Genomic DNA, 111,448 nt, shown 5'->3' on the forward strand with positions numbered 1-111,448 from the left:
GACGAACGCGCCTCCGCCTGCGCAGGCCGGCGCCCCGCCGCCTGCTCAGCCGAGTGCCCCGCAGGTGCCTGCCAGTGCCGGCGTTGTGGCGCAGGTGTGGCCGCAGGTGTTGGAGGCGGTCAAGAACCGGCAGCGGGTCGCGTGGATGATCATCAACGCCCAAGGTCGCCTGCTGGGCGCCGAGGGGAACGTGGTGACGGTCGGCTTCGAGAAGCCGGGAGACGTGCAGGGGTTCCTCAAGGGCAAGCGCGACGAGGTCGTCGCCGCCGCCCTGGGGGACGTGCTCGGTGGTCACTGGCGGGTCGACGTCGTCACGGGCGGCACGGGCGGTGGGCAGTCGACCCGTCCTTCGCAGCCCACGCCGCCACCGGCGCCTCCGCCGCCTCCGGTTCAGCCGTCTGCGCCGGTCCAGTCAGCCCCGGCGGCTCAGCAGACCCAGTCCGCCCAGGCGGCGCCCGCTCGGGAGTCCGCTCCGGCGCGGAGACAGCCGGAGAAGGCGTCCACCGACGAGTCGTGGCCTGACGCGCCGACCGACGAGTTCGAACGCCCCGCCCCGCAGTCGGCCTACGAGGCCCCGCCGCCCAGGGCGTCCCAACCGGCGACGCCGGCACCCCGCCAGGCGACCTCCGCGCCCGCCCGGCAGGCCTGGCCTGATGCGGTGCCCGCGCGGGCGAAGAAGTCCGACGAAGACGACGTCGACCCCGACAACGACGCCGACGTCGACTCCGACGGCCTCTCAGGCCTGGCCTTGCTGCAGAAGGAACTGGGCGGCCGGGTCATCCAGGAGATCGACCACTCCTGAACAGCAGGTCCGTTGCCCGTGTAGCGCAACCAAGAGCGGTGGCGCTCGGCCAGGCACAGGCCGGCTGGCCGCGAAGGCCCCACGGGCGAGCACTTCGGCCCGGCCGCAGGGCCTAGGGGCGTTTTCGCTTCCGGGAGGTTCAGACCTCGGGCCGGCCCTGAACTGGTTGCTATTCGCTTCTGATTCCCTGGACCACGGCCATCAGGTCGTCGGGGGTCAGGGGGTTCTCGGTGATTCTCACGGTCAGGGCTACGCCCGGGGAGTCGAGCCAGAACGCCTCGGTTCCGGTGGCCAGCCCGGGGGTCCCGTCCTTCGAGAACTCCTGTAGGTCCCAGGTCTCGCGTTCGTCGTATTCCGTCAGGAACTCCTTCAGGGACGGCAGATCGGTCAGGGCGTCGCCTCTGAGGACCGCCACGCGGAGGTCGGCCTGGTGGCCGTCGGGGGTTTCGCGTTCCCACACGCGGGTCTCGAAGGTCACGTCTTCCCACTCGGACTGGAAGTCGCTCACCGACTCTCCGGTGACCGCCGGGACGTGGGTGATCGCGAAGCCGCTGACGGTGCCGCCGTCGCGGGAGGGCGAGCCGGCGGCGGGGGCGGACATCGCCAGGACGCCGGCCATGAGGAGCGTGCCGATCATGTGGTGCTCTCCTTAGAAGGAGTGAGTGAGGCGGACCGACGCAGCCGCGTGGCGGTGGTCCTCCGCCGGGACGACCGACATGATGCGCTCCAGGATCGCGACGTCGTCGTGGCCTCCGCTGGTCTGTGCATAACTCCAGAGGTGGGTGGCGGTGCCCTTGCCCAGTATCTCGGACCTCACTCGGGCTTCCAGTTCGTTCCGTTCGCGGCGGATCGCGGGGGACTCCGAGCGGGAGAGCAGCGGGCCCTGGTAGCGGGCCACGACGGTGTCGAGGTCTCCGGTGGTCAGCGCCCTGCGGACGGCCAGGAGGTCGGCGGTGACCTCGCCGACCAGGCGATAGGGCTTGGCGGCCACGGCGCCGGGGAGCTGCGCGCGGAGGCGGTGGATCTCGGCGCGGATGGTCACGGGGTTGCCGTCGTCGCCGTACAGGAGGAAGGAGAGCTGTTCGGCGGTCAGGCCGCGGGGGTGGGTGGCCAGGAGGGTCAGGATCTCGGCGTGGCGGAGGGAAAGGGTGATGCGGCTGCCGCCGTATTCGGCGGACGGGGTTCCGCCGAGGACGGTCAACGACAGGCGGGGGACGGTTCCGCGACGGGGATTGACCAGGTAGGAGTCGCCGAGGAACTCCACGTCGCCCACGCGGCCGTCGGGGAGGACGAGGCGGTCGCCCTCGGACGGGAGTGAAACACGTTCCCCCCGGAACCGGTCTCCGGTGATCACCCGGCCGCTGCACGACACCAGCACCCCCGAGCGGGCGGCGTGGCGGCTGCGGACGCGTTCGTCGTTCTCGTTCATGCGCAGCGCCAGGTGGCTCTCGGCCAGTTGGGCGGCGGCGCCGATCAGGGCGACCGTGGCGGGGGGCAGGGAGCGGGCGATGCCGCTGATGTCGACGCAGCCCAGGACGTCGCCGGTGTCGGGGTCGACGATCGGGGCGCCGACGCACGACCAGCCGTGGAGGGCCTCGACGAGGTGTTCGTCGGCGTAGACGCTCGTGGGGGCCCCGGCGGCCAGCGCGGTGCCGATGCCGTTGGTGCCGACGGCGGACTCCGACCAGGCGAAACCGTCGGCCAGGCCGATGCGGTCGCCGTGGCGGAGGACCTCGCGGTGGCCGTCGCGCCAGAGGATGTTCCCGTCGGCGTCGGTGACCACCATGATGTGGGCCGCCTCGTCGGCGATCTGCAGCAGGGTGTGATGGAGCAGGGGCAGCAGCTCGCGCAGCGGATGGGCGGCTCGCGCCGCGGTGACGTCGCTGGTGTCGTACACGAAAGGAGCTGTTCTGGCCCCCGGATCGACCCCGGCGGCGAGTGATCGGCGCCAGGACGCCGAGATGATCGTGTCGCGAGATCTCACAGGCCACAATCTCCAGGAGTAACCGATTGATCGCAACCTGTATGCAACGTTCCGGTGGCTACGTTTGGTCTGCCACCCCGGGCCGCGGCCGACCCAGGGTGGAAAAGGCCGGGTCTCGGACGCTTGGAGGGGGGCCGGGACCCGGCCAGGGCAGCACCAATGAACACGCTCCGTGCTCCGGTGTCAGATGAGCGGCAAACACCGTAGGCTCGTCGGGACGAACAACGTCTCCGGTCGCTGAGGAGCGCACGATTGTGAACCCAGAAGTCAACCTGCAGCAGTTGCTGGAGCAGGCTCAGCTCATGCAGCAGCAGCTCGTCTCGGCGCAGCAGGAGCTCAACGACGCCGAGGTTCAGGGAAGCGCGGGCGGGGGCCTGGTTGTGGCGACCGTCAACGGCAGTGGCGAGCTGCTCGAACTGAAGATCAACCCGAAGGTCGTCGACTCCGGCGACGCCGCCGAGACGGTCGAGACGATCGCCGATCTGGTCATCGCGGCCGTGCGTGACGCCGTCCGCGCCGCCGGCGAGCTCCAGCAGGAGAAGCTCGGTCCGCTGTCGCAAGGCCTCGGCCAGCTTCCAGGTTTCTAAGTCATGTACGAAGGCGTCGTCCAGAACCTGATCGACGAGCTGGGCCTGCTGCCCGGCGTCGGTCCCAAGAGCGCGCAGCGCATCGCCTTCCATCTGCTGTCGGCCGATCCCGCCGACGTGAAAAGGCTGGCCCACGCACTTCTCGAAGTGAAGGAGAAGGTGCGTTTCTGCCGCGTCTGTGGCAACGTGGCCGCCGAGGAAGAGTGCCGGATCTGTCGTGATCAGCGCCGCGACCCCCATGTCATCTGTGTGGTCGAGGAGTCGAAAGACGTCGTGGCCATCGAGAAGACGCGCGAGTTCCGGGGGCGCTACCACGTGCTCGGGGGCGCGATCAGCCCGATCGACGGGGTCGGCCCCGACGACCTGCGGGTCCGCGAACTGATGGCCCGGCTCGCCGACGGCGAGGTGACGGAGCTCATCCTCGCCACCGATCCGAACCTTGAGGGCGAGGCCACGGCCACCTATTTGGCCCGGCTCGTCAAACCGATGGGTTTAAAGGTCACTCGGCTGGCCAGCGGTCTGCCCGTCGGCGGCGATCTGGAATACGCCGACGAGGTCACCTTGGGCCGCGCTTTCGAAGGACGGAGACTGCTGGATGTTTGACGAAGAGTGGAAGGACCTGGCCGACCGGGTCGGCGGGCACGCCCAGAACTACATCGACGGCCTGACCAGGCTGGCGGGCGGCGAGGGCGGCGACGCGATCCTGCCGCTGCTGCTGGTGGAGGTCGCCCAGGTCAGCCTGGCGGGTTCCCAGCTCGCCGCGGTCCACGACGTGATCCTCCAGGGCAACGTCGAGCCCGCCCTGAGCGAAGACCCCGACATCGACCCGCTGCGGGTGGCGCTGGCGGCCCGGCTGGGCCCGGTCGACGACTACGCCGAGGTGTTCGACCCCTACAAGGACACCTCGGTCACCCCCTACCGGCTGTCCGACGACCTGACGGCGGTGGCCGCCGACCTGATCCACGGGCTGCGCCACTACAAGGCCGGCCGGCCTCTTGAGGCGATCTGGTGGTGGCAGTACTCCTACTTCAACACTTGGGGCAACCACGCCGGGGCGGCACTGCGGGCACTGCAGGCACTGGTGGCGCACACGAGGCTCGATGTGGCCGAAGAGGTGACAGTGGTCTGAGCACTGTCCACATGCTGGGCTAACTCAGTTGGCCCTCTGAGACCCACAGATAGAATGTGAGCTCCACGTCCTGATTCGTTCGGAGATACCCAGTGGCGCTCGTTGTCCAGAAGTATGGTGGTTCGTCCGTCGCCGATGCCACGAGCATCAAGCGTGTCGCGCAGCGGATCGTCGCCACGAAAAAAGCGGGCAACGAGGTCGTGGTCGTCGTCTCCGCGATGGGCGACACGACCGACGAGCTCCTCGACCTCGCCCAGCAGGTGTCGCCACTGCCGCCAGGCCGTGAGCTCGACATGCTGCTGACCTCCGGCGAGCGGATCTCGATGGCGCTGCTCGCGATGGCGATCGCCAACCTGGGCCAGGAGGCGCGCAGCTTCACCGGGTCGCAGGCCGGTGTGATCACCGACTCGACCCACGGCAAGGCGCGGATCATCGACGTGTCGCCCGGCCGCCTGCGCGACGCCCTCGACAAGGGCCACATCGCGATCGTGGCCGGGTTCCAGGGTGTCTCGCAGGACACGAAGGACATCACGACGCTCGGGCGCGGCGGTTCCGACACGACCGCCGTCGCCCTCGCCGCGGCCCTCGGGGCCGACGTGTGCGAGATCTACACCGACGTCGACGGCATCTTCACCGCAGACCCCCGGATCGCCGCGAAGGCCCGGAAGATTCCGAAGATCTCCTACGAGGAGACTCTCGAGATGGCCGCGTGCGGCGCGAAGATCCTGCACCTGCGCTGCGTGGAATACGCGCGGAGGTTCAACCTCCCCATCCACGTCAGGAGCTCGTTCAGCACCAAGGAAGGCACCTGGGTCACCTCCGACCCCGCGACCGAAGGAACCGAAGTGGAGCAGCCCATCATCTCCGGCGTGGCACACGACCGGAGCGAGGCGAAGATCACCGTTGTCGGCGTGCCCGACAAGGTCGGAGAGGCTGCCGCCATCTTCCGCACGCTCGCCGACGCCGAGATCAACATCGACATGATCGTGCAGAACGTGTCGGCGGCGGCGACGGGCCGGACCGACATCTCCTTCACGCTGCCGACGAGCGACGCCTCCACGGCGCTGACGGCGCTGAAGAAGATGCAGGCCCAGGTGGTCTTCGAGACGCTGCTGTTCGACGACCAGATCGGCAAGGTCTCGCTGATCGGCGCGGGCATGCGGTCCCACCCCGGTGTGACCGCCAAGTTCTTCGGGGCGCTCGCCGACGCGGGTGTCAACATCGGGATGATCTCCACCTCGGAGATCCGCATCTCGGTCATCGTCGACCAGGACCAGGTCGACGCGGCGGTCAACGCCGCCCACTCGGCGTTCAATCTCGACGCCGACCAGGTTGAAGCTGTGGTTTACGGAGGAACCGGCCGATGAGCACCAAGCCCACCCTCGCCCTCGTCGGCGCGACCGGTGCCGTCGGCACCGTCATGCGGGAGATCATCTCCGGCCGGGAGGACATCTACGGCGAGATCCGCCTGGTCGCCTCGGCCCGTTCGGCCGGCAAGCTGCTGTCGGTCCGTGGTGAGGACGTCGCCGTCCAGGCCCTCGCGCCCGAGGTGTTCGACGGCGTCGACATCGCCATCTTCGACGTGCCCGACGAGGTGTCGGCCACCTGGGTGCCGATCGCGGCCGAGCGCGGCGCGATCGTCATCGACAAGTCGGGCACCTTCCGGATGAACCCGGAGGTGCCGCTGGTGGTCCCCGAGGTCAACCCGGGCGACGCCGCCAACCGCCCGCTGGGCATCGTCTCGACCCCCAACTGCACCACGCTGTCGATGATGGCGGCCATGGGCGCGCTCCACGAGGAGTTCGGGCTCACCGAGCTCGTCGTCTCCTCCTACCAGGCCGTCTCGGGCGCCGGCGTCGCCGGTTCCGCTCGTCTCTACGACGAGGTCGAGGCCCTGGCCGGCGACCGCACCGTCGGCACCACCGCCGGTGACGTGCGCAAGGTGCTGCAGAACAAGCTCGGTGACGGCGACGACACCTTCCCGGCGCCGGTCGCGTTCAACGTCGTGCCGTGGGCGGGCTCGCTCAAGGAAGACGGCTGGGCGTCCGAGGAGCTGAAGCTGCGCAACGAGTCGCGCAAGATCCTCGGCATCCCGTCGCTGAAGGTCTCGGCCACCTGTGTCCGCGTCCCGGTGATCACCACCCACTCGCTCGCGGTCCACGCGACCTTCGAGCGTGAGATCACCGTGGCCGACGCCCACCGCATTCTTGAGGCGGCGCCGACCGTCGTGCTGGTCGACGACCCGGCCAACGGCGTCTACCCGATGCCGATCGACGTCGTGGGCACCGACCCGACCTATGTCGGCCGGGTGCGGCAGGCCCTCGACTTCCCCAACACGCTCGACCTGTTCGTCTGCGGCGACAACCTGCGCAAGGGCGCGGCCCTCAACGCGGCCGAGATCGCCGAGCTGATCGTCGCCACCGAGTTCACCGACTAGCACCACGGGCTAACGGAACAGGATGTCCCAGTGATTGCTCTCCCGGGCGAACAGGTCCTGCTCGGGAGAGATATACAGCGCTGAGCCGTCGCCACGCTTGCCGTGCGGCGTCAGCTTGCGCGTGATGTAGCGGTCGAGGCAGCGGTTCGGCGCCAGGTCGATCTTGTAGCCGTTGCCGTGGCTGTAGGTGCCCGCGGCGTGGCCGGTCTCGGTTCCACCGGTCACGACCAGCCGGCAGCCCGACATGCGCCTCAGCTCGATCGTCTTCAGCAGCGTGCCGAGCCTGACGGTGTGCAGCGACGTGCAGGTCGATCGGTTCTTGTCGACGCAGTTGCCGGTGGAACTCCAGCCGAGGCCCGCTTCACGTATTCGGTTCATCGCGTAGTTGTGGTGGAGGCGGGTGTTCATCGCGCGGCGCCAGGTCCAGTAACGGACCTTCAGGACCCCTGTACGGAATGCGGTGCGCACCCCATGGGGAGCCTCGGCCGGGCGGAAGGTCAGCATCCGGTGTGGCTTGACGCGCTGGGTGTCGGCGTTGGCCACCGGGCCGGGAAGCGTGACCAGGGCGAGAACGGTCAAGCCGGCGACACCCCAGCCGGTCGTGCGTTGGGTCATACTACTTCCCCCATTACTCTGCGTAGCGCGGTGGGGGAGCTTGATCACAGGCTTAACTCCCACACCGAGCCGGGAGCCACCCCCGGAGAGGCCGACTGTTTGGGGTAACTCGGCCATCATCTGGTGGGTTCATGACCTGACGGGGGCTGGAGACGTACAGTGACCGATGTGCCCAGGTCGAGCAGGGAGCTCATCGTGGAGACCGCGCTGCGGCTGTTCCGCGAGCGGGGGTACGACGCGACGACGATGCGCGCGATCGCGGCTGAGGCGGGTGTTTCCGTCGGCAGCGCTTATTACTATTTCTCGTCCAAAGAGCAGCTGATTCAGGCCTATTACGATAGGGCGCAATCGGCTCACGAGGCGGCCAGCCGCGATATTCTCGCGCGCGAAAGGGCGTTCGCGCCCAGGTTGCATGGGGTGCTCTCCGCGTGGGTACGGGTTTCCGAGCCCTATCACGCGTTCGCGGTGAAATTCTTCAAGCACGCGGCCGAGCCGGACAATCCGCTGAGTCCGTTCAGCTCGGAATCGGCGCCGGCCCGGGATTCCTCGGTCGCGCTTTATCGCGAGGTCGTCGAGGGGTGCGCCGATCGGATGGACTCCGAATTGCGGAGCGAACTGCCGGAGCTTCTCTGGCTGCTGTCGATGGGGATCGTGCTGTTCTGGGTGCACGACACCTCGCCCGGATGCGAACGCACCTATCGGCTCATCGACCGCAGCGTGCCGTTGGTCGATCGTTTGGTCGCGCTTTCCTACCTGCCGGGTTTGCGTGGGGTGACACGAGATTTCATCGAGGTGGTCCGCGAATTGCGGGAATGATCTGATTACTCTCTGTCACATGGCATGGGTCTTCTGGTTTGTGGCGATTGTCGTGGTGGCCCTGTTCGCGGTGCTGACGTGGCTGCGGCGGAGCGGACGGGCCGACGAAGAAGGCGGCGCGGGGCCGATCGACTTCGCGGTCAACCTCGCCCTGGCGGTGTTCCTCGTCGTCGTCGCCTATGCCGTGGTGCTGTGCCGGGATGCCATTTCGGCGTCCGACGCCGACGTGAGGGCTGAGTCGGAGAGCCTGGTCGAGCTCTATTGGGCGGTGGCTCCCCTGCCCAGGTCGTCTGAGGTGCGGAATCTGGTGCGGTCGTACACGGCCCAGACGGTCGAGCTCGATTGGCCGCGCATGCGCGAGCAGTCGCTCGACGGGCGGACCGGGGTGACGCTCGACTCGCTGCGGACCGCGATGCTCCGGCTGCCCTCGACCGACACCGAACTCCGCGCCGAGGCCCTCGCGCGGGCGGCCGAGGTGTCGCACGCGCGGGCGGCTCGGGCGGACAACGCCACTTCCGGCCTCGAACCGCTGTTCATGGGGTCGATGATCATCTCGGGGTTGCTGGTGATCGCCCTGCCATGGGCGCTGCGACGGCGGCCCACGGTGCCGTCGGTGATCGCCGACGTGGTCCGGGTGGCGACGGTGGTGACCGGGATCGTGGTGATCCAGCTCATCTCGCACCCCTACGGGATCGAGGGCGCGGTGGACCCTGGGCCCCTCAAGGAGGCCCAGGTGCGGTTCGACCAGATCGACCGCTTGATCCCTAGCGACGGCGCCGCCTGAGCACCGCCCCCGCCGCCACGGCGATCACCGCCGTGAACATCACGACGACGACCGACTGCCGGTCGGTGGGGCGATGCGCGTCGTTGTCGGCCATCCGCTTCCTGGCCCGGACGATCGCCCCATCCGCCACAGGCGCCGTGTCGATCCGAACCGGGGGCGGAGCGGGCGCGTCGGCAGGCGGTGCCACGGCAGTGGGCGCGGGCGCATCTGCCGCAGGACCGGCGGGTGCGGGCGCAGTCTGAGCGGGAGCATCCGCGGCCGGGGTGTTCGCGGGTGGCGCAGCGGGTCCAGCAGGTGGTTCGGGAGCGGCTTGGGCGGCGGGCGGCTGAGCCTGGCCGGGCTGGTTCACGGGCTGGGCCGGGCTGTCCGGCTGCTCTCCAGAGGCCGGCCTTTCCGTCGTCGCCGGGTTCCTTTCCTGTACGGGCTGAGCACGCACCTTGGTGTCGATGGGTTGCCCGGCGTTCCGCGGTGACGCGGGGTCGGGGCCTTGCGGAGAGGCTCCTCGCGCCGGCGGCGCGGCACTGGGCCCGTTCACGGACGGCGCATCGACTACAGGTGCGGCCTGAGGCGGCGTATCCACAGCGGGGATGTCCACAACAGGTCTATCCACAGGCTGTGGTTCCACAGTGGGCTTGTGCGCAGTAGGCGTTTCCGCAGCGGGCGTTTCCACAGCCGGGGTTTCCACAGCCGGGGTTTCCACAGCCGGGGTTTCCACAGCGGGGGGATCTACGGGGCGGCTGTCCACGGGGCGGCTGTCCACGGGGCGGCTGTCCACGGGGACTGGGTTCGCCGGGCGGCTTTCCACAGGCGGTTCTGGGAGCTGAGCGGCGGCCGGTGGCTCCACGGTCGCGGGCGGAAGGGCGGCGGCGCGTGGCGGAAGCGGGGAGATGGTCAAGTCCAGCCACGTTTCCAGCGGTGCGTTCACTGCGACTGGTGGCGACGCCGGCAAGGGTCCGGGCGTGATGAGGGTGGTTGCCGGGGATTCCGCCGTCGGGGCGGTCACCACGGCCAGGGGGATCCAGCGGGATTCCACGGTCGGGGTCGGTCGGAATGCCCAAGGCTGGAATGCCCACGGCCGGAGGGCCCATGGCAGGAGGGCTCGGGGGAGGCGGGTCGTGTGGTTCCGTTCGCAGGTCACCTGGACCCACGGGCCGTGGACTTCCGCGTGACAGGACGTTCTTACTTCCACCGGGATATCTGCCATTTCTTCGTTGTAGCAGGTCAGAGGGCATTTACTTGACGTACCGAACGGTTGGTATGCTCGTGGCCTCAATCGAAGAGCCGGGAGGCACTGTGGCGCGCTGGGGAATCACCGTCCCGTTCGCGGGGAGCGGGCTCGATCGGGATCTGATCGCCGAGCTGCCGTCTCTCGGTTACACCGACGCGTGGTCGGCCGAGGTCAACGGCAACGACGGGTTCACGCCGCTCACGCTGGCCGCCGAGTGGGCTCCCGAACTCCGGCTCGGCACGGCGATCGTGCCGGTCTCGACGCGGGGGCCCGGCCTGCTGGCCATGACGGCGGCGACGGTCGCCGATCGGGCGCCGGGGCGGTTCCTGCTCGGCATCGGCGCCTCCTCCCCCGCGATCGTCGAACGGTGGAACGCCGGCGAGTTCGTGAAGCCCTTCGCCCGCACCCGCGACACGCTGCGGTTCCTGCGCAGGGCGCTGAACGGGGAGAAGGTCAGCGAGACCTATGAGACCTTCTCGATCCAGGGCTTCAAGCTGGAGAAGGCTCCGACGACGCCGCCGAAGATCGTCTTGGCCGCGCTCCGGCCGCGCATGCTGCGTCTCGCCGCCGAGGAGGCCGACGGAGCGATCACGAACTGGCTGTCGCCGGGTGACGTGCGGAAGGTCAGGGGCGAGATCCACGACGACACCGAGCTGATCGCGCGGCTGTTCGTCATCGTCAGCGAGGACGCCGACCGGGTGAGGGCCATCGGGCGGCGGATGATCGCCGGTTATCTGACGGTGCCGGTGTACGCCGCTTTCCACGACTGGCTGGGGCGCGCGGAAGTGCTGCGGCCGATGCACGAGGCCTGGGCGGCGGGAGACCGGCAGGCGGCGCTGAAGGCCATCCCCGACGAGGTGGTCGACGATCTGATCATCCATGGGACGGCGGAGCAGTGCCGGGCGCGGGTGAACGAATACGTGGAGAACGGGCTCACGACCCCTGTTCTGGCCCCGCTCGACCTGGGTGACCTGCCGATGGACCAAACGGTGAGAAATCTGGCCCCGCAGTAACGGAACCAACGCCGCAAAGTCCTCCGTTATCGGGGCAAAGGGCCGGGCAGGGAGGCAATCATGGTGAAGGCACGGCGGGCGGCGCAGGCGTACAAGGCCTACCAGGATCTTTCACGGCCCGGCAGCCCCGGGTTGGGCGCCCGCATTCGCGCCCTGCCCCGCATGCTGTCCGGGGCGATGCGCGGTGACTACCGCGAGCTGGGCAAGGGCAAGCTGGCCCTCATGGGCATGGCGATCCTCTACATCGTCAGCCCGGTCGACGTCGTCCCGGAGGCGCTGTTCCTGGCGCTCGGCGTGGTCGACGACTTCGGGGTGTTCCTCTGGCTGGCGTCCTCGCTCCTCGGCGAGAGCGGCCGCTACGTCGACTGGGAGCGCAAGCGGATGGCCATCTCCCCCGAGGTGGACCTCAACCGCCGCCACGCCTGAGCGCGGCGGTGAATTCCGCTCCGGATCTCGGCCGGCCACTCCGGAGGCGTAACGGAGAATGAGGCTTTTCTAGATCTCCTCCTGGCGGAGCCAGGCTCTCGACGGGAGCGGGTGGCCGAAGAGGCGGGCGGCGTTGCCGTAGGCCACCCGGGCGATGTCGGCCGGCGGGAGGCTGCCCAGTCGCTGCGCGACCGAGCGCTGGGTGTCGGGCCACGACGACTCCGCGCGGGGGTAGCCGCTCTCCAGGAGCACGTGTTCCATCCCCACGGCCATGCGCACGCCGCTCAGCGCCGTGTCGTCGAGCGTCCCGAAGAAGAAGTTGCGGCGCAGGACCTCGCTGGGGCGTAAACCGCCGTCCCAGGCGGACTCGCTCGACACCGGGTGGTCGAGCGCGTAGTCGGCGCGTTCGGCCAGCATCGGGAGCCAGCCGACGCCGCCTTCGACGATCAGGATGCGGAGGCCGGGGAAGCGCAGCGGGACGCCCGACCACAGCCAGTCGGCGCAGGCGAACATGGCGGTCGAGGGCATCAGGGTCGTGATGGCCTCGATGGGGGTGTCGGGGGAGGGCACGGGGGCCCACGACGAGGCGCCGGTGTGGAGGCAGACGACGGTGCCGGTCTCCTCGCAGGCGGCGAGGAACGGGTCCCAGTGGCCGCTGTGGATCGACGGCAGGCGCAGGCGGGTCGGGAACTCGGGGAAGACGACGGCCTTGAAGCCGCGGGCCGCGTTGGCCTTGATCTCCTTGGCGGCGACCTCGGGGTCGGGGAGCCAGGGGAGCTGGAGGGCGATCACGCGCTCGGGGTAGGTGCCGGCCCACACGTCGACGTGCCAGTCGTTCCAGGCCTTCACCAGGGCCAGGCCGAGGTCCTGGTCGCGGGTGCGGGCGAAGGCCACACCCGCCTGGGTGGCGAGCATGCCGGGGAAGTTGAGGGCCGCCCAGATCCCGGCACGGTCCATATCCTCGATGCGCGCGTCGACGTCGTAGCAGCCGGGGCGCATGTCGTCGAAGCGGACCGGGTCGAGGGTCCACTGGTCACGCGGGCGGCCCGCGCCGACGTCGATGCCCGCCGCGGGGTAGGTCGCGCCGCCGTATCGCCACACCTGATGGCCCGCGTCGGTGTCGACGACCTTGGGGGCCGCGTCGCGGTATTTGGCGGCGAGGCGGTTCTCGAAGACGTCGGGCGGCTCGATCACATGATCGTCGACTGAGATGATGACAAAATCCCGCCGCCTCGGCTCAGGGTCGGGAAGCAGCGGGGTACTCACAGCAGTCAACGGTAGGGCCAAGGAATAACGCCAAACAAGCTGGCAGGTCTCCGGTTGGTATCCGTTGGTTCACGTCACGGCGTGGCTGGTCGCCTCATCCGCCCCACCATTATCAGTGGTTTGCCGCCGATCGTGAAGCTCTCGGCGGATGAGAAGGATCCAGCCGCCGATCGCCACCCCGATGAACAGCCACCACTGCACTCCGTAGGCCAGATTGAGCCCTCCGCCACCACCCGCTTCGGGGGCGGGCACGGGTTCGGGGGCGTTCTCGGAAATCGGCTGCTGTTCGATGAGATCGACATAGCCGCCGTAGAGGGGAGATCCGACGACGCCGCCGAGGGAGCGGTCGTCGATGAGGAGGATCTGGCCCTCCGGTAGCCCCTCGCGGTGGATGATGCCGGTCGTCTCGGTGGTCTCGGCGGGGCGCAGGCGGCCCGTCAGGGTCACCTGGCCGCCGGGGGGCGGCGGGACGTCGGGGCGCGAGTCGGCGGTCGCGCCGGCCTTGACCCAGCCCCGGTTGACCAGGACGGCGCCGCCGGGCGTCTTCAGGGGTGTGAGGACGTAGAAGCCGACCTGGGTGTTCTGGGTGCGGCGGCGGACCAGGAGCTCGTGGGCCGCGTCGTAGGTGCCGGTCGCGGTGACCCTGCGGTATTTGTCCTTCTCCGGTACGGCTCCGCCCACGCTCGTCAGCGTCTCGAACGGCACCGGCGGCGCCGACAGGTTGGTGGAGTTGCGGTCTTCGGCGGCCGAGCGGGATTCGTACCGCCCGAACTGCCACCGGCCGAGGAAGACGAAGGCCGGGATCACCAGCAGCACCACGACATGCAGCGCCAGCCAGCGAGGGGTCAGCAGGAACCGGTACACGCCCTACAGACTAGGGACCCTAGGCGGTGCCCCTGACGCGGGCTCCCGGGCCGGGCACCGGGGTGATCTCGCGCGGTCCCGCCAGGGTGTGGCCCTCGGCGCACCGCAGCTCCAGCGTGACGGGGGCGCCGCAGCCGCGGTGGGTGACCAGCAGGGGCGGGCCCTCAGGGTCGGACTCGTAGCGGTCGCCCCAGTGCATCAGCGCGATCAGGATCGGATAGAGGTCGCGGCCCTTGTCGGTGAGGCGGTATTCGTCGCGCTGGCGCTGGCCGGGCTCCTGGTAGGGGACCTTGCGCAGCATGCCCTCGTCGACGAGGCGGGTGAGCCGGGCGCTCAGGACCTGGCGGGGCGCGCCGGTGCCGGCCTGGAGGTCGGCGAAGCGGCGGACGCCGTTGAAGACCTCCCGCAGCACCAGAAAGGTCCACTTCTCGCCGACGACGGACAGTGTGCGTTCGATGGAGCAGTTGTCCAGGTGGAACGCACTTCGCGGCAGGACGTCCATGGCAGGCATCGTAAAACATCACCTTCCCTGTCAGCTGAGTCTACTTGACAGACCCAGATGGGCAAGAAACGCTGAGTTCATGCAGAGAACTCAGGTGGAGATCCGGCCGACCGGGCCGGACGACGCGGACGGGGTGCGCAAGTTCCTGCTCGACCTCTCGCTGCACACGCAGACCCGCCGCTTCTTCGCCGGGCTCACCCGGCCCAGTGCCACGCTGGTCGGGTCGATGCTGGCCAGGGACGACCGCCGCGACGCCCTCCTCGCCCTGGCCGACGACCGGGTCATCGGCCATGCGATGGCCTACCGGAAGGACGACGAGGCCGAGATCGCCGTGGTGGTCGCGGACGAGTGGCAGAACCAGGGGATCGGTTCGCGGCTGATCAGGGAGTTGCTGGACCGGGCGGCCGGGACCCGGTGGCTGACCATGGACGTCATGGGCGAGAACCGGAGGGTTCTGTCCATGATCAACCGAGCCTGGCCGGACGCCGTGATGGCCGTCGAACACGGCTCGGTTCAGGTCAGAACAGGTCTCGCATTTGCAGAACAAAGCTCTGTTAGGCCACCATTGGTGGTGTGAAGAGCGCGAAGATCGGTCGAGACGGGCGAACCCGGATCATGGACGGCGCCCTGCGCCGTTTCAGCCAGGACGGCGTCTCCGCCACCACGCTGGCCAGCCTCCGCGAGGAAAGCGGCGTCAGCGTAGGTAGTTTCTATCACCATTTCGCCAGCAAAGAGCACGTGTTCGGGGTGCTCTACGCCGAAACCCTGGCGATGTACCAGGAAGCGTTCATCACCCGACTTCTCGCCAACGAAGAGGCCCGCGGCGGCATCGAGGCGGTCGTCGCCTTCCACATGGAGTGGTGCGGCGAACACCCCGAGCGGGCCCGGCTGCTGATCAGCGAACGGCCGCCCCGCCGCGAGGAGCCCGGCGGCGCCGAGGTCGCCGAGTCGCGGCGGACCTTCTTCCGCCAGGTCGCCGACTGGTGGCGGCCCCACATGAAAGACGGTCGGCTCCAGAACGTCCAGTCGACGATGTGTTACGTACTGTGGCTCGGCCCGGCCCAGGAGATGTGCCGCCTGTGGTTCGCCGGGGCCCACCAGCCGACCGACGAGGAGATCAGGGCGCTCGCCGAGGCGGCCTGGGCGAGCCTGCGCGGCTGACGATCCAGGCCAGCTTGTTGAGGGAGATCTCCAGCCGCAGGTCGTGGCGCTGACGCCGCATCCCGGGCACCGCGATCGTCCGCTGCACGGCGTAACGACCTCGCGCCGGGTAGCCGAACCCCAGCTCACCCGGCAGGACCCGGAGATCGTCGCGGTTCCCGCACGACGGGCAGGTCCACGAGACCAGGTCACGGCCCCGGTTGTAGTCGTGGCACGCGCGGAAGTAGTCGTCGGGCCGGAATCGCGAGCCGCAGGCCAGGCACGGTAATAGCACGGCAAACTCCCCGATGAGGTTGTCCGGGTCATACGCCCGCCTGCTTGACCGCCACTTGCAAAGCGCTTACGGCGCTAGATTGCTCTGTGTGGACGCACCATCTGACCTGCTCGTTCGGCTCCGCGACCGGTTCCTGGAAGCCGGCTACACGATCGACGGCGTACGCGAACGGCTCGGCGACACCGCCGCCTCGGCGCTGGCTCGGGAGGAGCTGGTCCCGGCGCTGCGCGCCACCCGTGACGGCGACTCGCTGGGGACCCTGATCCGCTTGTGGTGGCTGGGGGTGCCGGTCAGCACGGCCGCCGCCGACCTGCCGCTCCACGAGCTGCTGCGCAGCGGGCTGCTGATCAAGGTGGGTGACACCGTCCAGGCCAACGTGCACATCCAGCCGTGGGAGACCGGCGGCTATGTGGTGTCCGACCGGAAGGTCCGGCCCGGTGACCCGGCGCTGCGGCGTGACCACGTCGTGGGGGCGGGCGGGGCGTCGGCCAACCTCGCGCAGCTTGTTTCACGTGAATCCGTCGACCGGGCGCTCGACCTGGGCACCGGCTGCGGGGTGCAGGTGCTCCATCTCGCCGGCCGGGCGAGCGAGATCACCGCGACCGACGTCAACGCGCGGGCGCTGCAACTGGCCCGGCTGAGCTGGGGGCTCTCCGGGGTCGCCGAGGTCGAGACGCGCAAGGGATCGATGTTCGACCCGGTCGGCGGGGAGCGCTACGACCTGATCGTCTCCAACCCGCCCTTCGTGATCTCCCCCGCCGGGCGGCTCACCTACCGAGAGACGGGTTACCGGGGCGACGAGTTCTGCCGCGACCTCGTCCGGCAGGCGCCGGCCCATCTGACCGCCGGGGGCACCTGCCACCTGCTGGCCAACTGGCTCCACGTGCGCGGGGAAGACTGGCGCGACCGCGTCGGCGGCTGGCTTTCCGGCACCGGCTGCGACGGCTGGGTGGTGCAGAGAGACGTACAGGATCCGGCCGAATACGTGGAACTGTGGCTGCGCGACGCCGCCGAGCAGGGCACCCCGGCCTATCGCGACCGCTACGACGAATGGCTGGAGTGGTTCGCGGAGCAGGAGGTGGAGGGCGTCGGGTTCGGCTGGATCACCCTCAACGACTCGGGCTCCCTCGATCCGGTCGTACGGATAGAGCAGCTCACCCACCAGGTCGAGCTCCCCGTGGGGGGCTACGTCGACCGGGTCCTCGACGCGATCACCACCGCCCACCGGCTGAGCGACGACGACCTCCTCCAGGCGGCGCTGACCCTCGCCGACGGCGTGCTCGAAGAGCGGGTCGGGCAGCCGGGCGCCGACGACCCGTCGGTGATCCGGCTGCGGCAGACCCGGGGGCTGCGCAGGACCGCCGACGTCGGCACGGTTGAGGCCGCGCTGGCCGGGGTCGTCGACGGCGAGCTCACCACCGGCGCGCTGCTGGGCGCCATCGGCGAGCTCATCGGGAAACCCGGGCTGACCGAGACCGAGAGCGTGCGCCGGCTGATCGCCGAGGGGTTCTTCGCAATCGGGCGTTGATCGATCGTCAAGCGCCGTGGGAGATGGTGATCTCGGGCGGAGAACCCGGGGGTAGGGACTCCGCCCAGCCCGGCCGGTCGTTTCAGAGAGGCGGCTGGCGATCACCAAGGCGCAGGCGTGGACGGCTATCGGGCCCCCCAGCGCGCCGGGTGAGAGCAGCGACCGGCCGGGCTCACCTGCTTTTCGAGGCAGATTCACAGCGCGAGCCACGGCCGGCCTTCGGCCGTCCGCGTCTCACTCTCCACGCCGAAGGGAACCCAAGTGATCAATCACGTCCGGATGACCAGGCTCGACGACGACCTAGGTCTCGACGCGATCGCTGAGCAGCTTTCTTACGTCATCCGCCTCAGCGGACCCGAGCCGGATGAACAGGTCGAGGGCCTTCTCTAACGCGTCGCGGCTGCGCGTGCGGCTGCCGAGCCCGCGCAGCGCCTTGCCCAGCGCCGTCAGCGACTGCGCCTCCCCGTAGGGGTGGGTGATCTCCCGGCTGACCTGGAGGGCCTGCTCGGCGTGCCGGGCGGCCTCCTGGAAGCGTTCGGCGGTGATCAGGGTGTTGGCCAGGCGGACGCAGACGCGCTGCTCCCAGACCCGCTGGTTGCTGGCGCGGAAGAAGTCGAGACATTCGGCGTGGTGCACGACGGCCTCGTTCAGGCGGCCGACGTAGGACAGCACGACGCCCAGGTGGTAGCGGGCCCTGGCCACGCCGGGGCCGCTGCCGATCTCGCCGAAGATCTGCAGGCCCTGCTCCGACACGGAGACCGCGTCGGCGGCCCGGCCGAGGAGCAGCAGGTCGCGGGCTGAGTAGCTGAGCACCAGCGCCTCCCCCGCCAGGTTGCCGCTCTCGCGGTAGACCCGGGTGGCCCGGCTGAACCAGTCGAGCGCCTCCGGGTGCTTCCCGAGGCGTCCGGTCACCACGCCGAGGGCGTTGTAGATCTCGCCGAGGACCACGTGGTCACCGGTGCGTTCGGCGACGTCGAGCGCGCCGCGGAACTCCTGGTCGGCCTCGGCCAGCCGGTTCACCCCGAACAGCATCCGGCCGCGCACGTAGCGGGCGCGCAGCTTGGTCGGGTCGCCGCCGGCGTCGATCAGGGCGCGGGTGCGCAGGTCGAACTCGCGGGCGAACGCGCCCGCCTCCAGCAGCGGCTCCATCGCGACCAGCAGGTCACCGGCGGCGGTGAGATCGGCACCTTCCTCCGCCACCTGCCCGAGCATGGCGAACAGGTCGTCGGCCTCGGCGGCGAGCCACGCCACCGACTCGTCGGCGGAGGCGAAGGTGTGGCCGCGCGTGCCGATGACGGTCAGGCTGTCGGCGACCTTGCTGCCCTCGTAGGCCAGGCGGTGCGCCGCGCGCGCCGAACCCAGGTAGAAGCCGAGCAGGCGGCGCAGCGCCTGGTGGCGGTCCTCCGGGGTGTCGGTCTCCTCCGACTGGCGGCGGGCGAACAGGCGCAGCAGGTCGTGGAAGCGGTAGCGGCCCGGCGCGGGCGCCTCCAGCAGGCTGACGTCGACCATCGACTCCAGCAGGTCCTCGGTCTCGACCAGGCTCAGGTCCAGCACCGCCGACGCGGCCGGGGTGGAGATGTCGGAGCCGTTGGGCAGCGACAGCAGCCGGAACGCGCGGGCCTGGCGGGGGTCGAGCTGGCCGTACCCGAGGGCGAAGGTGGCGGAGACGGCCAGGTTGCCGATCTTCATCTCGTCGAGGCGGCGGCGCTCGTCGGCCAGCCGGGGGACGAGCGAGGCGACCGTCCACGCCGGGCGGGAGGCCAGCCGGGCGGCCACGATCCGGACGGCCAGCGGGAGGAAACCGCAGGCGGCGACCACGTCCATGGCGGCGGCGCGTTCGGCCGCGACGCGTTCGGGACCGGCCACGGCCGAGAACAGGGCGAGCGCCTCGTCGGGCTCCATCACGTCGAGGTCGACCAGGCGGGCCGCCGGGAGGTCGGCGAGCTTGCCCCGGCTGGTGATGAGCGCGGCGCAGCCCGGGGCGCCGGGAAGCAGGTGTTCGACCTGGTCGGCGTCGCGCGCGTTGTCGAGCAGCACGAGCATGCGCCGGTCGCCCAGCAGTGAGCGGAACAGCGCGGCCCGGTCGGCCAGGCCGTCGGGGATGACGTCGACGGGGATGCCGAGCGCGCGCAGGAACGCGGCCAGCGCGGTCTCCGGCGGGGTCGGTTCGCGGCCGTATCCGCGCAGGTCGGCGTAGAGCTGGCCGTCGGGGAAGGTGTCGTGCAGCAGGTGGGCGACGTGCACGGCCAGGGTGGTCTTGCCGACGCCGCCGATGCCGCAGATGGCCGCGACGGGGACGCCGTCGGTGGCTGACAGCAGGTTGAGCAGCCGGTTCACGAGCGTCTTGCGGCCGGTGAAGTCGGTCACGGCGGCCGGGAGCTGCGCGGGCTTGGGCATCTCCACGACGGGCTGGGGCTCGGCGGGTTCGTCCACGGGCTTGGCCGTGGGCCGGACGAACGCCAGCGCCGGGTCGGCGGCCAGGATGCGGCGGTGCAGTTCGGTGAGCTCGGAGCCGGGGTCGATGCCGAGCTCCTCGACGAGGGCGTTGCGGGTGTCGGTGAAGACGGCGAGCGCCTCGGCCTGCCGGCCGCAGCGGTAGTAGGCGAGCATGAGCTGGGCGCGCAGGCGTTCGCGCAGCGGGTGGTCGTCGGTCAGCACCATCAGCTCGGAGATGACCTCGGCGTGCCGGCCGAGCTCCAGGTCGAGGTCCATCAGCGTCTCGACGGCGGCGATGCGGCGCTCCATCAGGCGCTCGCGCTGCGATTCGGCGTAGGGGCCGACCGCGCCGGCCAGCGGCTCGCCGCTCCACAGCGACAGCGCCTCGCGTAAGGTCCCGGCGGCCCGGTCGAGCTGCCCCGCCTTGCGGGCGGACTCGCAGGCGTGCGCGGCCTTCTCGAATCTGCCCAGGTCGAAGGCGTCGTCGGGGAGCCGCAGCGCGTAGCCCTTGCCGACCGAGGTGAGCAACTGCGGTGGTGTACGGGGAGAGCGGTCAGGCTCCAGCGCCGTGCGCAACCGGGAGACGTAGGTGCGCAGCGCGCCCAGCGCCCGGGGCGGCGCGTCCTCGCCCCAGACGGCGTCGATGAGTTCGGTCGGGGTGACCGCGCGGCCCTCGCGGAGCAGCAGCATCGCCAGGATGGACCGCTGCAGCGGGGTGCCGAGGTCGAGCTCGGCGTCGTCTCGCCAGGCTCTGACGGGTCCGAGTACCGCGAAGCGGAGCTGACCAGACATCAGACGCCCTCTTTGTACCTATCGGAAAGATTTCGATCGAAATGAGACAAGGGCGCCTTACGGCCACGTACCCTATCTTCTTGGCGCAACCCTGTCAACCTAGCCTTCAAGATCATCCGCCCTAGCTCTCTCGGATACCAGAGGAAAGTTATGGGTCTGTGATGTTTAGATAGTTGTGATCATGGAGACATTACTATCTAACTACTTATGTATTAGATAACTAAGGGCAGCCTTACGGGCTGCCCTATGGATAGATGAATAGCAATAGATAAGGCCAACGGCACTGAGCCGTTGGCCTCTCTTTGTATCTATCGCTAGGACCGCTCCAAACAGCGGGAAGGGCCAGCGATTAACGCCGGCCCCCCAGCTCCCAGCGCTGTGTGTGAGCACCACACTAGATCGTTTTAGCCTTCCAATCCAGCAAATTCGGACGACAAGTTTATGTCTGCACCAAACTCTCAGCTTCGACTACCCATAGTGACAGTAAGTGCACTTAGAGAAGTTATAACTTCCGTCCGAAACTGTGTCTCTGTCAACTTGACCTAAGCCGAAACACGGGCATAGCCTTGCATCACTCGCTCCCCAGACCAGGGGCAACACCTCTCGACCGGTGCGCGCGTACAGCCCGCCCCTGTATCGGGGGCCTGGGGGGCGAGACATAGACTTTGATACTTCTGCATGGTTGCGTGTTTGACTTCAAGCTATGGGGGCATGAAGGAATACATAACTATGCTTACGGGGGCTTGACCATATGCCGGCAACTGCCGGGGCACTTTTGGTGCCCCACCTCTCCCACTCCACTTTGGGCTGTCATTCGAGTTGCCCGAAGAGCTTCTACCTAAAGAAGGTCGCGAAGCTTCCTCAGGTTCCGTCGATGGCCGCCGTTGGCGGCAAGGCCGCTCATAGCCTGATCGAGTTCTGGGATCTCGAAGGCGGGCCCTCATGGTCCATTGAGGACTGGGAAGACGAAGCAAGTGCCGTGCTGGACGCTGAGGTTTCTCGGACGGAGACCGAGAGCGGAATCCCCATGGATGAGTGGCGGGTTTCAGGTCGAGCCACCAAGGCGCGGCCCAACAAGGAAGACATCGAGTGGTGGCGTGCCGAGCTACCCAAGATGGGCCAGATGTACGCCGAATGGCGCGAGAAGACCGCATGGGAGATCTGGATCACACCCGATGGCGAACTGGCCGTCGAGCTTGAGATCAAAGTTCCGCTCCCTGATGTGGAAGTGCCGTTTCTCGGCTACATCGATCGCGTCTTTGTCGAGCCCGACACGGGCGCCCTGGTGGTCTGGGATGCCAAGTTCGGCTCACAGTCGCCTGAGGATCTGGTGCAGCTCTCGCGATACCGGATGGGCCTGGAGCTTCGCTACGGCGTTCAGGCGCAGTATGGGGCGATCTACAAGGGTCGCACGGGCGACCTGATACCGATCTTCAAGGACGGCAAGACGCTGATGCCCCTCAGCCACCTGTCGTCCAGCATCGTGGCCGGCGACATCGAAGCCCAGTGGCGACTCATACAGACCGGCGCATACCCGGCATCCCCCGGCCGGCATTGTTCATGGTGCGACGTGCGAAACAGTTGCACTCACGCCAAGGGGCGCGACGCATGGAAGCACGATCCGAGCCATCCCGGCTACAAGCCGTCGGCTCTGACTCTGGCGGCATAGCCCGCCTGGCAATCCTTCGGCGGAGCTCTCGGCTCCGCCTTGAAGCCGATAAGGCTTTTCGTCTACTTGCCCGCGATGATTCGCGGGATTCTCGCCGTTTCGGCATCTCTTAAACACCAAAGAGCCACCCCATCCGCCCGCTAGCGCTTTAAGGGTGGCTCTTTGGCTTCGACCTCGGAACGCTTTCAGGTGTTCCGCTGTTTCCCCCTAAGGATAGCATTATGGATTACGGTATCCAAGCTTCTCTGCGTAAGGGCGAAGATCCCCTGATCAACGTTCGCGGCGCGAACGCGGCAGAGTTCGAAGAGAACCTTGACTTCGTCGCCGGGAAGCTGGAGAAGATCAAGGCGGTTGCCGCAGACCTGAACACGGTTCCGACTGGCGTTGGTCTGATCGAGCAGGAACTTGGTGGCCAGACGATTGCCGAGATTCCCACGCCCGGGTATCCGCCTGCGCAGCCTCAGCAGTGGCCCCAGCCTCAGCCTGTGTGGAATACGCCTGTTCCGCCTGTCGCTCAGCCGGCACCGATGATGAGCACCTATTGCAGCCGATGCATGACTGCTCCGGTGTGTAGCACCTGCGGTCAGGGTGCCAACCCTTCTCCGAAGAGTGTAAAGAACGGTCAGTATCACATCCACGAATGCCCGACCGGCAACAGGGACCACAAGGGCCAGTGGTGCAACCCGCCTAAGGGTTAAAGGTGCTGGCTCTTCATCGCAGCCTTGATGGAGAGCAAAGCCGGGGTGAGGCGCTTCCTCCCGTGTGGCCATCCATGGAAGCCGCACAAGTACGTTTCTACCGGTCGGCTCTTCATATGTCGGTCGGCCGCCCGGGAGGCGGCAAATCCATCTTTGGTCTGAATCACGCTATCAAGGTGCGCGTTCCCACGCTCTATGTCTCATGCGACATGAGCCGTTTCACATTTGCCGCCCGCGCGGCGGCACTTCTCACAGGCGATTCCACGACTTCTATCAAGGAGATCGTGAAGTCTGCCCACGGCAAGGAGAAATACCGTGCTGCGCTTAGGTCGCTAGACCATTTGTTTCTGGCGTTTGAGAAACGCCCTTCTGCGGAAGAACTGGAAGACATCATTGATGCTTTCCGGGAGCGATGGGGAATTCCGCCAGAGCTCATCGTGATCGACAACATGATGAATCTCTTGCCCAATGCGGCCGACGAATGGTCGGGGCTGCGGGAGATGGCGCATGTTCTCGACTACTTCTCCGATGAACTCGGAGCCGCAGTTCATATGTTGCACCATACGAACATCGGTGGCCAGAAGCTTGACCGGCCCTCACCCATGGATGCGGTCAAGGGAAAGATCGTCGAACTGCCGAGCCTGATTCTCAGTATCGGCAAGACCGATGATCGCCTCTGGTGGGCTGCCGTCAAGAACCGTGAAGGCCGGGAAGATCCCGGCGCCAACAACCCGCATCACTTCCTCTTGAATCCTCAAACGCTCGCCATCAGCGAGCCCCTACCGCAATACCCGTTCGTTCCCTATCAGGCCTCTCCGGCGCTCTCAGCGCCATACAGGGGCAATTCTGCGATGGATCTCATGGTGATGGATTGATGAAGTGTTATTCATGCCGCACGGGTCGATGCCGCGGTTGCGCCGGACTCCGATCGTGCGAGTGTCGTCACAGCAAGCCCCCAACGCTCGTCATTCGGCCGGACGGTATTCCGTCGAGCCTGGCCTTTGGCTTTGATGTGCCGGCCGTTGAGACTCCAGTTTTCAGCAGCCCGGTAGAGACAAGCACTACCGACTACAGCTCTTCGTCGTCGAGTGGTTGCGATGTCAGCTAAGCCCACGCAAAAGGGCATCGCTATTGCTGCTCTAGCTGGAGTGGCATTGGCGGTTGCTGCGCTGCCCCAAAACCCGAAGCCCGTCAGCTCAGAAATCGTTGAAGAAAATGACGGATGCAAGGGTTAGCCGGGGCCGAAAGAGTGAAGACTATGTGGCAGAGGATCTCACGGACATTTATCCGGACGCGATCCCACCAGAAAGCGGACACGTCGGCGTTGACGTTCTCAATACTCCTGGCCTCGCCATTGAGGTCAAAGCCAGACGTAATTTCCGTCCCCTTGAATGGTCCCGCCAGGCAGCACGTAATAGTGGTCCTGGTGACATTCCTCTGAACGTCGTCAGGATGACCGGCCAAGGGCCGGCAGCCCTGGACGAATGGCTGACCTTCACCCCTTGGCGTTTCGCCAAACTTCTCATCAAGAAGGCTGGCTATGGAACGGCAACTCCTTCCCTGGGAACAGGAAGTGCCTCCGCGAATTCTCAAGCTGATTCATTTTGGACTGGAGACCGGCTGGCACGATACGACGAGCTTAGTCGCGCGCTTCAAACACCCGACGGAGCAACCATTCTTCGCGAAATGGATGCTCTCGCCAGACGGTAAGTACCGTTTCGACCAGGCTCGCGTACTGAGGAAAGCGGGGGGCCTAGCCCCCCTCAACTTCCGAGACATCCCCATCTACATGCAAGACCCATCAGTGATTGAGGAGACAGATCCTAATGCTTGCCAAGACTGAGACCCGTGATGTCCAGAAGACCGTGACGGAGACCGAGAAGGTTTATGTCCTGGAGCTGAGCAAGGAAGAGGCCGCGATCCTCGCGGAAATCGCCGGCACTGTGGGCGGTTCAAACAAGACCGTTCGAAAGTTCGTCGACCCGCTTTACAACAGGCTTTACGACTTCGGGCTGGTCAACCTGGGTTTCAAGCGCAAGTACGTTGAAGGCCACCTGAAGACCATCGGCAACTAATCCGCACTGCCCTTAAGGAGACAAGGCAATGAAGGTTGAAGTCAAAGAGCGCCAGATTGAGAAGGTCCAGACCGCGACTGAAGAGGTGGTGATTCTGGAGATGAACCGGACGGAAGCCACCACCCTTCGATCCCTCCTGGGATATGTGTCCGGCTCCGAGACGTCCAGTTGGCGTCGTGACACCGCAAACATCGGCTTCGCCCTGGACGGCGCGGGTATCGAATTCACCTATCGGTTCACGGGTGGCATCACCGGCAAGAGACTGTCCTGAGATGAGTACTCGGGTTGAGCGCCTCACGAAGGCGCTCGCCTTTCTTGAGGCGAATGAGTGGACTCAGGGTGGCTTTACGGCGACCCTGGCTGATGGCGCCACGGCCTATTGCGCCGAAGGCGCATACCGGACGGCCAACGGCTTCCCCGTCACCGGATTCTCCTTCGAAGCGTCACCGGATCTCTCCTTCTTCCGTGAGGTGACTCCGATCGGTGAAGCCCTCTGGGAATTCAACGACGACGAGACCAGGACCAAGGATGACGTCGTGGCCCTCTTTGAGAAGGCTATTCAGAAGGCCAAGGAGGAAGCCGATGGATGAGATTATTGCTCTTCTCAAGACGGGCCGTCGGCGGCTTACCGAGGGGGGTTGGATTCAGGGCGCCTTTGAGGCCGGCGGCAAGTATTGCTCGCTCGGATCTATCCGCGCGGTCCCTCACGTCTTCCTGAATGCGCGCACGGGCGAGTTCGCCGTGTACTGGGCAGCCCGGAACGCTCTTCACGCGACCCTTGAGAAGCGCGATCAGCTCCCCGCCCACGATGATCTCGGGTTCGGCGGAAGCGTCGCCTGGTGGAATGACCGGCCTGAGCGCACCAAGGAAGAAGTCATCCAGCTTTTCGACGAGACGATTGAAAGGCTTGAGCGTGGAAGCGCAGACTAAGAAGACTTTCAATCTGGGCCGAGGTGGGCTAGCCGAGATCCGCGGTGGGGTTCCGTGCTTCTGTGCGCTGGGAATCGTGGCCCACGAGAGAACCGGAAAGTCCTTCGAAGAGATCAAGGCGAAGCCGGATTACGGCAGCCTGATCAACAGCACCGACGTGATCAAAATGGCAGAGGCCATTTGGGGTTCTGCCGAGGCTGCCAAACGGTATGGCTCCAGCGCTGCCGAGTTGGTAGAAGAAGCGAACTTCTCATACTCCGACGTCTACGGCCCCAACGACAGTTGGGCATCGGTCCATCTGATTCAGGCCGCGCTCAAGGCTGTTGGCATCGACGTCGATCTGATCGACATGAGGAGATATCCGAGTGGAAACAACTACTGATCCGGCTCTAGCTCAAGGCGTCGCTCAGTACGTCGCCTATCGCCGGCACGTCGGCAAGCTTGCCGATCGGATCAACGATCAGCTTTCACTCCTCACCCCGGGCAATCCCGGGGACTGGGAGATTCTCCGCACCGTTCGTGCGCTCTTGGACGAAATCCCCATCCTCCCCGAAGGAGCAAAGTAATGACTGACTATGTTTCTCGCACTCCCGTGAAGGCTCACCTGGTGTCCGACGCCACCACCAAGGCAGAGCTTGCCGCGGTCGTCGGCCTTGAGCACGTCAAGGGTTGCTGTGGCGTGACCGATCACGGCTACCAGGTCCGCTCGTCGCAGGGCGCGACGTGGCGCTATGCGGGCACCGGGATGTACGTCGTGAAGGATGGCGGCAAGGTTGACATTATCGGTGTCAACACGTTCGAGCGGATGTACAAGCCGGCCGCGTCGGCCGCCAAGAGCGAGACCGCGAAGAGGGACCTCAAGGTCTGGCGTGATCTTCAGGATGACATTGCCAGCGTCCGGCAGGACCTTCAGACCGCCACCGATGACCGGCGAATTGCCGCGAATCGTCTTCGGGATTCGGCCGGCAGGCCGCAGGGATGGAACGAGACTCCGGAGCAGGTCACTGCCCGCATGGCTGAGGCTCACGCCAACACCCTGGATTTCCTTCTCGATGACCTGAGGAGCGTGGAGAAGGGCCTTGGAAAGGCTATTTCTGCACTACGGGATTGACGCCCCGAATAGGTCAGGGGAGGCGACCATGTGTTGTCCCTTCCCTGACCATCCGGAACGCAGAGCAAGTTTCTCTGTGAATTCCGACAAGGGTGTATGGGTGTGCTACTCCTGCCCCGGGGAACCCCGGGGTGGGGGGGCCATCCAATTCATCATGCGGATGGAAGAAATCCCCTATGAAGCAGCTAAGCAAAGGGCTACTGAGATCCTTGGAAGAGGCTTCCAGGCGCCACGAAATGACGCTGATGGAGAGTCCGGAAGCTCTCTCCTACCTGCATGGGCGAGGGCTAAGCACGGCCTCAATCGACCGGTTCCGGCTCGGAGTCGTCGGCCCGGAAGCCGACGCTGAATATCAGCAATACGTTGGCCGGCTGACAATCCCCATCATCAAGGCTGCCGGGATTGTCGCCTTCAAGTACAAGTGCATCCGTGATCAGTGCATGGCCGACAAGACCGTCAGCCCGTGGGATGAGCACCACGAAGGCCACGCGAAGTACCTTTCCGGGGATTCCCAGGCTCTCTACAACGTGGCCGCGTTGGACAATGAGCTTGGATTCCTCGCCATGGTTGAAGGCGAATTTGACACGATGATCATGGAGCAGTGCGGAATTCCCACGGTTGGATTGCCGGGCACCTCCGGATGGTCCAAGGGTAAGACCGCGTGGAAGCTGCTCTTGAAGGATTTCAGGAAGATCTACATCGTGCCCGACAACGATTCCCACATGGAGGCGAATGTGGGGATGGAACTGGCGGAGCGCGTGAAGGCCGATCTTCCTCAAGCCGAAATCGTAGAGCTTCCCATTCTGACGCCGGGCAAGAAGTCCGATCCGAACCTGGTGTATTGCGCGAAGGGGGCTGAGTTTATTCGTGGGCTCTGTGGTCTTTGAAGAGACGATCAAAAGAGTTTGGGAGGACTACATCAATGAAGTGTGCAAGTCGAAGGTCCCATGGTCGATAAGAACCGCATCACCACGGTCTACCGAGTCACAGCCGAGCTATCCCCGGGACGGCTCTATTCGCTTCGCTACTTTGCCGAGCGACGTCACCGAAAGCTATCCGCAGCCGGCAAGCAAAACGTCAAATTCGAATACCTCACCGGAGAGTGGAGAAAAGCGGATGACTGAGAACCTGGTTTACGAGCGCAACGGTTACTGGAAGTGGAAGCTCCAGGGTTTCGCATCGAAGGACATGCAGGGCAATGACCTGCCTGAGCGATACACCGTTTCCCTCGGGTCGGGGTTCGCGACCACCACCATTGCCGATGAAGTGTCGTGGACCGAGGCCCACCTTGCGTTGACGCGCTTCATTGACGAAGCGAATGAGGCGATGGACAACCTCATGAATCTTGCGGTCTTCGGTCGCGATGACGTGGAACCGCCGAAGAAGAAGGCGAAGAAGTGAGCAAGTATGTAGACCGCGCGGCGGTCGCCTCAAAGATTGACCACGAAGGAGGCATCTATAGCTGGCTCCAATATGGAGCCGAAGACTACGAGATGCCTGACGATGAAACTTCGGGCGCCCTGCGCGTACTGAAGGAGTGGTGGGGCCGAGTGGAAACCGAGGCCGCCGGCTTCATGGCATTGCTGCCTGAACATTGGAGTGAGGACTAATGAGTGACATCGTTGTTCTTGACACCGAGACGAACAGCCTTCGGCCCGATCGGGTGCCGTGGGACGTGGCGATGGTCACTGTCGATGCAACCGGCACCGTCAAGGAGTATGCCGCCTTTGTCGAGATGACTCATTGGGACAAGGCCAACGCTGACCCGATGGCACTCCAGGTTGGCGGGTACTTCTCTCGCTATCCCGACTTCGTGCCTGGCGGATACGTCGGTCGCGCCTCGGGGGTTGCCCGTGATGTGGAGCGCTGGACGCGAGGCAAGACGATCGTCGGAGCGGTGCCGAACTTTGACACTGAGTGTCTCGCCGCGATGATGCGGCGTGAAGGCGTCGTGCCCAGTTGGCACTATCACCTCCTGGACATTGAGATCCTTGTCGCCGGCTACCTGATCGCCAAGGGCGAGAAGCTCAAGCTCCCGTGGAAGTCTGACGAGCTGAGCAAGGCCATCGGTGTGGACCCTGGCGACTATGACCGGCACACAGCTTTGGGCGACTGCCGTTGGACCCTGGCACAGCTCCAGGTCGTTGCCCCTCACCTCCTGGCGCCCACTCCTGCAACGCAGGATGGGCTGAGCCTCGCGGCCTAGCCATGGAAGAGATTCCTTGGCACAACGGCACGGTTCTCAGGGTCCACGAAGGATGGATGTGTGCCGGTAGGCACTGCTCGATCCACAACCCATCCGATCACCACATGGTGTCGTGGCGTCAGGGGTGGCGCTCGGATCGCGGACTGATGGAGCGGCTTTGCCGGCACGGTGTAGGCCATCCGGACCCTGACGACATTGACCGCAAGCGCCGTGCGCGCGGCGATGACTTCGCCTGGGCGGAGGCTGTTCACGGGTGCGATGGGTGTTGTCGACTCGTCCGCGGTGAGGTCATCAAGGATCAGACGAGCACGACCGAACACAAGATGCCTGCGAGCGTCTATCGGGTTTACCCCGAAGCGGCCAATGGGCGAAACCTCTATGGGGATATCGGCGCAGCACGGAGTGTGGTCGCTGAACGCAAGCGGCACTCAGGATGGAAGCCCGTTCTGCGTGTTTATCGGGCGAAGACCGTATGGGAAGACGTCACTCACGAATTCGTGAAGCAATGAGAGTCGGCTCGGTTTGCACGGGCTACGGCGGCCTTGAGATCGCCCTAGAGGCCCTCTTTGAGAACGTCGAACTGATGTGGGTGGCAGACACATCTAAGGCCGCGAGCCAGCTTCTAGGGGCGCGCTACGGCGTGCCAAATCTGGGCGACATTCGCGCCGTTGATTGGTCCGCAGTCTCACCGGTTGAGGTCTTGGTGGGCGGCATCCCATGCCAGCCCTACTCAATAGCTGGCACGCAGAAGGGAGAACAAGATGAGCGTGACCTTATCCCCGCCTTCATTGAAGCCGTTCGCGTCCTTCGACCTAAGCTCATCGTCGTGGAAAATGTGCCCGGATTCCGCAAAGGCGGTCTTCCGCGGCTCGTCGGAGCGCTGGCCGAGATGGGGTATGACGCGCAATGGACGAGCGTACGCGCTGACGAAGCCGGAGCACCCCACATCAGAGAGCGGACATTCGTCGCTGCTACTTACGCCAACGGCCAACCTTGGCAGCAATGGCGGCGCAAGGCCACCAGAGACCAGGAGAGCCGGGGGGCATGGTCCGACACTGGCGGATCAAGTGGTGTTCACGCTCTCCCCACACCCACCGTCGCCCTAGCGACGGGAGGCCAGCGCTCAAGGAGTGGCACACGCAAGGGCGAGAAACTTCTCTCGGGTATCGCGATTGAGCTTCTCCCCACCCCGAACACCGGCCAAAGCCCTAACGGTCATGGGATGCGTGGTGGCGCATGGGGAAACGGAAGGCAGTCCGGGAAAGACCTTACGGCGCTGGCCGGCTCCGGCCATTGGGGAAAGTACACAGCAGCAATCGAGCAATGGGAAGGCGTTCTAGGGCGCACGGCGCCCGCGCCTACCGAGATTGGCCCGAAGGGTAATCCCCGCCTAGCCGCGCCGTTCGTGGAATGGATGATGGGCTTGGGCCGTGGATGGATAACTGATTTCGCATTCCATCGCGGGGAAATTTTCACCTTGCTCGGTAACGGCGTAGTGCCACAGCAGGCAGCAAGAGCAATCGGAGAGTTGATCGATGGCTGGGAAGAAGATTGTCGAGTCGCCGCCTAACCACTTCAGCTTTGGCCAGGGCGAAGACGGGCGAGTTTATATCGGGTGGAACACCGTTACCTATTCGCCTGAACAGGTCGTGGCCGGCGGAACATTGGCGGATGGACTCGCCGCAGTGCGAGAACTGTCCGCAGACCTGATGGAAATCACCGCACAGATTGTGCGCGCTCAGGCGCGCGAAGCTAAGGAGACCGCAAGTGTTTAACTGGTTCAAGCGTGACAAGAAGGCTGAGCCCGCTCCCGAGCTTGAGGGGCTGGGTACCGACTCGGGCGTGTCTAGTGAGCGCTGGGCCGCGATGGCGGCCGGTGTCGGCGCTCGTGGCTATGAGGTGACCACCCCTGCGAGCGCTCCCGTGGATGAGGTGTACGACCAGGAGAAGGACGAGCCGGCCGAAGAGCCGGTGCCTGTGGTCGACGACGGAAAGACGGTCATTGAGGTTCCGGCAGGTCTGGACCGTGAACTGTTCGGCCTGGTCGATCCCGAGACGGGGGATGTCCGCACGTACTACGCCCTGTCTCACCTGAAGAGCGCGGCGACCCACCTCGGTGGGATTGCCAACTTCGAAGTCTGGGAGGGAGTGACGATCTGGACCCGAGTCGAAGTGCCGGGCGCCATCAATCCCCCTGACGGGGCTGTGTACATTGCCGAGCTGTACTCGACGGAGCCCGTGAATGCCTGAGTTCATCGCGTGGCCGAAGACTCCACGCCTCCTGAAGCCCGTCATTGTTACCGAGAAGATCGACGGCACCAACGGATGCGTGATCGTCGATGACGATGGAACCGTTCACGCCCAATCGCGTAAGCGCCTTCTACTCGAAGGCGAACAGGACAACCACGGTTTCGGGGCTTGGGTGCGAGAGCACTCCGAGGTGCTGGCCGAGACTCTGGGCCCTGGTCGCCATTTCGGGGAATGGTGGGGTCATCGAATCGGCAGAGGCTACAACTGCAAACCTGGCGAGCGCTATTTCTCCCTCTTCAACACGAGCAAATGGGGAGAGGATGAGGGCGTTTATAGGGCTGCGGAGATCGGCCTTGATGTGGTGCCCGTTTTGTGGACTGGAATCCTGGACACAAACGAGCTTCTTCGTATCTCGGCGGCCCTGATCAAGGACGGCAGCGTGATCGCCTCCGGATTCGCTCAGCCCGAAGGAATCTGTATCTTCCACACGGCTTCGAATCGCGTCTACAAGATGACCTTCGACAAAAACTCGCAAGACGAACTGACTCAGGCGGGATTGGTGCTCGCTGCGTGAGAATGCTCGGCAAGGTTCGGGATTATCAAGACTGTTGCCCAGGTCACAGTTCGCTCACCCTGGGAAATCACAAAGGCAAACGTCAATGGGTGCGGATTGTGAGACGTCGCGAGGCGAACAGGTGGCGGAAAGAAGAGGGAAATGACACAGACCTTGGTCGGGACTCCCGACCCTGATGAACAGCAAGCGCTCTTCGAAGTGAGACCGCGAATCAGTGACGTCCTTCGGGCGTTTCAGGAACGCATCACCTGGGCGCACGCCAGTCTCATTGACATCGAGAAGAGTGTTTCTGACGCGGTGCTTGATCTCGACAAGGCCACAAACGATTGCTTTGACTGATTCCGGGTAATTAATCAGCATGTATGCTGATCTCCTGGAAAACAAGAAAGAGGGGGCCAAGGCCCCCTCTTCTGCTATTGACGACCTTTACCCGTTCGCTCAGCAAGTGGCATTCGGATTGGCTCGCAGGTATGTGTCATGCCCCATTGACGACATTATCCAAGAAATCGTGCTGTACTTCCTGGCAACCCCGAAGGTACTCCTTGAGTGGGAAGACTTCTGGGCCGGAGACTTCGAAGATGAGGGCGAAGCCCAGCACATGGGCAACCGTATGAGGCTGATCGCCCGCCGTGCGGGAGAGAGGTATTGCAGGGCGGAGCTGGCCGCGCAGGTGGGCTACAAGCCCGAGGATGAGGCGTTCTACAGCGTCGGCCTACTGCGGGTACTTGTGGAGTGGTACTACAAGGAAGGCTTGACGCAGCCCACCAGGACGCAGGGCGAGAAGGTCTCAAGCTCGGGAGATCCCGCCGCAGGCGGCAACTGGCTCGTCTCGCTACTGGACGTGCAGCGCGGCTTGGAGCGCACACAACGGAAGTACCGGAACAGGTTGAAGTTCCGGTTCGCAGACATGGGCGCGTACAGCGATGCGGAGCTAGCTGCCATGGTCGCCAACCTGGCCACAGCCAAGGGCAAGCGTGAGCGCATCGAACGCATCTTGGGCACCACAGAGAAGGGCATCGGTAGCCGAGTGTCGTACGCCCTGGTCAAGCTCCAGAAGGCATTGGGTGGGTCAAGCCCGTACCGCAAGGACCCCATGGGGGACTAGCTTGTGTCAAGCCATGATCAACTTGTATACTATGAATTGTTCGGCTCTGACCGGTTGAACAACGCCGACGGGCCTCCCGCCCGACGAGGGGATGAACCGCCGCTCCGTAGGAGCCCGAAAGCCAAAAGGCTAGGGTGACCGCAAGGAGCGGCGGTTCTGCTGTTTCTGGACAAATAAAAAAATCCCCCTCCCGAAGGAGGGGGTTCTTGCTATTCAGCAGCCGTTACCGGCTCGACCTTCGCCCTAGGGGCCCTCTTGCGTGCGGGCTTCTTGGGTGGCTCCTGCGTCGGTTCGGCATCGGGCTCCGGAGGTGCCGCCTGGAAGGTGACGACCTTCGCCAGTGCCCGAACGGCTTCCTGTGTGTGCTCGTCGCCCTGGGCGACATCGGCGGGCTTCGCCGGCTCATCCTTTAAGGGCTGCTCAGCAGGCGCCGCAGGCTCAGGCCTGGGCTCGACGACGCGAGTCGTCCGGGGACTCCCGGCAGCCCGCCACTTCTCGACAACCCCCGAACCGATGCGCCCACGCTCGCTCACCTGGTAGCCGTTGGCCCGAGCCCACGCGCGGATGGCCGCGCCCTCCTCCCGAATGGCAGCCTTCGCCGCAGCCGAGCCCGTAGTCGTCGGCCTACCGGCCCGACCGGTGCGAGTGGCGGGAGGGGGGGCCGAGGCGGCAGCCTTCCTGCCCTTGTTCGCGTAGAACTCTAGGACCTTCCGCAGCTCCGCCGCGTTGGCGTCGTTCAGATCGATCTCGTAGTTGACGCCATCGAGCGAGAACGTGACCGTCTCGGCAGCCGGGCTGCCGTCCAGGTCATCGGTAACGGTGGTTACCACTTTCCTTGCCATATCTCCTACTTTCTGCGCTGTGTGCGATTCTAAAGGCTAGGGCCCCGATAGGCCCTAGCGCCTGCGGTTCTGCTCGTACTCTTGCCGTTCGTAGTCTGGAAGGTCGTTGGCCTTAAGCCATGCCGTAACCCGCGACAACGGGAATTCTTGCGTGCCTCGCCTGTCGCCTGGGCGGCTCCGCCCCGTGGGGAAACCCTCCCGCCTTTGATACCGCTTGAACGCCTCTCGGGACACCTGAAACCGCCTGGCTAGCTCCGAGAGGGTTTCCCATTCCGTTTCTGTCATTCGTCGCGTGCTTTCCGCTGGAAGCGGCAGCCGTAGGAGTGCCCGGCAAGGCCGGCGTACTCCTGATCATCCTTTCGTGCATTTCCTTCATCTCGTCCTGCATCTCTCGCACACCTATCCAAATGCAGGTGCCGATGAAGAGCAGGCCAATGCAGAAAACCCCGATGGCGATCAAGGCCGCCCCGATGATGATGTTGTGCACGGCGCTGTGTGCCTTTCCGTTCCGTGCGTAGGGCCCAATGCCCCACGACCAATGGAGAGGGCCGTGAAGCCCTCTCCAAAGGACCTGAGACGTTAGAGCCCGGTTACTGCCCTTGCCCTCTCCCTCGCAATCGCAAGAGAGGTGTCGGCGTCCTCGCCCGTGTGGTAGAGGAAGGCCAGGATATCCTTCATGAGCTCCTCTGCCGCATCGCGCTCACTGAGGCGCTCGCCTGCGGTGTTCTCCTGGACGTCTGAGATGTGGGCTTCGGCAACCCTGAGCGCCTCCTTGAGCGTCTCAGGCATTTCCCATTCCTTCTCTTCGTCTTCGTGTTCCATGGCGCTGTGTGCAATCCCTCGTTCTAGATGATCATCTTCCCGATGTTTTCCCCTCGCCGGTTCCCCGATGATGTTTGGTTGGGACGTTTAGGCTAGTTCGAAGTGGACGACGCGAATGCCCGCGTTCGCGGCACGGGTCACGTAATCCGTGGTGTCTGCATCTCCTTCCTTATGGAATGCGTACACGACGTCAGGGCGTGCGTCTAGCGCTTTATCGGCAGGTAGGCGTTTTTCGACAAGCCTGCCCGCGTAGCGGGGAACATGCTCTTCACACCATCGCCTGACCATTGCGTCAACTCCGCCTTTACGGATGTCACCGTTGCCGGCGTCACCGTGCATGACTATGAGCTTTCCAGGGCGACCAGGGGCGCTCAGAACGCGCCCCATGGCCTGATAGAGCCCCATGTGTACGTCCCATTCCCGCCAAGGAGGCCAGGAACAAGAACCGACGACAAGCACTTTCACCTGTCATCCTGCTGCGCCTGGACATACGCCGTGAACGAGCCATATCCAGTCGACTTCCGTAGCATCGGCAAGAACAGCCACCGCGTTCCGGCAGTGCCGTATGCGAAGCTGCCCAGTGGACGCACGACCAGTTCGGGGATTTTCTCCAGAACGTAATGAGCGAGCCAGAGATACCCCGCGAAGTAGAGAAAAACCACGATCAGTGCTGGCACCTTCGGTGCGAACCACTCGTGAAAGTTCTCCATCACATGAAGTTGCCGATGTAGGCAGGCGCTTCCGGCGGGGTGGTCACTTCCTCGCCATCCTCCGCCATGTCACGGAACGTCTGAATGATTCTCGTCCGGTGATTGCGAACGAAGTGCTTGTGACACACCCGCGAACGCCATCCGCGCACGCACGGCACGATGGTCACGGCGATGTCCCCGACCACGGTCACGGGCTGTTCCTTGTATCCGCCGTTGATGGCCTTCATGAAAAGCCCCTCGGCGGGGCACTCCTTGAGAAGGCAGTCATCCTCATGCTTGTCCCAATGACGGAACAGAACCTCCTTCAGAAGGCGCGCTGCGCTCTTCCGACTGGTTGTCGCACGCGACAGACCAATCGTGATTGAGGGAGGGCCGAACATACCCCCATTCGACGCGAGGATTGACACGGCGTGGTAGTGCTTCGGCCAGATAGGCGCGATGACGCGCGAAACGATCCGGTCGCGAACTTTACGAATACCGATCATCAGTCACCGAGCCACATGATCAGGATCGCCACCAGGGCGAATCCGATGATCACAGCTTCGGCAGAACTGAGACGTCTCACCTCTATCCTTTCTTGATCGCCGTCCATTGTTGCGATTGGCGCAACAAAAAGACCCCAGAGGAAATAATCCCTCTGAGGTCATCTATATGCGTCAATCAGTCTCGCTTGGGAGCTCCACCCGTCTCAGGGTCGCTGACGTAGGTCCCGAGCCCGATCACGGCGTACGCCTCTCCGCTCTCCAGCAGCTCATCAAGGACTCGCCGCGCCGTGCGGCGTGCGATCCCGAACCTTGCGGCCATCGCCGGCTCACCGGGTAGCCGGTCACCAGGGACCAGGACGCCATCAGCGATCAGCTTGCGGAAATGATCAACCAGCGTCCGGTACTTGGGCACGTCGTCATAGAACCGAACCTCCGGCTCCTCCTGGTGGTCACGCTCGCTCACACGATCAACGTATGTGACCAGCGGTGACGCAGCCTACCGGGGCGTACGTGTCGTGAGGGGTAGGCAGGCGTAGGCATCTCGACGTACGCTGCCGCTATGCACACAGCATTGCCCGAAGAGCTACGGCCATACATCGGCCCATGGGACATCCGCGAACGACCAGGAGGCGGTTACATCGCTTACGAGAACTTCCTAGATCCATCCATGCGCAATGGCGCCCAGGGCGACACGCCTGAAGCGCTGATAGCGGCCATGGACACGCGAGTTGATTGGGTGAATCTCTACTTCGGAAAGCCGGGGACAGCATGTCCGTGACCAATGCAGAGTACATGCCATTGCCCTCGGAATGGGACGCCGGGACGCAGGCCGGTCAATGGCTGATCAAGTGGATGTGGCGCAACTACACGGGCCTTCCGGGCGCACTGGTCGGCTCGGTGAACGGCCGTCGCATCGCTTCCATCCGGAAGGAGAGCGGCAAGCACGTGGTGACCTACCACATTCCCGCACCGCGCGGCGCGGCCATCGACGTATCCAGGCATGACACCCTGAAGCAAGGCCAGGGCGCGGTCGGGGTTCAGTGGTTGCAGTTCACCAAGGACATCGGCGCGGTTCGCGCCTAGACACAGACGAGCTCGGGGCCCCTACGGGGGCCCTTTCTGTTGCGTCTGATCGCTCCGAGTCCCTCACGACTGTCCAAGCTCATGAGGGAGTGCGCAATGATCAGCTTGTCAGGAAGTCTGGGCTATCGCAGTCGAGAGGCTTGCCATCGGCGAGAGATGGAAGATAGCGCTCGGCATCCCATCGGGTCTCTCGCCAGAAGGCGACCGCAGTCGTGCCACCTCTGATCCGCTCCCGCTCATTGACTCGTTCGACCACGTGATCTGCGGTCTCTGGATCTGCATACACGCCCCAACCGCTTTCCCGAACCTCATCGTTTCGGGTATCGCGGATGATGACGTAGTAGGCGGTTTTCGTCGCAGGCATCGGCCGTCCTAGCCTTGTCGGGATTGCCAACCCCCACGATCATGGGGAACCTCTCGACGCCAACCAAGAGCCTAGCGCCTACTTCGGCGCTGTAGCCGTCCATCGGTGGTTCTCGTAACAGACCATGATGGCCGTGAGGCCATCTCCGCCGTAGTTGCTGAGCACAAAGCCTTGTGCTCCGCACGTCGGGCAGTGTTGTGGCTGGAAGTTGCAATCAGGCATCGCCGGCTACCTGGCCAGCGGTCGGGATCACGAAGTTGTACTTGACCCCACAGGGAACGCAGAACCGTCGCGGGGTTCGGACGTATTCCTTGCCCTGGAGCTTGAACGCGACCGCGGAACCGCCGTAGGACGGTAGCCAGACCACGCAGACAAGGCACTGCCTACGCTTCACGGGTCGCATCCTTGAACTCGGCCGGTATCTCCGCGATGAACTGATCCACGAACCGATCAAGGTCCACGAGCGGATTCGCGGTCAGACCCCACACAGCATCGCTGACGTGAAGGATGGCCCATTGATCGCCACGGGGCTCTATGCGCCCCGCGAGCAAGGTCGGCCCCGGCGTTACCGCCATGACCAGAAACTCACCGCCCTTATCGGCACGGATGAGCATGTATGCGCTCATGCGCCCACCTCTTCTTTCCAGACTTCGGTGAGCAGCTCATATCGACTGCCCTCAAGGCTGGGAAGGTCGAACCCCAAACTGATCACATCCGTACCGGACAATCCGATCTTCCGGCCATCCAGATTGCGACGTGAGAGAATCTGCTCCAGCACATCGGAGCCGAAGTAACTCATGTCGAGATTTTCCCAATCGATCTCGCCGCGCCAGTCGGCGGGGATATAGATCGAGTGTGCTGCGCTGCGGTCATCCAGGAATCGGATTCCCGCACGAACACGCTTGCGTAACTGTTCCCTGTAGTGCATCACGGCCTTTCTGGAGTGCATTGGTGCTGTTGCTGATCACTCCATTGCATGGCCGGGCCCCGATGACCGGCCAATGGTGCAATGATCAGACTTCAATCCAGGCCCAGCCTGAAGGCCAGTGGTACCAACCATCGATCTCGGGAATGACCTCCCGCCAATCGCGGTCTACGATGTGAATGGAGCCACCCACCCACTCAAAATGCATCTCACAATTCAGGTCGGTGGTGAAATCCCAGACGAGCCGCGCCGCGATGCGGCGACTGAATCGCGGGATCTCCGACCCGTTCCACGTCTCTTCCGACACCTCACATTCGTACTTGGTGGTGCTTCCGTCGAGAGCGACGGCGGCTTTACGCCACTGGGGCATTAGCTACTCCCATCTGTTCCGGCCATACAAAAGGGCACACCTCCCATTGGGAGAGATGTGCCCGATGCACTTCCGGCGATCAAAGGACGATACACGCGCGCCGCAAGCGCTCGTAAATCTCACACTCATCCTCCGGGGTGAAACCCCGGAGCCTTACCGTGGTCTCATCTTCGGTCGGCGGAGCCGTGACGTATTCCGTGTGCGAATACCAGCCCCCCGGCTGAAACGGCATCCGGCTGTACTCCAGGGCACCGATGTTGGTCAGAGCCGATGCGACGACATCGGCCGGGGAATCCAGGTCGTCATCATCGGCTAATTCTGCGTCGACATCGATCACGGATTCTTCACGGCGCGTGCCGTAGTCTCCGTCTTGATCCTTGACCCGATCTCCATCTCCGGTCCATTCAATGCCGTAGATGGTCGTGATCTCCAGTAAACGCGGCATGGTCACCTCTCGTTCAACTAGCCATGCGGTAGGACGCCCATCCGGAGATGGGCGTCCGATGCATTTCTAGGCGTAGATCGGTCCCTTGTGTGCGGCGTAGCGGATGCGAGCCTGGCGACAGCCCGTCTCCCACAACGCGGTGAGCACTTCGGGGAAGTCGGGATCATCGCTGGGGATTTTGATCGTCTTGTATTCGATCTCAGCGCACCACGCGCCATTGATCATGAACCGATACGCTCTATCCGTGGCAAAGATCTGGACGTTACCCGAGAGCGCCAAGAGGCGCATGTTCACCGGGATAACATCGACTAATGACACGTTTCTCCTTATGGTCTGGCGACAAGGCGATCCCGTGTGAGCCGACAAATGCCGGCTTGTGGTGCAACGCTTAGCGACTGAACGCACCTTCCATGAGCATCGTGTTTTGGCAGATCTCGCAGTCCTTGACGTGCTCTCGTAAGTCCTTCTGTACCTCCTTGTCGCTGTGGGTCGTGCCAACGTGCTTGGCAGTGTCCACTATCAGAAACGCCCCGTCGCACTCACCAAGAAGTTCGACGCGCTCCGTGTTGAAATACATATTTCGTATCCTCTCGAATTAATTTGCTGACCCGCAGAGGATTGCCTTGTCGCGATTGTGTCTCTTTGTGAGGCCAACGGGGTTGGCCATGCTGCTAACTGAAGTGCTGGACAATGGCGTTCATGGCGCTCTCCTCCGTGGAGTAGTCGCCCTTGAGTCGTTTCCAAGACTCGAACCCTTGAGTGCGAATCTTGATGTGGGGTGCCCAAAGGCCACCCTTGATTGACTTGGTACGGCCCACGATCTGCGCGCCTTTGATGGCGTCTCGACCACCGAAGCTGTTGCTACGGAATTCCATCAGTCGATGACGTTCCACGGCGCATAGGGTCCGTGACCACCGATTCTCAGACTCGCATCCGAGATCTTGTCGGCACCCACGATGGAAGCCTCTTGCTCGACTGGAATGCGTAGGACCTCAGCCGTCATGATTCGCCATTCGGGGTATGTCGCGACGGCGGTGTAGTGCGTAAGCGGGACCTTCCATATGGCACCGGCGCGATCGTACGCCCGAATGTCGTATGTAAAGGTGACGTCCGGAACTTTCTCGGAACTGTTGTATGCGTCAACCTGTACGCGATACGTGTTCATTGCGTTTCCTCTCATTGGGCCGTTGACCTCACAGAGAGACACATTCGCTAGTGATCACGACCCTTTATGGGCTCACGGGGTGAGGGCTAATTGGCTGAACGTGAAGCGAATTGAGCGGAACGCGCGGCGATTGCCGCATCCATGATGCGACGACGTTCGGCGCTGTGCTGCATGGCTCGGTTATGGCGGATCTCGCCTTTGATGCCGCTATAGACCGCAAGCGGAACAAGGATGATCGCCAGCCCCGTGATTGCCACGATGGCGAGGCTAAGAACGGTAGACGTGACGTCGCCACGGTCGGTCGAATAGGCGATGGCTTCCATCCCGAACGGGAGGATCTCCACCGCGCAGACGATAGTGAGAACCGAGCAGAGAATCATCTTGGCGACGAATGCAACGGAATCGAACATAGTGCTCTCCCTGGAGATCGGACGGAAGCCCGTGAACCCATAGAGAGTCATGATCACCTGCCTTTCACGCGACCATTCGGGAGCTGGACAGAGCCAAGATCGATGCCCCTTGCGAGGCCACCCCATCCCTAGCGGTGCAGGCTATGAAGTTCTTAAGAATCGTTCGCGAGTGCCCGTTTCGGGCCCGATCTACTTGCTATCCGCGAGCCTTTGCTAGGGGCCTTCGGCGCTTTCGTTCGGTGCGATGGGTCAATATTGGGTACCGGTACCCAATCCTGTCAACACAAATTCTGAGATTCTGTTTCATCCCAGTTCATTGTGTGGACGAGTGAAGACCTTCCAAGCGGCTGCTTGGGTGACCAGGAGTCGCCGACAGTCCTAGATGATCTGGATTCCTAAGGTCTTCACTCCAGGCCCTAAGGGCTGGATTCATCGCTCGGTTCGGGCTTGCGTTCATCGCCCTGATGAGGTGGCCGCGATTCCAGGGAATTCGGTGGGATTGGATTGTCAGCACGCTGCCATTCGTGGTAAGCGCCCGTACATGCGCCTCGCCGGCGCACATATCACGAGGTCAGGGCCCATATGCGGTCAGATTGGCTTTCAAATGAGACAGGTGCCTTGCCTGTGCGCCAGGTGGCGCAAGGCTGTGACCTGCGGTGATAGAATGAAAATGACAACCGTTATCGTTCCCACCGCGCATGAGCTGATCTTGACCCGCCGGCTTTAAATGCCGGCCCCCCTTCCCCCTCTACTATCCATCCCGATATTTTTGTATAACTTCACCCCCCTGACCTGCATGTATCTGGCGTTACCAGATCGTTATGTTTTTTGTTTAAGGAAGGTTCCATTTCCTCAAGCAATACATATATAGGGGGTTGATTAATGGGGCGCTGGCTCGGCGCCCCTGTGTCGCCCTGCGGGGCGACGGCAACCACTAGCCAGTGCTTGCCTGGCCTCCGGCCCCGAAAGGCCGGAGCTTGTGATGGCTTCCATCACGATTGATCGGTGAGCCATGCCTATCGCCGCCTCGGTGCGGCGGTGACAAACCCATGACTTTCTGTAGTGCCTATAGAGCGCAAGCGGGGAAGGGCTTTTGGGCCCTTCCCCTTACGCAATGGTCTTGCAGTGGCGGGGCCCTAGCTCCCGCAGTAGCAAGTAAGGCGATGCACCTAGCGGTGCCCCTCAGTCCTTCGCCGGCTACGCGAGCGCAGCGGGCTAATGTTGGGCGGATGATCTTGATCCCCTCACGAGGTTTTCCACGTATCGGCCACGCGCCACCAGGCGCGCGTGATCGGGGTTCTGGTCGAGATACTCATATCCCGGCAGCTCGAACGGATCGGCTCCGCCGATCGAACGGCTGAGGTGGAGCAGCTCCATCGACTCGGCATGTGTGAGGTAGCGCCCCTCAATCGGTTTGCAGCCCCACACGCAGACAAGCATCTTGCTTGCGCCCCAGATACGGCAGATCATTGGTCGGCGGTCGTAGACCGAGCAGCGACGCTGCGCATTGAGCGCGGGGCACTTGGCCCCGTCGTTCCGGACCTGAGCGGCGATCATCGTAAGGCGATCCGGTATTCGGATTCCCGCTTCCGTGATGCGCTGCCGCTCCCGAGGGCTCATGTCGATAGAGCTGCATTCGGTCCAGCAATCCCCTACGCAGTTGACGGCCGGCACTCGGGCGTATAGCTCTTCAAGCGCCGCGTCTTGTTCTGAACGCCGCATTTCTTACCTTGCCTTTGGTGCGCAGTTTCGGTGCCGGAGTGAGCGGGGTGGGTGTGGTTAGACGGCGATCTAACGGGGCGCGCTCACTCCGGCTCTTGGCGTCCGTGCTGGAGTCCGGGGAAGACTCGCACGATGTCGTGACGCCAAGCTTTGAAGAGCCGATGACTACCCGTGGTCGCAGGTGTCGGTTCGAATGCGTGCCCATTGAGCAGCCATCGGCCCAGCTCGGCAGCCCTATGTAACCGCGGTGGGCCACCGAGAGTTTGAGAAGGTCAGACGCATACACGCATGGCAGCTCGGCGAGAACGACGCCCGGCATGCATACGCCTGACCTATTTACCCTCCTGACGTTCCGACCTTCCACCAGGTGAACCCCCATTCGCGCTGGGTTCCGGTCGGACAAAACATACTTTAGCCACATTGCGGACTAGTAATCAAGCAGTCAACCGCGTTGGAATTGCCAAGGCCAAGGAACTGGTATTAGCCCAGCTCAGAGCCGGTAGGACCGTTGCATCCGCGACGGCTGCCGTGGGCAGAGGGCCCCGAAGCTACGAGTACTGGCTTCGAAGTGACGCGGATTTCAAGGCTCAGGTTCAAGTCGTGCGGGCCGTCCGTGAAGACGGTCCGACTCCCGCCAACCGCTCGATGACCTTCGCCGACTGGCGCCTGAAGTACCTACAGGCTGCGACGTTTCCGCACCAGCTCAACATGATCGACGTCATCGAGAACCGGGAGCCTCGCTGGCTCCATCCGTCGATGCGGTACGAGCAGAACGACCGGCAGATGGTTCTCATCAACATCCCGCCTGACCACGCGAAAACGGTCACATGCACCATTGACTACGTTACGTATCTCTTGTGCATGAATCCGGACGAGCGAATCGTCCTGGTATCAAAGACGGCCGAACTTGCTAGCCAGATGCTTTGGGCCATCAAGCAGCGTTTGACTCACCCGAGGTATGCCCAGCTCCAACAGGACTTCGGGCCCCCTGAGGGGTTCGACTCTGACGACGCTCAGTGGCAGTCCACGAAGATCCTGTTCCCGAGTGCCATCCGGAATCCGGAGGAGAAGGACCCTACGGTCCAGATCGTTGGCATCGGAGGACAGATCTACGGGGCGAGAAGCACCAAGATTTTTGTCGACGACGCAGTCCTTCTCTCCAACGCCTCTCAGTACGCCAGTCAGAAAAGATGGCTGGAACAGGACGTTTTGTCTCGGCTTGGTGACACCGGGCAACTGATCGTGGTTGGCACTCGCGTCGACACGGTTGACCTGTATCGGGAGCTCCGCAACCCGGACAACTATGAGGATGGCGTTTCGCCTTGGACCTACCTCGGCATGCCGGCCGTCCTGGAGACGGCGGATGATCCGAACGACTGGGTGACGCTCTGGCCGAAGAGCGACCGGCCGTGGCCGCGGAGTGATGACCTTCCGGATGAGGATGGGCTTTACCCCCGATGGGATGGGCCTCGCCTTGCTCGTCGACGGAAGAGCATCGATCCCCGTGTCTGGTCGATGGTCTATCAGCAGATGGACGTGTCAAGCGACGCGATCTTTGACCCGAGAGACATCCGTGCCTGCGTCAACGGCAACCGCACGGTTGGCCGACTGAGCGCGAACAACAAGCATCACGACCGGCCAGACGGCATGGACGGCCTCTATGTCATCTGCGCTATGGACCCTGCTATGGCCGGCGAGACGGCCACCGTTGCCTATGCGGTTGATCCGAAGACGCTGAAAAGGTACGTGCTCGAAGCGCATCGCATGCGCGCTCCTTCGCCATCAGCAATCCGAGACATCATTGAGAGCTGGACCACGAAGTATGAGCCGTCATGCTGGATCGTCGAAAAGAACGCCTTTCAGCTCTTTCTCACAAGGGATGAGCAGATCCGCTCCTTCCTTGCGAATCGCGGTGTTGCGATGCTTGAGCATTACACCGGGACCAACAAGCTTGACCCTGATTTCGGCGTGGCTTCACTTTCTCCTCTCTTTAAAGAGCGGATGATCTCGCTTCCTTCCTCGCACAACTCGGAAGGCGTGAAGGCTCTCATTGAGCAGCTCGTCACCTGGCGCCCTGGAGCCAAGGGCAAGGACCTTGTTCAGGACCTTCCGCTAGCGCTCTGGTTCGCGGAGATCAAGGCGAGGCAAGTGGTTGAGCAGCGCACCTTGCGCGCGAAAAGCCATATGAGTTCGAAGTATGTTCCGCGCTACCGGCGCGGATATCAAAACGTCATCCATATTGATGATCTGATCCAGGCGAGCAACGCCGCATAATGCTTTTCTCACACTACACTCCCCGCCCGCTAACGCCCCTCAAGGCCATCTTTGCCAAGGTTGACGAGCTTAGGGCTAGCCAGTCTGAGCGTGATCGTGCTGACGCTGATGTCTTCGCAGTGCGAGACGGCAATATCGACGATGTCTTTCCGGGAATGTTCTCGGAGGACTTTCCGAAGCCGATCATTGCGAACTTCGTCGACATCGCCGCGCGTGATGTAGCGGAATCACTGGCTCCGCTTCCGAGCTTCAACGGCTCGGCGACCAATATGGTTTCGGATGCGGCCCGATCGAAGGCCGACAAGAAGACCAAGGGCATGGCCCACTATCTGACGCACTCTGATCTACAGACGCAGATGTATAGCGGTGCCGACTATTACGCCTCTTATGGGCGTATGCCGATCCTGATTGAGCCGGACTTTGAGGCGCGCTCGCCGCGCTGGCAATTGATCGATCCTCGCAATACGTATGCGGAAGTCGATCGCTACGGTAAGTGCCACGCCTTCACGCAGGTGTTCAAGAAGAGCATTGCCGAACTATGCATCGAGTATCCCGAGTATGCGGATCGCATTCCCGGACCGACCGATACGCCATATTCTCAAAGCATGATCGAAGTCATCCTTTATCGGGATGACGAACGCACGATGATGTACGCGCCGGAGCGGCATAACCTGGTCCTGGCGGACGCGAAGAACACCATGGGTGAATGCGCGGTAGCCTACGCAGAACGCCCCGGCCTTAAGCGCGGTAGAGGTCAATTCGCCGATGTCCTCTGGACGCAGGTAGCCCGTAACCGTTTCGCCAATCTGGCGATGGCGGCAGCCGAGCGAGCAGCCGAGGCACCCCTTGCGGTGCCCATGGATGTCCAAGAGTTCTCTCTCGGTGCAATGGCTCTACTTAGGAGCCAGAATCCCGAGAAGATTCGCATCGTTGGTGCCGATCTGCCGCAAGCGGCTTTCGCCGAATCACAGCTTCTCGACAATGAACTTCGCATCGGTGCCCGTTATCCGCAGACGCGGACGGGTAATCTTGATAGCAGCATCATCACTGGTCAAGGCGTACGCGCTCTAGAGGGCGGATTTGATAGCCAGATCCGTGCTGCGCAAGACGTCTTCGCCGGTGCCTTTCGTGAGGCCATGCGGCTCAGCCTCAAAATGGATGAGCACTATTGGCCCGATGATGAGCGAAGCATTCGCGGCAACCAAGATGGTGTGCCGTATGAGATCCGCTGGAAGCCTAGCCGAGATATAGACGGCGACTATTCTGTCGACGTTTCCTATGGTTTTGCCGTTGGCCTTGATCCGAACCGGTCGCTCGTCTTCATTCTCCAGCTTCTTGGCGCACGCCTCATCAGTAAGGATCTGGCTAGGCGGCAGTTTCCCTTCGGCATCAATGTCACGCAAGAGGAACAGCGCATTGTCGTCGAAGACCTGAGAGACTCTCTGGTCCAGTCTTTGGCCGGCTACGCGAACACCATTCCATTGCTGGCGGAACAGGGAATGGACCCAGCCAGCGCAATCAGTAAAATCGCAGCGGTCATCAAGGGCGCCCAAAAGGGCAAGGCCCTGGAAGACATTGTTGAGAAGGCGTTTGCCCCACCCGAGGCCCCGCCAGGGGCCATGTCTCCTACCCTTCCCGGTTCTGACGGCATGATGCCTCCCGGAATGGGTGCCCCTGGCGGTATGCCTCCGGCCCCCGGCCAAGCCCAGATGGGTCCTGGCGGATCTCCGGATCTGATTACCATGCTCGCTGGTCTTAATTCCAGCGGTGCGCCAACTACTAATGTCAACATCAAGCGAAGGCAACCCGCGTTCTAGTGACTCCCGAAGATATCGAATGGCGCTTTGCCTTTCATGCCGCGACCAACGAAGAGAAGCGCGACGCACATACCAGCGTCAGGCAGGCGCATAGGCGTCTAGCAGACGACCTGAATAGTCGGCTCCCCGAAGGCCGGGAAAAGTCGCTAGCGATCACCAAGCTAGAAGAGTCGATGTTCTGGTCTAACGCCGCCATCGCACGAAACAAGGAATAGATAATGGCTAACGCAACCGCCATCCCCCGGAATCCGCTTCGCGGTGGCATGTGTACTCCTCACGAGCAGACTCCTTGGACCTCCGGTGTTCCGAAGCCGGTCCGAAGTGCCGGCGTCCAGAAGTTCATGAACGTGTCAGAGACCAAGCCGGGTAGCGGCACCTCTGGCGACGGCAAGACTCACCGCAGTATTGGTAAGTAGCAATCGCTAATGGCCATGGTGGGCCCCGCACACCCACCAATCCCGCCCCTGCATCGGGGCCTGGAGCCCTCTCCAAAAGGACTGACGGCGCTCAGCCTCGCATGAGGATTCCTGACGCCCAATATGGTGAGCAATCAGCCTTCCAGGATATCCAGGGTGGCGCTCCCATGGCTGCGGGCGGAGGCGGCCCTATGCCGCCGATGAATACGGGAATGCCGCCTGTAGATGTGGTGCCCTTCGGGGCACCCACCATGCGCCCTAACGAGCCCGTCACTTCTGGTATTGACCTCGGCCCTGGGCCTGGTAGTGCTTCTCTCGGCCTTCTGGACGAAGCGGCGCTCGCTCGCCGGGCTGACATGGATGCGCTCTACGCCTATCTGCCCGTGCTCGAATTCCTGGCCAATCGGCCGAATGCCACGCAATCACTGAAGAACGTTGTCAGACGCCTGAAGGCGTCCCACTAATGAGCTCTTGGACTGATCGCTTCTCCGCCGCTTTGACGGCCCTGCAAGACGCCTACGGCGCCGCGTTCGACTGGAGTACACAGCCGTTCGAAGTCAACACTCCGGCGTACATCGACATCACGAACCGTCTCGGCCGAGTCCTCGGCGGGGTGACCAACGCTTTCGGGAACACTCTGGCCGGCGCTGCGGAAGGCACCTTTGAGGGCGTTGGCTGGGGCCTGGAAAACCTGGTGGCCGAGCCCATTTCGGCGGCAGCCACCACGGCTAGCCTCACCGATTCCCCGGCTTGGCGTCAGCAGCTTGGCGCGGCCAACTGGATGGAAGCCGTCAGCAAGATCGGTACCACGTGGGACCGCGCTCGCAAGATGGCCGACACTCGTTCGGCCGGCAACAGCCTCGCGCTGATGTTCGCTACTGATGACGTCCTGGCGGAAGAGGCTAGGATCTCGGAGCTTCAAGACGGCTTCTTGTGGAACGCCACCACGGGCACGATTGATGCCGCTATCTCCTGGTTCGGCGATCCGACCATCGTGGGATTGAAGGCGGTATCCGGCGCGAACGCAGTTCGTAAGGGTTTCAATGTCGGGCATCGTGCATCCGACCGCGGTTGGACCGCGTTCCTTGCTGGTGCCGGGGTTGGCCCTGGTGTTCAGAGCGCGGATGACATCGCGGACTCCAGGGCCGTGACGAACTTCCTGAAGTGGAAGCAAGGCAAGAGCGGACGGGAGATCGCCAACCACCAGGCGGTCAAGGCATCTGCCTACCCGAGCGTGATGGCTGGCCTTCTCCAGGAGGCCGACGAGCAGACCTCACGCCTGATCATCGCCGTTGGCTACGGCAGCGAAGCTGCCTACCAGCGCCTAGCTAGTCGGCGGGATGATCTCGCGTTCCGCATCGCCCGCGCTGACAACATCCTGAACTCGGCCGTTGACTTTGAGCTGGTCAAGAGCGGCACCTATAAGACCTTCCTTCCGAAGGCCCTTCCTTCGCAGGGCCCTAAGGCTCCCGAGCCTGAGCAGCTTCCGCTGTTCGACATCGGCCAGTTCCCGGCCGGTGAGCCCGGCATGGGCGGCAAGGCCGCCAAGGGCAAGAAGAAGGCGAAGAGTCCGACCGATACCGATGATCTCGACTTCGGCGGGCAGCCTGCCGGCAAGTCTTTTGAGTATCCGTCGATCTCCGGCAATCTGCCGAAGACCGTTCAGGGCAACATCATGATCGCGCCGAAGGCGGGCGATCGGGTAACCGGCCTTGGTGGCATCTCGGTCGACGCTGGTCCCTACATGATGTCCGGCCCCGTCAACGAAGAGGCGATCAAGGACCTCATCCCATACTTCAATGGGCTATCGCAGGCAGACGCCTACCGGGCGATTGCCAGTCTCGACAACCCGATCCCTGGCCTGCCTCCGAAGCCGGCATGGCAGAAGGCAACTGACTGGCAGATGCACGACGAGACCCTAAACGCCCTCGGTCAGGGCTTTGATGAGTCGTCGTCGATGCGCATCAAGCCGTGGCCGATCGCCAGTCAGCGCGCAATGCTGATGGCTCAGGAGGAGATCAAGCGCAAGAGTGGGTCCGAAATGGAGCTGCTCATTGCCGCCATTGGTCCTGGTGGTGAGAACCCCGGGCGTGGCGTATGGGCCAGCATGCAGGACTATGCGATTCGAAATGATCGCGACCTGGCCAAGGCCGATAGGGCGCTTGCCTACGATTGGTCGAGTAAGTCTCTCGCGGATGAATCCGTGATCTTCCCGAAGGCTTTCGGTCTTCCGGTTCGAGTGATCCGGGATTTCCCGCTTGGCGTGGCGCGCAGCTTCACGCAGAAGCGCGCTCCTAGTTGGATCGACTTCAACCGTGGAGATTCCCACGCGGGCTTTGCCGCGTTCCTGAATGGCGCTCGGATCTTCTCGAATGGCCAGCGTGAGACGTACATGCGCCAGTATATGGCTGCGTGGACTCCCGAGGCTAAGCGCAAGGTCGTCGAAGCTGCCGAGACTGACGCTATCAATTTCATGGCCATCAAGTATGGACTTGATGATGAAGCTGCCGCAGCACTTGCCAAGGAGTCGACTGGCACGCGGAACCGTCTCGTTAAGGCGATGACGGAGAAGCGCGAGAACAAGTATGCATCGCCGGCCGTCCTTGACCACATCGCGTTTGACGACGATGTTCTTCCGGTGACTTCGCGTCTTTTTGAGACGCAGGCCGTTAACTCGATGCCTCTGCTCAACCTTGACCGATATGAGCGCGTCTTTCGCGCCAACTCTGAGATCCTGAGTGCCTTTGCGCGCAAGCGCGCGGACATCGGCGATTTCATGGACAAGGCGCATGACGTCTTCTCTCAGGTCTGGTCCTTCTCGGTTCTCATGCGGTTCGGGTATACGATCCGGACGCTGACTGATGACATGCTGCGCAGCATGGCTGCGCTCGGTGCTATGAGCATCATGGGCGGCATCAATGCCGGTTTGAAGACCGCGTTCACATGGGACATGGGCAATGCATGGTCCTGGGGCGATCTAATTCGGAATAAGCAAATCACCCTGAAGGACTCGGCCCCCGCGAAGCGCCTCAAGAACGCTGTCACTCATACGAAGATCGGCGCACTCAAGCTTGGCGCCGGAGCCTTGGCGACAAAGGCCATGGACTCAGCGGACCTGCAAGAGTTGCGTTCAATCGTGCAAGAGGCTGTTGACAGGCATGGCCGAGACCTTGAGTCAGTTCGAATTCAAACCGAAGACGGCTTTGAGTATCGCGGTCATTACATCACCGGCGCCTATGAAGGTGTCGGGAAGCCTTATAAGGAAATTGTCGGCGGATCGTATGACGCCATCGCGCGTACGTCCAAGGAGATGATTGAACGGCTCCGCAGCGAATACGCTGCGTGGGACGTCAAGAATCCGACCGACGCAGACCATCTGTCCTCATGGCTGTACGCCATCAATGAGCAGATCTTTAAGAGTCCGCTGGGTAAGCGGTTCATGCGCGGCGAGACTGCCGAACAGGTAGAGCGCTGGCTGCGTCGCACGCCCGAAGGGCAGCATGTTCGCAAGCTGATCGGCCCGAACGGCAAGGACCCTGAGCTGCTGGCCGGCATGGCTCAAGCCATTGTTGATCACTATGTGCCGGTCCTTCGCGCCCATGAGAATCCGATGATTCTGCGTGATGCCGTGTTCCGTGGGCAGCTTGACGAGAAGATGCTTGAGGAGTTTTTCCCTGACGTCGCGATGCGCCCTCAGGTCCACGGTCCCACCATTGATTGGAACCTGCACCAGGGCGGTGTCCGCAAGTGGATGGATTCAATTGTCTCGAATGGTTTCAAGTGGCTCAGCCAGGTTCCGACTGACCGTCTGATCAGGCATCCCACGTTCCGTGTGCTCTATCAGGATTCCGTGAAGCGTCAGATTGACAATGCGATGCTCTCCGGTGAAGACGTCACGTGGGGGATGCTTTCCGCATTCGAGCACACTGCGCGCGAGACCGCGCTCAAGAATATCAATAACCTGCTCTACAACGTTTCCAGCCGGAGCAACGCGGCCCATGCCGCGCGTTTCATGACGGGCTTCTTCTCCGCCTGGGAAGATTCCATCAAGCGCTGGTCTCAGTTGGCGGTTGCCAAGCCGCAGCTACTCTTCTACGGCAGCAAGATTTGGGATGCCCCGAATAACATGAATCTCGGGAGCACCGAGAACGAGTTCGGTCAGCGCGTTCCGCGCCTTGCGGTTGTCGACGAGCATGGCCGGCAGGTTAAGAGCATGGTCATCAATGGCCGCACGGTCTTCGCCACCTATGATGAGGACACCGGCAAGTGGTCGGAATTCAATTCGAACCTGAACGACAAAACGAAAATCGTTGCTCGCCTGCCTGACTGGTTGCGGAAGTGGATCGGAGAAGGCGCTGAGAGCTATGACGCGGTTCCCATCCCCAAGTCGTCACTCAATCTGATCCTTCAGGGTGATCCCTGGTGGCTGCCCGGTGCGGGGCCACTCATGCAGATCCCGATTACGCAGCTCCAGCAGAAGAACCCCACGGGGTTCCAAGACGTCTACAAGTGGGCTATTCCGTTCGGGCCTCAGTCCTTCGCTGACGTCATGCTTCCCGGCTGGCTGAAGCAAAAGATGAAGGCGAACGAGGGAATCGAAGACCCGTCATACGCTTTCACCTGGACGCAAATCATGCAGACAGAGGAGATGCGTATCCGGGAAGGCCGCCGCACGCGGCCGGCCAGTGAAGTGGAGTTCCGCAAGGAGATCGACAGGCGCACTCAAGCGGCGTACAACGTCCGGTCTTTCACTCGGTTCTTCCTGCCCTTCTCGGCAGACCTGCAAAGCCCGTATCAGTTCTTCATTGACCGCTACCAGCAGATGCGCGAGCACTACGGCCAGGAGGCCGACGAGCGGTTCTATGAGAAGTATGGCGACGATCTCTATATTTTCACCAACAGCCTGAGCAAGGGCAATATCGGCGCTACGGCGACGAAGACCGCTTGGGAAGCGACCAAGAAGCATGGCGATCTGATTGCGCAGAATCCCGAGTATGGCGCTCTGATCATGGGGCCGGACGTCATGACCGGCAAGTTTGATCAGTACGTTCATTCAGCTCAGTTCGGCCAGAAGGTTGGTCCTGGCTCCCTGATGACGACGCGCGAGCGTCGCTCACCCTTGGACGCCCTGAGGGAAACGAACATCCGCCTGGGCTGGACCAAGTTGAACGCATGGATGAATGAGTTGAACGCTGAGGCCGTCGAGAAGGGTCTTGATGATAAGACCGTGGCCAAGGTGCGTACGGCTCTCACGGAGCGTCTCAGCGCTGAGAACAAGGATTGGGGGGACGAGTATACGAAGTCGGATCGCGATGCGATCCCGAAGCGTATCGAGTTCTTCAAGTCTCTCGTTCAGAACGCTGAGCTTCTTTCGCAGCCGAACCGCACCGACCTTCGGACCCTCAATGAGTACCTGAAGGCGCGTGCCCAGTTCGTTGCCATCCTTCAGGCGAAGCAGAAGGCGCAAGTCCCGTACACCCTGGACGCTCAGGCCAACGCTCATATCAAGAATGCTTGGGAGCGCGTTCAGCGCTATTTCGAGATCAGTGACACCCGATTCGGTGACCTGTTCTCGCGGTATCTCACTAACGATAAGTTGCAATTTTAATGGACTGGTTCGCGGATTTCTGGGATAACCTCTTCGGCGGCATGATCGGCTCGGGCAAGTATGTGTCCGGCCGGCAGGCGTCTGGTGGACTCGACGTCGATCCCTGGCGCCCGATCATCATGAGCGTCCCCATCCTGGGGGCATACGCCACCATGGCCCTGGGTGATCCCTCGCCCACGCCTTCGGCGCGGTTGTCGGCCGCCACCAGTCCGGTAGATCAGGAGATCGCCAGGGCGACCAGTGCGCCCGGTGCCAATCCTTCCCCTAGCCCGGCAACCTCTGGCCCCTCGCCTTCGCCTGCCAGCCCTCAGGCCACGGCCCCGCCCGCGTCATCTAATGACGCCGCCGTGGCGCAAGCCATCGCCGATGCCCTAGGAACAAACCCCGCAGCCGAAGTTCCCGGCAATCCGCTCTACGGCAACATCCCTGACGGCCGAGTGCTTCTCTCCACCAAGACTCCCGCTGACGCTCCGCGGTATGGGCGTAGCCCTACAGCTATGCGGGTCTCTGGCACCTGGTCGACGATCGCGGAAGCTATCGCTCAGGTGAACGACTGGGATGCCAAGAAGGTTGAGGGGTTCATGACTCGCGCCATCGGTGCCGGTCTGATCTCCAAGCCCTCGGCAAATCTCGACGACGTTGAGAATCTCTGGGGCGCGCTGGTTCTTCGCACGGCGAAAATGAATGAACGCGGTATCAAGATCACCCCTTGGCAGCTCCTTGAGCGCTACCAGACGGGTGCTGTGATTGGAGGCGCTCAGTCCCAGGCTCGTACGGTCACCTCTACCAGCGTCAACTACACGGATGCGCCTACGGCTAAGGCGACGATCACCCAGGCCCTTCGCGGTGTCCTCGGTCGAGACCCGACAAAGAAGGAAACTTCCACGTTCCTGGCAGCCCTGAAGGCTGCCGAGAAGAAGAATCCGACGACGTCAACAACGACCACCAACGCCGATGGCACGAACGTGTCGACGACCACGAAGCAAGGTCTCAACCCGGCTGCGTTCGCTCAGGAATGGGCGATGGGCCACGACAAGGATGAGGCCGCCGCTTACCAGGCGTCCACCTATTACATGTCGGCGTTCTTTGATGCGCTCTCCGCGCCGGTCTAAATATGCCTTGGCCTCCCACGTATGAGACCGATCTTCCGATCCCCATCAGTGACCAGCTCACTTCGCCCGTGATGGCGGGCCTCAATACTGAGGTAGTTCCCGGCGTTGAGGGCGTTGGGGTGCCTGTCGATCAGGCTGCCGGAATCCTCGCCCCGGGCGTGATGTCTCCTACCGACTTCGGTTTTGACGCTCTTCCAGAACTTCCCGAGCCCGCAATTCCTGACGTTAGCGGCAAGCGCCAAGCCATCATTGACGACGCGCTCACGCAGATCGGCAAATGGTATGTGTGGGGTGGGGAGTCCGACGCGGAAGGCGGCTTTGATTGCAGCGGTCTACTCTTCTGGGCCTTCACCAAGAACGGCGTAGACATCCCTCGCGTGTCTGGAGCTCAAGCGGCAAGAGGCAAACGAGTCGACATCACCAAGCTACGGCCTGGCGATTTGGTCGCCTGGGAGAACAACCCGGAAGCGCCTGGCGCTGATCACATCGCGCTCTACCTCGGCGACGGCTGGATTTTGGAAGCGCCCCGCACTGGGCTCAAAGTGCGCAAAAGAAAGCTCCGCGCCAATGAAGGCGCGTGGGGCGTAGCTATGGATTACTGATGCCGACTAAGAAGCCGAAGACTCAAGCGGAGTGGGCGGAGCATTACGGCTGGACTCTTGCCCTGCTCAAGAGTGATAGCTCTCTCTGGAAACTATTCAACGACGCCATCAAGGGCAACTGGGATCAGAAGCTTTTCGTCAGCAAGCTCAAAGATACGTCTTGGTATAAGAAGTACGGCGAGACGGGCCGTAAGGCCCTAGCACTCAAGCAGGCCGACCCTGGCACTTGGCGTGAGCGTGTACGCGCGATCTATCAGGAAATCATGCAGATGGCCGGCACTATGGGTGTCCGGGCGAATTGGCAGACCTATTGGGACATGGCCGAGGATGCTTTCACCTTTGGCTGGACCAACGCACAGATCAAGCGGAGCCTTGCCGAGTACATCACGACCACCAAAAGCGGTGCCTTCGCCGGCCAAGCGGGCGAGTACGAAGAGCAGCTTCGGCAGTACGCATACAGCATGGGCGTGAATCTCGACAACGGCACGATCAAGAATTGGGTCAAGGGGATCTCTGCGGGTATCCGCACCGCTCAGGACTACAAGGGTGAAATCCAGAAGATGGCCATCAGCGCCTTCCCTGGGCTCGCCGCTCAGATCAAGGGTGGCATGACCGTCAGGGATCTGGCCGACCCTTACATGTCGTCCATGGCCCGAATCCTGGAGATCAACCCGCAAGCGTTGAAGATGGATGATCCGTCAATCAGGCGCGCACTCCAGGGTATCGGCTCCGATAGCGGCGGCAACGCCACCGCAGGCAACAGCACCATGCCCCTGTGGCAGTTTGAGAACGAGCTGCGCAAAGACCCGCGGTGGCTCTCTACCAACAATGCTCGACAGTCGCTCAATTCGACCGCTCGCGGCATCCTCCGTGATTTCGGGCTGGCCAACTAATGCCCTATATTTTCGATCCCGTAAGCTATGCCTACATCTGGTACGAGGAAGGCCAAGAGCCTCCGCAGGTAGGCTCTGGTACGGACGTCATCCCGGGCTATTCGGATTACTACTACAACGCCAATCCTAATCAGCCGGCATCACAGCAGCAGACCGCATACGCGCAGTCTCAAGCGAACGCGACCGTGGTCAACATGGATGCGCCTGGCTATGGCCAGAACACGCAGCCAGCGGTCTACAACACGTCGTCGACTTCAACGACCAGCGCTGATCAGAACGCGCAGAACAACGCTTACGAGTATCTCAAGCGCGTCTTCGAAGGCTATGGCCTCGGCACCCTGGCGCCGAAGATTCTGGAGTATATCCAGAAGGGCTACGACACAGACACTATCGCCCTCATGCTTCAAGACACGTCGGAGTATAAGACGCGGTTCAAGGCCAATGACGCGCGTCGCGCGGCCGGTGTCAGCGTTCTGAGTCCTGCCGAGTACATCGCCCTTGAGCGTCAGTATCGGCAACTTCTGAGTACTGCCGGGCTGCCCGAAGGATTCTTTGACTCGCACGACGACTTCACCTCCTGGATTTCCGGCGATGTGTCGCCGGCTGAGATCCAGGAGCGTGTGACCATGGCGTCTCAGGCGATCTATTCCAGCGATCAGAACTATGTGGCGACGCTTCGCAGTTACGGCCTGGGCGATGGCGATCTAGTGGCGTACATGCTGGACAGTAAGCGCGCTCTACCTCTCCTGCAAAAGACGGTGAGAGCGGCTCAGATCGGCGCTGAGGCTTCTCGGAATGCTCTCGGGTTGAACCAGGCCAGGGCCGAGCAGTTCGCCGATCTCGGTGTTACTCAGGACCAGGCGCGTAGCGCATACCAGACCATTGGCGAGATCCTTCCGACCGCTGAAAAGCTCGGCCGAATCCACGGCGAATCGCTGGGCCAATCGGATCTGGAAGACGAGATGCTTGGCGGTTCTGGCCTTGCCAGCGCGAAGCGCAAGCGCATCGCCATGAAGGAAGCTTCACAATTCTCCGGCTCATCTGGAGTCGGCTCTAAGGCGCTCTCGGGTCGCACCCGGAGTGAATACTAAAAGGTATTGATCAATGTCTCATGTTTCTAGTGTCAACGGCCTGACCGGCAATGTCACCGCTGAGGATGTTCTCGCTTCCATTCCGACTGGGACCAACAAGCGGGCGGGCCGTAGCTCGGCCATGGTTGCTGGCACTATTACAGTCAGCAACACCCTAGTGAAGGCTGGTTCTCTTATCTTTCTCACGCCTCACGGCACGGGGGGCACTGCTGGCTCAGTTTCGGTGTCCGCGATTGTGGCGGACACGAGCTTCACGATTACCAGCACTTCTAACAGCGACACCCGGACCGTGAACTATCTGATTGCGGAACCGGCAGCGTAAGCAACCGGGAGGGCCTAGCCCTCCCCACGCAGCGGGGTAGAGCAGTTCGGAGTGCTCGACGGCCTCATAAGCCGTAGGTCATGGGTTCAAATCCCATCCCCGCTACACATTCCCTGTTCGTCTAACCGGCAGGACTCCCGACTTTGGATCGGGCAACGCACGTTCGAATCGTGCATAGGGAGCAAGAGTTATGGCCTTCTCTTCAAAAAGAGCCATCCACGGACGCTAGCTCAATGGCAGAGCAGCCGACTTTTAATCGGCGTTATCAAGGTTCGAGTCCTTGGCGTTCGACCCATACACAGACCGACCGGCCCTGTGATGCGTCTTAGCCCGGTAGCGAGAGCCATTCATGATCCCCCAATCATGGATGCGGCTTGCGATCAAACCACTTTGGGAGTAGCAGCAAATGACCCAGTTCGACGATTGGGATTTCGAAGACGACGAGCCGGAGACGGCTCCGCAGGCCAAGGCAGCCCCGCTGCCCAAGGAACTGCGAAAGTTGATCCGCGACGCCAAGGCGCGCGAGAAGTCCCAGGCTGAAGAAATCGAGACGCTCAAGCGCACCCTTCGCGAAGGTGCTGTGGCCAGTGCTCTCACTGCACGGAATGTGCCGGCAAAGGTGAAGTCCCTCATCCCCGAATCGGTGGGTGCGGACCCTGAGGCAATCGGCAAGTGGCTCGACGAATACAGCGACCTCTTCGGAGGCCAGCAGACCGCGAATCCGTCCACCCCTGGTGGAGATGTCCCGGCTGTCGCCGTTAATCCCGTCATCGCCAATCCCGACATTGCCGCTATCCAGCGCATGCAGAACACGGCCTCTACCGGCGAAAGCCTCGGCGGAGCCCTTCAGCAACAGTGGGATCGGGTCAATGATCCGAATCTAACCGAAGAGCAGCTTGACGCCATGATTGCCGCCGCGAAGACGGCGCCCAGAATGGCATAGCTCACAGGGGTAAAGGGCCCCTCTTTCAATGGCTAATCAGTATACGAGCACCGATCCGAGTACCCTTGGTACCGATCTGGTGCAAGCGGCCTACGATCGTAAGATTCGCTTTGCGCTTCGCGCTACGCCTATGTTCCGATCGATTGCCGATTCTCGCCCCGAACAGCAAACCAATCCGGGCGACAGCGTCACCTTCCAGTTCTACAACGACCTTGCCCCGGCAACGTCGGAGCTGGATGAACTGACCGATCCCGACGCAGTTTCCATTCCCAGCACGAGTAACGTATCAGTGACTCTGCGTGAATATGGTAACCCCGTCCTCATGACGCGCAAGCTCCGCATGTTCGCTCTGTCGGACGTGGACCAGGCCGTGAGTAACATGGTCGCCTACAACATGCGCGATTCTATCGACGGCATTGTTGGCCCCATTCTCAATGGTGGCACGAACGTCATGCGGCGAAACTCCTCGACCCTGAGGAGTAACCTGATCGCGGCTGGTGCCGGCACCACTGGTGCCATTACCTCTGCCGACACGCTGAGTTCTCCGATGGTTCGGCTTGGTGTTACCAAGCTGCGTGGTGCGAAGGTTATCCCGCGTCAAGCGGACCTGTTTACGTCGTTTCTCCATCCTGATTGTTCGCACGATCTGAAGGCTGAAACTGGCTCGGCTGCGTGGCGCGATCCTCACAACCTGTCGGGTGCCGATGCGATTTGGGCTGGCCAGCTCGGTATCTACGAGGGAGCCCATTTCGTCGAGTCGCCGCGTATTATCAGCGCGACCGATGGCAACAGCTCTACACGGGTCTACCGAAATCTGATGTTCGGCCGAGAGGCGCTCGCGGAAGCGGTCGCCGAAGAGCCGACCATTGTAATCGGTAATGTGACCGATAAGCTCATGCGCTATACGCCGATTTCCTGGAGGGCCACGCTGGGATGGAGCATCTTCCGTCAGGCTGCGCTCATCCGGATGGAAACCGCTAGCTCGGTCTCCCTCTAATCCGTAACGCCTTCTAGAAGGCCCTCAGCTCAACGCTGGGGGCCTTTTTCTATTTGGACACTAAATGGCTAACACCCTGTACGACAAGGGCCGTGAGAAGTTTCTGACCGGTGCCCTGAGCTGGTCATCGGACAACATCAAGGTCTATCTCGTTCGCGGCTACACGCCCAACACGAGCACCCACGAGTTCGTGAGTGATGTGACTGGCGGTGGTGGTGGCACGATCGTTGCGACCAGCGCGAACCTTTCCAGCAAGACGACCACGGCCGGCGTAGCCGATGCCGCAGACGAAACCTATTCGAGTGTTTCCGCAGGCGCTTCCTGTGCCCACCTGGTCATCGCCAAAGACACCGGCTCCGCCGCGACCAGTCCCCTAATCGGCTATATCGACACCGGAACCGGGCTGCCGGTGACGCCCAATGGCGCGGACATCGCGATTGTCTGGGACTCGGGAAGTAACAAGATCTTCAAGCTGTAGGCAATCATGACGATTACCTATCAGTCAATTACAACTGCCACCGCGTCGACAGGCGGAACCAGTTATAACGTGGCTCGCCCGACTAGCACGGCTAGCGGTGATCTGCTTATTGCGTTCGCTTCTCTAGATTCAAGCCTAAACACAACCGCTACCGTATCTGGTGGCACCACATGGAATTATCTAGGTGGCTATGAGGGCGGCGATGCGCTCCCCCTTGCCATCTATTCCAAGATTGCTGGTGGCTCCGAGCCATCCAACTACGCATTCGGAAAATCGACAGGCGATGATGCGGCAGGTGCGGTTATGCGCCTCACTGTCACGGGTACTCCAGTGCTGACCATTGCGGTTTCAACGGAGGTTGGCGGAGCTACAGCCGTAGCACCTACCATTAACGCTGTCACCTCGGCCGACTTTCTTGTCCGCGGCGTGGTTGGATATGAGGGTGTCACCTGGACTCCGCCGGGAAGTCATACAGAACGCGCTGATTTTCGTGTCGGTTCGGCGACCGGTCTTACAATCGCCACTCGAACGGTTGCAGGCTCCGGCGCTACCGGCACCGCCGCGTTTACCCCGAGCGCTTCGACGGGCTCATATCTGACCTCGTTCTCTATTATCGTCACCGAGGCGGCGGCCAGTCAGACAGTCAGCCCTACGGGCATCGCATCGGCAGAGGCGTGGGGAAGCTCAAGGCTGAACCTCCGAATCCGGCCGGGCTCGATCGCCTCCGCGGAGGCGTGGGGTACTGCCGCACTCCAGATGGATCAGACGGTCTCACCGACTGGCATCACAACCGCGGAAGCCTGGGGAGCAAGCGCACGCCTCAATCTGAAGGTCAATCCGTCTGGCATTGCCAGTGGAGAGGTGTGGGGCTCGCCCATCGTGGGCGGCCTGGCGGTAGCACCTGGCGGCATCCCCTCAGGCGAAGCCTGGGGAACGCCTGCGATCCTCGCTCACCAGATCATCAGACCTGATGGCATCGCCTCTGCGGAGGCGTGGGGCGATCTGGATATCGACTTCCCCCCTCTGTTCATCCGCCCCTTCGGCATCGAGAGCGCGGAGAGATGGGGAGATGTAGAGGTCAGGCGCCTTGGTCGCTTCGTCCTTCGGCCTGGTCGAGTCCAGGAGACACCGGCAGCGCTCGACAAGATGCACATCCGTGTCGGCATCCACCGTGGGATCAGCATCATCCGTCGCGTAGACGGCTCATGGGCGCAAGTGCGCTATCCCAGCCTTGAGGAAATCCTAGAGGCGCAGCGCTATTACCGAGGTGGCGGAATCCATCAATTGACTGACGAAGAGGCGCAAGAGCTGGTTGACGCCGGCTACGGGAGCCTAGTCCACTTGGAACCTATCTGATGTTTGAGTGCAAATGCACATGGGTGACCGTGCCCCATCCCCATTGGGGTGCGTGCCAGCAGAGCAAGAATCTTCGGGTCGCCTTCTGCGGTTCAGCAACTAATCCCGGCAATGACGCCACGGCCGATAAGCGGTGGCAGAAAGATCTACGAGCGTACGCCGATGCTAGGCGACAAGGCATTCAGCCCGCTAGCACGAAGAGAGTCGCTGTGGATTATGCCGTCAAGGAGTCCAACCGCACTGGAGTAGCTTATGCCGCTTGACATTCAAGGTGAGCTGAATCGGCTGGCCAAGACAAGCGGACTGGGCGAAGCCGGGGCGGCTAACATCTGGGCCGGCACCAATGGCCTTGGAACCGTGGGCGCGCTCAACGCGCTGAATGGCACGGTCGGGCTCGACTATCAAGGCGTTGCTAATGCTCTGGCCGGCACTGTCGGCCTCGGCATCGCCGGGGCCCTCTCACAGATTCCGACACCTCCGTAATGAACCTTTCTCAGTTGACCGATCGAGTGATCTCGAATCTCAAGGGCTTCTCGGCTGATCAGGACTCACAGACTCACATCACTGCGCCTCTGGCGATCGGTGATCTATCCGTGGCGGTTGACGATATCAACCGCATTTCGGAGGGATTGGCCGAGATCGGCGATGAGATGCTGTGGATTCGTCGAGTCGACCCTTCTGCCGGAACAATCCTTATCGCGCCTTACGGGCGCGGTTATGATGGCTCTACAGCCCGGGATCATGACATGGAATCGCGGATCATTTCCGCGCCCAAGTTTCCCCGGCATCAAGTGAAACTCGCCATTAATGACGCCGTGGACAGTGTCTATCCTGACCTGTACGCGATCGACGAATTTGAGTTTCCGTTTGTCGCGGCTCGGACCACATATGAAGTGCCGGCTGAGGCCGATCAGATTCGGCGTATAACCTGGCACTCTATCGGCCCTTCGAAGATGTGGATTCCCATCAAGCGATGGCAGTTCGATCCGCGTGCGGATACTGACGAATTCGCATCTGGTAAGAGCGTCGACCTGTATCAGGCGCCCGTTCCGGGGCGCACTGTTCGTGTGACCTTCACCAAGCCCCCTTCGGGCTTCACTGACGACTCAACGGATTTCGCCACGGCTACGGGCCTACCGGCTTCGTCCGCTGACGTCATTGTCTGGGGTGCCTGTTTCAGGCTGGTCGGCCTGCTGGAAGCGCCTCGGCTCAACATCCAGGCCATCGAGCAGCAGACCAAGAGTCAGCTCGTTCCGCCCGGCTCTTCGCAGAGCGCGGCTCGGCACTTCCTTCAGCTCTATCAAATGGGCCTGATGGCTGAGCGTGAGCGGCTCCAGAGAAACGACCCCACCCAAGCGCACTTCGGATATCGGTAATGGCTCGTAACTACAGCAACGTAGCGGTTCAGACCACACTCACTTCAGGCATTTCCAACTCGGCTACGTCTCTTTCCGTGGGAACGGTCACCGGCTATCCGGCCGCACCCTTCACCATCATCGTTGATCCTGGCCTGGCAACTGAGGAACTGATTGAGGTTGGCGCGGTTTCAGGTACCGACTTCAATAGCTGTACCCGAGGGATCGACGGCACACCGGCCCAGTCTCATAGCTCTGGATCGGTAGTGGTGCATGGCACCAGCGCCCGGGATTTCCGGGAAGCGAATGACCATGTGACTGCCACGACCAGCGTTCACGGCATCACGAATACGGCGAACCTTGTCACACTGGCCGGCACTCAGACGCTCACCAATAAGACCCTGACGTCGCCGACGATTAACGGCGGCACGTATTCCGGAACGCTGACGGGCCAGCCCACCATCAGTGATTTCACCAACGCTGATCACAATCACACCAATGCCGCCAATGGCGGCACTCTGACGACTGCGGCTATCTCTGGACTTGAAGCCCGGCTAGAAGAGCTAGAAGAAGGCGGCGGGGGCAGTAGTTTGCCTTACGCCTATTGGGGTGCACAATCGGAACAGGCGTCAGGGAACAACACGATCGACTTTGGAACCCCGACCGCCCAATCAGGTTCTATCTGGTCGTCCGGCGCTCCGGATAAGATCGTCGCGCCGATGGCCGGGATTTATCTCGCCTATATTCAGGTTGAGCATCAAGATGCCAGCTTCCAGCCTGCCACTTTCCGGCCCGAATTTACCCACCACGCCTCTAATGGTGGTGCCATCTATTGGTACACCAATACCACGACGACCAACCAAGAAGATCTTTGCCGAGTAGCTCTTTCTGCTACCATCCCCATGGCCGCTACCGACTACCTCACTGTTCGTAGTTATAATATCGGCTTCGGTACAACGCTCATCCCTCAGAGGCTTTCCTTCGTCTGTATCAGGGCTCTTTAATGCCTGCGCCGAAGAGCCTCTTAACGCTCACACTGCCCCATCCGATATACCGGTTGGCCTCGGTAGCGAGTCCGTATCAGGACCTCTACGGGTCGTACGATTACGCCATCGGTGGAGTGCCCTTTCTTGCGGATATCAGCGGGGAAAGCCCGCTGGTTCGCGGAACCGCCGCATACAAGAAGGACCAGTTTGACAACGCGGATGAGCCCGGGGAACAGACCCTAGTCGGTTGGTGGCTGCGCTCTCAGAGCTCTTGGCATCTCGGTACCGGCATCACCAATGCAGATGTCCGGCTTGATGAGACGGCTCAGTTCCGCTTCGCCGACGCTGAAGGCGTCGATCCCTGGACTCCAGGTCAGATGACGTTGCTCAAGGCGACCAGCGCTGTTGAGCCGGGAGGGACGACAAGCCTCTGTTTGGGCTTCACCGATGCAGGCGCCGATTACGTTCTCTATGCGAGTGATGACGACCTGGCGAAGGTGGACGCCTCCGGGGCGTCTACTGCGATCACGTGGGGTGGCATCGGCTCCATCCTCTCGATCACCTCTGATGGTGAGTCGTGGTATGCCGCCGCGGATGACGGTATCTACAGCGGTCCGTTGGCCGGCACCACGGGTGCCAAGCTCTGGACGATCGCCGCGACCACGGCTGTAGTGCGATGGGTCAAGGGCCGCCTCATGGCCGGCATAGACAACGCGCTCTATGAACTGGTGCCCCCCGTGGGGGCTGCACCTCACGCGCTCCCTACTGCCACCTATACGCATCCCGTTGATTCGTGGATCTGGGCAGACATCACCGAGGGCCCTGAATCGATCTTCGCCATCGGCTACTACGGTGCCGAGTCCTTCATTCTCAAGCTGGCACTCGATACAGGCGGGGCCCTGCCGTCCCTCACCAGTGCGACCGTGGTAGCGGAGCTGCCCCGTGGGGAGACCGGCCGATCGATCTACGCCTACCTTGGTGCCTATCTCTTCATCGGCACCTCCCGAGGTGCCCGTGTAGCGGTGATCGGACCGCAAGGCGTGTTGCAGTATGGCCCGCTGATTCCCGCTTCGGAGCCGGTTCTTGACTTCGTCGGCATCGGCGATTTCGTATGGGCTACCTACTCGAACGGCTTCGCTGACGGCACGTCGGGCCTCATGCGTATCAGCCTCAGGGATGTCCTACCTAGTGGCCGGCAGCCATACGCCAAGGATCTCTGCGTCCATGAAGCCGGAACCGTTTCCGGCGTGACCACGATCGGATCATCCAGTCGGCTGGCTATTGCCGTTGAAGGCGAAGGGCTTTTCTTCGAGCATGAGACCGACTATGAGGAGTCGGGCCATATGCTCACTGGCCGCATCCGGTTCAACTATCTTGGCCCGAAGTTGTTCAAGCAGTACAACATTCGAGCCACCCTTAACGGCCCTATCGCTGTTGCCAGCGTGGACAGTGCGGGTAATGAGGTCAACCTTGCGAGCGTCGACAATGACTCGTTGCAGGATGAAGACCTGGCGATCAACTTTCCAACCGGTCCGCAAGAGTTTCTGAGTATGCGGTTCACGCTGAACCGGGGTGAGCTCGACGAGACTCCGGTATTCCGTGGATACCAGATCAAGGCTCTACCTGGTGGCCCAAGGCCACGGCAGTTCATCATTCCTCTTCGGTGTTATGACCATGAGAGCAGTCTTGCCGGCGTTCGATCCGGCTATAAGGGTTTTGCCCTCAAGCGACTGGAAGACATGGAAGCGCTCGATAGCACGGGTGACGTGGTTCTCTTCCAGGATCTCAAGCGCGGAACCGCGCAATCGGTCGTCATTGACCAGATCGAATTTCGCCAGCGCATCGGCCCTCAGCCTAACGGCCAAACGTGGGGTGGGACGCTCACTGTAAGCCTAAGGACGATCAACTGATGGACCCCATTTGGGTCGGTGTACTCATTACCGTTCTCGGTGCTGCGGCCATCGGCCTCGGCACTGTTCTTATCCGGACGATGATTCGCGGTTTCAGGGATTATCTGGAAGACGAGATCCATGCGAAGCTGGTCCCTAACGGTGGGTCGTCTCTCGCGGATCGAATCACGAAGCTGGAGCAGACCGTTACCGTTCTCGCCGAAAAGATCCAGGACCCAGCATGTACGAATCCGAATTGCCCGGATCGATTCCGATGCGAGCATACCCAAAGACCGAGGCGACGGGGAAGCCGTCGCGGGTCATATGGCTCGTAAGCGGTCTCGATGACGCCTATTCCGCGATCACAACCGCTCGCTATCTGAACAGCACACACAAGGCCGTGCATCTCGTATGGGACCCAGAGACGGGGGCCATTGTTCAGATGATGCCTGCGGGCACTACAGGGCCGTACAGAGGGATTCCCAAGGATTGCCTTGACGGTTCTATCACAGTGATGGCTACCGCCCGCCAGGGCAAGCCATTCACCGCCACACCTCTCGTCGGCCTTGACCGGCTGATGAAGTTCATTCGCGGTCATGAGATCCCCGACGTATTCCCCTTCGGACCTCCCGGCCACCAGAGCCGTATCGGTTCCGAACCGGGCCATTACGCCTATGAGACAGGACCCATTGATGTCGATCGAATCCTTCGAAGCTGACTTTGTCGATGAAGGTTTTCCCGAAGAAGTAGAGGTGCCGGAAGGTGAAGACTGACCAGCTCCTAGATTTCGCACTCAAGACTCAAGGTCGGTACAGCCGGCCGAACAAGTTCGCTACCTGGTATGCGAACATCGTCAAGGACAAGGCGTATGCGACGGCCGCATGGTGCGATGTGTGGGTTTCGTGGATCGCCGATCAAGTGGGCGCCACAAAGGACGTCGGGCGTTTCGCCTATTGCCCCAGCCATGCGAATTGGTTCAAGAAGAATAAGCGATGGGGCACCACGCCCAAGCGTGGGGCCGTGGTGTTCTTCGACTGGAATGGCGACAAGGTCGCCGATCACGTCGGCTATGTCGTTGACGTTCTCCCTGATGGCCGAATCAAGGCGATCGAAGGGAACACCACCAAGGGTGGCGTCAAAAACTCTGTAGCACTCCAGACACGCAGTAAGGCTGACATCTTCGGGTACGGCTACCCGGCCTATCTGGATTCGCCGGCCAAGAGCTATACCGTGGTGAAGGGCGACACCCTTAGCGGCATCGCGAAGAAGTACAGCATGACTTGGCAGAAGCTCTATGAGCTGAACAAGGGCACCATCGGTGCCGATCCCAAGCTGATCAAGCCGGGCCAGAAGCTCAGGCTTCCTTAGTCCAACTGGCAGCCCTCTGAGGCTGCGGCGACTCTGATCTGTTGAATGCGGGGCTCCGCCTCCGCGGAGTCCAGGCCGACCGTACTCGCGAGCATCGCACCCCACTTGTCACAGCTAGTGAACGTATCCTCACTGCTACTTGCATAAAGCTGCACTGCCAGGAAGAGGAACGCGCCGATCGTTAAGGCGTGCCATAACCGCATATTGAGCCCCTTGAAGTCAAGCCCGAAACGTGCCTAGATTGTGTAAGCCCGCATAGGGCCTGCTCCACTATGACGCCTCATGCGCAACCCTGGTTGCCAGACACACCAAAACAGCCCCCATCCCAGTAGGGATGGGGGCTGTTGTCCCGTACGAGTTTTGCACACAGCGCCAGGGACGGCCTCAGGCTACCACTAGCGTCGGCGTGCTCGGTCGAACAGGTTGACCACATTGCCAGCACCAACAGCCTTCGCCAGAGGCTCCGGCTCGGGAGTCGCTTCGGTCGGTACCGATGTCAGGCTGGTAGCTGCCTTGCGTTCGGCCACCAGGCCCGAAAGAAAGTCGGTCGCCTCGGCAAGCTCGGCAGAGATTGTCGACATCGACTTACGGACGCCCTTGAAATCTTCATAGATCTCGTCCTGGTCGAGATACGACTTCTCCGTCGTGGCCTGATTCGCGTGACCGGCAGCCAATTGAGCCACCCTAACCGGGCTTGCATGCCCGGCCTGCTGGGCCGCCCGATGAACCGCCGTGGTCGCGGTCTTACGAAGGACGTGAGTATTGTCGCCCTTCTCGTGGGCAACACCGCTTGCGTCTAAGATCGCGGCGAAGTCTCGGTGGGGGTTGGAGATCCGGTTAGCCGGGTTGAGTCTCCTCACTCGCGGCCGGCCCCTCTGGGCCTGCCCAACCGTCATCGTTGCCGGGAAGACGTACCAATCGGCCTTCGGCTCCACGCCGGTTTCCTTCTGGTAGTAATCCTTCCACGCAACCAGCAGAGCGCGAATCTCGTCGTTGAGTACCATCTTCTCGCCCCACTTGCGAGATTTGGTGTTGTCGAAATAGATGTCGCTGGTGTCCCACAGAATGTCTGACCACTTCATTCCGGTGACTTCAGAGATGCGCCGTTCAGAGAGGCGCATGAACCATGCCAAGTAGTAATCGCGTGGGTGCTTCTTGCGCCCGGTTTCGGCGATCTTGGCGAACTCGTCGTCAGTCACGCGCCGGTTGCGTGTGGTGCCGCTCTTGGATTTCTCCCGCGCGGGGATGACATCAACGGGGTTCGGACCCCAGGGGATGTAGGACATGCGCATGAGCCATTCACCGATGGCCTTGTATCCCAGGCGGTATTGCTCGTATGTCCCGTCCAGCCATCCGGGAGACCGCTCCAGGAAGAACGCGAGAAGGTTGTCCCCGGTGAAGTCGCTCGTCACGGGCTCGCGCCGCAGGTGGCCAGCCAGGAACTTGGTGAGGGCTGCGTACCGGTAGCCGTACCCCTCGGCCGTGCTGGGCGCCTTCTTCGCCATCCTGAGCACGGCTACGTGCTCGTCCCCTGCCTTGCCAAGCAAGATGATCTTAGTGTCAGTCATGCGAGATCCCCAGGTGCGCTAGACGTGCATGCCCGCACCCCTGTCACATTAAACGGCCGACTTGACAGCCTGCGATCGAAATGATACGGCGTCAGGTCGCTCGCAATGAGGCCTCAAGGACGGTGAAAGTCCTGTGCAGGCAGGGAGTTCTATCAATGGGGCGTGCCCCGGAAACGGGGTCGTCCTCAAAACCCCTGGAGTTTCCAATGCGTTTCCGTACTGTCCTCGGTGCCGTCACCACCGCGACCGCTCTGACCCTCGGCATGGGCATGCTCGCCTCCGCCGCCAACGCCGCCCCGCTCTCCGCCAACGACTGGGACTACGACAGCGACTGGGGCTACTACTACAGCCACAACGGCAAGGCCAAGGCCAAGGGCTACATCGACGTCTCCTACGACGAGGAGGAGTCGAACACCGTCCACATCAGCGGGAAGCTCTACGACCGCGACTACCGGACCGAGCACCAGGGCGGCAAGTGCGGCTACGTCGCCTTCCGCTACACCTCGTGGGACGACCACGAGGACGACTGGTCCTCCAGCTACAAGACCTACAAGCAGTGCGGCACCCACGGCTACAAGAAGATCGACTTCTGGCGCAGCGACGTCGCCCAGGTCGAGGTGAAGGTCTGCCAGATCGGCCTGCACAGCAGCTTCCCGACCAAGTGCGGCTCCTGGCACGAGATCTACAACGCGTGGGACGACGAGTACGACTACACGGCCGCCTGACCGTTCCCTCGCTTCACATAGATAGGAGACAATCGTTCCAAAGCGACTGGTGACACGTCACTTTGGGAAGCACTTCCGCAGCAGAAGGACAGCGGCCGGTGCCGGCGATGGTCACCCGGACACGCAGCGGCCCGCCCCCCGGCATGGGGGCGGGCCGCTCGTTCCGTTTTCGGCTCGAAGGAATGGCTGATCAGGCGGCTGCGTGCGCGTAATGCATACGCGCGAGGATCCGTTCTCGTACCGCCGGCCATTCGGAGCGCAGGATCGAGTAATACGCCGTATCTCGGACCGTGTTGTCGGCGCCTCGGCTGTCCGCTCGCCGCACACCGTCGAGGTGTGCGCCGAGGGCCTCGATGGCGGCCCGGGATCGGTGGTTGCGTACGTCTGCCTTGAGGGTTATCCGGTGGACCTGCCAGGTCTCGAACGCGAGGGAGAGCAGAAGGTACTTCGCCTCCCGGTTGACACCCGTGCCCTGGGCGGAGGCGCCCAGCCAGGTGTAACCGATGTCCGCGACTGACGGGACCTCGCCCACCACGCCTTTGGTGCCCGGCGGCCAGGGCATGGGGCCCTGCCAGTACTCCAGGTGCATCAGACGGGTGGCACCGACCACGCGGTCGGTGTGCAGCCACCGGATGGCGAAGGGCATCGTGCGGCCCTCCGCCTGCTCAGCCAGAGCGGCCTCCACATAGGAGACCATCTCTTCCCGGCCTGCGGGAACGCGAGTAAACGAGTACGTCGCGCGGTCCTCGCTCGCCGCGTCGACCAGGTCGTCGACGACCGCGAGGGTGAGCGGTTCCAGGCGCACAAGGCGCCCGGACAGGGTGACAAAAGCGGGCATGAGCACATGATGGGGTCTGGACGACATGTCTGGTGCCAAATGACACACGACATCTTGTGGAACCCCAGGTGGAGCGCCCACCATAGCCTTAAAACCGCAGGTCAGAAGCGTTTCTTCGCACCCTTGGCACGGCGGTCCAGGGTAAAGATTCGACAAAGATCGTCAACGCGCCGGAGCGGGTGCCAGGAACATCCCCCTTCGGGCTCTCGACGGCTCTCTGGCGGTCAGCCCGGAGAGGGCTTCCTCCAGGTGGTCGAGCGATTCGGCCACCCACGGGAGCGCCAGCGGATCGGAGCCGTGCAGCGCCGCCAGACGCTGTTCGGCGGTCTCGCCGTACAGCAGAGAGGTGGCGACGCGGACCCGGGCCGAGCGGGGGTCGTCGCCGAAGGCGGTGCCCGGCAGGACACCGACGCCGTGGCGGTCGAGCAGGGTCCGGGCAAGCTCCTCGGAGCTGTCGAAACCGGGGATCTGCGGATAGAGGTAGAACCCGCCCTGCGGCACGTCCACCTTCGCGCCCGCGCGGGCGAACCGGTCGGCGACCGCGCGGGCCACGGTGGCGTGCAGCCGCCGTGAGTCGTCGATACGTTCCACGATCTCCTCGGGCTCCTCGAACGCGTACGCGGCGGCGTGCTGCACCGGCGCGGCCGGGGCCGACCAGATCTCGCTGGCCACCGCGAGCAGCCGCTGGCGCAGCGCCCACCCGTCGGGGGTGTGCGGCAGCCGGGCCACGCCGATGCGCCAGCCGCCCAGCGCCAGCGACTTGCTCAGGCCGCTGGTGATGACGGTGCGTTCCGGGGCCACGTCGGCCGGGCTCAGGAAAGGCGTGGCGGCGGGGTCGTGCACGAGGTCGCGGTAGATCTCGTCGGAGATGATCACCAGGTCGAGCTCGCGGGCGACCTCGGCCAGCCTCCTGACCGTCTCCGGCGTGGCCAGCCGGCCCGTCGGGTTGTCCGGCAGCGTGACCAGGACGGAGCGGACCGTCCGGCCCTGCGCGCGGGCGTGCAGCACGGCCGACCTGACCTGGTCGGGGTCGGGCACGCCCCCCTCACCGGCGGCGGTCGGCACCAGGATCGGGCGCACCCCCACGATCTCCGCCTGCGCGGCGTAGCTGACCCAGCTCGGCATCGGCAGCACCATGTCCCCGGGAGACCTCCACTCGCCCGGGTCGGCGCCGATCGCGACCAGCAGTCCGAACAGCAGCGACTTGCTGCCCGGTCCGCAGACCACCAGGTCGGGGTCGGTCGGCAGCTCGCGCCGCGACCAGTACCCGGCCGCCGCCGCACGCAGCGCGGCCAGCCCCGCGACCTCGCCGTAGCCGTTGCTGACACCCGCGTCGGCGAGACGGGCCAGCAAGACGGGGTGAACGGGCAGTCCGGCTTCGCCGAATGCGAGATGGAGCACCCGTTGTCCTGACCTCCGTCTTCGGGCGATGTCCTCGTTTGCGGCCAGAGTTGCCGAAAGTGTGACGTGCATACTGATTCCTCCTGAATGCTGTGGAACGTACCCACCTTGTGTGGGTACGGGCATCAGGACAAGCGAGGCTTTTCGGTGCCGGGCATAAGGAGATCCGATGCTGGATCTGCGACGTTTGACGTTGTTCTGCGAGTTCGCCCGAAGGGGCAGCATCGCCGCCACGGCAGCCTCTCTCGGCTACAGCGCGTCGGCGGTATCGCAGCAGCTCGCGGCGTTGGAACGGGAGGCGGGAGCGGCTCTCCTCGACCGCACGAGCCACAGCGCCGAACTCACCGACGCGGGGCGGCGGCTGGTCGTCCACGCGGAGCGGATCCTGGCGATGGTGGAGACGGCCGAGTCCGACCTGTCGGCCCATGCGGGGACTCCAACCGGGCGGGTCGTCATCACCGCCTTCCCCACCGCCGCCGTCGCCTTCGCGCCCGCCCTCGCGCAGTCGCTGCGGCGGCACAAACAACTGGCGTTCCGGCTGTCGCAGAGCCGGTCGGGGCGCGGCATGCGGGAGGTCGAGTCGGGCGAGGCGGACATCGCGCTCGTCGACGACTGGTGGGGGCGGGTGCGGCGGCGCGAGACGCTGACCGTCTTCCCGCTGCTGCGCGACCCGCTGGTGCTCGTCGTGCCGCGCCGGCACCGGCTGGCCAACCTCGACGAGCCGGTCGACCCGGCCGACCTGCGCGACGAGGCGTGGATGGCGACCCCCGAGGGCGAGCCGTCCCGGACCGCCGTCGACCGGCTGCTCACCGACGTCGGGGGCGCGCCGCCGGTGGCCTGGGAGTTCGAAGGTCTCGGGACGATCCTGAGCCTGGTCGCCAAGGGGATCGGGATCGCCGCCGTGCCCGCGCTGTCGCTGGCAGCCGGGGTGCGGGGGGTGGTGGTCCGGGAGTTCCCGGGGGAGCCGGTCGAGCGGGTCATCACCGCCGTCGCGCGCGAGTCGTCGGTGCACCGGGCGTCGGTCGCCGCCTCACTGCGGGCGCTGCACGTCGCCGCCCGGTATCTGGCCAGCGATCTCGGCTATCTGTCCACCACGAACGGGTTCGCCGACTAGTTTTGGCCGGTGCCGTCGTACACGATCGAACGCCTGCTCACCGCGGGAACCAGCAAGGTCGTCGCCGGGGTCGACGAGGTCGGCCGGGGCGCCTGGGCCGGGCCGGTGTCGGTCTGCGCCGTGGTGACCGACTTCAGCGAACCACCCGAGGGGCTGACCGACTCCAAGATGCTCGCGCCCGGCAAGCGGGAGGCGATGGTGTCCCTGCTGGAGTCATGGGTGGTCGGGTACGGCCACGGCGAGGCCTCCGTCGAGGAGATCGACACCCTGGGGATGACCGAGGCGCTGCGGCGCGCGGCCCGGCGGGCGCTGGAGGCGCTGCCGATGAGGCCCGACGTCGTCATCCTGGACGGGAAACACGACTACCTCGGCGCGCCCTGGCCGGTGCGGTGCGAGATCAAGGGCGACCTCAACTGCGTGTCGGTGGCGGCGGCGTCGGTGCTGGCCAAGGTGCGGCGCGACCTGTTCATGGCCACTCTGACCGGGGCTGACATTTACGGATTCGCAGAGAACGCGGGGTATCCCGCGCCGAGCCACCAGGCCGCGCTGGCCGAGCACGGGCCGGGCGAACACCACCGGCTCTCCTGGTCCTACCTCGACGACCTGCCGAAGTGGCGGCACCTGAAGCGCCACCGCGACCCGGCGGTAGGAGAGGGCCAGCTGAGCCTCTGGGGCTGACTCCCGTTCCGCGCCGGTCAGCGAGGTGGTTCACCCTTTGGCGCGAAGCATCTCTTTCAGCTCGCCGATCTCCTTGAGCGCTTCGCGGAGGAGGGCCTCGGTGTCGTCGCCGGTGTCGAATCGGCGGCCGAACCAGGAGGCCAGGGTCGCGGTCACCACGCCGAGGAGGGCGACGCCGCCGAGCATCAGCGCCGAGCCGATGAGCCGGCCGTCGGGCGTGACCGGATAGGTGTCGCCGTAGCCGGTGGTCGTCATCGTCGTGACGGCCCACCAGGTGGCGTCGCCGAAGGTCAGGATGGTGGCGCCGGGGGCGTGGCGTTCGGCGTGCAGGACCGCGAGGCTGGCGGCCAGGCCGAGCATCAGCGTGCTCGTGGCGGTGAAGGCCAGCACCCTGCGCTGGAAGCCGAGACGCCGCTGGAGCATCCGCACCGGCATCAGCAGCGGCAGCACGATGACGAGCAGGTCCAGGACGTTGGCCTTGGCGAACGCCTTCTTGTCGTGGGCCAGCACGAACCTGATCACGTATTCGGCCAGGAACAGCAGCCAGCAGCCCAGCTGGGCGAGCCAGCAGGCCAGTTTCCAGTCGCGCGGGAGCTGCGGGAAGAGGATCGGGGTCGCGTACGCGACCAGGAAGACGCCCGCGAAGACGAGCAACCGCCACTCGGCCCTCATGGCGATCAAGTCTAGGCGGGCGCCTGGTGTCTTACCTGGTCAACGCGCTGCTAGCAGTCGACGAGCTCCGGCTGCTGGTTGAGGATCTGGGCGCGCGCGGTGGTGAAGTCGGCCAGTTCCGCGGTGGCCGACGGGTCGAACACGGCCACCCGGTGGCAGTTCTGGAACGCCAGCTTCACGTTGAAGTGGCGTTCCAGCGCGCCCCGCATGGCGTCACTGGCGAGGCAGCGCAGCAGCTGCCCCCGGGCCGCCTCGTCCGGCGGCGGGACCATGTTGTCGGCGAAACTCGCGCCCGACTCGGTCCTCGTTCTGACCAGCTCGCTGATCAGCTCCCACGCGTACGGCAACGAGTCGCGGACGCACGCCACGAATGCGGCGTCGTCCACGTCACCGGCCCTGGCCTGGTCGAGCAGATCGTTCGGAACGGTCAGCGACATGAGGCTTTCTCCTCTCGGTTGGGGCACTTTTGACGTTATGCCAAGGCGACGCTCCCGAAAATGAAGTCGGGGTCGATTTGCCCGGCCAGGTCCTGGCCGGTCGCCTTGTTCGCCCAGGCGCGCGCGTTCCGCAGGTGGAACTCGTGCGCCTGGCGGCCGAACTTCGCCCAGTCCTTCTCGGCCGCGTCGACTCGGTCGAGCAGGGTCTGGAGTCCGGCGAGGTTCCCGGGCTCCAGGTCGTCGAGGGTGAAGGAGCGGCCCTGTTCCATGGCCCGTACGGCCGGGCTGTGGTCGAGGCAGGTGAGCAGGTCGGCGCCCACCTGGTCGCGGAGGAACGCCCGGTCGCCGGCGGTCTGGATCTTGTTGCCGACGACCGCGATGGCCACGTCGAACTCGGCGGCGTACTGCTTGTACTGGTGGTAGACGCCGACGCCCTGGCGGGTGGGCTCGACGACGAGGAAGGTGACGTCGAACTTGGTGAACATCCCGCTGGCGAACGAGTCGGCCCCGGCGGTCATGTCGACCACGACGTACTCACCCGGGCCGTCGACCAGGTGGTTGAGGTAGAGCTCGACCGCGCCGACCTTCGAGTGGTAGCAGGCCACCCCGAGGTCGTTCTCGCCGAACGGGCCGGTGGCCATCAGCCGCAGGCCCTCGACCTCGACCGAGGGGAAGAACGGGTCGTCGAGGGTGGTCAGGCGCGAGCCCCGGCCGGGCGGGGTCGTCTTGACCATGGCCGCCGCCGAGGGGATGCGCGGGTTGTCGCCGCGCAGGTGGTCTTTGATCTCGGTGAGCATGCCGCCGAGCGGGCGCGGCTGACCGGCGCCGAGGACGAGCGCGAGATGCTGGTTGATGTCCGCGTCGACGGCCACGACCCGGGCGCGGGTCGCCGCATAGCGGGCGAACAGCGAGGAAAGGGTGGTCTTACCGCTACCGCCCTTGCCGACGAAGGCAACACGCACGGGTGGTCTCCCTGATCACGACAGTGAAAATGATTGTCGTAATCAGTGTGCCATGGACCTCAGGTCTGCGTGGGGGCGTATGCCCGGAAGACCCTCAGCAACGTGGGCCGCATGCGCTCCCATTCGGCGGCGGTGGTCGTCCAGGTGAGAACAGTGGTGGTGGTTTCGGTGGAGATGACGCGCCGATATTGGTGGTACGTCTCCCCCTTCACCAGGTGTGTTTCCTTGGCGTCACGAACCTGGCGCCAGGTGAACTCCCAGTCGGCCGCCGACCCCAGCCGCGACCCGACGGTCTTCAGGCGCAGTTTCCGGTACGCCTCCACGTTCGGATAGAGGAACGCCTCGGCCTCGTGGAGGGCGGCCAGCGGATCGGTGCCGACCTGGTTCGTCATCTCTATCGACAGGTGGCCGCGCCTGCGCGGGTCGACCCACCAGACGGAGTATTCGCCGACCGAGCGCTTCCACGTCCTGGGCGCCATGGCGTGCCAGCCGGCCGGGGAGTCGTACGGGACCAGCTTGAACCTCAGCGGGGCGACCGGCGAGGGCGACGGCGAGGGGAGCGTGACCGGCGCGGTGGTCGGGCCGGTCGCGGCGGTGCGGGTGGTGATGACGGTCGTCTCCGGGCGTAACAGGGCCCAGCCGCTGATCGCGCCCGCGACCACGACGACGGCCGCGCCGACCGCGATGAACCGCATCCGCATGCTGCCCCGCACCGGCTTCGGCTCGGGCGGGGCCGGCGGCGGCTCGAAGGCCGCCAGCATCGCGTCGGCCGCCTCGTGGGACGGCCGCCGTTTCGGGTCGCGCGCCAGCAGCGCCGCCAGCACCGGCCGCAGTTCCTCGGGCGCGGCCGACACGTCGACGTCCCTGGGCACCCGGGCGGGCCTGTCGTCGGGCTGCGGCACCGGCTTGCCGGTGACCGCGAAATAGAGCGAGGCGCCCAGCGACCACAGGTCGGCGGCCTCTCTGACCGGCGCGTCGGGGTCGCTCCGCTCGGGGGCGCGGAACGCCGACGTCGACCGCGCCGAACTCCACGACTCGCCGTGGGCGGGCGACCGTTCGCCGACCCGCTTGGCGAACACCGGGTCGGCCGCCACCGCGCCCACCCCGAAGTCGGCCAGCACGATCCGGCCGTCGTGCCCGACGAGGATGTTGGCGGGCCGGACGTCGCCGTGACGGACCCCCGCCGCGTGGGCGACCGTGAGGGCGGCCAGAGCGGTCCTGACCACGTGGGCCGCCTTGGGCACCTCCAGCGGCCCGTCGCTGGCCACGATCCCGTCGAGCGACCGGGAGCGCGCCAGGTCCATGACGATCCACAGGGTGTCGTCTTCCTCGGCGACGTCGAAGACCGCCGCGATGCCGGGGTGGCGCAGCCGCTCGGCCTGGCGGGACTCCCGGGCGATGCGCTGCCGCAGGGCCGTCGCGCGGGTCTCGCGCAGCCCGGCGGGGAGCAGCACCTCGCGGACCGCGACGGGACGGTCGAGCAGGTCGTCGTGGCCTTCCCAGACGACGCCGGTGTTGCCTTGGCCGAGCGCCCGCACGAGCCGGTATCGCTTGACGACGAGCTGCCCCGGACTTCCCATCACGCCTGCCTCTGCACCCGGGCTGACACCCTTTGGACTGGGAGTCTCGCATAACTAATGGGGCAGAGGTGAGATAAGCGTCACAGGGTAGGCAGAGATCCGTCCGCGAGATGGGCCAGGGTCACGCCGGTGAGCACGCGGGTCTCGTTCTCGCGCAGCGTCGCCCAGACCTTCTCCAGGGGCTCGGACGCGCCGAAGAACGCCTCGTTGTCCTGGGGGACGCCCTCGATCACGATGATCACCTCGGCGAGCGTGATCTGGTCGGCGGGGCGGGCCAGCCAGTAGCCCCCGTCGGGGCCGCGCTGGCTGTGGATCAGTCCCGCCCGCCTGAGCTGCAGCAGGATGTTGTCGAGGAACCGTCGGGGGATGCGCTGGGCGGTGGAGATGCGTTCCGCCGGGACGGGCCCCGGAGGGGCGGCCGCGAGTTCGGCCGCCGCTCGGAGCGCGTAGTGGGTGCGGGCCGACAGGCGCATGCCTGTCAGCCGATCCGCTGGTCCAGACCCCACCGCCGGCGCAGCGCGTTGTCCGCCGCACCGAAGAGCACGTCGACCACGATGCCGATGAGCAGAATGACGATCATCGTGGCCAGCAGGCGGGCCGAGTCGGCCAGCTCACGGGCGAAGTGGAGCTGCTCGCCCAGTGACGGCTGGTTGGCGATGATCACGAGGATCTCGCCGGCCATCAGCGACCGCCACGCGAAGGCCCAGCCCTGCTTCAGTCCCGCCAGGAACGACGGCAGCGAGGCGGGCAGGATCAGGTGGCGGTAGAGCGAGAGCCTCCGCAGGCCCAGGACGTGTCCTGCCCGGAGCAGGATCGGTGGGGTGTAGTCGACGCCGGTGATGAGGCCGTTGGCGATCGACGGCGCCGCGCCGAGCACGACCACGAAGGTGATCGCGTTCTCGGTGAGGCCGAAGAGGAGGATGGCGAGGGGGAACCAGGCGATCGACGGCATCGTCTGGAGGCCGGTGATCAGCGACCCGAAGGCCGCCCGGAGCAGCTTGATCCGGGAGACCGCCGCGCCGACGACGACGCCGACGACGATGGCCAGCAGGAAGCCCGAGACGGCCCGGCGCATCGTGGTGGCCACGGCGTGCCAGAACTCGCCTTCACCCAGGCGCGTGCCGAGCTCGCCGAGCGCGGTGGCCGGTCCGGCGAAGACGTATTCGGGCCAGAAGCCAGCCAGGACGACCGCTTCCCAGATGATCAGGACGATCGCGATGGCCAGCGCCATCGGCCACACGCGGCCCCAGATCGCGGCGGGGATGTTGCGCTTGGCCTTGACCTGGGTCTCGAGCGCGTCGAGCCCGGCGATCTGATCACGGGTCTCAACGGCCATGCCGGCTCACCTCCTCCTTGAGCCGGACCGTGATCTCGCCTGCGAGCTTGGCGACTTCCGCCGATTCGGTGCGCCGCGGCCTCTCCAGGTCCACCGTGTAGTCCTCGATGACCGTGCCCGGGCGGCTGGACAGGAGAACCACCCGGTCGCCCAGGCGGACCGCCTCGCGGACGTTGTGCGTGACGAACAGGATCGCGAGGTTGCGCTCGCGCCAGATGCGCTCCAGTTCGTCGTGGAGCAGGTCGCGGGTCATCGCGTCGAGGGCGCCGAAGGGTTCGTCCATCAGCAGGACGTCGGCCTCCTGGGCGAGCGCGCGGGCGAGGGAGACGCGCTGGCGCATGCCGCCGGACAGTTCGTGGGGGCGCTTCTTGGCGAAGCCGCCGAGGTGGACGACGTCGAGGAGCTCGGCCGCCCGTTCCTTGCGCTTCTTGCGGTCGAGCGCCCGCAGGGCCAGCTCGATGTTGCCCGTCACGGTGAGCCAGGGGAACAGCGCCGGTTCCTGGAACATCATGGCGATCTGCTTGCCGCCGGTCTCGATGGTCCCGGCGGACGGCCGGTCGAGGCCCGCGACGAGGTTGAGCATGGTGCTCTTGCCGCAGCCCGACGCGCCGAGGAGACAGACGAACTCGCCCTGCGCCGCGGACAGGGAGACCTGGTCGAGGGCGAGGAGGCTGGTGGCGCCCCGGCCGTACACCTTGGAGACGGCGTCCAGCCGGACGGCGGGCGCGGGGCCCTCCGTCCGGCCGTGGCCGAGCTCCTGAGCAGGAGCTGTCACTTGTCGCTCACCGCCGTCTCGCCCTTGGCGGACAGGATGCCGTTGAGGGTGGTCAGGTCGTAGATGCCGTTCAGGTCGATCGGCTTGAGCAGGCCCACCTTGATGGCGTGGTCGGCGCTGCCGGTCAGCGACGAGGCGATCGGGTCGTTCGTGAACGTGATGTTCTTGAACGCCGAGTCGAGGACCTCGGGCTTGAGGGGCTTGCCGGTCAGCTTCTCGAGCTGGGAGTTGACCGCCGCCGACGCGCCGGCCGGGTCGGAGTTGATGTAGGCCGTCGACTCGACGTGGCCCTCCACCAGCTTCTTCACCAGGTCGGGGTGCTCCTTGGCCCATTCCTGCCGGACGATCAGGTGGGTGATCACGAACTGCTTGTTCGGCCACAGGTCGCGCTCGTCGATCAGGATCTTGCCGCCGCTCTCCTGGATCAGGCGGCTGGCGAAGGGCTCGGGCACCCACGCGGCGTCGATGTCACCGGTGGCGAAGGTCTGCAGGGTCTGCGAGTTCTCCTGCGGGACGATCGACACCTCGCCGCCACCCTTGGTGTCGGTCTTGATGCCCTTCTCGTCCAGGTAGTAGCGGAGCGCGACGTCCTGGGTGTTGCCGAGCTGCGGGGTGGCGACCTTCTTGCCCTTGAGGTCCTCGATGGTGTTGATCTCGGGCTTCACGATCAGGTAGACGCCCCCCGACGCCGCCCCCGCCACGATCTTGATCGCCGTTCCCTTCGACTTCTCCCACGCGTTGATCGCGGGGTTCGGGCCGATGTAGGTCGCGTCGATGGCCCCCGAGAAGACCGCCTCGATGGCGGCCGGACCGGCGTTGAAGGTCGTCGTCTTCAGGGTGACGTTGTCGCCCAGAGCCTTGGTGTAGAAGCCCTTCTCGACGCCGACGAGGGCGGTCGAGTGGGTGATGTTCGGGAAGAAGCCGAGCCGCAGCTCGCTCTTCTCCGCAGCGCCGCCGGCGGGAGCCGAAGCGCCCCCTTCAGCGGTGGTTCCGCCCCCGCCGCAGGCGGCCGCGAGCGAGGTGACCATCACCGCGGCCAGCGCGGCGACAACCCCGCGAACCCTGCGAGCCTTCATACGCTTCTCCCTGATTCCTACTAAATAAGTCGGGTTAGGGAGTATTAAAGAGCGATCCAAGATTCCCGTCAAGTCCAGTAGGTTTTTGGACGTATATGCCGGAATCGGCTACGCGCAGGACGCGTCGAGGTCGACCGCTTTGGTCTTCGCCTTGGCTTTGGCGCTCGCGGCGACCGGGCGGGGCGTCAGCTCGTCGTGGACCTTCGACCTGATCAGGTCCCAGTCGGGGTTGCCCGTGCGGATCAGCGGCGGGACGAACTGGAGGCTCTTGATGTCGGCGCCCTTCACCTTCGGGGCCAGGTCGATGAGGTCAGGCAGCAGGCTGCGGGGGATGTCGGTCGACACGAAGCGCTTGGTCACGTCCGCGATGCGTTCGAAGCCGCGCAGGACCTTCAGCGGGTCTGCCTGGTCGGCCACCGCGTTCAGCAGGCACTTCTGCCGGCCCATGCGCTGGTAGTCGTCGCTGTCGGTGCGGGAGCGGCCGAACCACAGGGCCTGGGTGCCGTTCATGTGATGGGTGCCGGCCTTGATGAGGCCCTCGCGGTAGGCGCCGAAGACGATGTCGTTCTTCACGGTGATCGTCACGCCGCCCATGGCGTTGATGATCTGGGCGAAGCCCTTCATGTCGACCATCGCGTAGTAGTCGACGTCGAGGCCGAGGATGTCGCCGATCGTCGACTTCAGCAGGTCGGCGCCGGAGTCGCCGTGGTCCTCGCCCCACTGGAAGACCTCGTTCAGCAGGGCGGCGGAGGGATAGTCGTCGACCGGGACGTTCTGCAGGTTCCGCGGCAGCGAGAACAGCACCGACTCGCCGGTACGGGTGTCGACCGAGGCCACCGTCATGCTGTCGGTCCGCGCGCCGGGCCGGTCGGGGGCCGAGTCGGCGCCGACGAGCAGGACGTTCAGGCGCTCCTTCCCGGCCCACGGGTCGGGGTCGGGATCGACCACCGGGGTCAGCGCCTGCGGGACGGGCTCGGGGGCGTCGGCGGCGAAGACCGAGGTGACGACCTCGTTCGACACGTACGCCACCCGGGACGCGTAGCCCAGCGGCGCGACCACCAGCGCGCACAGCCCGGCCACGGCGATCAGCGGCGGTCCCAGCCGCACCCGCCGGGGGGCGACCACCAGCCACGACCACACGATCACCGCCGCCCACACCACGGCCACGGCGACCGCGGCGGCCGAGGCGGTGTCGAGCCGGTCGAGCAGCAGGGACGGCAGGTGGGACCAGGCGTTGGAGACCACCGTCACGACGGCGGAGACCACCAGCAGGTAGACGGCGGCCAGGGTCAGGCCGGTCCGGGTCCGGCCCGCCCAGATGTGGGCGACACCCCAGAGGAACGCCGAAGCCAGCGTCAGTGCCAAGGCCCGACGCAGGCTCCGGTTTTCGCGCATGACGCCCCATATGCCCGGTTCGGTGAGTGGCTAACGTTCCTCGCAGGCAGTTCACGGGCCGTTCGGGCCGTGTTTCCTGCTGTTTCCTATTGGGTTGTGCAGGTGTCGTGGGTCGCGTCGAAGCCCTCGACGTCCTCGATCGAGGGCTTGGGCTGCTTGAGACCTTGGTAGTCGGCGCCGAGCACCAGCACGACCTGCTGGGTGGAGCCGGCCTTCACCTCGAACGTCGTCGACCTCTCCAGCTCGCGGAACACCCGCACCGCCCGGGTCTGGCCGTTGGGGGTGTACTTCACGAACGTCTTCGCGTACGGCTTCGGCGCGTCCTCGACCTTGAGGATGTGGTAACCCCGCTGCTCAAGGACGGCCGCCACATTGGTGGCCAGGCCCGAGCGGCCCGAGCCGTTCTGCACGACCACGTGGATCTGGCTGCGGGGGATCTTCTGCTCGCCCGATACGAGCTTCGTGGTCAGCTGGTCCTTGGCGGCCATCGTGAACAGGGCCTTGGCCTGCGGCTGCGTCCACTCGACGCGCCCCGGGCTGGTCAACGAGTAGTGCCAGGGCGTGGTGATGAACCGGATCGAGCCCGCCTTGAGACCCTCGGCGCTCAGCGCCAGGTCCTTCAGGACAGTGGGCGTCAGGTCGGGGTCGGTGGTGATCGACTTGGTCACCGCGTCGAGCAGGTTGAGCAGCGCGCCGGGGTTGGTGAGGGTCTCGCCGCTCATCGCCTTCTTGGACATCGCGGCCAGGAACATCTGCTGGCGCTGGATGCGGCCGATGTCGGAGCCGTCGCCGAGGCTGTAGCGGGCGCGCACGTAACCCAGCGACTGCTCGCCGTTGAGCGTCTGGCGGCCGGGCGGGAGGGTCAGCAGGGCCTTCTTGTCGTGGATCCCCGGTTCCGGGACGCAGACCGGCACGCCTCCCAGCGCGTCGACCATGCCCTTGAAGCCGGTGAAGTCGACCTTCACGTAGTGGTCGATGTGGATCTTGGTCAGCGACTCGATCGTCCGCCACGTGCAGCCGATGCCGCCCGAGTTGAACGACTCGTTGATCATGCCGACGTGGGCGTTCTGGCCGGGGAAGCCCTTGCGGGCCGGGCACTGCGGCAGCTGGACGAGCGAGTCGCGCGGGAAGCTGATCAACGTGGCGCCGTCCCGCTTCGGGGAGATGTGGGCCAGGATGATCGTGTCGGTGCGCTCGCCGGCGAAGACGCCGTATTTCTTGTTCGCGCCGTTGCGCACGTCGGAGCCCACGATCAGCACGTTCATCGCCGGGCTGACCTTGACGGGCCGCGACCCGAGGTCGGTCGTCGGGACCGCCTCGTGCTTCACGTTCGTGGTGACCTTCACGTAGCCGGTGACCACGAAGCTCACCGCGCCGACCACGACGCCGAGCACGGCCGCGATCAGCACCTGCACCCACGCGACCCAAAGGCGGCGGGGAGGTTTCTCCTGGAGCGGCAGGACAATCGGCTCCGGACGCACGTCGACCTGACTCAACGCCCAACCCCCGGGGGAACACGGCCCGGGGCCACCCCCCGGTCACCGCTGCAAAGTGTAACGACGAATCCCCTAATGCCCGGCCGAAACCGGCGGTCCGGTGCTTCCACGCGGGTTCAGACTTGCCGCCCGATCCTCGAACGAATCCGTCGAAGCGCCGTCGATCAGCCCCAGGAGCAGCCGTGCCGCCTGAGCGCCGTAAGCGGGGATGTCCCTGGTCAGGGCGGTCAGCGGGGGGCGTACGACCTGAGAGAGGGGCGAGTCGTCCCAGGCCACGATCGACAGGTGGGCCGGGACGGTCAGGCCCATCTCCTGGGCGACCGACAGCCCGGCGACGGCCATGATGTCGTTGTCGTAGACGATCGCGGTCGGCCTCACCCGCGACGACAGCAGCCGGCGGGTCGCCCGCGCGCCCTGCTCACCGGTGTAGTCGGTGTGGACGACCGGGCAGTCGTCGAGGCCGGCGCAGGCGCGGGCGAACGCCTGGTCGCGCAGCGTGGTGTGGACGAGTTTCGGCAGGCCCGCAATCCGGGCGATCCGCCGGTGGCCGAGGGCCACGAGGTAGTCGACGGTCTCGCGCACGGGCGCGCCCTCGTCGGACCAGACCGACACCAGCGTCCCCGAGCCCGACGGGTCGCCGATGACGACGACCGGCATGCCGAGGTCCTCCATCACGGGGACGCGCGGGTCGTCGACGTGCAGGTCGACGAGGAACGCGCCGTCGATGCGGCCCTCGCCCCACCACCGCTGGTGCACCGTGATCTCGCTGGGGTGGTCGCCGACGACCTGGAGCATCAGCGCGAAGTCGCGGGACGACAGCTCGGCCTCCAGGCCGCTGATCAGCTCCATGAAGAACGGCTCCATGCCGAGGATGCGGGCCGGGCGGCACAGCGCCAGGCCGATCGCGTTGGCGCGGGCGCCGTTCAGGGCGCGTGCGGCGCTGTTCGGCCGCCACCCGATTTCATCCGCTATAGCAAGAATGCGCTGCCGGGTGGATTCCGACACACCGGGTTGCCCGTTGAGCGCGTAGGACACCGCACCCTTCGAAACCCCCGCCTGACGTGCGATATCAGCGATCGTCGGTCTTTTCACGCACCCACCCTGTCGCCCTACTTAACTGGTTCAGCATATATGAGGCTATTGACACGTATGTCATGCAGATTTTACCGTCACGGTACTTATCCGGTTCAGCCATGAATCACACATCGGAGTGCCCCTTGGGAGCGCTCCCAGCATGTCGGCCGGGGGCTCCCACCGGTCGACCCGTCGGGGGTTGGCCTTTACGTGTGGAAGCAAGGAGAAGGACGATGCGGAACCGTGCTACCCGGTTTCTGATCCCTGTCGTGGCCGCCAGCCTGCTCGCGGCCGCGTGCACGAGCGGCGGTACGCCCACCCCGGCCCCCGGGGCGACGGCGCCGGCCGCGCCGGCTCCGGCCGCCGAGGGCGGCGCGTTCCCGCGCAACGAGACGCTCTACACCAGCGGCACCCAGTGGGGCCCGCCCGCCAACTTCAACCCGATCCGCGAGTGGGACTCCGCGACCGGCACGAAGGGCCTGGTCTACGAGACGCTGTTCCACTTCGACCCGGTCGCCGGGAAGCTCACCCCGTGGCTGGCCGCGAGCGGGGCGTGGACCGACGACACGACGTACGAGGTCAAGCTGCGCCCGAACATCACCTGGTCGGACGGCAAGCCGTTCACGGCCGAGGACGTGAAGTTCACCTTCGAGCTCGGCAAGATGGAGACCGTCCCCTACCACAACCTGTGGAACTGGCTCTCGTCCGTCGAGGCGCCCGACGCGTCGACCGTGAAGTTCACCTTCTCCAAGGCCAACTACCAGCAGTGGGACTTCAACATCTACAGCCGCTCGATCGTGCCCAAGCACATCTGGGACGGCCGGGCCGAGAAGGACGTCCTCGACGGGATCAACGAGAACCCCGTCGGGACCGGCGCGTACAAGTACCACAGCCACGACCAGGACCGTGTGGCGTGGGTGAAGAACGACACCTGGTGGGGCAAGGCCCAGCTCAACCTCGACCCGAAGCCGAAGTACATCGTCGACATCGTCAACTCCTCCAACGAGGTGGCGATGGGCCTGCTGCTCCAGAAGGGCCTCGACCTGTCCAACAACTTCCTGCCGGGCGCGGCCAACCTGGTCAAGGGCCCCTTCGGCATCAGCACGTTCTACCCCGAGCCGCCCTACATGCTCTCGGCCAACACGGCCTGGCTGGTGCCCAACACGAAGAAGAAGCCGCTCGACGACGCCGCCTTCCGCAAGGCGCTGGCCACCTCGGTCGACGTGAAGAAGATCGTCGAGGGCGTGTACGGCAACCTCGTCAAGCCCGCCAGCCCGACCGGCCTGCTGCCGCAGTGGGACCAGTTCGTCGACCAGGCGGTCGTGGGCCAGAAGGGCTTCGCGTTCGACACCGCCAAGGCCAAGCAGATGCTGGCCGACGCCGGTTACAAGGACACCAACGGCGACGGCCTGGTCGAGAACAAGGACGGCTCGAAGATCGCGATGAAGCTCATCGTGCCGGCCGGCTGGACCGACTGGATGGAGGCCATCCGCGTCATCGCCACCGGGGCCAAGGCCGCCGGCATCAATGTCGAGGCCGAGTTCCCCGACTACAACGCCCTCGTCGAGGCCCGCAACTCGGGCAAGTTCGACCTGGTCATCAACAACGAGCGGCAGCTGTCGAACTCGCCGTACACCTACTTCGAGTACGTCTTCCAGCTCCCCGTCCAGGCGCAGCAGAACACCGTGAACTTCGCCCGGTACGAGAACGAGCAGGCCTGGAAGCTGGTGCAGGAGCTCGACTCCACCAAGACCGACGACATCGAGGGCATGAAGAAGGTCTCCTCGCAGCTTGAGGCGATCATGCTGGACGAGATGCCGGTCATCCCGCTCTGGTACAACGGCCTCTGGTCGCAGGTCAGCAGCACGACGTGGAAGAACTGGCCCTCCAGTGAGGGCAGCGCGCCCAAGTCGGCGCCCACGATGTGGCGCAACTGGCTGGAACTCGGCGGCTTCGAGTCCCTCGCCGCGCTGCAGCCGGTCGCTCCCTAGTCCTTCTCGATACGGCCCTCCTTCTGACGACGAGGGAGGGCCTCCCTAGGGAGAACCCTTTTGCGTCGCTATTTCGGCAGGAAACTCCTCGTCTACGGGCTCACCTTCTTCATGGCCGTGACGGTCAACTGGCTGGTGCCGCGGCTCATGCCGGGCGACCCGGTCGCGAGCATGCTGGCGCGGGCCAGGGTCGCGCAGCCGGAGGCCCAGGAGGCCCTGCGGGTCTACTACAACAACCTGTTCGGCTTCGACCTCCCCTGGTGGCAGCAGTATCTGAACTCGTGGGGGTCGCTGTTCCGCGGCGACTTCGGGATCAGCCTGTGGGCGTTCCCGACGCCGGTCGCCGACCTGCTCACCCGCGCGGTGCCCTACTCGCTCGCGCTGCTCATCCCGTCGATCCTGATCAGCTGGGTGGTCGGGAACCGGCTCGGCGCGCTCGCCGCCCGCCGCAAGATCCTCGACAACACGGTCCTGCCGGTCTCGTACGTCCTGACCGCCACCCCCTACCTCTGGCTGGCCGCCCTGATGGCCTGGGCTTTCGGCATCGTGTGGGGGATCTTCCCGGTGGCCGGCGGCTACAGCTTCTCCATCACGCCCTCGTTCACCTGGGACTTCTTCCTCGACCTGGCGTGGCACTGGCTGCTGCCGTTCGCGTCGCTGTTCCTGGTCGCGCTGGGCGGCTGGGCGATCGGCATGCGCAACGTGATCATCTACGAGCTTGAATCCGACTACGCCAACTACCTGTCGGCGCTCGGCGCCCCGCAGCGGCTCATCCGGCGGTACGCCTTCCGCAACGCGGTGCTGCCGCAGATCACCGGGCTCGCGCTCCAGCTCGGCGTGCTGGTCGCGGGCGCGCTGGTGACGGAGATCGTGTTCTCGTACCCGGGGCTGGGGTCGCTGATCCTGGCGGCCATCCAGAACAAGGACTTCTTCCTGCTGCAGGGCGCGTTCCTGTTCATCGTGCTCGGCGTGCTGATCGCCAACTTCATCATCGACGTGGTCTACGTGATCGTCGATCCGCGCACACGAGTGGGAATGGCGGGTGCCTCGGCATGAGGACGGAGGCGCTCTACTTCGCGGTCCGCAACACGAAGCTGCTGGTCGGAGCCGGGATCATCCTGGTCCTGCTGGGAATCGGGGTCATCGGGCCCTTCTTCATCGACAAGGCCCCGACCGAGTACGTCGGCATGCAGATGCAGCCGCCCGGCGGGGAGTTCTGGCTCGGCACCAACACCTTCGGCCAGGACCTCTGGGCCCAGTTCGTGCACGGCCTGCGGACCACTTTCCTGGTCGGCGCGCTCGGCGGGGGCATCGCGGCGGCCATCGGCATGGTGGTCGGGTTCGTGGCCGGCTACAAGGGCGGCTGGGTCGACGAGATCCTCAACATGCTGACCAACATCATCCTGGTGCTGCCGACGCTGGCCGTGCTGTTCATCCTCAACGCCTACCTGGGCGTCCGGAGCGCGGGCATGCAGGCCCTGTTCATCGGGCTGACGCAGTGGCCGTGGGCGGCCCGGTCGATCCGCGCGCAGACCTTCTCCCTGCGCGGGCGCGACTTCGTCGACCTGGCCCGGCTCAGCGGGGTCGGCTCGGGCCGCATCATCATGCGCGAGATCGCCCCGAACATGAGCTCATACCTGCTGCTCACGTTCATCCTGCTGTTCGGCGGCTCGATCCTGATCGCCTCCTCGCTCGACTTCATCGGCCTCGGCCCGACCGACGCGGTCTCCCTCGGCCTGATGCTGCAACAGGCCCACCAGTGGAGCGCGATGCACCTCGGCCTGTGGTGGTGGTTCATCCCGCCCGGGGCCGGGATCACCCTGATCGTCGGTGCCCTGTACGTCGCCAACGTCGGCCTCGACGAGGTGTTCAACCCGAAGCTGAGGGAGCTGTAGTGACTCTGGAAGTCGACGACCTCAGGGTCTACTACCGGACGTTGAAGGGCGACGTCCAAGCCCTCGACGGTGTCTCCTTCGGCCTCAAGGACGGCGAGATCCTGGGCCTGGCGGGGGAGTCGGGCTGCGGCAAGACCACCCTCGGCAAGGCGCTGATCAGGCTCGACGGCCGGATGAAGCACGTCGGCGGCTCGGTGACGCTCGACGGGGAGACCCTCCCGATCGGCGACGACGTCAGGATGAACCCCTACCGGTTCAAGCAGGTCTCGCTCATCCCGCAATATTCGATGAGCGCGATGAACCCGACCCGCAAGATCGGCCGGATGGTCCGGGAACTGCTCGAATCGCGCCGCGAGAAGCTCGACCTCACCGAACTCCACCACCGCCTGGAGCTCGTGGAGCTGCCCAAGGACGTGCTCGGCAAATACCCGATCGAGCTGTCGGGCGGCATGAAGCAGCGCATGGTCATGGTCATCTCGACCCTGCTCAACCCGTCGCTGCTGATCGCCGACGAGATCACCTCGGCCCTCGACGTCTCCACCCAGAAAGCGGTGGTCACGACGCTGAAGGGCTTCCGCGACCGGGGCTTCGTGAAGTCGATGGTCTTCATCACCCACGACATCTCGCTGACCAACCAGCTCGCCGACACGATCATGGTCATGTACGCCGGGAAGCTGGCCGAGAAGGCCCCGGCGGCCACGGTCGTGAACGCGCCGAAACACCCGTACACCCAGCTTCTGATCTCCTCGCTCCCCGAGGTGGGGGTCCGCTACGCGGACAAGCGCCTCACCGGGATCCCGGGGAACCCGCCGTCGCTGCTGAACCCGGTGGCCGGGTGCCGGTTCCGGGACCGCTGCCCGCTGGCCTTCGACAAGTGCGCCGAGGAGCCGCCGCCGGTCGAGGTCGAGAAGGACCACGTCGTCGCCTGCTGGAAGGCCGCCTGATGCTGAAACTCGACGGGGTCACCAAGGTCTACCGGATCGGTGCGTTCGGCGGGCAGACCATGACGGCGGTCGACGAGGCCGGTTTCGAGATCAAGCCCGGCGAGGTCGTTTCGCTGATCGGTGAAAGCGGCAGCGGCAAGAGCACGATCGGCAAGATGGTGCTCCGTCTTCTTTCGCCGACCGCCGGAACCATCTCCATTGACGGCCACGACATCAAGAAGATGGGCAAACGCGACTACTACCGCAAGGTCCAGGGCGTCTTCCAAGATCCGTTCAGCTCCTACAACCCGGTCTTCAAGGCCGACCGGGTCTTCGGGATGATCCGCGAGGTCTATTTCAAGGGCGTCCCGGACAAGGAGTGGACGGCCAAGATTGAGGCCGCGCTCGACGCGGTCAGGCTGAGCCCGGGGGCGGTGCTGAACAAGTTCCCCCACCAGCTCTCCGGCGGCCAGCTCCAGCGGCTGCTGATCGCGCGGGCGCTGCTGCTCGACATCGAATACCTGGTCGCCGACGAGATCATCTCGATGCTGGACGCGTCCACCCGCATCGACGTGCTCAACCTGCTCGCCGATCTGAAGCTGCGCGGCCTCGGGGTGCTGTTCATCACCCACGACCTCGCGCTGGGGAACTACATCAGTGATCGGACGGTCGTCCTCCACAAGGGAAGGATCGTGGAGTACGGACCCACCGACGCCGTGTTCGAGCAGCCCGAACACGCGTACACGCGCAAGCTGCTGGCGTCGGTGCCGCAACTGCACACGAAGTGGGAGGACGCGTGATCAGGACGCTGCACGAGAACTGGACCGTCACGGCCGTCTCGTCGACCGGGCAGCCACGCCCGGTGGTCGCGGGGCTGGCGGCGACGGTGCCCGGATGCGTGCACACCGACCTGCTCGACGCGGGTGTGATCCCCGACCCCTATCTCGACGACAACGAGAACAAGCTGAAATGGATCGGGCGCACCGACTGGTCGTACGAGACGAGCTTCGACTGGACCGACCCCGGCGACCAGCGGGCCGACCTCGTCTGCGAGGGCCTCGACACGGCGGCGACGGTGATCCTCAACGGCGTGCAGGTCGGCCAGACCGCCAACCAGCACCGGGCCTACCGCTTCCCGGCCCGCCACCTGCTCCGCGAGGGCAGGAACACGCTGAAGGTGCTGTTCGAGGCGCCCTACGGCTACGCCGAGAAGCAGCGGGCCGCGCTCGGCGACCGGCCGGGGGCCTACGGCGAGCCCTACCAGTTCATCAGGAAGATGGCCTGCAACTTCGGCTGGGACTGGGGCCCGACCGTGGTCACCTCGGGCATCTGGCGGCCCATCTACATCGAGACCTGGTCGGGCGCCCGGCTCGCCCAGGTCCGCCCGCTCGTGACTCTGGAAGGTCACGACGGGAAGGTCCGCGTCCACGTCACCGTCGACCGCGCCGCCCAGGCGCCGCTCACCGTGACCGCGTCCGTCGCCGGGGTCGAGGACCGGGTACGCCTGGCGCCAGGCGAGCGCACCGCCGTGATCACCCTGACCGTGCCCGAACCCGACCTGTGGTGGCCTCGCGGCTACGGCGAGCAGGCCCTCTACACGCTGACCGTGGCCGTCGACGACAGCGTGTGGTCGCGCGAGATCGGCTTCCGCTCCCTGGAGCTCGACCGCGAGGCCTTCCGGCTGAAGGTCAACGGGCAGCCGGTGTTCATGAAGGGCTTCAACTGGATCCCCGACGACTGCTTCCCCAACCGGGTGACCAGGGAGCGCGTCGCCGAGCGTTTCCAGCAGGCCGTGGACACCGGCGCCAACACGCTGCGCGTCTGGGGCGGCGGCCTCTACGAGAGCGAGGACTTCTACGCCCAGGCCGACGCCCTCGGCGTCATGGTCTGGCAGGACTTCCCGTTCGCCTGCGCCGCCTACCCCGAGGAGGGGCCGTTCCGGGCCGAGGTCGAGGCGGAGGCCCGCCAGCAGGTCACCCGCCTGTCGAGCCACCCTTCGCTGGTGCTGTGGTGCGGCAACAACGAGAACATCGAGGGCCACGCCGACTGGGGCTGGCAGGACACCCTCGACGGCCGTAGCTGGGGCGCCGGCTTCTATTTCGACCTGCTCCCCCAGATCGTCGCCGACCTCGACCCGACCCGCCCCTACTGGCCGGGCTCGCCCTATTCGGGCAGCCCCGACGCCCCGCCGAACGACCCGTCCCGCGGCACCACCCACATCTGGACCGTCTGGAACCGCGAGGACTACACCTTCTACGGCACCTACACCCCGCGCTTCGTCGCCGAGTTCGGCTTCCAGGGCCCGCCCACGTGGGCGACCCTGCGGCGCGCGGTCTCCGACGAGCCGCTGACGCCGACGTCGAAGGGCGTGCTGCACCACCAGAAGGCCCACGACGGCAACGGCAAACTCCTGCGCGGCCTCGGCGACCACCTGCCCCAGCCCGGGAACTTCGACGACTGGCACTACTACACCCAGCTCAACCAGGCCCAGGCGATGGCCTTCGGCGTCGAGCGCTTCCGCTCGCTGATGCCCTACTGCATGGGCACGATCGTCTGGCAGCTCAACGACTGCTGGCCGGTGACCTCGTGGGCCGCCGTCGACGGCGACGGCCGCAAGAAGCCGCTCTGGTACGCCCTGCGCCGCAGCTTCGCCGACCGGCTGGTCACCTTCCAGGACCCCTCGACCGTCGCGGTCGTCAACGACACGTCCGAGGAGTGGCACGCCGAGCTGTCGGTGGTCCGGCTGACGGTCGCCGGCGAGACGCTGGCGCGCGAGCGCTTCCCCGTCCGGCTCGCGCCCCGATCGGCGATGGCCGTCCCGCTGCCCGCCTCGATGGTGCCCGGCGACGTCGCGAAGGAGCTCCTCAGCGCCTCGGTCGGCGACCTGCGGACCCTGCGGTTCCTCACCGCCGACCTGCCCCAGGCGGCCTACGACGTGACGACGGAACGGCTCGACGACGGTGTCCGAGTGGAGATCACGGCCCGCACCCTGGTCCGCGACCTGGCGCTGTTCCCCGACCGCCTCGACCCGCTCGCGACCGTCGACGACATGCTCGTCACCCTGCTCCCCGGCGAGAGCGCGACCTTCGTCGTGACGGGAGAGGATCTCGTCCCGGAGGCCCTGACGGCCTATCCGGTGCTCCGCTGCGTCAACGAATAGACAGGGGAAACCGTGACCGTCCTGGCGATCGACATCGGAGGTACGAGGTTCGCCGCCGCGACGATCGAGCCCGCCGGGGTGATCACCGCCAGGCTGGAGATGCCGGTCGGCCCCGACCCCACGGCGACGCTGAAGGACCTGGTGGCGCGGATCGTCGTGCCGGGGCTGATCTCCGAAGAGGGGCTGACCGGGGTCGGGATCGGGGTGACCGGGCCGCTCGACGCGGTGTCCGGCACGGTGAGCCCGGCCGGCATCCAGGCCTGGCGGGACTTCCCGCTGGTCAAGACCGTGGCGGGGCTGCTCCCTGGGGTGCCGGTGCATCTCGCGGGCGAGGGGCAGATGATGGCGCTCGGCGAGTGGTGGCGGGGGCCGTTCTCGGAGGGGGCGCTGCTCGGGGTCGTCGTGTCGAGCGGCATCGGGGGCGGGCTGGTGATCGAAGGCCGGCCGCACCTCGGGCCGAGCGGCAACGCCGGGCACATCGGGCACATCCGGGCCGGTGAGGGCTGGGAGTCGTGCCGGTGCGGGGCCGTCGGCTGTGTGGAGACGATCGCGTCCGGGCCGTCGATGGTGCGGTGGGCGCTGGCCAACGGCTGGCAGCAGGTGGTGGAGCCGACCTTCTGGGCCGGGCGGCCGGTCGACGCGCGGGCGCTGGCCGCCGACGCCAAGCGGGGCGTCCCGGTGGCCGTGGAGGCGTTCGACCGGGCCGCGCTCGCTTTGGCCACCGCGATTCTGACGGCGGCGGCCCTGTTCGACGTCGACAACGTGGTGATCGGCGGCGGGGTGGCCGCAGCGGGGTCGACGCTGCTCAACCCGCTGCGCCAGGCGGTGGCCGACCAGGCCGGGCTCGGGTTCCTGCGCCGCCTCCGGGTGGCGCCGACCACCCTGCGGCGCGACGCCGTGCTGTTCGGGGCCGCGGCCCTCGCATTCGGGTGCGAGTGACATCCTGTTGGGACGCACAACCGGTCACCGACTTACGAGGACGTATACGTGGACCTGCTCACCAACCCGATCAAGGACTACAGCTGGGGTTCCCGCACGGCCATCGCCGCGCTGACCGGCCGTACCGCGACCGGACCCGAGGCGGAGATGTGGCTCGGGGCGCATCCGTCGGGCCCCTCGCGGCTTTCCCGGGACGGCGTGGACAACGCGCTCAACGAGATCATCGCCGCCGACCCGGTGGGTGAGCTGGGGGCGGAGGTCGTCGAGCGGTTCGGCGAGCGGCTGCCCTACCTGATGAAGCTCATCGCGGTCGACCAGGCCCTGTCGATGCAGGTCCACCCGACGCTCGACCAGGCGGCCGAAGGGTTCCTGCGGGGCGACAAGAACTACTCCGACCCGTGGCCGAAGCCCGAGATGATCGTCGCGCTGACCCCGTTCTCGGCGCTGGCCGGGTTCCGGCCGGGGCCCGAGGCGGCCGGGCTGGTGGCGGCCCTCGGACTGCCCGCCCTCCAGCCGGTCGTCGACCGGCTGGCCGCCGACGACGTGCTGGGCGCGCTGCGGGTGCTGCTCGAACTGCCCGCCGAGGAGCGGCCCCAGCTGGTCTCCGACGTGGTGCGGGCCTCCGGCGATCCGCTGGTGGCGACGCTCGCGGCCACCTACCCGAGCGACCCCGCCGTGCTCGCGCCGCTGCTGATGCGCCACCACGAGCTGGCTCCCGGCCAGGCGATCTACCTGGGCGCCGGGGTGCTGCACGCCTACCTGAGCGGCTTCGGCGTGGAGATCATGGGCAGCTCCGACAACGTGCTGCGGGCCGGGCTGACCCCCAAGCCGATCGACATCGAAGAGCTGCTCCGCATCACCGACCCCCACGAGCAGCCCGCCGAGATCACCCCCGTCGACGGCCTCTACCTGCCCCACTGCCCCGAGTTCCAGCTCCGCCGGATCGTCCCCGGCGAGGGCCGCGCCCTGCCCGGCGGGGTGCCCCGGATCGCCGTCTGCGTCGAGGGCGAGGTCGTGGTCGACGGGCAGCTCACGCTGCGTCCGGGCGACTCGGCCTTCCACGCGGCCTCGGCCGGCGACTTCGAGGTGGCGGGCACGGGCGTCGTGTTCGTCGCCGAGCCCCGGCAGTAGCTCACCGAGCGGCGACGACCTGGATCTCGAAACCGTCGCCGCTCACCAGGTGGCCGGGCCGGACCTTGAAGCGCTTGCGCAGCTCGACCTCGCCGTCGACCAGCACGTAACCCTCGGCGATCAGGTGTTTGGCCTCGCCGCCGCTCTCCGCGACGGACAGGTATTTCAGCAGGTCGCAGAGCGGGATGAAGTCGTCTTCCAGTTCAAAGGTCTCGCGCACCTCCCCAGCATAGGGACGGTCAGCGGTTGCCCGCCCAGACGAACAGGCCGGCGCCCGTCAGCAGCAGCCCGGCGCAGCTCGCCAGCGTGCGCAGATGGTTCCAGGGAGCCCATTTGGGCGCGAACTCGGCCCAGACCTGGGCGGCCCGCGCCGGGTCGGTGACGTCCCCGGCGGCCAGCAGCGCGTTGTTGAGCGGCACGTTGACGATCATCGTCGGCACGAACGCGCCCAGCACGTACACCGCCACCGCCCCGAAGAACAGCACCGCCGCCGTCCGCTGCCCCGAGCCCAGCAGCAGCACCCCGGCGACCGCCGCGACCAGCGGCGCGCCCATGAACGAGGCGAAGAAGAGCGGGTTGAGGATCTTGACGTTGATCTGCTGCATCGCCGCGACGGCGTGATCGGCCCGCGTGGCGTCGAGCCCGGGGACGACGGAGACGGAGTAGGCGTAGAACAGCCCGGCGATGTTCCCCATGAGCAGCAACGCCAGCCCGGCGACGAAAGCAGTGAGTACAAACATGATCATTCCTGTCTAATGCTGTGTTTGATGGCCGCGCCTCCGGCGCGGCGGGGCTTGGCCGCCTTCATGTCCGGGCCTTCCCTCGTCGCTCCGGTTCGCTTCGCTCTCCTGCGCTCCTCAGTCCAGGCCCGGACGCGGCCAAGCCACGAGTGGCCGGCCTTACGACCACGTCAGACGGTAAAGAACTCAAGTCCCGCCGCGTATCCGACTTCGGGCTGGAGATGCTCCCCCTACGGGGGGAAGCCGGGGTGCGGCATGATCTTGTGTTTGGTGTTCTTGCTGGTCACGCTTGGGTGGTATCTCCTCCGGGGGGTTTCGCAGTGGTCGTCGCGGGCTCGGCGGCTTGTGGAGGTCGGGGGGCCTTACACGCGGTTCGCGCATCAGTGGGTTCTTGCCGCGCCGGCGACGTTCACGTACGTCGTGGTGTTCGCCAGTTCGACGTTGTTGCAGCGGACGGGGCCGCCGGATCTGATCGACGTGCTGACGACTGTGCAGAGCACGAGCCTGGTGCGGTTGTCGGCCGATCCGCTCGTGGTGCTCGCCGACAGTGCGCTCTGGGTGTCGGATCGGGGGGCCTTTCTGACTTTCTACGTGGTCGTTTACGCGACCGTCGTCGCCTGGGCCGAGCAGCGTTACGGGACGCCGCGCATCATCGTCATCGGGGTCTGCGGCCACGTGTTCGGGTCGCTGCTCACGGCGCTCGTGGAGTATCACGCGATCACCAACGGGCTGGCCCCGGCCCGGCTGGCGTTCAGCACCGATGTCGGGGTCAGTTACATCATGGTCGCGGGGGTGGCCGCCGCGGTGGTGCTGATGCGGGGGCGGTGGCGGGCGGCGGGGATCATCACGCTCGCCGTCGGGATCGGCGCGCCCTTGGTGATCGCGGACACGCTCTGGGACCTGGGGCACCTGCTGGCCACCGCGTGCGGTCTGGTGGCCGCGCTGACCTGCCTCCGGATGTCGCCGCCGCGCACTCCACCCGCTTTTGACCTGCGGAGATGGGGTATGTCCCCCTCGGTGACCGACTAAGGGGGAGCGGATGGCGCGGGGTGACGTGCCGCGGGTGGCGTCCGTCGTGCTGACCGTGCTGGCGGTCTATTCGGCGGCCATCGCGATCCTGCCGCCGCTGCGCCGGATGGTGGCGCCGCTGACCGACGCGGTCGACGACTACGTCGTGCCGCTCACGCCCAACCTGGCCTACGCCGCGTTCCTCGGGCTGCTCGCCGGGGCGCTGGCCCGGCGCAAACGGGTGGCCTGGCGGCTGCTGATCATCATGTTCGCGTTCTCGGTGCTGCTCAGCGTCATCTCCACGCCGCTGCTGGCCATCGCGCCGATGACCGAGGTGCCCGACCGCGACCGGATGCTCGACGAGATGATCGTCTCCGGGGTGGCCGCCCTCTTCCTCATCGGCTACCTGTGGTGGGGACGGGCCGAGTTCTACGCCAAGGTGCAGCCCGCCTCGGTCCGCAAGGCGGTGGCCACGCTGATCGGGCTGCTCGGGGTGTCGTACGTCGTCGGCTTCCTGCTGACGATCTTCTTCCCGGGCGATCTGGACCGGTCGGCGCGGGCGATCTGGGTGCTCAGCCGGGTGCTCGGCGGGGTCATCGAGGTCGAGGGCTACGGCCATCCGCCGGCCTGGGTCTCCTTCCTGATCGGGCTGATGAGCGCGGTCGCGCTGCTGGTGGCGTTCACGGTGCTGTTCCGGTCGCAGCGGCGGCGGGCCGTCCTCGCGCCCGGCGAGGAGGAGCGGCTGCGCGCCCTGCTGGGCGAACGCGACTCGCTGGCCTACTTCGCCACCCGCCGCGACCGCAGCGTCATCTTCTCGCCGAGCGGCAAGGCCGCCGTGTCGTTCCGGGTGGTCAACGGGGTCACCCTCGCGGGCGGCGACCCGCTCGGCGACCCGGAGGCGTGGGACCACGCCATCACGGCGTGGACGGACCAGGCCCGCGAGTTCGGCTGGACCCCGGCCGCCATCGGCTGCGGCGCCGAAGGGGCCAGGGCCTACCAGCGGGCCGGGCTCAAGGTGCTCGAACTCGGCGACGAGGCCGTCATCGAGGTCAAGAGGTTCAGCCTCCAGGGGCGGGAGATGCGCGGCGTCCGCCAGGCCGCCAACCGGGTGGAGCGGGCCGGATACCAGCTCCGGGTCCGCCGCCACGGCGACATCTCCCCCGAGGAGATGCGCCTGATCAGCGAACGCGCCGACGCCTGGCGCGACACCGAGACCGAACGCGGTTTCTCCATGGCCCTCGGCCGCCTGGGCGACCCGCTCGACGCCGAGTGCGTGCTGGTGGAGAGCCTCACCAAGGAGGGCGACGAGGCGGCTCTGCTGTCGTTCGTGCCGTGGGGCGAGCGGGGTCTGTCGCTCGACCTGATGCGCCGCGACCGGGCGGCGGAGAACGGGCTGGTCGAGTTCATGGTCGCCGGGCTGGTCAGGAACGCCGGCTGGCTCGGGGTCGAACGGATCTCGCTCAACTTCGCGGTCTTCCGGTCGGCCTTCGAGGAGGGCGCGCGGATGGGCGCCGGCCCAGTGATCCGGGCCTGGCGGCGCACCCTGCTGTTCCTGTCGCGCTGGTGGCAGCTGGAGGCGCTCTATCGGGCCAACGTGAAGTATCGGCCCGAGTGGGTGCCCCGTTTCCTCGCGTACGGGGACACCCGCGACCTCGTCAGGGTGGGCATCGCCTCGGCCATCGCCGAAGGGTTCTTCAAGCCGCCGGGGCTGCCCCGGCTGCTCAGCCCTGGACGAACACCGACCGCCAGTTCGGCTGCTCCAGGTAACGGCGCAGCTCGACCAGCCCGCTGAGCCAGCCGCCCCAGGCGGCGTAGGGCGGCTGGGCGGCGTCGAAGCCGCTCGTCACGAAGGTGAGCGTTGTCCGGCCGCCGGAGCCCGCCAGCTCCCAGCTCGTCACCATGCCGCCCCAGTCGATCGACGCCGAGGTGTCGTCGAGGGCGACGAACCGGGCGGCGTGGTCGCCGGCCGCCTCCAGGCCGCCCATCGCGAACCGGCCGCCGACCTCGGGCTCGATCCCGATCGGGTAGCCGAACCAGCTGGTCGCCTGGTCGGAGTCGGTCAGCGCGGTGCGGACGCGGTCGGCGGGGGCGTCGATGTCGAGCGTGGCGGAGAACTCGCTCACCTTGGCGGTGTAGTCGACCCTCGGGCCCACCTTCCGGCCCTCGACGTGGTCGGCCAGGTTGCCGAGCGCCAGCGCCCAGAAGGTCTCCAGCGCGGCGAGCGGGCTGGCGCTGCCCGAGAAGATGAGCGCCCGGTCGAAGTGGGACTGGGTCACCGCGACCAGCGTCTCGGGGCCGGTCTCGCCGTCGGTCTCGGTGAGCCGGATCTCGGTGGTGGTCTCGGTGCCGTCGAGCGTCCAGGCGAAGACGATCAGGTCGTCGCTCACCTCAAGGACGCGCTGGTGGGGGGCGTCGCCCTCCAGGGTGTGGCGGCCCCAGAAGTCGTAGCGGGCGGGCAGGTCGACCTCGGCGTGCTCGGCGAACCAGACGCGCATCTCGGCGGGGTCGGTCAGCGCGTGGAACACGGTCTTGAGCGGGGCCTGGATGCGGACGGCCGAGGTCGGGGACGGGGTGGTCATGACTCTTCTCCTTGCTGGCTGGGGTAACAGGCCACGACGAGCTTGAAAGGGTCGCCCTCCGCACCGCCGTACTTGGTGAAAAGGGCCTGCAGGGTGGTTTGGAGCTCGGCCAGGAACTGGGGCCGTAGCTCAGGTGGGACGCGGATGTCGCCCGAGACGCCGATCGACGGCAGCTCGGGAACCGAACGGTCGAGTGCGGCGATGTCGGCCTGGACCTCTTCGACCAGGTCGAGGAGGTGGCCAAGGCTGAGTTCGTCGCGGGCCCGGCCCAGGCCGATGTGGCCGACGAGCCGGGGTGAGAGCCAGTAGGACCGGGCGGTGGCCTGGTAGATGCCCTCGGAGATGCCGCGCACCTTCCGTTCGGACACCTGCTCGACCAGCCCGGCCTCCACCAGGCGCTTCACGTGGTAGTAGACCCGCTGCGGGGTCTGGCCCAAGATCGCGCCCACCTCGCCGCAGGTGCGCGGCTCGGCGAGCTGCCGCAGCACGTCGATGCGCTGCGGCTTGAGCAGGGCTTCGGCCTGCTCGATCTCTTCCAGGTACAGGACGTCTCTCATCGCAAAATCAATTTTGTACGTAAAAAACTTCCTTGTCAATAGGCCGTGAAACCGTGGTGCGGGTCGAGCAGGTGTTCCCCTAAAGTGCCCACCGTGCTACAAACCGATCGCAAGGCCCTCATCGCCGCCGGAGTGACCGTCGTCCTGTGGGCGTCCGCGTTCGTCGCCATCAGGCACGCCGTGCTCTCCTACTCCCCTGGAGCCCTCGCCCTCGGGCGGATGCTGGCCGGCACGCTGACCCTCGCGGTCGTCCTGCTGATCCGGCGTGAGGGGCTGCCGCCGCGCGCGGCCTGGCCGGGGATCGTGATCTCCGGCGTCCTCTGGTTCGGGATCTACATGATCGCCCTCAACTGGGGCGAGCAGGAGGTCGACGCAGGCACGGCCGCCATGGTCGTCAACATCGGGCCGATCATGATCGCGGTGCTGTCGGGCCTGTTCCTCAAGGAGGGGTTCCCACGCCGGTTGCTCATCGGCATGGCGGTGTCGTTCGCCGGGGCCGTGGTCGTCGGGTTCTCCATGTCCGAGGGGGGCGGGGCCTCGATCCTCGGCGTGGCGCTCTGCGTGGTGGCGGCGGTGGCCTGGGCGGTCGCGACGATCGTGCAGAAGCCGGCGCTGAAGCACGCCTCCGCGCTCCAGGTGACCACCTTCGGCTGCCTCATTGGCGCGGTCACCTGCCTGCCGTTCGCCGGGCAGCTCGTCACCCAGGCCGCCGAGGCGCCGCTCTCGGCCACGCTGAACGTGATTTATCTCGGCGTTTTCCCAACGGCGTTGGCTTTCACGACCTGGGCGTACGCCCTCGCCCGGACGACCGCAGGGAAGATGGGCGCCACCACCTATGTGGTTCCGGCCATCGTGATCCTGATGGCCTGGGCCCTGCTGGGGGAGACCCCGACCTGGCTCGCCCTGGCCGGCGGCGCGCTCTGCCTGGCCGGTGTGGCCGTCTCACGCCGCAGAACGGCGTGATCGCGGCCCTCCGGGATGCCCTACTTCGACGCTCGGGCCCGCTCGTCGGCGAGCAGGTTGGTCAGCCGCTCCACGGTCGGCCGTGATTCGACGTGGAGCCTGGTCACGTCGAGGCCCTCGTCGGCCAGGATCGCGAGCAGGGCGATGTTGCCCAGGGCGTACACGACGATGTAGCCGCCGCGGCAGCGGATGACCACTTCCCGCAGCTCGTGGAGGCCGACTTCGTAGCCGAAGCGTTTGCCCAGCCCGAGCGTGGCGGCCGACAGGGCCGCCACCGTCTCGGGGGAGACGGTGTCGGTGTCGGCGCCGACGACCAGGCCGTCGACCGTGGCCACGGCCGACTCCATCACCCCCGTCACGCGCTCGCGCAGGGATTGCAGTTCCGACTTCAGAGCGCTCAGAGACATGGTTCTTGACTTTCGTTACTTGCCATTACGGAGGTCGGCGCCCAGCAGTTTGGCGATCTTGCTGGTGCCGGGGCGGCGGCGGGGCAGGTTCGGCGGCCCCTGCTCGTCTTCGACGACCACCACGTTCTCGTCGGTGACCGGCGGTGGAGGAGGGGGCCCGACGGTCAGCAACCCCTGCCCGACCAGGGAGGAGATCTCTTTCAGTACGACGAACAGGCCCTGGCCGAGAGCGAAGGCGATGTCCCGGGGGGTCCGCCGGCCGTTGGCCTTGAGGAGGATGTCGTGGCGGAGCTGATCCGCGTGGATCTTCATCGGCGCGATCGGCTGCACCGCCGTGGGCCGGATGAACGGCGTGACGCCCAGCTCACGCCACTGGCCGGCGATCGCCAGCCGCCGGGCGGTCTCCCTGGCCACCCACTCGCGCGGGACGCCGGGCACGACCGGTAAGGGCGGCGGCACGTCGTTGGGCCCGAGCGCCTCGGGCAGGCTGTCCTCGATCCCGAACAGGGCCATCGCGAAGGCCGCGTCGAACACCGCCGACAGGCAGACCACCTGTAACCCGGCCTCGCCCACGCTGCCCCGCTCGACCAGCTCGGCCGCCAGCCGGCCCAGGGGCGCCCCCGCGGTGTACGCCTCGTTCCAGGCCGCCTCGCTGACCCGGCCCGACCGGATCAGCAGGGATTCCGCTCCGGGCGAGGCGGGAGTGGTCGCGGAGATCACCAGACCCTCGCGGACATGAATGATTCCGCCGGGACTTCCCATGACGCGCAGCAGGTGGAAACCGCTGATGGGCTCGCCCAAACGGAGCAGGGACTCGACGCCCGGGGGGTGAACGAGGTGGTGCGATGACACTTTTGTGCCCTTCACTATCTGAGGCCGCAAGAGTTACCTTATGTCCCTCGAAGCACAACAGCATTGGATTGAGCACCATGAACATCGAAACCGCACTCAAAGAGGCGATGGCCATCGACGGAGCGACGGGCGCCGCGCTCGTCGACTACGGCAGCGGCATGAGCCTCGGCACGATCGGTGGTGGCCGGGAGTTCGATCTTGAGATCGCCGCCGCCGGAAACACCGAGGTCGTGCGGGCGAAGCTGCGCACCATGTCCTCGCTCGCCCTCGACGACGAGATCGAGGACATGCTGATCACGCTGACGAAGCAGTACCACATCATCCGGCTGCTCAAAGCCCCTGGCGGCCAGCTGTTCCTCTACCTGGTCCTCGACCGCGACCGCGCCAATCTCGCGCTCGCCCGGCACAATCTGCGCAACATCGAACGGCAGATGAGCCTGTAAATACCGACATTCCCTAACGGGATGCTTCCCCTCTTTTCAGGCGACCGAATGCGTGATGGTGCCCGAATAAGAACCCGCCACCGCCGATGACGGAATTCTGACAATTACTGTCGGATTCCAGGCGACCGAGGTATTTCCCGCCGCCAATGTCACGGCGAACGCCGTCGTCGTCCCGGTCAGGGCGGCCGCGGTCGCCGCCGTCAACTGCCCCGGGGTGAAGACGCCGACTCCCGAGGAGGAGGTGGCCGGGCCCGACCAGTAGGAGACGTGCGACTTCGCGATCGTCGAGGTGTTGCCGCCGACCGTGGTGGTGAAGTTGGTCGAGCTCACCGTGGCCGTGTAACTCAGCTGGACCAGCAGGCCGCGGTCGTCCGTCACGGTGACCGCACCGAGCTGCGCGGACAGCTGGCCCCCGATCGTGGTGCTGCCGAGCGCTCTGGACGTGGGGGCGGTGATGGCCAGACCGGCGTTGGCCAGCCGTTTCGGTGATCGCTTCGCTGGTTTTCCGGGCGCTTCTGGCTTCGCGCCCACCGGGCTGCCTTGGGCGGGTTCCTCCTGTGTGCCATCCAGGACACCGCCCGAGGTCCCGCCCTCTTCCACGACCAGGGAGGCCCGGTCGTCAGGGGTCACGGGTCCGACCGGATCGCCGGCCGCCCACGCGGGGGCGGCCGTCACGACGGCGGCGACCAGTGCCGCCGTCACGCGCAGTTTCACGGAGTCCTCCGGGCTCGTCGCCAGATGAGGTAGCCACCGCCCGCCACGGCCATGGCCGCTCCGGCGAGCACGACGGGCAGCGGGGGAAGGGCGGGCCCGCTCAGGTCCACGGCGGACATCGTGCTGGCCTTCACGGGGAAGGTGACGGTGCCGCCCGCGGATCGGGTGACCCGTCCGCTCGTCAGTTCCAGGTCCGCTCTCCACGGCCCCACGGGCAGCGCGGGGTCGAGGACCGCCTCGACCGTGCCCACGTCCCTGGGCGCCAGCGTCACGCCGGTCGTGACCTTGAACGGTCCGGCAGAGGTGCCGCCGGGTCCGTCGGAGAGCCGCAGTTCACCGGTCATGTCGACGGCCCGCAGGCCGGTGTTGGTGACCTGCGCCTCCAGGCGGGGTTTCCCGGCCTGGTCACGGCTGGCCCAGATCCTGTCGACGCGGAAGTCGGTCGGCGGTTCGCCGCCGGTCCCGACGTCGAGGTAGACGCGGATGCCGACCCGGTTGTTGATCTGGACGTTCCGCTCCCTGGTCGCCGGGGCGCGCGCCTCGGCCCACATGACGGCGTACCGCTCGCCCTTCCAGGCGGTCCGCGGCACCCGGATGGTGGCCTGGACGACCTTCTCGCCGCCGGGCGGAAGGGTGACCGCCGGCCGGCCGAACGAGATCCACGACGACAGCTCGTTGCCGGTCTGTTCGGGCAGGAACGTGAACTTCTTCTTCTCGATCTGCGCCCCGCCCGGGTACAGCCACAGCGTCTGTGACGTCGGCGAGGTGTTGTTCACGGCGAAACGCCGGTGGATCACTGTCCCCGGCTTCACGTGGTCGACGATGTAGACCCGCGCCCGCGGGTCGTCGGACCTGTCCTCTGGCGCCTCAAGCAGCCGGATCCCGATCTGCCCCTCCGGCTCCGCGGCCGCCTGACCGGTCAAGGGCAGGGCGGGGAGCAGAACCAGGAGGGGCGCGATCAGGATCCGGCGGAGAGCGGCGCGATCACGCCACCGAATGGGTCACCGTCCCCGTGTAAGTGCCGGCGACGGCCGAGTTCGGGACCGTGACGCGCAGGGTGGGGTTCCACGTGACGGTGTTGTTGCCGACCAGCGCGGTGGCGGTGAACGCGGTGATCTGGGTGGTGAGCGGCTGGGCGAGCAGCACGGTGAGCTGGCCGGGCACGAAGGTGCCGACGCCGCTGGAGGAGGTGGCCGGGCCCGAGGCGTAGGCGACGTCGGCCTTGGGGATGGTCTCGTTCGCGGTGCCGCCGCCGGTGGTGAAGTCGGTCGAGGAGACGCGGGCCGTCCATGTGCCGAGCAGGGTGCCGCGCAGGTCGGTGACCGTGACCGGGCCGATCGTGCCCTGGAGGGTCGCTCCGGCGGCGGTGTTGCCCAGGTTGACGCTGGCCGGGGCGGTGATGGTGAGCGCGCCACCGGTGATGGTGAAGGTCACCGTGGTGTCGGCCGCCTGAGCGGGGGCGACAGAACCGATCAGCAGCGCCATGGCCATGCCGATCACATATTTGAGAAACCGCATCGGTCATCCTCACATCGCCCGGAAACACCGGGTTGCGAACAAGTCAGCGCGAGCGTAGATCGCTGACGAGTCCGCTCCCGGTGCTCCGCGCGCAGGTCAGAGGAGTTCTTGACCGATCGCCGGCCCACTCCTGAGCGATCACCCTGTAGTGAGCTCAGGCAGGACTTTCGCGCCGAATGTCTCGATGAACCGGGTCTGCTCCTGGCCCACGTGGTGCAGGTAGACCTCGTCGAAACCGGCCTCGGCGTAGCCCCGGAGCCACTCGACGTGCTGCGAGGTGTCGGCGGAGACGAGCACCGATTTGGCCACCTCCTCGGGGGTGACGAAGCGGCCCACGCTGTCGAACATCTCCGGGGTGTCGAAGTCCCAGCTCCCGGGCGGCCCGACCACGTTCGACCGCCACTGGTCGTGCGCGATCGCCAGCGCCTCGTCCTCACTCGGCGCCCAGCTCACATGCACCTGTACGGCCGCCGGCCCCCGCCCGCCCGCCTCGCGGTAGGCGTTCAGCACGTCGTGCGAATGCGGGCTGTTCACCGTGATCAGCCCGTCGGCCCACTCGGCGACCCAGCGGGCGGTCTCCACGCTCACCGCCGCGCCGATCAGCTTCGGCGGCTCGGCCGGGAGCGACCACAGCTTCGCCCGGTCGACCGTGACGAGCCCGTCGTGGCTGACCTCCTCGCCGTTCAGCAGCGCCCGGATCACGTCGACGCACTCGCGCAGCCGCTGCTGCCGGATCTCCTTGCGCGGCCACCGGTCGCCGGTGACGTGCTCGTTGGACGCCTCACCGGAGCCGAGCGCGGCCCAGAAACGGCCCGGGAACATCGCCGCGAGCGTCCCGATGGCCTGCGCGATGATCGCCGGGTGGTAGCGCTGGCCGGGCGCGTTCACCACCCCGAACCGCAGGGTCGTGGCCTGCAGCGCGGCCCCGAGCCACGACCACGCGAACCCCGACTCGCCCTGGCGGGCGCTCCAGGGCGCGATGTGGTCGGAGCACATCGCCATCGCGAAGCCGGCCTCGTCGGCCAGGCGGACGGCGTCCAGAAGATCGGCGGGAGCAACCTGTTCGTGGGAGGCGTGAAAGCCATAGATCGCCATCGCCTAGGACTACCCCGGCAAGCCATCCGCTATCGGGCGTAAAGCGCCCGGTTCTATCGTGACGGCATGTCCTCAAGATCACTCCTCGCCGGCGCCGCGCTGACCGCGACCGCCCTGCTCACCGTCGCCACCCCGGCCGCCCAGGCGGCGACCGCCCCCGCCACCGTCGCCAAGAACGTCTTCAAGGGCTTCGTCAAGAAGGACCGGAAGGCGATGCTGAAGTGGGCCGCCCCCGACGTCGTCGACAAGCTGCTCGCCTACAAGTACCGCGACCCCGACAAGTTCGCCGGCTGCACCGGAACTGGAATGTGCCGGTTCGTGCACACGAGCGTGAAGGTGCCGGGCGACCTCAACGGCATCCTCATGGTCGTCAAGCACTCCAGGGTCACCACGGTCTACACGTCGCAGCACGTCACCTCGCCCACCACGGTCGCGAAGACCTTCTACCGCTACTGGCAGCTCGGCGCCAAGAACCGCGCCCGCGAGATCGCCACCGCAGGGGCCATCAAGACCCGCTTCGCCGTCAAGTACGACCCGACCGGCGTCCCCTACCACTGGCAGGGCTGCTCCAAGGAGCCGAAGGGCTACAGCTGCGCCTACTCCTACGAGGGCGGCGCCATGTTCCTGCACGTCCGCGGCACCAAGGCGGCTGGCTACTACGTGAACTCCGTGAGCTACATCGCCGACTGAGAAAGCAGAGTGGTCCGGCTGCGGGAGGGGGAGCGCGCCGGACCACTGGCCTGGGGCCGGCCTAGTAGATGCCTTCCTCGATGTTCGACTCGGCGCTGATGGTGGCGCCGTCGCCGTCGATGAACTTCGCGACGATGTAGACCTCGTCGCCGTTGTTGGCCCAGCCGCTGTCCTCGTTGAGGAAGGAGCCCTGGGGCACCTCCCAGCCGTAGTCCAGGCGGATGCCGTCCGGGCCGGCCGTCAGGCCGTAGTCGTCCTTGTACCAGGTGATCGGGCCGTAGATCATCGGGTCGGTGCCCGAGTCGCTGCCGTAGAAGCGGACCTGGATCCTGCCGCCGTGGATCAGGTAGCCGTTCGCGTCGTACTCGTTCATGGGCACGTGGACGCTCAGGTTGATGGTCCGGGCGGCGGGCACGCCGGTGTTGAAGCCGATCTCCAGGTGGGCGGTGATCACCGTCGCCGCCTGGGCGGGCGTCGTGGCCAGGGCGATGACGCCGACGGCGGCCACCGTGGTGGCCGCCAGTCGCTTGAGAATGCCGTTCATGGTGTTGTCCCCCTTGTGGTCTGAGGCGCGTTCGCCTCACCAAGGAGGCGTTCCAGCCCGTTCCACCGGGGGACACGGTCAGCGGACGTAGACGTTCGGCTTGGCCGGGGTCGCCATTCCGTCGCCGATGAAGAAGCTCGGGTGGGGCGGCTGGTTGTAGGCGGTGTTCTGCCAAGCCAGAGCGGTCCGGTACATCGGGTCGTGCAGCAGGGTGTGGATCTTCACGGTGGTCGCCGCAGGGGTCGAGTAGATCCGCAGCGCCCGGTTGTCGCTCGTCGGCCAGACGACCTCCTCGCGCCAGTCGCCGAGGATGTCGCCCGACAGCGACGGCGTGGCCTTGGTGCCGTTGTTGGAGTGGACGTTCGACCCGGTCAGCAGCCTGGTCTCCCCTCCGGTGCCGTACTTGTCGATGCGCACGTCGTCGAGGAGCTCCCGCACCGGGTCGGCGTCCCACCAGGCCAGGAAGTTGATCGACGACGGCTCCCGGCCCAGCGAGGCGCCCGTGGGGGATCGCAGCGTGGTGTCCCGGGCCGACCACGACTCCGCGCCGGGGCTGCCGGCCCAGATGTCGCCCGAGACGCCCCGGCCGTTGTCACCGCCCGACGCGGTCTGCCAGAGGATCTGGCCGGTCCGCGCGTCGGCCATCCAGGAGCCGGGCTTGGAGCTGTCCTCGCTGACCTTGAAGATCTCCAGTCCGGTACGACCCGGGTTCAGATCCCCCACGTGCAGCGCGTCGCCGTGGCCGAGCCCGGTGTTGTAGAGGCCGGTGCCGTTGTCGTTGATCACGGCCGCGCCGAAGACGATCTCGTCCCGGCCGTCGGCGTCGACGTCGGCGATCGACAGCTGGTGGTTGCCCTGGCCCGCGTAGGACGTCGCGTTGTTGGAGTCGAACGTCCACCGCCGGGTGAGCGAGCCGTTGCGGAAGTCCCAGGCCACCACGACCGCCCGGGTGTAGTAGCCCCGGGACATGATCAGCGAGGGGCGCTGGCCGTCGAGGTAGGCCGTGCCCGCCAGGAAGCGGTCGACGCGGTTGCCGTAGTTGTCTCCCCAGTTCGACACCGTGCCGCGCGCCGGGACGTAGTCGACGGTCGACATCGCCGCGCCGGTCTGGCCGTTGAACATGGTCAGGAACTCGGGGCCGCTCAGGACGTAGCCGGAGGAGTTCACGTAGTTGGCACTGCCGTTGCCGATGGTGACGCCGCGGCCGTCGACGGTGCCGTCGGCCGTCTTCATGGCGACCTCGGCGCGGCCGTCGCCGTCGTAGTCGTACACCTGGAACTGCGTGTAGTGCGCCCCGGCGCGGATGTTGCGGCCGAGGTTGATCCGCCACAGGCGGGTGCCGTCGAGCTTGATCCCGTCGACGTAGACCGGGGACGTGACGCCCGACTGGGAGTTGTCCTTGGCGTCGTTCGGCTCCCACTTGAGCACCAGGTCGACCCGGCCGTCACCGTCGAGGTCGCCCACGCTGGCGTCGTTGGCGGTGTAGTTCGAGCCCGGCGGCGTGATCGGCACGTCGAGGTAGCCACTGGCGAACCTCAGCGAGGTCTCCGAGACCGGCCCTTCCGCGCCGCCGCTGACCGCCCTGATCGTGTACGACGCGTCCGCCGCCGCCCCGCTGTCCAGGTAGTTCGTGGAGTTGGAGACGGTCGCCACCCGGGTGCCCGACCGGTAGACGTTGAACGAGGTGTCCCGCGCCTCGGTCCCGAGCAGCCGCCACGAGACGAGGTTCCCGCTGCCGCTGCGGACCGAGATGACCCCCCGGTCGAGGTCCTCGACCTGCTTCGCGCCCGCCGGAGTGGGCGTCGGCGTGGGAGACGGGGTCGGGGTGGGCGTCGGAGTCGGCGAAGGCGTGGGGGTCGGGGAAGGCGTGGGGGTCGGGCTGGGGCTCGGTGTCGGGCTCGGTGTCGGGCTCGGTGTCGGGCTCGGTGTCGGGCTCGGTGTCGGGCTCGGTGTCGGGCTCGGGCTGGGCTGGGTGCCGTTGCAGGCGACGCCGTTGAGGGCGAAGTTCGCGGGGGTGGGGTTGTCGGTGCCGTTCGTCGAGGCGTTGAAGCCGAACGACGTCGAGCCACCCGTCGCGAGCTGCTTGTTGTAGCCCGCGTCGGCCGCGGTCACGCTGCCGCCGCTCTGGGTGAGGGTGGTGTTCCACGCCTGGGAGACCTGCTGCCCGGCCGTGTACGTCCAGGTCAGCCGCCATCCGTCGACCGGGTCGCCCAGGTTGTTGACGGTCACGCCGGCCGTGAAGCCGCCCGGCCACGAGCTGACGATCGAGTAGTCGATCCGGCACGCGACGGCGGCCGTGGCCTGGCCTTGCAGGGCGGCCGTGGCCGCCATCAGCCCCATCGCGATGAGGGCGAAACGTTTCATAGCCGGTCCAATCTGGGGGAGCGTCAACCCAAGACCGTAGAAATCCCGACTCAACCGGTCAATCAATGCCGTGATCGCCGTAATGTCGGCCGAGGTCGTGACTGAAACGTTCACATCGGCTGATTCGGGCGCATGGGTGTTCATGTCGTTTTCCGGCGCTGAATGAATGGTTCAACGGGGTTCATTCGCTGTCGGCGCACCCGGGAAAGCCTGATCTGTCGGCACACGGCGCACCTGTCGGGCGCGGCCGACAATGGTCAGCCGTTCGCCGGGATATCCGGATTTACCCTGCGTACCGAGCCAGAAGAAAGCGGACACAAGCCCACATCTCAGCAGTCGGATTTTTTCTTTGAGAAGGCTGTTTACAGCAGTGATCGCCGGGGGTAGTTCAGGGGTGTCACTAAATAAGGCGCCACCCCCCGGGGCGAAAATCAAATGAGCTCGATAATTGTGGGGGTGTGTTGTGAGCAGACTGATCGACAGAACGTGGGCGATTCTCGTGTCGCTCGCCGTCGCCGTCATCGGATTGTTCGTTCCCGCAGGTACGGCTCATGCCCTGTCGGAGACGCCGGTGCCGGACGTGGTGGTCGACACTCAGGAGACCATCAGCGGGCGTGTCAATCTACCGTGGTGGCCCGGCGATCTCGCGCCGGGCGGAGATGCCACGGTGACGCGCACAATAAAAACAACGAGAAACTATCTGCTCGTCGAATTCGTGCCGGTGATTCTGGTCAGAGACAGCCGGCCGATTCAGGTGTACAGCGCGCTGCGGCGGCCGACGTCCGCCGATGTGGCCGGCACCCCTCACCATCGGGCCAGAGCGCCGCCTGAAAACCGAAGTGCACACTCACGAACGACCGCGAAGAGATCACGATTGGCGTGCCCCCATCCACGGGGGCACAGCGGTACCTTTCTCCCCCGAACAGATGGTGGCTCCGCCCGGTGTTCGGCGGATGCCCAGGGGTGGGCGAATGCGTGGCCATGGCTGAGCCGCGCAACAGCCCCAATACGTTGGCGATCCTCGACCCGGCCACCGGCTACGTGGCCGAGGCGAAGGCCTTGACGGGGTTCTGAGAGCATCGGGGTTACAAAGCGACCGATGTCAGGAGAACCCTGTGGCCGTCGACCGACTCCTCCCCACCCCGGAGGCCCGTGACCTGCTCGACCTCACCCGTGAGGTGGCGGACAAAGAACTGCTGCCGATCGTGGACCGGCACGAGAAGGCCGAGACCTATCCCGACGGCCTTTTCGCCACGCTAGGCGGCGCCGGCCTGCTGAGCCTTCCTTATCCGGAGGAGTTCGGCGGTGGCGGCCAGCCCTACGAGGTCTATTTGCAGGTGCTCGAAGAGCTCGCCGCGAGGTGGGCCTCCGTCGCAGTGGCCGTCAGCGTTCACTCGCTGTCGTGTTTTCCCCTGGCGACGTACGGAACTCCCGAACAGATCGACCGGTGGCTCCCGGACATGCTCGCCGGTGACCTCGTGGGCGGCTACAGCCTCTCCGAGCCTCAGGCGGGCTCCGACGCGGCGGCGTTGACCTGCCGGGCGACCCGGGTGGCCGACGGCTACGAGATCAACGGCGCGAAGGCCTGGATCACCCACGGCGGGAAGGCCGACTTCTACGCGCTGTTCGCCCGGACCGGTGAGAAGTCGATCTCCTGTTTCCTGGCTCCCGGCCAGGTCGACGGGCTGACGTTCGGCAGACCCGAAGAGAAGATGGGCCTGCACGCCGTGCCCACCACCAGCGCCCACTGGGACGGCGCGGTCCTGGCGGCCGACCGCCTGATCGGCGCGGAGGGCCAGGGCCTGCAGATCGCGTTCAGCGCGCTCGACTCCGGGCGGCTGGGGATCGCGGCCTGCGCGACCGGTCTGGCCCAGGCGGCGCTCGACGCCGCCGTCGGCTACGCGAAGGAGCGGACCACTTTCGGCAAGCGCATCATCGACCACCAGGGGCTCGGTTTCCTGCTGGCCGACATGGCCGCCGCCGTCGACTCCGCGCGGGCGACGTACATCGACGCGGCGCGCAGGAAGGACGCCGGGCTGCCGTTCTCACGGCAGGCGTCGGTGGCGAAACTCGTGGCCACCGATGCCGCGATGAAAGTGACGACCGACGCCGTCCAGGTGTTCGGCGGCTACGGATACACGCGTGAGTTCCCCGTGGAGAGGTACATGCGCGAAGCGAAGATCATGCAGATCTTCGAGGGCACCAACCAGATCCAGCGTCTCGTCATCGCGCGGGGCCTGGCCCGCTGAGGGCTCAGCCGGGCAGCGGGGGCGACAGGTCCCAGAGGCGGATCGTCTCGTCGCGGCTGCCGGTGAGGACGATCGGCTTGCCGGCGAGCGTCCCCAGGGTCACGTCGTAGATGCGGTCGGTGTGGCCTTCCAGGGGCCGGCCTATCTCGGTGCCGGTGGCCAGGTCCCAGACCCGGGCCGTGCGGTCCTCGCTGCCGGTGACGGCGATCTGCCTGCCGTCGATCTCGCCGAAGTCGACCGACCAGATCCAGCTCGTGTGGCCGGTCAGGGGTGCGCCGAGGCTGGTGCGGGTGGCCAGGTCCCAGATCCGGGCCGTCTTGTCCTCGCCGCCGGTGATCGCGACGGGGGCGCCGTCGAGGGTGCCGACGGCGATCGAGCGGATCCACCCGTTGGTGTGGCCGGTCAGAGGCTCGCCGATCTGCCGGCGGGTGGTCAGGTCCCAGACCCGGACCACGCCCTCGTCGCCCGCGCTGACCGCGATCGGCTTGCCGTCGACCTCGGCGTAGGCGACCGCCCAGACGGTGCCGGTCGTGCCGGTCATCGGGTCGCCGTCCTGTTCGCCGGTGTGGAGGTTCCAGACGCGGACGGTGCCGTCCTGGCCGCCGCTGACCGCGATGGGCTCGCCGTTGAGAGTGCCCAGGTCGACGGCCTTGACGTTGCCCTGGTGGCCGAGCATCGGATTGCTCATCTGGGTGCCCTTGCGCAGGTCCCAGATGCGCAGGCTGCCGTCGTTGCTGGCCGAGACGGCGATAGCGGCGCCGTCGAGCAGGCCGGTGACGATGTGCCCGACCCACCCCTCGTGGCCGGACATGGCGTAGAGCTCGGTGCGCTTGTCGAGGTCGACGACCCGGACCGTGTTGTCGTCGCCGCCGCTCACGCTCAGGGGCACGCCGTCGAGCTCGGTGAAGGCGATGCTGCGGACGTCGTTCTCCTGCACCTCGATCGGCTCGCCCAGGGCCTGCCCGAAAGTGATCGGGGCCGCCGACGGCGAAGGTGACAGCGAGGTCTGGGCGCGGGTGCCGTCGCCGGTCGCCGAGCCGTCGCCCTTGGGCCAGAGCTGCCAGCCCAGCACCCCTCCGGCGACCACGACCGCGAGGGCCCCGGCCAACAGCGCCGGTCGCCGGTTCTGCTTGCTCGGCGGCGGCGGCGGGACCGGGGCGGGCGGCAGCGGCGCCGTCTCCACGTGGAACTCGTCGCCCGTCAGGGTCTTCACCAGCTCGGCGGCGGTGGGCCGCAGGGCCGGGTTCTTGTTCAGGGCCTGCTGGATCAGCGGCTTCAGACCGGACGGCAGTCCGGTCAGCACCGGTTCGCGGTGGAGGATCGCGTTGATGAGCTGGGGCACCGTGTCGCCGGGGAAGGCGCGCCGCCCGGTCGCCGCGAAGACCATCGTCGCCGCCCACGCGAACACGTCGGCGGCCGGGGTGACCTCGCCCCCCTCGATCTGCTC

At 65.2% G+C, this 111,448-nt stretch carries 122 protein-coding genes and 3 tRNA genes (2 of these 125 only partly in view); 75 read left to right on the plus strand and 50 right to left on the minus strand.

All coding sequences use genetic code 11. The features are described 5' to 3' along the window. Positions 1-802 carry the end of a DNA polymerase III subunit gamma and tau gene (locus AW270_RS03710; RefSeq protein WP_061290621.1) on the plus strand. Its footprint begins 1,793 nt before the window's first position, so only the last 802 of its 2,595 coding nucleotides appear in the window; its start codon lies beyond the left edge, outside the window; the stop codon is at positions 800-802. 169 nt (positions 803-971) lie between these two features. Here AW270_RS03710 and AW270_RS03715 read toward each other — a convergent pair whose 3' ends face one another. Beyond that, positions 972-1,439 carry a hypothetical protein gene (locus AW270_RS03715; RefSeq protein WP_061290623.1) on the minus strand — a complete coding sequence of 156 codons (468 nt, stop codon included), beginning with the start codon at positions 1,437-1,439 and terminating at the stop codon, positions 972-974. 12 nt (positions 1,440-1,451) lie between these two features. Continuing rightward, positions 1,452-2,786 carry a helix-turn-helix domain-containing protein gene (locus tag AW270_RS03720; RefSeq protein WP_157521663.1) on the minus strand — a complete coding sequence of 445 codons (1,335 nt, stop codon included), beginning with the start codon at positions 2,784-2,786 and terminating at the stop codon, positions 1,452-1,454. A gap of 254 nt (positions 2,787-3,040) precedes the next feature. Between AW270_RS03720 and AW270_RS03725 the strand changes: the two genes are divergently transcribed. The 5 genes from AW270_RS03725 to AW270_RS03745 all read left to right on the plus strand — a co-directional run bounded on the left by AW270_RS03725 (position 3,041) and on the right by AW270_RS03745 (position 6,939). Beyond that, on the plus strand, positions 3,041-3,373 hold the full coding sequence (locus AW270_RS03725; protein WP_174549839.1) for a YbaB/EbfC family nucleoid-associated protein: 333 nt from the start codon (positions 3,041-3,043) through the stop codon (positions 3,371-3,373). A gap of 3 nt (positions 3,374-3,376) precedes the next feature. Further along, on the plus strand, positions 3,377-3,976 hold the full coding sequence (recR, locus tag AW270_RS03730) for a recombination mediator RecR (protein WP_061290626.1): 600 nt from the start codon (positions 3,377-3,379) through the stop codon (positions 3,974-3,976). Next, the gene (locus AW270_RS03735; RefSeq protein ID WP_061290628.1) at positions 3,969-4,502 is read left to right on the plus strand and encodes a DUF5063 domain-containing protein; all 534 of its coding nucleotides are present in this window, start codon (positions 3,969-3,971) and stop codon (positions 4,500-4,502) included. Before recR ends, AW270_RS03735 begins: the two co-directional genes overlap by 8 nt. A gap of 92 nt (positions 4,503-4,594) precedes the next feature. After that, positions 4,595-5,869: an aspartate kinase gene (locus AW270_RS03740; RefSeq protein ID WP_061290630.1), complete on the plus strand. Its 1,275-nt coding sequence runs from the start codon at positions 4,595-4,597 to the stop codon at positions 5,867-5,869. After that, on the plus strand, positions 5,866-6,939 hold the full coding sequence (locus AW270_RS03745) for an aspartate-semialdehyde dehydrogenase (RefSeq protein ID WP_061290632.1): 1,074 nt from the start codon (positions 5,866-5,868) through the stop codon (positions 6,937-6,939). The genes AW270_RS03740 and AW270_RS03745 overlap by 4 nt, the downstream gene beginning before the upstream one ends. Before the next feature lie 9 nt (positions 6,940-6,948). Here AW270_RS03745 and AW270_RS40440 read toward each other — a convergent pair whose 3' ends face one another. After that, on the minus strand, positions 6,949-7,554 hold the full coding sequence (locus AW270_RS40440) for a hypothetical protein (RefSeq protein WP_218009076.1): 606 nt from the start codon (positions 7,552-7,554) through the stop codon (positions 6,949-6,951). 195 nt (positions 7,555-7,749) lie between these two features. Between AW270_RS40440 and AW270_RS03755 the strand changes: the two genes are divergently transcribed. Beyond that, complete coding sequence (locus AW270_RS03755; RefSeq protein ID WP_245674557.1) at positions 7,750-8,370, plus strand: TetR/AcrR family transcriptional regulator; 621 nt, start codon at positions 7,750-7,752, stop codon at positions 8,368-8,370. A gap of 19 nt (positions 8,371-8,389) precedes the next feature. Continuing rightward, a complete protein-coding gene (locus AW270_RS03760; RefSeq protein WP_061290634.1) occupies positions 8,390-9,154 on the plus strand; it encodes a bestrophin-like domain in 765 nt (254 codons plus the stop codon). On the opposite strand, the gene AW270_RS38415 is transcribed toward AW270_RS03760, so the two are convergent. Next, positions 9,135-9,284, minus strand: coding sequence for a hypothetical protein (locus tag AW270_RS38415; protein ID WP_157521665.1), 150 nt, complete (start codon positions 9,282-9,284; stop codon positions 9,135-9,137). The genes AW270_RS03760 and AW270_RS38415 overlap by 20 nt on opposite strands. Positions 9,285-10,411: 1,127 nt before the next feature. Between AW270_RS38415 and AW270_RS03765 the strand changes: the two genes are divergently transcribed. Both AW270_RS03765 and AW270_RS03770 read left to right on the plus strand, forming a co-directional pair. Then, positions 10,412-11,395 (plus strand): LLM class F420-dependent oxidoreductase, encoded by a 984-nt coding sequence (locus AW270_RS03765; protein ID WP_218009077.1) that lies wholly within the window; start codon positions 10,412-10,414, stop codon positions 11,393-11,395. Positions 11,396-11,455: 60 nt separating this feature from the next. Beyond that, positions 11,456-11,821, plus strand: coding sequence for a YkvA family protein (locus tag AW270_RS03770; protein ID WP_061290638.1), 366 nt, complete (start codon positions 11,456-11,458; stop codon positions 11,819-11,821). Between the two features lie 69 nt (positions 11,822-11,890). Here AW270_RS03770 and AW270_RS03775 read toward each other — a convergent pair whose 3' ends face one another. The 3 genes from AW270_RS03775 to AW270_RS03785 form a co-directional block, all read right to left on the minus strand. Then, positions 11,891-13,087 carry an amidohydrolase family protein gene (locus AW270_RS03775; protein WP_061290639.1) on the minus strand — a complete coding sequence of 399 codons (1,197 nt, stop codon included), beginning with the start codon at positions 13,085-13,087 and terminating at the stop codon, positions 11,891-11,893. A 69-nt stretch (positions 13,088-13,156) separates the two neighbouring features. Next, complete coding sequence (locus tag AW270_RS03780; protein WP_082801273.1) at positions 13,157-13,951, minus strand: SURF1 family cytochrome oxidase biogenesis protein; 795 nt, start codon at positions 13,949-13,951, stop codon at positions 13,157-13,159. A 19-nt stretch (positions 13,952-13,970) separates the two neighbouring features. Then, positions 13,971-14,453 carry a winged helix-turn-helix transcriptional regulator gene (locus AW270_RS03785; protein ID WP_061290641.1) on the minus strand — a complete coding sequence of 161 codons (483 nt, stop codon included), beginning with the start codon at positions 14,451-14,453 and terminating at the stop codon, positions 13,971-13,973. 79 nt (positions 14,454-14,532) lie between these two features. Between AW270_RS03785 and AW270_RS03790 the strand changes: the two genes are divergently transcribed. Together AW270_RS03790 and AW270_RS03795 are read left to right on the plus strand one after the other, a co-directional pair. Continuing rightward, positions 14,533-15,030 (plus strand): GNAT family N-acetyltransferase, encoded by a 498-nt coding sequence (locus AW270_RS03790; protein WP_061290643.1) that lies wholly within the window; start codon positions 14,533-14,535, stop codon positions 15,028-15,030. After that, entirely contained in the window at positions 15,027-15,614 is a 588-nt protein-coding gene (locus AW270_RS03795) for a TetR/AcrR family transcriptional regulator (protein WP_061290645.1), read from the plus strand. The genes AW270_RS03790 and AW270_RS03795 overlap by 4 nt, the downstream gene beginning before the upstream one ends. Here the strand turns inward: AW270_RS03795 and AW270_RS03800 are convergent. Continuing rightward, positions 15,571-15,888, minus strand: coding sequence for a hypothetical protein (locus tag AW270_RS03800; RefSeq protein ID WP_061290647.1), 318 nt, complete (start codon positions 15,886-15,888; stop codon positions 15,571-15,573). The two genes, AW270_RS03795 and AW270_RS03800, sit on opposite strands and share 44 nt — an antisense overlap. 79 nt (positions 15,889-15,967) lie before the next feature. Between AW270_RS03800 and AW270_RS03805 the strand changes: the two genes are divergently transcribed. Further along, positions 15,968-17,416 (plus strand): DUF7059 domain-containing protein, encoded by a 1,449-nt coding sequence (locus tag AW270_RS03805; protein WP_061290649.1) that lies wholly within the window; start codon positions 15,968-15,970, stop codon positions 17,414-17,416. Between the two features lie 300 nt (positions 17,417-17,716). On the opposite strand, the gene AW270_RS03810 is transcribed toward AW270_RS03805, so the two are convergent. Further along, positions 17,717-20,644, minus strand: coding sequence for an AfsR/SARP family transcriptional regulator (locus AW270_RS03810; RefSeq protein WP_061290651.1), 2,928 nt, complete (start codon positions 20,642-20,644; stop codon positions 17,717-17,719). A gap of 751 nt (positions 20,645-21,395) precedes the next feature. Here AW270_RS03810 and AW270_RS03815 point away from each other — a divergent pair. The 22 genes from AW270_RS03815 (at position 21,396) to AW270_RS03895 (ending at position 33,262) form a co-directional block, all read left to right on the plus strand. Continuing rightward, positions 21,396-22,313, plus strand: a complete 918-nt coding sequence (locus AW270_RS03815) for a PD-(D/E)XK nuclease family protein (protein WP_082801275.1) — start codon at positions 21,396-21,398, stop codon at positions 22,311-22,313. 221 nt (positions 22,314-22,534) lie between these two features. Then, positions 22,535-23,011, plus strand: coding sequence for a hypothetical protein (locus AW270_RS38420; RefSeq protein WP_157521666.1), 477 nt, complete (start codon positions 22,535-22,537; stop codon positions 23,009-23,011). Between the two features lie 2 nt (positions 23,012-23,013). Beyond that, entirely contained in the window at positions 23,014-23,886 is an 873-nt protein-coding gene (locus AW270_RS03820) for an AAA family ATPase (RefSeq protein ID WP_157521667.1), read from the plus strand. A 385-nt stretch (positions 23,887-24,271) separates the two neighbouring features. After that, the gene (locus AW270_RS38425) at positions 24,272-24,721 is read left to right on the plus strand and encodes a hypothetical protein (RefSeq protein WP_157521668.1); all 450 of its coding nucleotides are present in this window, start codon (positions 24,272-24,274) and stop codon (positions 24,719-24,721) included. Positions 24,722-24,837: 116 nt separating this feature from the next. Next, the gene (locus AW270_RS03825; RefSeq protein ID WP_061290657.1) at positions 24,838-25,086 is read left to right on the plus strand and encodes a hypothetical protein; all 249 of its coding nucleotides are present in this window, start codon (positions 24,838-24,840) and stop codon (positions 25,084-25,086) included. 28 nt (positions 25,087-25,114) lie between these two features. Continuing rightward, positions 25,115-25,357, plus strand: a complete 243-nt coding sequence (locus AW270_RS03830) for a hypothetical protein (RefSeq protein ID WP_061290659.1) — start codon at positions 25,115-25,117, stop codon at positions 25,355-25,357. Position 25,358: 1 nt separating this feature from the next. Next, a complete protein-coding gene (locus AW270_RS03835) occupies positions 25,359-25,676 on the plus strand; it encodes a DUF6197 family protein (RefSeq protein WP_061290661.1) in 318 nt (105 codons plus the stop codon). Next, on the plus strand, positions 25,669-26,016 hold the full coding sequence (locus AW270_RS03840; RefSeq protein WP_061290663.1) for a DUF6197 family protein: 348 nt from the start codon (positions 25,669-25,671) through the stop codon (positions 26,014-26,016). Before AW270_RS03835 ends, AW270_RS03840 begins: the two co-directional genes overlap by 8 nt. After that, a complete protein-coding gene (locus AW270_RS03845) occupies positions 26,000-26,398 on the plus strand; it encodes a hypothetical protein (RefSeq protein WP_061290665.1) in 399 nt (132 codons plus the stop codon). Before AW270_RS03840 ends, AW270_RS03845 begins: the two co-directional genes overlap by 17 nt. Positions 26,399-26,581: 183 nt before the next feature. Then, positions 26,582-27,127 carry a hypothetical protein gene (locus tag AW270_RS03850; protein ID WP_157521669.1) on the plus strand — a complete coding sequence of 182 codons (546 nt, stop codon included), beginning with the start codon at positions 26,582-26,584 and terminating at the stop codon, positions 27,125-27,127. 28 nt (positions 27,128-27,155) lie between these two features. Beyond that, positions 27,156-27,476: a CHC2 zinc finger domain-containing protein gene (locus tag AW270_RS42055; protein WP_082801277.1), complete on the plus strand. Its 321-nt coding sequence runs from the start codon at positions 27,156-27,158 to the stop codon at positions 27,474-27,476. Further along, complete coding sequence (locus AW270_RS03855; RefSeq protein ID WP_061290670.1) at positions 27,364-28,014, plus strand: hypothetical protein; 651 nt, start codon at positions 27,364-27,366, stop codon at positions 28,012-28,014. Before AW270_RS42055 ends, AW270_RS03855 begins: the two co-directional genes overlap by 113 nt. Positions 28,015-28,243: 229 nt before the next feature. Further along, positions 28,244-28,528, plus strand: coding sequence for a hypothetical protein (locus AW270_RS03860; protein WP_061290673.1), 285 nt, complete (start codon positions 28,244-28,246; stop codon positions 28,526-28,528). Beyond that, positions 28,525-28,737, plus strand: a complete 213-nt coding sequence (locus AW270_RS03865) for a hypothetical protein (protein ID WP_061290674.1) — start codon at positions 28,525-28,527, stop codon at positions 28,735-28,737. Before AW270_RS03860 ends, AW270_RS03865 begins: the two co-directional genes overlap by 4 nt. Continuing rightward, positions 28,737-29,333: a 3'-5' exonuclease family protein gene (locus AW270_RS03870; RefSeq protein ID WP_061290676.1), complete on the plus strand. Its 597-nt coding sequence runs from the start codon at positions 28,737-28,739 to the stop codon at positions 29,331-29,333. Before AW270_RS03865 ends, AW270_RS03870 begins: the two co-directional genes overlap by 1 nt. A 104-nt stretch (positions 29,334-29,437) precedes the next feature. Continuing rightward, positions 29,438-29,842 (plus strand): hypothetical protein, encoded by a 405-nt coding sequence (locus AW270_RS39405; protein ID WP_169807239.1) that lies wholly within the window; start codon positions 29,438-29,440, stop codon positions 29,840-29,842. Then, a complete protein-coding gene (locus AW270_RS42060) occupies positions 29,839-30,903 on the plus strand; it encodes a DNA cytosine methyltransferase (protein ID WP_369408975.1) in 1,065 nt (354 codons plus the stop codon). Before AW270_RS39405 ends, AW270_RS42060 begins: the two co-directional genes overlap by 4 nt. Beyond that, a complete protein-coding gene (locus tag AW270_RS38430) occupies positions 30,869-31,108 on the plus strand; it encodes a hypothetical protein (RefSeq protein WP_157521670.1) in 240 nt (79 codons plus the stop codon). The genes AW270_RS42060 and AW270_RS38430 overlap by 35 nt, the downstream gene beginning before the upstream one ends. Beyond that, complete coding sequence (locus AW270_RS03880; protein WP_061290679.1) at positions 31,101-31,583, plus strand: hypothetical protein; 483 nt, start codon at positions 31,101-31,103, stop codon at positions 31,581-31,583. The genes AW270_RS38430 and AW270_RS03880 overlap by 8 nt, the downstream gene beginning before the upstream one ends. Next, positions 31,576-32,157 carry an RNA ligase family protein gene (locus tag AW270_RS03885; RefSeq protein WP_061290681.1) on the plus strand — a complete coding sequence of 194 codons (582 nt, stop codon included), beginning with the start codon at positions 31,576-31,578 and terminating at the stop codon, positions 32,155-32,157. Before AW270_RS03880 ends, AW270_RS03885 begins: the two co-directional genes overlap by 8 nt. Positions 32,158-32,298: 141 nt before the next feature. After that, positions 32,299-32,496 carry a hypothetical protein gene (locus tag AW270_RS03890; protein ID WP_061290683.1) on the plus strand — a complete coding sequence of 66 codons (198 nt, stop codon included), beginning with the start codon at positions 32,299-32,301 and terminating at the stop codon, positions 32,494-32,496. A 19-nt stretch (positions 32,497-32,515) separates the two neighbouring features. Next, complete coding sequence (locus AW270_RS03895) at positions 32,516-33,262, plus strand: hypothetical protein (RefSeq protein WP_061290686.1); 747 nt, start codon at positions 32,516-32,518, stop codon at positions 33,260-33,262. A 209-nt stretch (positions 33,263-33,471) separates the two neighbouring features. On the opposite strand, the gene AW270_RS42255 is transcribed toward AW270_RS03895, so the two are convergent. The 5 genes from AW270_RS42255 to AW270_RS03925 all read right to left on the minus strand — a co-directional run bounded on the left by AW270_RS42255 (position 33,472) and on the right by AW270_RS03925 (position 36,584). Further along, a complete protein-coding gene (locus tag AW270_RS42255; RefSeq protein ID WP_082801280.1) occupies positions 33,472-34,104 on the minus strand; it encodes a histone-like nucleoid-structuring protein Lsr2 in 633 nt (210 codons plus the stop codon). Positions 34,105-34,683: 579 nt separating this feature from the next. Next, positions 34,684-34,926, minus strand: a complete 243-nt coding sequence (locus AW270_RS03910; RefSeq protein WP_061290692.1) for a hypothetical protein — start codon at positions 34,924-34,926, stop codon at positions 34,684-34,686. Positions 34,927-35,387: 461 nt separating this feature from the next. After that, positions 35,388-35,636, minus strand: a complete 249-nt coding sequence (locus AW270_RS03915; RefSeq protein ID WP_157521671.1) for a hypothetical protein — start codon at positions 35,634-35,636, stop codon at positions 35,388-35,390. Next, entirely contained in the window at positions 35,636-36,121 is a 486-nt protein-coding gene (locus tag AW270_RS03920; protein ID WP_061290696.1) for a hypothetical protein, read from the minus strand. Before AW270_RS03920 ends, AW270_RS03915 begins: the two co-directional genes overlap by 1 nt. Positions 36,122-36,296: 175 nt before the next feature. Beyond that, positions 36,297-36,584: a winged helix-turn-helix domain-containing protein gene (locus tag AW270_RS03925; RefSeq protein ID WP_061290698.1), complete on the minus strand. Its 288-nt coding sequence runs from the start codon at positions 36,582-36,584 to the stop codon at positions 36,297-36,299. A 311-nt stretch (positions 36,585-36,895) separates the two neighbouring features. Here AW270_RS03925 and AW270_RS03930 point away from each other — a divergent pair, with 311 nt between their 5' ends. Next, complete coding sequence (locus AW270_RS03930) at positions 36,896-37,204, plus strand: hypothetical protein (protein ID WP_157521672.1); 309 nt, start codon at positions 36,896-36,898, stop codon at positions 37,202-37,204. A gap of 100 nt (positions 37,205-37,304) precedes the next feature. Here the strand turns inward: AW270_RS03930 and AW270_RS38435 are convergent, their stop codons facing one another. The 9 genes from AW270_RS38435 to AW270_RS37455 form a co-directional block, all read right to left on the minus strand. Further along, a complete protein-coding gene (locus AW270_RS38435; protein WP_157521673.1) occupies positions 37,305-37,568 on the minus strand; it encodes a hypothetical protein in 264 nt (87 codons plus the stop codon). A 383-nt stretch (positions 37,569-37,951) separates the two neighbouring features. Further along, entirely contained in the window at positions 37,952-38,194 is a 243-nt protein-coding gene (locus tag AW270_RS03935; RefSeq protein ID WP_061290703.1) for a hypothetical protein, read from the minus strand. Further along, the gene (locus AW270_RS03940; protein WP_157521674.1) at positions 38,191-38,496 is read right to left on the minus strand and encodes a hypothetical protein; all 306 of its coding nucleotides are present in this window, start codon (positions 38,494-38,496) and stop codon (positions 38,191-38,193) included. Before AW270_RS03940 ends, AW270_RS03935 begins: the two co-directional genes overlap by 4 nt. Before the next feature lie 85 nt (positions 38,497-38,581). After that, positions 38,582-38,863, minus strand: a complete 282-nt coding sequence (locus AW270_RS03945; protein ID WP_061290706.1) for a hypothetical protein — start codon at positions 38,861-38,863, stop codon at positions 38,582-38,584. 79 nt (positions 38,864-38,942) lie between these two features. Beyond that, positions 38,943-39,308, minus strand: coding sequence for a hypothetical protein (locus AW270_RS03950; RefSeq protein WP_157521675.1), 366 nt, complete (start codon positions 39,306-39,308; stop codon positions 38,943-38,945). A gap of 66 nt (positions 39,309-39,374) precedes the next feature. Continuing rightward, positions 39,375-39,626, minus strand: coding sequence for a hypothetical protein (locus AW270_RS03955; RefSeq protein WP_157521676.1), 252 nt, complete (start codon positions 39,624-39,626; stop codon positions 39,375-39,377). Between the two features lie 556 nt (positions 39,627-40,182). Further along, on the minus strand, positions 40,183-40,473 hold the full coding sequence (locus tag AW270_RS03970) for a hypothetical protein (RefSeq protein WP_061290715.1): 291 nt from the start codon (positions 40,471-40,473) through the stop codon (positions 40,183-40,185). An 86-nt stretch (positions 40,474-40,559) separates the two neighbouring features. Continuing rightward, positions 40,560-40,883 carry a hypothetical protein gene (locus tag AW270_RS03975; RefSeq protein ID WP_157521677.1) on the minus strand — a complete coding sequence of 108 codons (324 nt, stop codon included), beginning with the start codon at positions 40,881-40,883 and terminating at the stop codon, positions 40,560-40,562. A gap of 1,215 nt (positions 40,884-42,098) precedes the next feature. Next, positions 42,099-42,605: a YkgJ family cysteine cluster protein gene (locus tag AW270_RS37455; protein ID WP_082801282.1), complete on the minus strand. Its 507-nt coding sequence runs from the start codon at positions 42,603-42,605 to the stop codon at positions 42,099-42,101. A 600-nt stretch (positions 42,606-43,205) separates the two neighbouring features. Between AW270_RS37455 and AW270_RS03980 the strand changes: the two genes are divergently transcribed. The 22 genes from AW270_RS03980 (at position 43,206) to AW270_RS41715 (ending at position 66,112) form a co-directional block, all read left to right on the plus strand. Further along, a complete protein-coding gene (locus tag AW270_RS03980) occupies positions 43,206-44,879 on the plus strand; it encodes a hypothetical protein (RefSeq protein WP_157521678.1) in 1,674 nt (557 codons plus the stop codon). A 119-nt stretch (positions 44,880-44,998) separates the two neighbouring features. Further along, a complete protein-coding gene (locus AW270_RS03985; RefSeq protein ID WP_157521679.1) occupies positions 44,999-46,696 on the plus strand; it encodes a hypothetical protein in 1,698 nt (565 codons plus the stop codon). Beyond that, the gene (locus AW270_RS42260; protein ID WP_082801283.1) at positions 46,696-46,911 is read left to right on the plus strand and encodes an Acb2/Tad1 domain-containing protein; all 216 of its coding nucleotides are present in this window, start codon (positions 46,696-46,698) and stop codon (positions 46,909-46,911) included. The genes AW270_RS03985 and AW270_RS42260 overlap by 1 nt, the downstream gene beginning before the upstream one ends. Before the next feature lie 664 nt (positions 46,912-47,575). Then, entirely contained in the window at positions 47,576-52,720 is a 5,145-nt protein-coding gene (locus tag AW270_RS03990) for a hypothetical protein (RefSeq protein ID WP_061290723.1), read from the plus strand. After that, a complete protein-coding gene (locus AW270_RS38440; RefSeq protein WP_157521680.1) occupies positions 52,720-53,832 on the plus strand; it encodes a hypothetical protein in 1,113 nt (370 codons plus the stop codon). The genes AW270_RS03990 and AW270_RS38440 overlap by 1 nt, the downstream gene beginning before the upstream one ends. A 119-nt stretch (positions 53,833-53,951) precedes the next feature. Then, positions 53,952-54,434 (plus strand): C40 family peptidase, encoded by a 483-nt coding sequence (locus tag AW270_RS37465; protein ID WP_169807250.1) that lies wholly within the window; start codon positions 53,952-53,954, stop codon positions 54,432-54,434. Beyond that, a complete protein-coding gene (locus AW270_RS04000; RefSeq protein WP_061290727.1) occupies positions 54,434-55,327 on the plus strand; it encodes a hypothetical protein in 894 nt (297 codons plus the stop codon). Before AW270_RS37465 ends, AW270_RS04000 begins: the two co-directional genes overlap by 1 nt. After that, positions 55,327-56,418: a hypothetical protein gene (locus tag AW270_RS04005; RefSeq protein WP_061290728.1), complete on the plus strand. Its 1,092-nt coding sequence runs from the start codon at positions 55,327-55,329 to the stop codon at positions 56,416-56,418. Before AW270_RS04000 ends, AW270_RS04005 begins: the two co-directional genes overlap by 1 nt. Positions 56,419-56,539: 121 nt before the next feature. Then, on the plus strand, positions 56,540-56,740 hold the full coding sequence (locus AW270_RS42265; RefSeq protein WP_439649039.1) for a hypothetical protein: 201 nt from the start codon (positions 56,540-56,542) through the stop codon (positions 56,738-56,740). 30 nt (positions 56,741-56,770) lie between these two features. Next, positions 56,771-56,845, plus strand: a tRNA-Met gene (locus AW270_RS04010). A 5-nt stretch (positions 56,846-56,850) separates the two neighbouring features. Continuing rightward, positions 56,851-56,922 (plus strand) — tRNA-Gln (locus tag AW270_RS04015). Between the two features lie 37 nt (positions 56,923-56,959). Further along, a tRNA-Lys gene (locus AW270_RS04020) sits at positions 56,960-57,031 on the plus strand. A 115-nt stretch (positions 57,032-57,146) separates the two neighbouring features. Continuing rightward, complete coding sequence (locus tag AW270_RS04025) at positions 57,147-57,683, plus strand: hypothetical protein (protein WP_061290730.1); 537 nt, start codon at positions 57,147-57,149, stop codon at positions 57,681-57,683. Between the two features lie 28 nt (positions 57,684-57,711). After that, positions 57,712-58,680: a N4-gp56 family major capsid protein gene (locus tag AW270_RS04030; protein WP_082801285.1), complete on the plus strand. Its 969-nt coding sequence runs from the start codon at positions 57,712-57,714 to the stop codon at positions 58,678-58,680. Positions 58,681-58,744: 64 nt separating this feature from the next. Continuing rightward, a complete protein-coding gene (locus tag AW270_RS04035) occupies positions 58,745-59,158 on the plus strand; it encodes a hypothetical protein (RefSeq protein ID WP_061290734.1) in 414 nt (137 codons plus the stop codon). Between the two features lie 6 nt (positions 59,159-59,164). Beyond that, positions 59,165-60,514 carry a hypothetical protein gene (locus AW270_RS38445; RefSeq protein WP_157521681.1) on the plus strand — a complete coding sequence of 450 codons (1,350 nt, stop codon included), beginning with the start codon at positions 59,165-59,167 and terminating at the stop codon, positions 60,512-60,514. A gap of 252 nt (positions 60,515-60,766) precedes the next feature. Beyond that, positions 60,767-60,997, plus strand: a complete 231-nt coding sequence (locus AW270_RS38450; protein ID WP_157521682.1) for a hypothetical protein — start codon at positions 60,767-60,769, stop codon at positions 60,995-60,997. A 14-nt stretch (positions 60,998-61,011) separates the two neighbouring features. Then, entirely contained in the window at positions 61,012-61,890 is an 879-nt protein-coding gene (locus AW270_RS04045; protein WP_157521683.1) for a phage adaptor protein, read from the plus strand. After that, positions 61,890-62,873: a hypothetical protein gene (locus tag AW270_RS38455; RefSeq protein WP_157521684.1), complete on the plus strand. Its 984-nt coding sequence runs from the start codon at positions 61,890-61,892 to the stop codon at positions 62,871-62,873. The genes AW270_RS04045 and AW270_RS38455 overlap by 1 nt, the downstream gene beginning before the upstream one ends. Continuing rightward, positions 62,873-64,765 (plus strand): hypothetical protein, encoded by a 1,893-nt coding sequence (locus AW270_RS04050; RefSeq protein ID WP_218009078.1) that lies wholly within the window; start codon positions 62,873-62,875, stop codon positions 64,763-64,765. Before AW270_RS38455 ends, AW270_RS04050 begins: the two co-directional genes overlap by 1 nt. Before the next feature lie 220 nt (positions 64,766-64,985). Continuing rightward, a complete protein-coding gene (locus AW270_RS38460; RefSeq protein ID WP_157521685.1) occupies positions 64,986-65,462 on the plus strand; it encodes a hypothetical protein in 477 nt (158 codons plus the stop codon). A 44-nt stretch (positions 65,463-65,506) separates the two neighbouring features. Next, positions 65,507-66,112 (plus strand): LysM peptidoglycan-binding domain-containing protein, encoded by a 606-nt coding sequence (locus AW270_RS41715; protein ID WP_061290742.1) that lies wholly within the window; start codon positions 65,507-65,509, stop codon positions 66,110-66,112. A 395-nt stretch (positions 66,113-66,507) separates the two neighbouring features. Here the strand turns inward: AW270_RS41715 and AW270_RS04065 are convergent, their stop codons facing one another. Continuing rightward, positions 66,508-67,680 (minus strand): tyrosine-type recombinase/integrase, encoded by a 1,173-nt coding sequence (locus AW270_RS04065; RefSeq protein ID WP_061290746.1) that lies wholly within the window; start codon positions 67,678-67,680, stop codon positions 66,508-66,510. Between the two features lie 206 nt (positions 67,681-67,886). Here AW270_RS04065 and AW270_RS04070 point away from each other — a divergent pair, with 206 nt between their 5' ends. After that, positions 67,887-68,405, plus strand: coding sequence for a hypothetical protein (locus tag AW270_RS04070; RefSeq protein WP_061290747.1), 519 nt, complete (start codon positions 67,887-67,889; stop codon positions 68,403-68,405). Positions 68,406-68,595: 190 nt separating this feature from the next. On the opposite strand, the gene AW270_RS04075 is transcribed toward AW270_RS04070, so the two are convergent. Both AW270_RS04075 and AW270_RS04080 read right to left on the minus strand, forming a co-directional pair. Next, positions 68,596-69,243: a GNAT family N-acetyltransferase gene (locus tag AW270_RS04075; RefSeq protein ID WP_061291439.1), complete on the minus strand. Its 648-nt coding sequence runs from the start codon at positions 69,241-69,243 to the stop codon at positions 68,596-68,598. A gap of 162 nt (positions 69,244-69,405) precedes the next feature. Continuing rightward, positions 69,406-70,716: a pyridoxal phosphate-dependent aminotransferase gene (locus AW270_RS04080; protein WP_061290749.1), complete on the minus strand. Its 1,311-nt coding sequence runs from the start codon at positions 70,714-70,716 to the stop codon at positions 69,406-69,408. Between the two features lie 97 nt (positions 70,717-70,813). Here AW270_RS04080 and AW270_RS04085 point away from each other — a divergent pair, with 97 nt between their 5' ends. Together AW270_RS04085 and rnhB are read left to right on the plus strand one after the other, a co-directional pair. Continuing rightward, positions 70,814-71,758, plus strand: a complete 945-nt coding sequence (locus AW270_RS04085; protein WP_061290751.1) for a LysR family transcriptional regulator — start codon at positions 70,814-70,816, stop codon at positions 71,756-71,758. A gap of 9 nt (positions 71,759-71,767) precedes the next feature. Continuing rightward, a complete protein-coding gene (rnhB, locus tag AW270_RS04090) occupies positions 71,768-72,436 on the plus strand; it encodes a ribonuclease HII (protein ID WP_061290753.1) in 669 nt (222 codons plus the stop codon). 30 nt (positions 72,437-72,466) lie between these two features. On the opposite strand, the gene AW270_RS04095 is transcribed toward rnhB, so the two are convergent. The 11 genes from AW270_RS04095 to AW270_RS04145 all read right to left on the minus strand — a co-directional run bounded on the left by AW270_RS04095 (position 72,467) and on the right by AW270_RS04145 (position 83,257). Beyond that, on the minus strand, positions 72,467-73,108 hold the full coding sequence (locus AW270_RS04095) for a potassium channel family protein (protein ID WP_063819087.1): 642 nt from the start codon (positions 73,106-73,108) through the stop codon (positions 72,467-72,469). A gap of 50 nt (positions 73,109-73,158) precedes the next feature. After that, positions 73,159-73,545 carry an SCO5389 family protein gene (locus tag AW270_RS04100; protein ID WP_061290755.1) on the minus strand — a complete coding sequence of 129 codons (387 nt, stop codon included), beginning with the start codon at positions 73,543-73,545 and terminating at the stop codon, positions 73,159-73,161. Between the two features lie 35 nt (positions 73,546-73,580). Beyond that, positions 73,581-74,507, minus strand: a complete 927-nt coding sequence (locus tag AW270_RS04105; RefSeq protein ID WP_061290758.1) for an ATP-binding protein — start codon at positions 74,505-74,507, stop codon at positions 73,581-73,583. A gap of 59 nt (positions 74,508-74,566) precedes the next feature. Continuing rightward, positions 74,567-76,087, minus strand: a complete 1,521-nt coding sequence (locus AW270_RS04110) for a serine/threonine-protein kinase (protein ID WP_061290760.1) — start codon at positions 76,085-76,087, stop codon at positions 74,567-74,569. Between the two features lie 80 nt (positions 76,088-76,167). Next, complete coding sequence (locus tag AW270_RS04115) at positions 76,168-76,560, minus strand: RrF2 family transcriptional regulator (RefSeq protein WP_061290762.1); 393 nt, start codon at positions 76,558-76,560, stop codon at positions 76,168-76,170. 5 nt (positions 76,561-76,565) lie between these two features. Then, on the minus strand, positions 76,566-77,423 hold the full coding sequence (locus AW270_RS04120; protein WP_061290764.1) for an ABC transporter permease: 858 nt from the start codon (positions 77,421-77,423) through the stop codon (positions 76,566-76,568). Then, positions 77,413-78,198: an ABC transporter ATP-binding protein gene (locus AW270_RS04125; RefSeq protein ID WP_061290766.1), complete on the minus strand. Its 786-nt coding sequence runs from the start codon at positions 78,196-78,198 to the stop codon at positions 77,413-77,415. Before AW270_RS04125 ends, AW270_RS04120 begins: the two co-directional genes overlap by 11 nt. Further along, positions 78,195-79,274 (minus strand): ABC transporter substrate-binding protein, encoded by a 1,080-nt coding sequence (locus tag AW270_RS04130; RefSeq protein ID WP_061290768.1) that lies wholly within the window; start codon positions 79,272-79,274, stop codon positions 78,195-78,197. The genes AW270_RS04125 and AW270_RS04130 overlap by 4 nt, the downstream gene beginning before the upstream one ends. Before the next feature lie 108 nt (positions 79,275-79,382). Beyond that, on the minus strand, positions 79,383-80,639 hold the full coding sequence (locus AW270_RS04135; protein ID WP_169807252.1) for an LCP family protein: 1,257 nt from the start codon (positions 80,637-80,639) through the stop codon (positions 79,383-79,385). Between the two features lie 116 nt (positions 80,640-80,755). Further along, entirely contained in the window at positions 80,756-82,084 is a 1,329-nt protein-coding gene (locus AW270_RS04140; protein ID WP_245674559.1) for an LCP family protein, read from the minus strand. 153 nt (positions 82,085-82,237) lie between these two features. Then, on the minus strand, positions 82,238-83,257 hold the full coding sequence (locus tag AW270_RS04145; RefSeq protein WP_061290772.1) for a LacI family DNA-binding transcriptional regulator: 1,020 nt from the start codon (positions 83,255-83,257) through the stop codon (positions 82,238-82,240). 215 nt (positions 83,258-83,472) lie between these two features. Here AW270_RS04145 and AW270_RS04150 point away from each other — a divergent pair, with 215 nt between their 5' ends. The 8 genes from AW270_RS04150 to manA are packed head-to-tail and all read left to right on the plus strand — an operon-like array spanning position 83,473 to position 93,278. Beyond that, positions 83,473-85,230 (plus strand): ABC transporter substrate-binding protein, encoded by a 1,758-nt coding sequence (locus tag AW270_RS04150; protein WP_061290774.1) that lies wholly within the window; start codon positions 83,473-83,475, stop codon positions 85,228-85,230. Positions 85,231-85,290: 60 nt separating this feature from the next. Further along, positions 85,291-86,286: an ABC transporter permease gene (locus AW270_RS04155; protein WP_061290776.1), complete on the plus strand. Its 996-nt coding sequence runs from the start codon at positions 85,291-85,293 to the stop codon at positions 86,284-86,286. Further along, a complete protein-coding gene (locus tag AW270_RS04160) occupies positions 86,283-87,125 on the plus strand; it encodes an ABC transporter permease (RefSeq protein WP_061290778.1) in 843 nt (280 codons plus the stop codon). The genes AW270_RS04155 and AW270_RS04160 overlap by 4 nt, the downstream gene beginning before the upstream one ends. After that, the gene (locus AW270_RS04165; protein WP_061290780.1) at positions 87,125-88,069 is read left to right on the plus strand and encodes an ABC transporter ATP-binding protein; all 945 of its coding nucleotides are present in this window, start codon (positions 87,125-87,127) and stop codon (positions 88,067-88,069) included. Before AW270_RS04160 ends, AW270_RS04165 begins: the two co-directional genes overlap by 1 nt. Next, a complete protein-coding gene (locus AW270_RS04170; RefSeq protein WP_061290782.1) occupies positions 88,069-88,848 on the plus strand; it encodes an ABC transporter ATP-binding protein in 780 nt (259 codons plus the stop codon). Before AW270_RS04165 ends, AW270_RS04170 begins: the two co-directional genes overlap by 1 nt. Next, a complete protein-coding gene (locus AW270_RS04175) occupies positions 88,845-91,208 on the plus strand; it encodes a glycoside hydrolase family 2 protein (RefSeq protein ID WP_157521687.1) in 2,364 nt (787 codons plus the stop codon). The genes AW270_RS04170 and AW270_RS04175 overlap by 4 nt, the downstream gene beginning before the upstream one ends. Positions 91,209-91,220: 12 nt before the next feature. Further along, on the plus strand, positions 91,221-92,147 hold the full coding sequence (locus AW270_RS04180) for an ROK family protein (RefSeq protein ID WP_061290786.1): 927 nt from the start codon (positions 91,221-91,223) through the stop codon (positions 92,145-92,147). A gap of 48 nt (positions 92,148-92,195) precedes the next feature. Beyond that, entirely contained in the window at positions 92,196-93,278 is a 1,083-nt protein-coding gene (manA, locus tag AW270_RS04185; RefSeq protein WP_061290788.1) for a mannose-6-phosphate isomerase, class I, read from the plus strand. A 1-nt stretch (position 93,279) separates the two neighbouring features. Here the strand turns inward: manA and AW270_RS04190 are convergent, their stop codons facing one another. Both AW270_RS04190 and AW270_RS04195 read right to left on the minus strand, forming a co-directional pair. Then, positions 93,280-93,498, minus strand: a complete 219-nt coding sequence (locus tag AW270_RS04190; RefSeq protein ID WP_061290790.1) for an RNA-binding S4 domain-containing protein — start codon at positions 93,496-93,498, stop codon at positions 93,280-93,282. A 19-nt stretch (positions 93,499-93,517) separates the two neighbouring features. Next, entirely contained in the window at positions 93,518-94,018 is a 501-nt protein-coding gene (locus AW270_RS04195) for an anthrone oxygenase family protein (RefSeq protein ID WP_063819107.1), read from the minus strand. A 270-nt stretch (positions 94,019-94,288) separates the two neighbouring features. On the opposite strand from AW270_RS04195, the gene AW270_RS04200 reads away from it, so the two are divergent. Further along, positions 94,289-95,047, plus strand: a complete 759-nt coding sequence (locus tag AW270_RS04200; protein WP_218009079.1) for a rhomboid-like protein — start codon at positions 94,289-94,291, stop codon at positions 95,045-95,047. Between the two features lie 10 nt (positions 95,048-95,057). Further along, the gene (locus AW270_RS04205) at positions 95,058-96,818 is read left to right on the plus strand and encodes a phosphatidylglycerol lysyltransferase domain-containing protein (RefSeq protein WP_061290796.1); all 1,761 of its coding nucleotides are present in this window, start codon (positions 95,058-95,060) and stop codon (positions 96,816-96,818) included. Here AW270_RS04205 and AW270_RS04210 read toward each other — a convergent pair. Together AW270_RS04210 and AW270_RS04215 are read right to left on the minus strand one after the other, a co-directional pair. Beyond that, complete coding sequence (locus AW270_RS04210; protein ID WP_061290797.1) at positions 96,748-97,605, minus strand: SRPBCC family protein; 858 nt, start codon at positions 97,603-97,605, stop codon at positions 96,748-96,750. The two genes, AW270_RS04205 and AW270_RS04210, sit on opposite strands and share 71 nt — an antisense overlap. Continuing rightward, entirely contained in the window at positions 97,602-98,162 is a 561-nt protein-coding gene (locus tag AW270_RS04215) for an ArsR/SmtB family transcription factor (RefSeq protein ID WP_061290799.1), read from the minus strand. Before AW270_RS04215 ends, AW270_RS04210 begins: the two co-directional genes overlap by 4 nt. Positions 98,163-98,255: 93 nt before the next feature. Between AW270_RS04215 and AW270_RS04220 the strand changes: the two genes are divergently transcribed. Further along, positions 98,256-99,125 (plus strand): DMT family transporter, encoded by an 870-nt coding sequence (locus AW270_RS04220; protein WP_061291443.1) that lies wholly within the window; start codon positions 98,256-98,258, stop codon positions 99,123-99,125. Positions 99,126-99,145: 20 nt separating this feature from the next. Here the strand turns inward: AW270_RS04220 and AW270_RS04225 are convergent, their stop codons facing one another. Beyond that, complete coding sequence (locus tag AW270_RS04225; protein ID WP_061290801.1) at positions 99,146-99,532, minus strand: roadblock/LC7 domain-containing protein; 387 nt, start codon at positions 99,530-99,532, stop codon at positions 99,146-99,148. A gap of 15 nt (positions 99,533-99,547) precedes the next feature. Next, complete coding sequence (locus AW270_RS38465) at positions 99,548-100,384, minus strand: hypothetical protein (protein WP_061290803.1); 837 nt, start codon at positions 100,382-100,384, stop codon at positions 99,548-99,550. Between the two features lie 77 nt (positions 100,385-100,461). Here AW270_RS38465 and AW270_RS04235 point away from each other — a divergent pair, with 77 nt between their 5' ends. Next, positions 100,462-100,827 (plus strand): hypothetical protein, encoded by a 366-nt coding sequence (locus tag AW270_RS04235; RefSeq protein ID WP_061290805.1) that lies wholly within the window; start codon positions 100,462-100,464, stop codon positions 100,825-100,827. A 36-nt stretch (positions 100,828-100,863) separates the two neighbouring features. On the opposite strand, the gene AW270_RS04240 is transcribed toward AW270_RS04235, so the two are convergent. From AW270_RS04240 to AW270_RS04255, 4 genes are all read right to left on the minus strand, one after another. After that, positions 100,864-101,541, minus strand: coding sequence for a hypothetical protein (locus AW270_RS04240; RefSeq protein WP_061290807.1), 678 nt, complete (start codon positions 101,539-101,541; stop codon positions 100,864-100,866). Further along, positions 101,538-102,464, minus strand: a complete 927-nt coding sequence (locus AW270_RS04245) for a hypothetical protein (RefSeq protein ID WP_082801287.1) — start codon at positions 102,462-102,464, stop codon at positions 101,538-101,540. The genes AW270_RS04240 and AW270_RS04245 overlap by 4 nt, the downstream gene beginning before the upstream one ends. Before the next feature lie 61 nt (positions 102,465-102,525). Further along, on the minus strand, positions 102,526-103,059 hold the full coding sequence (locus AW270_RS04250; protein ID WP_061290811.1) for a hypothetical protein: 534 nt from the start codon (positions 103,057-103,059) through the stop codon (positions 102,526-102,528). A gap of 138 nt (positions 103,060-103,197) precedes the next feature. Continuing rightward, entirely contained in the window at positions 103,198-104,154 is a 957-nt protein-coding gene (locus AW270_RS04255) for a TIGR03885 family FMN-dependent LLM class oxidoreductase (protein WP_061290813.1), read from the minus strand. 66 nt (positions 104,155-104,220) lie between these two features. Between AW270_RS04255 and AW270_RS04260 the strand changes: the two genes are divergently transcribed. Continuing rightward, positions 104,221-104,844, plus strand: a complete 624-nt coding sequence (locus tag AW270_RS04260; protein ID WP_061290815.1) for a hypothetical protein — start codon at positions 104,221-104,223, stop codon at positions 104,842-104,844. 61 nt (positions 104,845-104,905) lie between these two features. Here the strand turns inward: AW270_RS04260 and AW270_RS04265 are convergent, their stop codons facing one another. Both AW270_RS04265 and AW270_RS04270 read right to left on the minus strand, forming a co-directional pair. Further along, positions 104,906-105,388 (minus strand): hypothetical protein, encoded by a 483-nt coding sequence (locus AW270_RS04265; RefSeq protein ID WP_061290817.1) that lies wholly within the window; start codon positions 105,386-105,388, stop codon positions 104,906-104,908. Positions 105,389-105,466: 78 nt separating this feature from the next. Then, the gene (locus AW270_RS04270) at positions 105,467-107,752 is read right to left on the minus strand and encodes a rhamnogalacturonan lyase family protein (RefSeq protein ID WP_061290819.1); all 2,286 of its coding nucleotides are present in this window, start codon (positions 107,750-107,752) and stop codon (positions 105,467-105,469) included. A gap of 1,115 nt (positions 107,753-108,867) precedes the next feature. Here AW270_RS04270 and AW270_RS04275 point away from each other — a divergent pair. Next, on the plus strand, positions 108,868-110,001 hold the full coding sequence (locus AW270_RS04275) for an acyl-CoA dehydrogenase family protein (protein ID WP_061290822.1): 1,134 nt from the start codon (positions 108,868-108,870) through the stop codon (positions 109,999-110,001). A 4-nt stretch (positions 110,002-110,005) separates the two neighbouring features. Here the strand turns inward: AW270_RS04275 and AW270_RS04280 are convergent, their stop codons facing one another. Further along, a protein-coding gene (locus AW270_RS04280; RefSeq protein WP_061290824.1) for a WD40 repeat domain-containing serine/threonine protein kinase crosses the window boundary here: on the minus strand, positions 110,006-111,448 show its 3' portion. 534 nt of this gene lie beyond the right edge of the window; only the last 1,443 of its 1,977 coding nucleotides appear in the window; the start codon falls outside the window, past its right edge; the stop codon is at positions 110,006-110,008.

The organism is Herbidospora cretacea (assembly GCF_001570605.1).
Lineage (GTDB): Bacteria > Actinomycetota > Actinomycetes > Streptosporangiales > Streptosporangiaceae > Herbidospora > Herbidospora cretacea.

What these genes read in the sequence shown, in the direction of transcription:
- AW270_RS03715 (WP_061290623.1), bottom strand. Translation starts at nt 1,439, where the DNA reads ATGATCGGCACGCTCCTCATGGCCGGCGTCCTGGCGATGTCCGCCCCC.
- recR (WP_061290626.1), top strand. Translation starts at nt 3,377, where the DNA reads ATGTACGAAGGCGTCGTCCAGAACCTGATCGACGAGCTGGGCCTGCTG.
- AW270_RS03735 (WP_061290628.1), top strand. Translation starts at nt 3,969, where the DNA reads ATGTTTGACGAAGAGTGGAAGGACCTGGCCGACCGGGTCGGCGGGCAC.
- AW270_RS03745 (WP_061290632.1), top strand. Translation starts at nt 5,866, where the DNA reads ATGAGCACCAAGCCCACCCTCGCCCTCGTCGGCGCGACCGGTGCCGTC.
- AW270_RS40440 (WP_218009076.1), bottom strand. Translation starts at nt 7,554, where the DNA reads ATGACCCAACGCACGACCGGCTGGGGTGTCGCCGGCTTGACCGTTCTC.
- AW270_RS03760 (WP_061290634.1), top strand. Translation starts at nt 8,390, where the DNA reads ATGGCATGGGTCTTCTGGTTTGTGGCGATTGTCGTGGTGGCCCTGTTC.
- AW270_RS03765 (WP_218009077.1), top strand. Translation starts at nt 10,412, where the DNA reads ATGCTCGTGGCCTCAATCGAAGAGCCGGGAGGCACTGTGGCGCGCTGG.
- AW270_RS03770 (WP_061290638.1), top strand. Translation starts at nt 11,456, where the DNA reads ATGGTGAAGGCACGGCGGGCGGCGCAGGCGTACAAGGCCTACCAGGAT.
- AW270_RS03785 (WP_061290641.1), bottom strand. Translation starts at nt 14,453, where the DNA reads ATGGACGTCCTGCCGCGAAGTGCGTTCCACCTGGACAACTGCTCCATC.
- AW270_RS03790 (WP_061290643.1), top strand. Translation starts at nt 14,533, where the DNA reads ATGCAGAGAACTCAGGTGGAGATCCGGCCGACCGGGCCGGACGACGCG.
- AW270_RS03810 (WP_061290651.1), bottom strand. Translation starts at nt 20,644, where the DNA reads ATGTCTGGTCAGCTCCGCTTCGCGGTACTCGGACCCGTCAGAGCCTGG.
- AW270_RS03815 (WP_082801275.1), top strand. Translation starts at nt 21,396, where the DNA reads ATGCCGGCAACTGCCGGGGCACTTTTGGTGCCCCACCTCTCCCACTCC.
- AW270_RS38420 (WP_157521666.1), top strand. Translation starts at nt 22,535, where the DNA reads ATGGATTACGGTATCCAAGCTTCTCTGCGTAAGGGCGAAGATCCCCTG.
- AW270_RS03825 (WP_061290657.1), top strand. Translation starts at nt 24,838, where the DNA reads ATGCTTGCCAAGACTGAGACCCGTGATGTCCAGAAGACCGTGACGGAG.
- AW270_RS03830 (WP_061290659.1), top strand. Translation starts at nt 25,115, where the DNA reads ATGAAGGTTGAAGTCAAAGAGCGCCAGATTGAGAAGGTCCAGACCGCG.
- AW270_RS03835 (WP_061290661.1), top strand. Translation starts at nt 25,359, where the DNA reads ATGAGTACTCGGGTTGAGCGCCTCACGAAGGCGCTCGCCTTTCTTGAG.
- AW270_RS03840 (WP_061290663.1), top strand. Translation starts at nt 25,669, where the DNA reads ATGGATGAGATTATTGCTCTTCTCAAGACGGGCCGTCGGCGGCTTACC.
- AW270_RS03850 (WP_157521669.1), top strand. Translation starts at nt 26,582, where the DNA reads ATGACTGACTATGTTTCTCGCACTCCCGTGAAGGCTCACCTGGTGTCC.
- AW270_RS42055 (WP_082801277.1), top strand. Translation starts at nt 27,156, where the DNA reads ATGTGTTGTCCCTTCCCTGACCATCCGGAACGCAGAGCAAGTTTCTCT.
- AW270_RS03855 (WP_061290670.1), top strand. Translation starts at nt 27,364, where the DNA reads ATGACGCTGATGGAGAGTCCGGAAGCTCTCTCCTACCTGCATGGGCGA.
- AW270_RS03860 (WP_061290673.1), top strand. Translation starts at nt 28,244, where the DNA reads ATGACTGAGAACCTGGTTTACGAGCGCAACGGTTACTGGAAGTGGAAG.
- AW270_RS03870 (WP_061290676.1), top strand. Translation starts at nt 28,737, where the DNA reads ATGAGTGACATCGTTGTTCTTGACACCGAGACGAACAGCCTTCGGCCC.
- AW270_RS39405 (WP_169807239.1), top strand. Translation starts at nt 29,438, where the DNA reads ATGGTGTCGTGGCGTCAGGGGTGGCGCTCGGATCGCGGACTGATGGAG.
- AW270_RS42060 (WP_369408975.1), top strand. Translation starts at nt 29,839, where the DNA reads ATGAGAGTCGGCTCGGTTTGCACGGGCTACGGCGGCCTTGAGATCGCC.
- AW270_RS38430 (WP_157521670.1), top strand. Translation starts at nt 30,869, where the DNA reads ATGGCTGGGAAGAAGATTGTCGAGTCGCCGCCTAACCACTTCAGCTTT.
- AW270_RS03885 (WP_061290681.1), top strand. Translation starts at nt 31,576, where the DNA reads ATGCCTGAGTTCATCGCGTGGCCGAAGACTCCACGCCTCCTGAAGCCC.
- AW270_RS03890 (WP_061290683.1), top strand. Translation starts at nt 32,299, where the DNA reads ATGACACAGACCTTGGTCGGGACTCCCGACCCTGATGAACAGCAAGCG.
- AW270_RS03895 (WP_061290686.1), top strand. Translation starts at nt 32,516, where the DNA reads ATGTATGCTGATCTCCTGGAAAACAAGAAAGAGGGGGCCAAGGCCCCC.
- AW270_RS42255 (WP_082801280.1), bottom strand. Translation starts at nt 34,104, where the DNA reads ATGGCAAGGAAAGTGGTAACCACCGTTACCGATGACCTGGACGGCAGC.
- AW270_RS03910 (WP_061290692.1), bottom strand. Translation starts at nt 34,926, where the DNA reads ATGGAACACGAAGACGAAGAGAAGGAATGGGAAATGCCTGAGACGCTC.
- AW270_RS03915 (WP_157521671.1), bottom strand. Translation starts at nt 35,636, where the DNA reads ATGGAGAACTTTCACGAGTGGTTCGCACCGAAGGTGCCAGCACTGATC.
- AW270_RS03920 (WP_061290696.1), bottom strand. Translation starts at nt 36,121, where the DNA reads ATGATCGGTATTCGTAAAGTTCGCGACCGGATCGTTTCGCGCGTCATC.
- AW270_RS38435 (WP_157521673.1), bottom strand. Translation starts at nt 37,568, where the DNA reads ATGCCTGCGACGAAAACCGCCTACTACGTCATCATCCGCGATACCCGA.
- AW270_RS03935 (WP_061290703.1), bottom strand. Translation starts at nt 38,194, where the DNA reads ATGAGCGCATACATGCTCATCCGTGCCGATAAGGGCGGTGAGTTTCTG.
- AW270_RS03940 (WP_157521674.1), bottom strand. Translation starts at nt 38,496, where the DNA reads ATGCACTACAGGGAACAGTTACGCAAGCGTGTTCGTGCGGGAATCCGA.
- AW270_RS03945 (WP_061290706.1), bottom strand. Translation starts at nt 38,863, where the DNA reads ATGCCCCAGTGGCGTAAAGCCGCCGTCGCTCTCGACGGAAGCACCACC.
- AW270_RS03950 (WP_157521675.1), bottom strand. Translation starts at nt 39,308, where the DNA reads ATGCCGCGTTTACTGGAGATCACGACCATCTACGGCATTGAATGGACC.
- AW270_RS03970 (WP_061290715.1), bottom strand. Translation starts at nt 40,473, where the DNA reads ATGAACACGTATCGCGTACAGGTTGACGCATACAACAGTTCCGAGAAA.
- AW270_RS03975 (WP_157521677.1), bottom strand. Translation starts at nt 40,883, where the DNA reads ATGTTCGATTCCGTTGCATTCGTCGCCAAGATGATTCTCTGCTCGGTT.
- AW270_RS37455 (WP_082801282.1), bottom strand. Translation starts at nt 42,605, where the DNA reads ATGCGGCGTTCAGAACAAGACGCGGCGCTTGAAGAGCTATACGCCCGA.
- AW270_RS03990 (WP_061290723.1), top strand. Translation starts at nt 47,576, where the DNA reads ATGAGCTCTTGGACTGATCGCTTCTCCGCCGCTTTGACGGCCCTGCAA.
- AW270_RS38440 (WP_157521680.1), top strand. Translation starts at nt 52,720, where the DNA reads ATGGACTGGTTCGCGGATTTCTGGGATAACCTCTTCGGCGGCATGATC.
- AW270_RS04000 (WP_061290727.1), top strand. Translation starts at nt 54,434, where the DNA reads ATGCCGACTAAGAAGCCGAAGACTCAAGCGGAGTGGGCGGAGCATTAC.
- AW270_RS04005 (WP_061290728.1), top strand. Translation starts at nt 55,327, where the DNA reads ATGCCCTATATTTTCGATCCCGTAAGCTATGCCTACATCTGGTACGAG.
- AW270_RS42265 (WP_439649039.1), top strand. Translation starts at nt 56,540, where the DNA reads ATGGTTGCTGGCACTATTACAGTCAGCAACACCCTAGTGAAGGCTGGT.
- AW270_RS04025 (WP_061290730.1), top strand. Translation starts at nt 57,147, where the DNA reads ATGACCCAGTTCGACGATTGGGATTTCGAAGACGACGAGCCGGAGACG.
- AW270_RS04030 (WP_082801285.1), top strand. Translation starts at nt 57,712, where the DNA reads ATGGCTAATCAGTATACGAGCACCGATCCGAGTACCCTTGGTACCGAT.
- AW270_RS04035 (WP_061290734.1), top strand. Translation starts at nt 58,745, where the DNA reads ATGGCTAACACCCTGTACGACAAGGGCCGTGAGAAGTTTCTGACCGGT.
- AW270_RS38445 (WP_157521681.1), top strand. Translation starts at nt 59,165, where the DNA reads ATGACGATTACCTATCAGTCAATTACAACTGCCACCGCGTCGACAGGC.
- AW270_RS38450 (WP_157521682.1), top strand. Translation starts at nt 60,767, where the DNA reads ATGCCGCTTGACATTCAAGGTGAGCTGAATCGGCTGGCCAAGACAAGC.
- AW270_RS38455 (WP_157521684.1), top strand. Translation starts at nt 61,890, where the DNA reads ATGGCTCGTAACTACAGCAACGTAGCGGTTCAGACCACACTCACTTCA.
- AW270_RS04050 (WP_218009078.1), top strand. Translation starts at nt 62,873, where the DNA reads ATGCCTGCGCCGAAGAGCCTCTTAACGCTCACACTGCCCCATCCGATA.
- AW270_RS38460 (WP_157521685.1), top strand. Translation starts at nt 64,986, where the DNA reads ATGTACGAATCCGAATTGCCCGGATCGATTCCGATGCGAGCATACCCA.
- AW270_RS04065 (WP_061290746.1), bottom strand. Translation starts at nt 67,680, where the DNA reads ATGACTGACACTAAGATCATCTTGCTTGGCAAGGCAGGGGACGAGCAC.
- AW270_RS04070 (WP_061290747.1), top strand. Translation starts at nt 67,887, where the DNA reads ATGCGTTTCCGTACTGTCCTCGGTGCCGTCACCACCGCGACCGCTCTG.
- AW270_RS04075 (WP_061291439.1), bottom strand. Translation starts at nt 69,243, where the DNA reads ATGCCCGCTTTTGTCACCCTGTCCGGGCGCCTTGTGCGCCTGGAACCG.
- AW270_RS04080 (WP_061290749.1), bottom strand. Translation starts at nt 70,716, where the DNA reads ATGCACGTCACACTTTCGGCAACTCTGGCCGCAAACGAGGACATCGCC.
- AW270_RS04085 (WP_061290751.1), top strand. Translation starts at nt 70,814, where the DNA reads ATGCTGGATCTGCGACGTTTGACGTTGTTCTGCGAGTTCGCCCGAAGG.
- AW270_RS04095 (WP_063819087.1), bottom strand. Translation starts at nt 73,108, where the DNA reads ATGAGGGCCGAGTGGCGGTTGCTCGTCTTCGCGGGCGTCTTCCTGGTC.
- AW270_RS04100 (WP_061290755.1), bottom strand. Translation starts at nt 73,545, where the DNA reads ATGTCGCTGACCGTTCCGAACGATCTGCTCGACCAGGCCAGGGCCGGT.
- AW270_RS04110 (WP_061290760.1), bottom strand. Translation starts at nt 76,087, where the DNA reads ATGGGAAGTCCGGGGCAGCTCGTCGTCAAGCGATACCGGCTCGTGCGG.
- AW270_RS04115 (WP_061290762.1), bottom strand. Translation starts at nt 76,560, where the DNA reads ATGCGCCTGTCGGCCCGCACCCACTACGCGCTCCGAGCGGCGGCCGAA.
- AW270_RS04120 (WP_061290764.1), bottom strand. Translation starts at nt 77,423, where the DNA reads ATGGCCGTTGAGACCCGTGATCAGATCGCCGGGCTCGACGCGCTCGAG.
- AW270_RS04130 (WP_061290768.1), bottom strand. Translation starts at nt 79,274, where the DNA reads ATGAAGGCTCGCAGGGTTCGCGGGGTTGTCGCCGCGCTGGCCGCGGTG.
- AW270_RS04150 (WP_061290774.1), top strand. Translation starts at nt 83,473, where the DNA reads ATGCGGAACCGTGCTACCCGGTTTCTGATCCCTGTCGTGGCCGCCAGC.
- AW270_RS04160 (WP_061290778.1), top strand. Translation starts at nt 86,283, where the DNA reads ATGAGGACGGAGGCGCTCTACTTCGCGGTCCGCAACACGAAGCTGCTG.
- AW270_RS04170 (WP_061290782.1), top strand. Translation starts at nt 88,069, where the DNA reads ATGCTGAAACTCGACGGGGTCACCAAGGTCTACCGGATCGGTGCGTTC.
- AW270_RS04195 (WP_063819107.1), bottom strand. Translation starts at nt 94,018, where the DNA reads ATGTTTGTACTCACTGCTTTCGTCGCCGGGCTGGCGTTGCTGCTCATG.
- AW270_RS04205 (WP_061290796.1), top strand. Translation starts at nt 95,058, where the DNA reads ATGGCGCGGGGTGACGTGCCGCGGGTGGCGTCCGTCGTGCTGACCGTG.
- AW270_RS04210 (WP_061290797.1), bottom strand. Translation starts at nt 97,605, where the DNA reads ATGACCACCCCGTCCCCGACCTCGGCCGTCCGCATCCAGGCCCCGCTC.
- AW270_RS04215 (WP_061290799.1), bottom strand. Translation starts at nt 98,162, where the DNA reads ATGAGAGACGTCCTGTACCTGGAAGAGATCGAGCAGGCCGAAGCCCTG.
- AW270_RS04225 (WP_061290801.1), bottom strand. Translation starts at nt 99,532, where the DNA reads ATGTCTCTGAGCGCTCTGAAGTCGGAACTGCAATCCCTGCGCGAGCGC.
- AW270_RS04235 (WP_061290805.1), top strand. Translation starts at nt 100,462, where the DNA reads ATGAACATCGAAACCGCACTCAAAGAGGCGATGGCCATCGACGGAGCG.
- AW270_RS04250 (WP_061290811.1), bottom strand. Translation starts at nt 103,059, where the DNA reads ATGCGGTTTCTCAAATATGTGATCGGCATGGCCATGGCGCTGCTGATC.
- AW270_RS04255 (WP_061290813.1), bottom strand. Translation starts at nt 104,154, where the DNA reads ATGGCGATCTATGGCTTTCACGCCTCCCACGAACAGGTTGCTCCCGCC.
- AW270_RS04260 (WP_061290815.1), top strand. Translation starts at nt 104,221, where the DNA reads ATGTCCTCAAGATCACTCCTCGCCGGCGCCGCGCTGACCGCGACCGCC.
- AW270_RS04265 (WP_061290817.1), bottom strand. Translation starts at nt 105,388, where the DNA reads ATGAACGGCATTCTCAAGCGACTGGCGGCCACCACGGTGGCCGCCGTC.
- AW270_RS04270 (WP_061290819.1), bottom strand. Translation starts at nt 107,752, where the DNA reads ATGAAACGTTTCGCCCTCATCGCGATGGGGCTGATGGCGGCCACGGCC.